This window comes from Paenarthrobacter sp. RAF54_2, assembly GCF_052113945.1.
Classification (GTDB): Bacteria; Actinomycetota; Actinomycetes; order Actinomycetales; family Micrococcaceae; genus Arthrobacter.
In genome coordinates this window covers 1-113,570 of the sequence record NZ_JBFRDV010000004.1, presented here as the reverse complement: position 1 = coordinate 113,570, position 113,570 = coordinate 1, and the positions used below count along the sequence as shown (strand labels likewise).

At 61.3% G+C, this 113,570-nt stretch carries 110 protein-coding genes and 1 pseudogene; 63 read left to right on the top strand and 48 right to left on the bottom strand.

Features of this window, described 5'->3' with window-relative positions; all coding sequences use genetic code 11:
- Window positions 1-517 precede the first annotated feature (517 nt).
- Entirely contained in the window at window positions 518-1,345 is an 828-nt protein-coding gene (locus AB4Y87_RS04630) for a hypothetical protein (RefSeq protein WP_442003261.1), read from the top strand.
- Window positions 1,345-2,202 (top strand): DNA-processing protein DprA, encoded by an 858-nt coding sequence (locus AB4Y87_RS04625; RefSeq protein ID WP_442003260.1) that lies wholly within the window; start codon window positions 1,345-1,347, stop codon window positions 2,200-2,202. Before AB4Y87_RS04630 ends, AB4Y87_RS04625 begins: the two co-directional genes overlap by 1 nt.
- 744 nt (window positions 2,203-2,946) lie before the next feature.
- On the opposite strand, the gene AB4Y87_RS04620 is transcribed toward AB4Y87_RS04625, so the two are convergent.
- Window positions 2,947-3,717 carry a DUF4145 domain-containing protein gene (locus AB4Y87_RS04620; RefSeq protein WP_442003259.1) on the bottom strand — a complete coding sequence of 257 codons (771 nt, stop codon included), beginning with the start codon at window positions 3,715-3,717 and terminating at the stop codon, window positions 2,947-2,949.
- Between the two features lie 988 nt (window positions 3,718-4,705).
- On the opposite strand from AB4Y87_RS04620, the gene AB4Y87_RS04615 reads away from it, so the two are divergent.
- On the top strand, window positions 4,706-5,185 hold the full coding sequence (locus AB4Y87_RS04615) for a hypothetical protein (RefSeq protein ID WP_442003258.1): 480 nt from the start codon (window positions 4,706-4,708) through the stop codon (window positions 5,183-5,185).
- 11 nt (window positions 5,186-5,196) lie between these two features.
- A complete protein-coding gene (locus AB4Y87_RS04610; protein WP_442003257.1) occupies window positions 5,197-6,228 on the top strand; it encodes an ImmA/IrrE family metallo-endopeptidase in 1,032 nt (343 codons plus the stop codon).
- Between the two features lie 693 nt (window positions 6,229-6,921).
- Here AB4Y87_RS04610 and AB4Y87_RS04605 read toward each other — a convergent pair.
- The 4 genes from AB4Y87_RS04605 to AB4Y87_RS04590 form a co-directional block, all read right to left on the bottom strand.
- Window positions 6,922-7,377 (bottom strand): hypothetical protein, encoded by a 456-nt coding sequence (locus AB4Y87_RS04605; RefSeq protein WP_442003256.1) that lies wholly within the window; start codon window positions 7,375-7,377, stop codon window positions 6,922-6,924.
- A gap of 617 nt (window positions 7,378-7,994) precedes the next feature.
- Entirely contained in the window at window positions 7,995-8,654 is a 660-nt protein-coding gene (locus AB4Y87_RS04600) for a nucleotidyl transferase AbiEii/AbiGii toxin family protein (protein ID WP_442003255.1), read from the bottom strand.
- A 264-nt stretch (window positions 8,655-8,918) separates the two neighbouring features.
- Window positions 8,919-9,455: a type IV toxin-antitoxin system AbiEi family antitoxin domain-containing protein gene (locus AB4Y87_RS04595; RefSeq protein WP_442003254.1), complete on the bottom strand. Its 537-nt coding sequence runs from the start codon at window positions 9,453-9,455 to the stop codon at window positions 8,919-8,921.
- A gap of 133 nt (window positions 9,456-9,588) precedes the next feature.
- Window positions 9,589-10,482: a LysR substrate-binding domain-containing protein gene (locus AB4Y87_RS04590; protein WP_442003253.1), complete on the bottom strand. Its 894-nt coding sequence runs from the start codon at window positions 10,480-10,482 to the stop codon at window positions 9,589-9,591.
- 115 nt (window positions 10,483-10,597) lie between these two features.
- Between AB4Y87_RS04590 and AB4Y87_RS04585 the strand changes: the two genes are divergently transcribed.
- Genes AB4Y87_RS04585 through AB4Y87_RS04575 form a run of 3 tightly spaced genes read left to right on the top strand, consistent with a single transcriptional unit; the run spans window position 10,598 to window position 14,295 of the window.
- Window positions 10,598-11,362 (top strand): enoyl-CoA hydratase/isomerase family protein, encoded by a 765-nt coding sequence (locus AB4Y87_RS04585; protein WP_442003252.1) that lies wholly within the window; start codon window positions 10,598-10,600, stop codon window positions 11,360-11,362.
- An 18-nt stretch (window positions 11,363-11,380) separates the two neighbouring features.
- A complete protein-coding gene (locus tag AB4Y87_RS04580) occupies window positions 11,381-12,976 on the top strand; it encodes an acyl-CoA synthetase (RefSeq protein ID WP_442003251.1) in 1,596 nt (531 codons plus the stop codon).
- A complete protein-coding gene (locus AB4Y87_RS04575) occupies window positions 12,973-14,295 on the top strand; it encodes an MFS transporter (protein WP_442003250.1) in 1,323 nt (440 codons plus the stop codon). Before AB4Y87_RS04580 ends, AB4Y87_RS04575 begins: the two co-directional genes overlap by 4 nt.
- Window positions 14,296-14,998: 703 nt before the next feature.
- Here AB4Y87_RS04575 and AB4Y87_RS04570 read toward each other — a convergent pair.
- Entirely contained in the window at window positions 14,999-16,240 is a 1,242-nt protein-coding gene (locus AB4Y87_RS04570) for a hypothetical protein (protein ID WP_442003249.1), read from the bottom strand.
- 630 nt (window positions 16,241-16,870) lie between these two features.
- On the opposite strand from AB4Y87_RS04570, the gene AB4Y87_RS04565 reads away from it, so the two are divergent.
- The 15 genes from AB4Y87_RS04565 (at window position 16,871) to AB4Y87_RS04495 (ending at window position 28,318) form a co-directional block, all read left to right on the top strand.
- A complete protein-coding gene (locus AB4Y87_RS04565; protein WP_442003248.1) occupies window positions 16,871-17,386 on the top strand; it encodes a hypothetical protein in 516 nt (171 codons plus the stop codon).
- A 159-nt stretch (window positions 17,387-17,545) separates the two neighbouring features.
- Window positions 17,546-18,550, top strand: a complete 1,005-nt coding sequence (gene mpaB, locus AB4Y87_RS04560) for a daptide biosynthesis RiPP recognition protein (RefSeq protein WP_442003247.1) — start codon at window positions 17,546-17,548, stop codon at window positions 18,548-18,550.
- Window positions 18,547-19,827 (top strand): daptide-type RiPP biosynthesis aminotransferase, encoded by a 1,281-nt coding sequence (gene mpaD / locus AB4Y87_RS04555; protein ID WP_442003246.1) that lies wholly within the window; start codon window positions 18,547-18,549, stop codon window positions 19,825-19,827. The genes mpaB and mpaD overlap by 4 nt, the downstream gene beginning before the upstream one ends.
- Window positions 19,828-19,874: 47 nt before the next feature.
- Window positions 19,875-21,038, top strand: a complete 1,164-nt coding sequence (mpaC, locus tag AB4Y87_RS04550; protein ID WP_442003245.1) for a daptide-type RiPP biosynthesis dehydogenase — start codon at window positions 19,875-19,877, stop codon at window positions 21,036-21,038.
- A 4-nt stretch (window positions 21,039-21,042) separates the two neighbouring features.
- A complete protein-coding gene (locus tag AB4Y87_RS04545; RefSeq protein ID WP_431116704.1) occupies window positions 21,043-21,186 on the top strand; it encodes a daptide-type RiPP in 144 nt (47 codons plus the stop codon).
- 48 nt (window positions 21,187-21,234) lie between these two features.
- Entirely contained in the window at window positions 21,235-21,360 is a 126-nt protein-coding gene (locus AB4Y87_RS04540) for a daptide-type RiPP (protein ID WP_263422335.1), read from the top strand.
- A gap of 58 nt (window positions 21,361-21,418) precedes the next feature.
- Window positions 21,419-21,556 carry a daptide-type RiPP gene (locus tag AB4Y87_RS04535; protein WP_431116703.1) on the top strand — a complete coding sequence of 46 codons (138 nt, stop codon included), beginning with the start codon at window positions 21,419-21,421 and terminating at the stop codon, window positions 21,554-21,556.
- 13 nt (window positions 21,557-21,569) lie between these two features.
- Window positions 21,570-22,457, top strand: a complete 888-nt coding sequence (gene mpaM / locus AB4Y87_RS04530; RefSeq protein ID WP_442003244.1) for a daptide-type RiPP biosynthesis methyltransferase — start codon at window positions 21,570-21,572, stop codon at window positions 22,455-22,457.
- Window positions 22,454-23,686, top strand: a complete 1,233-nt coding sequence (locus tag AB4Y87_RS04525; protein ID WP_442003243.1) for a YcaO-like family protein — start codon at window positions 22,454-22,456, stop codon at window positions 23,684-23,686. The genes mpaM and AB4Y87_RS04525 overlap by 4 nt, the downstream gene beginning before the upstream one ends.
- A gap of 11 nt (window positions 23,687-23,697) precedes the next feature.
- On the top strand, window positions 23,698-25,365 hold the full coding sequence (gene mpaP / locus AB4Y87_RS04520) for a daptide biosynthesis intramembrane metalloprotease (protein ID WP_442003242.1): 1,668 nt from the start codon (window positions 23,698-23,700) through the stop codon (window positions 25,363-25,365).
- On the top strand, window positions 25,362-26,072 hold the full coding sequence (locus AB4Y87_RS04515) for an ABC transporter ATP-binding protein (RefSeq protein ID WP_442003241.1): 711 nt from the start codon (window positions 25,362-25,364) through the stop codon (window positions 26,070-26,072). Before mpaP ends, AB4Y87_RS04515 begins: the two co-directional genes overlap by 4 nt.
- Window positions 26,069-26,818 (top strand): hypothetical protein, encoded by a 750-nt coding sequence (locus AB4Y87_RS04510; RefSeq protein WP_442003240.1) that lies wholly within the window; start codon window positions 26,069-26,071, stop codon window positions 26,816-26,818. Before AB4Y87_RS04515 ends, AB4Y87_RS04510 begins: the two co-directional genes overlap by 4 nt.
- Complete coding sequence (locus tag AB4Y87_RS04505) at window positions 26,819-27,508, top strand: hypothetical protein (protein ID WP_442003239.1); 690 nt, start codon at window positions 26,819-26,821, stop codon at window positions 27,506-27,508. It abuts the gene before it with no gap.
- A 28-nt stretch (window positions 27,509-27,536) separates the two neighbouring features.
- Window positions 27,537-27,722 (top strand): hypothetical protein, encoded by a 186-nt coding sequence (locus tag AB4Y87_RS04500; RefSeq protein ID WP_442003238.1) that lies wholly within the window; start codon window positions 27,537-27,539, stop codon window positions 27,720-27,722.
- Window positions 27,719-28,318, top strand: a complete 600-nt coding sequence (locus tag AB4Y87_RS04495; RefSeq protein ID WP_442003237.1) for an NUDIX hydrolase — start codon at window positions 27,719-27,721, stop codon at window positions 28,316-28,318. The genes AB4Y87_RS04500 and AB4Y87_RS04495 overlap by 4 nt, the downstream gene beginning before the upstream one ends.
- A gap of 8 nt (window positions 28,319-28,326) precedes the next feature.
- Here AB4Y87_RS04495 and ggt read toward each other — a convergent pair whose 3' ends face one another.
- On the bottom strand, window positions 28,327-30,168 hold the full coding sequence (ggt, locus tag AB4Y87_RS04490) for a gamma-glutamyltransferase (RefSeq protein ID WP_442003236.1): 1,842 nt from the start codon (window positions 30,166-30,168) through the stop codon (window positions 28,327-28,329).
- Window positions 30,169-30,306: 138 nt separating this feature from the next.
- Window positions 30,307-31,299 carry a LacI family DNA-binding transcriptional regulator gene (locus tag AB4Y87_RS04485; RefSeq protein WP_442003235.1) on the bottom strand — a complete coding sequence of 331 codons (993 nt, stop codon included), beginning with the start codon at window positions 31,297-31,299 and terminating at the stop codon, window positions 30,307-30,309.
- A gap of 169 nt (window positions 31,300-31,468) precedes the next feature.
- Here AB4Y87_RS04485 and AB4Y87_RS04480 point away from each other — a divergent pair, with 169 nt between their 5' ends.
- From AB4Y87_RS04480 to AB4Y87_RS04460, 5 genes are all read left to right on the top strand, one after another.
- Window positions 31,469-32,770, top strand: a complete 1,302-nt coding sequence (locus AB4Y87_RS04480; RefSeq protein WP_442003234.1) for a sugar ABC transporter substrate-binding protein — start codon at window positions 31,469-31,471, stop codon at window positions 32,768-32,770.
- A gap of 53 nt (window positions 32,771-32,823) precedes the next feature.
- Window positions 32,824-33,717, top strand: a complete 894-nt coding sequence (locus AB4Y87_RS04475; protein WP_442003233.1) for a carbohydrate ABC transporter permease — start codon at window positions 32,824-32,826, stop codon at window positions 33,715-33,717.
- Window positions 33,714-34,574, top strand: coding sequence for a carbohydrate ABC transporter permease (locus AB4Y87_RS04470; protein WP_442003232.1), 861 nt, complete (start codon window positions 33,714-33,716; stop codon window positions 34,572-34,574). The genes AB4Y87_RS04475 and AB4Y87_RS04470 overlap by 4 nt, the downstream gene beginning before the upstream one ends.
- A gap of 63 nt (window positions 34,575-34,637) precedes the next feature.
- Complete coding sequence (locus AB4Y87_RS04465; RefSeq protein ID WP_442003231.1) at window positions 34,638-35,546, top strand: nucleoside hydrolase; 909 nt, start codon at window positions 34,638-34,640, stop codon at window positions 35,544-35,546.
- Window positions 35,547-35,881: 335 nt separating this feature from the next.
- Window positions 35,882-36,385, top strand: a complete 504-nt coding sequence (locus AB4Y87_RS04460) for a hypothetical protein (protein WP_442003230.1) — start codon at window positions 35,882-35,884, stop codon at window positions 36,383-36,385.
- A 51-nt stretch (window positions 36,386-36,436) separates the two neighbouring features.
- Here AB4Y87_RS04460 and AB4Y87_RS04455 read toward each other — a convergent pair whose 3' ends face one another.
- The 6 genes from AB4Y87_RS04455 to AB4Y87_RS04430 all read right to left on the bottom strand — a co-directional run bounded on the left by AB4Y87_RS04455 (window position 36,437) and on the right by AB4Y87_RS04430 (window position 43,285).
- Window positions 36,437-37,591, bottom strand: a complete 1,155-nt coding sequence (locus tag AB4Y87_RS04455; RefSeq protein WP_442003229.1) for a glycerate kinase — start codon at window positions 37,589-37,591, stop codon at window positions 36,437-36,439.
- Between the two features lies 1 nt (window position 37,592).
- Window positions 37,593-39,050 (bottom strand): C4-dicarboxylate transporter DctA, encoded by a 1,458-nt coding sequence (gene dctA, locus AB4Y87_RS04450; RefSeq protein WP_442003228.1) that lies wholly within the window; start codon window positions 39,048-39,050, stop codon window positions 37,593-37,595.
- Between the two features lie 93 nt (window positions 39,051-39,143).
- Window positions 39,144-40,241 carry a tartrate dehydrogenase gene (locus tag AB4Y87_RS04445; RefSeq protein ID WP_442003227.1) on the bottom strand — a complete coding sequence of 366 codons (1,098 nt, stop codon included), beginning with the start codon at window positions 40,239-40,241 and terminating at the stop codon, window positions 39,144-39,146.
- A 132-nt stretch (window positions 40,242-40,373) separates the two neighbouring features.
- Window positions 40,374-41,270 (bottom strand): LysR family transcriptional regulator, encoded by an 897-nt coding sequence (locus AB4Y87_RS04440; protein WP_442003226.1) that lies wholly within the window; start codon window positions 41,268-41,270, stop codon window positions 40,374-40,376.
- Between the two features lie 80 nt (window positions 41,271-41,350).
- Window positions 41,351-42,253 carry a hypothetical protein gene (locus AB4Y87_RS04435; protein WP_442003225.1) on the bottom strand — a complete coding sequence of 301 codons (903 nt, stop codon included), beginning with the start codon at window positions 42,251-42,253 and terminating at the stop codon, window positions 41,351-41,353.
- A 9-nt stretch (window positions 42,254-42,262) separates the two neighbouring features.
- Window positions 42,263-43,285 (bottom strand): SPFH domain-containing protein, encoded by a 1,023-nt coding sequence (locus AB4Y87_RS04430; protein ID WP_442003224.1) that lies wholly within the window; start codon window positions 43,283-43,285, stop codon window positions 42,263-42,265.
- Between the two features lie 105 nt (window positions 43,286-43,390).
- Here AB4Y87_RS04430 and AB4Y87_RS04425 point away from each other — a divergent pair, with 105 nt between their 5' ends.
- Complete coding sequence (locus AB4Y87_RS04425) at window positions 43,391-44,125, top strand: NUDIX hydrolase (protein ID WP_442003223.1); 735 nt, start codon at window positions 43,391-43,393, stop codon at window positions 44,123-44,125.
- 84 nt (window positions 44,126-44,209) lie between these two features.
- On the opposite strand, the gene AB4Y87_RS04420 is transcribed toward AB4Y87_RS04425, so the two are convergent.
- From AB4Y87_RS04420 to AB4Y87_RS04405, 4 genes are all read right to left on the bottom strand, one after another.
- On the bottom strand, window positions 44,210-44,791 hold the full coding sequence (locus AB4Y87_RS04420; RefSeq protein ID WP_442003222.1) for an AAA family ATPase: 582 nt from the start codon (window positions 44,789-44,791) through the stop codon (window positions 44,210-44,212).
- Window positions 44,792-44,878: 87 nt separating this feature from the next.
- The gene (locus AB4Y87_RS04415; protein ID WP_442003221.1) at window positions 44,879-45,751 is read right to left on the bottom strand and encodes an enoyl-CoA hydratase/isomerase family protein; all 873 of its coding nucleotides are present in this window, start codon (window positions 45,749-45,751) and stop codon (window positions 44,879-44,881) included.
- Entirely contained in the window at window positions 45,748-46,977 is a 1,230-nt protein-coding gene (locus AB4Y87_RS04410; RefSeq protein WP_442003220.1) for a CaiB/BaiF CoA transferase family protein, read from the bottom strand. The genes AB4Y87_RS04415 and AB4Y87_RS04410 overlap by 4 nt, the downstream gene beginning before the upstream one ends.
- 57 nt (window positions 46,978-47,034) lie before the next feature.
- Window positions 47,035-48,414: an SLC13 family permease gene (locus AB4Y87_RS04405; protein WP_442003219.1), complete on the bottom strand. Its 1,380-nt coding sequence runs from the start codon at window positions 48,412-48,414 to the stop codon at window positions 47,035-47,037.
- A gap of 112 nt (window positions 48,415-48,526) precedes the next feature.
- Between AB4Y87_RS04405 and AB4Y87_RS04400 the strand changes: the two genes are divergently transcribed.
- From AB4Y87_RS04400 to AB4Y87_RS04355, 10 genes are all read left to right on the top strand, one after another.
- Entirely contained in the window at window positions 48,527-49,291 is a 765-nt protein-coding gene (locus AB4Y87_RS04400; protein WP_442003218.1) for an IclR family transcriptional regulator, read from the top strand.
- A gap of 229 nt (window positions 49,292-49,520) precedes the next feature.
- Entirely contained in the window at window positions 49,521-49,679 is a 159-nt protein-coding gene (locus AB4Y87_RS04395; RefSeq protein WP_216926527.1) for a hypothetical protein, read from the top strand.
- 369 nt (window positions 49,680-50,048) lie between these two features.
- The gene (locus AB4Y87_RS04390) at window positions 50,049-50,252 is read left to right on the top strand and encodes a hypothetical protein (protein WP_442003217.1); all 204 of its coding nucleotides are present in this window, start codon (window positions 50,049-50,051) and stop codon (window positions 50,250-50,252) included.
- Window positions 50,249-50,734, top strand: coding sequence for a hypothetical protein (locus AB4Y87_RS04385; protein WP_442003216.1), 486 nt, complete (start codon window positions 50,249-50,251; stop codon window positions 50,732-50,734). Before AB4Y87_RS04390 ends, AB4Y87_RS04385 begins: the two co-directional genes overlap by 4 nt.
- Entirely contained in the window at window positions 50,731-51,960 is a 1,230-nt protein-coding gene (locus tag AB4Y87_RS04380) for an Nramp family divalent metal transporter (RefSeq protein WP_442003215.1), read from the top strand. The genes AB4Y87_RS04385 and AB4Y87_RS04380 overlap by 4 nt, the downstream gene beginning before the upstream one ends.
- Window positions 51,957-52,385: a hypothetical protein gene (locus tag AB4Y87_RS04375; protein WP_442003214.1), complete on the top strand. Its 429-nt coding sequence runs from the start codon at window positions 51,957-51,959 to the stop codon at window positions 52,383-52,385. Before AB4Y87_RS04380 ends, AB4Y87_RS04375 begins: the two co-directional genes overlap by 4 nt.
- The gene (locus AB4Y87_RS04370; protein ID WP_442003213.1) at window positions 52,372-52,707 is read left to right on the top strand and encodes a PRC-barrel domain-containing protein; all 336 of its coding nucleotides are present in this window, start codon (window positions 52,372-52,374) and stop codon (window positions 52,705-52,707) included. Before AB4Y87_RS04375 ends, AB4Y87_RS04370 begins: the two co-directional genes overlap by 14 nt.
- A gap of 126 nt (window positions 52,708-52,833) precedes the next feature.
- Window positions 52,834-53,205: a hypothetical protein gene (locus AB4Y87_RS04365; RefSeq protein WP_442003212.1), complete on the top strand. Its 372-nt coding sequence runs from the start codon at window positions 52,834-52,836 to the stop codon at window positions 53,203-53,205.
- Between the two features lie 130 nt (window positions 53,206-53,335).
- Window positions 53,336-53,821, top strand: a complete 486-nt coding sequence (locus AB4Y87_RS04360; RefSeq protein WP_442003211.1) for an SRPBCC family protein — start codon at window positions 53,336-53,338, stop codon at window positions 53,819-53,821.
- Between the two features lie 96 nt (window positions 53,822-53,917).
- Window positions 53,918-55,465: a CYTH and CHAD domain-containing protein gene (locus tag AB4Y87_RS04355; RefSeq protein ID WP_442003210.1), complete on the top strand. Its 1,548-nt coding sequence runs from the start codon at window positions 53,918-53,920 to the stop codon at window positions 55,463-55,465.
- 5 nt (window positions 55,466-55,470) lie between these two features.
- Here the strand turns inward: AB4Y87_RS04355 and AB4Y87_RS04350 are convergent, their stop codons facing one another.
- Window positions 55,471-56,307, bottom strand: a complete 837-nt coding sequence (locus tag AB4Y87_RS04350; protein ID WP_442003209.1) for an alpha/beta fold hydrolase — start codon at window positions 56,305-56,307, stop codon at window positions 55,471-55,473.
- A gap of 180 nt (window positions 56,308-56,487) precedes the next feature.
- Here AB4Y87_RS04350 and AB4Y87_RS04345 point away from each other — a divergent pair, with 180 nt between their 5' ends.
- From AB4Y87_RS04345 to AB4Y87_RS04330, 4 genes are all read left to right on the top strand, one after another.
- Window positions 56,488-57,540: an AvrD family protein gene (locus tag AB4Y87_RS04345; RefSeq protein WP_442003208.1), complete on the top strand. Its 1,053-nt coding sequence runs from the start codon at window positions 56,488-56,490 to the stop codon at window positions 57,538-57,540.
- Entirely contained in the window at window positions 57,537-58,511 is a 975-nt protein-coding gene (locus tag AB4Y87_RS04340; RefSeq protein ID WP_442003207.1) for a beta-ketoacyl-ACP synthase III, read from the top strand. Before AB4Y87_RS04345 ends, AB4Y87_RS04340 begins: the two co-directional genes overlap by 4 nt.
- Window positions 58,512-58,599: 88 nt before the next feature.
- Window positions 58,600-58,845, top strand: a complete 246-nt coding sequence (locus AB4Y87_RS04335) for an acyl carrier protein (protein ID WP_442003206.1) — start codon at window positions 58,600-58,602, stop codon at window positions 58,843-58,845.
- 39 nt (window positions 58,846-58,884) lie between these two features.
- Window positions 58,885-59,496: an NAD(P)H-dependent oxidoreductase gene (locus AB4Y87_RS04330; protein ID WP_442003205.1), complete on the top strand. Its 612-nt coding sequence runs from the start codon at window positions 58,885-58,887 to the stop codon at window positions 59,494-59,496.
- A 92-nt stretch (window positions 59,497-59,588) separates the two neighbouring features.
- Here AB4Y87_RS04330 and AB4Y87_RS04325 read toward each other — a convergent pair whose 3' ends face one another.
- From AB4Y87_RS04325 to AB4Y87_RS04315, 3 genes are all read right to left on the bottom strand, one after another.
- Complete coding sequence (locus AB4Y87_RS04325; protein ID WP_442003204.1) at window positions 59,589-60,215, bottom strand: thioesterase II family protein; 627 nt, start codon at window positions 60,213-60,215, stop codon at window positions 59,589-59,591.
- Window positions 60,216-60,230: 15 nt separating this feature from the next.
- Window positions 60,231-60,638 carry a winged helix-turn-helix transcriptional regulator gene (locus AB4Y87_RS04320; RefSeq protein WP_431116661.1) on the bottom strand — a complete coding sequence of 136 codons (408 nt, stop codon included), beginning with the start codon at window positions 60,636-60,638 and terminating at the stop codon, window positions 60,231-60,233.
- 78 nt (window positions 60,639-60,716) lie between these two features.
- On the bottom strand, window positions 60,717-61,349 hold the full coding sequence (locus AB4Y87_RS04315; protein ID WP_442003203.1) for an HAD family hydrolase: 633 nt from the start codon (window positions 61,347-61,349) through the stop codon (window positions 60,717-60,719).
- Between the two features lie 166 nt (window positions 61,350-61,515).
- Here AB4Y87_RS04315 and AB4Y87_RS04310 point away from each other — a divergent pair, with 166 nt between their 5' ends.
- The 5 genes from AB4Y87_RS04310 to AB4Y87_RS04290 all read left to right on the top strand — a co-directional run bounded on the left by AB4Y87_RS04310 (window position 61,516) and on the right by AB4Y87_RS04290 (window position 67,692).
- Window positions 61,516-62,193, top strand: coding sequence for an FMN-dependent NADH-azoreductase (locus tag AB4Y87_RS04310; protein ID WP_442003202.1), 678 nt, complete (start codon window positions 61,516-61,518; stop codon window positions 62,191-62,193).
- A gap of 9 nt (window positions 62,194-62,202) precedes the next feature.
- On the top strand, window positions 62,203-62,907 hold the full coding sequence (locus tag AB4Y87_RS04305) for an AAA family ATPase (RefSeq protein WP_431116658.1): 705 nt from the start codon (window positions 62,203-62,205) through the stop codon (window positions 62,905-62,907).
- Window positions 62,908-63,013: 106 nt separating this feature from the next.
- Complete coding sequence (locus AB4Y87_RS04300) at window positions 63,014-63,916, top strand: helix-turn-helix transcriptional regulator (RefSeq protein ID WP_442003201.1); 903 nt, start codon at window positions 63,014-63,016, stop codon at window positions 63,914-63,916.
- A 72-nt stretch (window positions 63,917-63,988) separates the two neighbouring features.
- Window positions 63,989-65,722 carry an ABC transporter ATP-binding protein gene (locus AB4Y87_RS04295; protein ID WP_442003200.1) on the top strand — a complete coding sequence of 578 codons (1,734 nt, stop codon included), beginning with the start codon at window positions 63,989-63,991 and terminating at the stop codon, window positions 65,720-65,722.
- Complete coding sequence (locus AB4Y87_RS04290) at window positions 65,719-67,692, top strand: ABC transporter ATP-binding protein (protein ID WP_442003199.1); 1,974 nt, start codon at window positions 65,719-65,721, stop codon at window positions 67,690-67,692. Before AB4Y87_RS04295 ends, AB4Y87_RS04290 begins: the two co-directional genes overlap by 4 nt.
- A gap of 28 nt (window positions 67,693-67,720) precedes the next feature.
- Here the strand turns inward: AB4Y87_RS04290 and AB4Y87_RS04285 are convergent, their stop codons facing one another.
- Entirely contained in the window at window positions 67,721-68,293 is a 573-nt protein-coding gene (locus AB4Y87_RS04285; protein WP_442003198.1) for an MOSC domain-containing protein, read from the bottom strand.
- A 91-nt stretch (window positions 68,294-68,384) separates the two neighbouring features.
- Between AB4Y87_RS04285 and AB4Y87_RS04280 the strand changes: the two genes are divergently transcribed.
- Window positions 68,385-69,164: an alpha/beta fold hydrolase gene (locus AB4Y87_RS04280; protein ID WP_442003197.1), complete on the top strand. Its 780-nt coding sequence runs from the start codon at window positions 68,385-68,387 to the stop codon at window positions 69,162-69,164.
- Between the two features lie 17 nt (window positions 69,165-69,181).
- Here AB4Y87_RS04280 and AB4Y87_RS04275 read toward each other — a convergent pair whose 3' ends face one another.
- Window positions 69,182-69,661, bottom strand: coding sequence for an NUDIX domain-containing protein (locus tag AB4Y87_RS04275; protein ID WP_442003404.1), 480 nt, complete (start codon window positions 69,659-69,661; stop codon window positions 69,182-69,184).
- Window positions 69,662-70,028: 367 nt separating this feature from the next.
- Between AB4Y87_RS04275 and AB4Y87_RS04270 the strand changes: the two genes are divergently transcribed.
- Complete coding sequence (locus AB4Y87_RS04270) at window positions 70,029-71,273, top strand: hypothetical protein (RefSeq protein ID WP_442003196.1); 1,245 nt, start codon at window positions 70,029-70,031, stop codon at window positions 71,271-71,273.
- Between the two features lie 84 nt (window positions 71,274-71,357).
- Here AB4Y87_RS04270 and AB4Y87_RS04265 read toward each other — a convergent pair whose 3' ends face one another.
- The 6 genes and pseudogenes from AB4Y87_RS04265 to AB4Y87_RS04240 form a co-directional block, all read right to left on the bottom strand.
- Window positions 71,358-71,534, bottom strand: a complete 177-nt coding sequence (locus AB4Y87_RS04265) for a hypothetical protein (RefSeq protein WP_442003195.1) — start codon at window positions 71,532-71,534, stop codon at window positions 71,358-71,360.
- 7 nt (window positions 71,535-71,541) lie between these two features.
- A complete protein-coding gene (locus tag AB4Y87_RS04260; RefSeq protein ID WP_442003194.1) occupies window positions 71,542-72,657 on the bottom strand; it encodes a glycosyltransferase in 1,116 nt (371 codons plus the stop codon).
- Window positions 72,658-72,853: 196 nt separating this feature from the next.
- Complete coding sequence (locus AB4Y87_RS04255) at window positions 72,854-73,024, bottom strand: hypothetical protein (RefSeq protein ID WP_216926503.1); 171 nt, start codon at window positions 73,022-73,024, stop codon at window positions 72,854-72,856.
- A 180-nt stretch (window positions 73,025-73,204) separates the two neighbouring features.
- Window positions 73,205-74,011: pseudogene (locus tag AB4Y87_RS04250) on the bottom strand (oxidoreductase); the annotation flags it as partial.
- Window positions 74,012-74,124: 113 nt separating this feature from the next.
- On the bottom strand, window positions 74,125-74,856 hold the full coding sequence (locus AB4Y87_RS04245; RefSeq protein ID WP_442003193.1) for an SRPBCC family protein: 732 nt from the start codon (window positions 74,854-74,856) through the stop codon (window positions 74,125-74,127).
- 123 nt (window positions 74,857-74,979) lie between these two features.
- Complete coding sequence (locus AB4Y87_RS04240) at window positions 74,980-77,655, bottom strand: exo-rhamnogalacturonan lyase family protein (RefSeq protein WP_442003192.1); 2,676 nt, start codon at window positions 77,653-77,655, stop codon at window positions 74,980-74,982.
- A 325-nt stretch (window positions 77,656-77,980) separates the two neighbouring features.
- On the opposite strand from AB4Y87_RS04240, the gene AB4Y87_RS04235 reads away from it, so the two are divergent.
- Window positions 77,981-78,568, top strand: coding sequence for an adenylate kinase (locus AB4Y87_RS04235; RefSeq protein WP_442003191.1), 588 nt, complete (start codon window positions 77,981-77,983; stop codon window positions 78,566-78,568).
- A gap of 47 nt (window positions 78,569-78,615) precedes the next feature.
- Here AB4Y87_RS04235 and AB4Y87_RS04230 read toward each other — a convergent pair whose 3' ends face one another.
- A complete protein-coding gene (locus tag AB4Y87_RS04230; protein WP_442003190.1) occupies window positions 78,616-79,677 on the bottom strand; it encodes a glutathione S-transferase family protein in 1,062 nt (353 codons plus the stop codon).
- A 186-nt stretch (window positions 79,678-79,863) separates the two neighbouring features.
- Between AB4Y87_RS04230 and AB4Y87_RS04225 the strand changes: the two genes are divergently transcribed.
- Window positions 79,864-82,161 carry a SulP family inorganic anion transporter gene (locus tag AB4Y87_RS04225; protein ID WP_442003189.1) on the top strand — a complete coding sequence of 766 codons (2,298 nt, stop codon included), beginning with the start codon at window positions 79,864-79,866 and terminating at the stop codon, window positions 82,159-82,161.
- A gap of 163 nt (window positions 82,162-82,324) precedes the next feature.
- Here AB4Y87_RS04225 and AB4Y87_RS04220 read toward each other — a convergent pair whose 3' ends face one another.
- A complete protein-coding gene (locus tag AB4Y87_RS04220; protein WP_442003188.1) occupies window positions 82,325-82,675 on the bottom strand; it encodes a VOC family protein in 351 nt (116 codons plus the stop codon).
- 137 nt (window positions 82,676-82,812) lie between these two features.
- Between AB4Y87_RS04220 and AB4Y87_RS04215 the strand changes: the two genes are divergently transcribed.
- Window positions 82,813-83,409, top strand: a complete 597-nt coding sequence (locus AB4Y87_RS04215) for a J-domain-containing protein (RefSeq protein WP_442003187.1) — start codon at window positions 82,813-82,815, stop codon at window positions 83,407-83,409.
- A gap of 85 nt (window positions 83,410-83,494) precedes the next feature.
- Here AB4Y87_RS04215 and AB4Y87_RS04210 read toward each other — a convergent pair whose 3' ends face one another.
- The 7 genes from AB4Y87_RS04210 to AB4Y87_RS04180 all read right to left on the bottom strand — a co-directional run bounded on the left by AB4Y87_RS04210 (window position 83,495) and on the right by AB4Y87_RS04180 (window position 91,399).
- Complete coding sequence (locus AB4Y87_RS04210) at window positions 83,495-84,817, bottom strand: ammonium transporter (protein WP_442003186.1); 1,323 nt, start codon at window positions 84,815-84,817, stop codon at window positions 83,495-83,497.
- Window positions 84,818-85,042: 225 nt separating this feature from the next.
- On the bottom strand, window positions 85,043-86,203 hold the full coding sequence (locus AB4Y87_RS04205; RefSeq protein WP_442003403.1) for an MFS transporter: 1,161 nt from the start codon (window positions 86,201-86,203) through the stop codon (window positions 85,043-85,045).
- A 231-nt stretch (window positions 86,204-86,434) separates the two neighbouring features.
- Window positions 86,435-87,166: a glutamine amidotransferase gene (locus AB4Y87_RS04200; protein WP_442003185.1), complete on the bottom strand. Its 732-nt coding sequence runs from the start codon at window positions 87,164-87,166 to the stop codon at window positions 86,435-86,437.
- Between the two features lie 99 nt (window positions 87,167-87,265).
- Window positions 87,266-89,446 carry a transglycosylase domain-containing protein gene (locus tag AB4Y87_RS04195; RefSeq protein WP_442003184.1) on the bottom strand — a complete coding sequence of 727 codons (2,181 nt, stop codon included), beginning with the start codon at window positions 89,444-89,446 and terminating at the stop codon, window positions 87,266-87,268.
- A 105-nt stretch (window positions 89,447-89,551) separates the two neighbouring features.
- Complete coding sequence (locus AB4Y87_RS04190) at window positions 89,552-90,025, bottom strand: sensor histidine kinase (RefSeq protein WP_442003183.1); 474 nt, start codon at window positions 90,023-90,025, stop codon at window positions 89,552-89,554.
- 308 nt (window positions 90,026-90,333) lie between these two features.
- Window positions 90,334-90,918, bottom strand: a complete 585-nt coding sequence (locus AB4Y87_RS04185; protein WP_442003182.1) for a DinB family protein — start codon at window positions 90,916-90,918, stop codon at window positions 90,334-90,336.
- Window positions 90,919-91,039: 121 nt separating this feature from the next.
- Window positions 91,040-91,399, bottom strand: a complete 360-nt coding sequence (locus AB4Y87_RS04180; protein WP_442003181.1) for a VOC family protein — start codon at window positions 91,397-91,399, stop codon at window positions 91,040-91,042.
- A 70-nt stretch (window positions 91,400-91,469) separates the two neighbouring features.
- Here AB4Y87_RS04180 and AB4Y87_RS04175 point away from each other — a divergent pair, with 70 nt between their 5' ends.
- Both AB4Y87_RS04175 and AB4Y87_RS04170 read left to right on the top strand, forming a co-directional pair.
- Window positions 91,470-91,790, top strand: coding sequence for an MmcQ/YjbR family DNA-binding protein (locus AB4Y87_RS04175; RefSeq protein ID WP_442003180.1), 321 nt, complete (start codon window positions 91,470-91,472; stop codon window positions 91,788-91,790).
- Window positions 91,791-91,878: 88 nt separating this feature from the next.
- Window positions 91,879-92,127 carry a hypothetical protein gene (locus AB4Y87_RS04170; protein WP_442003179.1) on the top strand — a complete coding sequence of 83 codons (249 nt, stop codon included), beginning with the start codon at window positions 91,879-91,881 and terminating at the stop codon, window positions 92,125-92,127.
- Here the strand turns inward: AB4Y87_RS04170 and AB4Y87_RS04165 are convergent.
- From AB4Y87_RS04165 to AB4Y87_RS04150, 4 genes are read right to left on the bottom strand one after another with little or no spacing between them, the layout of a single operon-like run.
- Window positions 92,120-92,932, bottom strand: coding sequence for a bifunctional allantoicase/(S)-ureidoglycine aminohydrolase (locus AB4Y87_RS04165; RefSeq protein WP_442003178.1), 813 nt, complete (start codon window positions 92,930-92,932; stop codon window positions 92,120-92,122). The genes AB4Y87_RS04170 and AB4Y87_RS04165 overlap by 8 nt on opposite strands.
- Window positions 92,933-92,946: 14 nt before the next feature.
- Window positions 92,947-94,209 carry a DUF6986 family protein gene (locus tag AB4Y87_RS04160; RefSeq protein WP_442003177.1) on the bottom strand — a complete coding sequence of 421 codons (1,263 nt, stop codon included), beginning with the start codon at window positions 94,207-94,209 and terminating at the stop codon, window positions 92,947-92,949.
- 1 nt (window position 94,210) lies between these two features.
- A complete protein-coding gene (gene aceB, locus AB4Y87_RS04155) occupies window positions 94,211-95,824 on the bottom strand; it encodes a malate synthase A (protein WP_442003176.1) in 1,614 nt (537 codons plus the stop codon).
- A gap of 16 nt (window positions 95,825-95,840) precedes the next feature.
- A complete protein-coding gene (locus AB4Y87_RS04150) occupies window positions 95,841-97,241 on the bottom strand; it encodes an NAD-dependent malic enzyme (protein ID WP_442003175.1) in 1,401 nt (466 codons plus the stop codon).
- A gap of 221 nt (window positions 97,242-97,462) precedes the next feature.
- Between AB4Y87_RS04150 and AB4Y87_RS04145 the strand changes: the two genes are divergently transcribed.
- Window positions 97,463-98,218: an IclR family transcriptional regulator gene (locus AB4Y87_RS04145; RefSeq protein WP_224088895.1), complete on the top strand. Its 756-nt coding sequence runs from the start codon at window positions 97,463-97,465 to the stop codon at window positions 98,216-98,218.
- A 159-nt stretch (window positions 98,219-98,377) separates the two neighbouring features.
- Here the strand turns inward: AB4Y87_RS04145 and AB4Y87_RS04140 are convergent, their stop codons facing one another.
- Complete coding sequence (locus AB4Y87_RS04140) at window positions 98,378-99,886, bottom strand: nucleobase:cation symporter-2 family protein (RefSeq protein ID WP_442003174.1); 1,509 nt, start codon at window positions 99,884-99,886, stop codon at window positions 98,378-98,380.
- Between the two features lie 170 nt (window positions 99,887-100,056).
- Window positions 100,057-100,971, bottom strand: coding sequence for a factor-independent urate hydroxylase (gene pucL / locus AB4Y87_RS04135; protein ID WP_442003173.1), 915 nt, complete (start codon window positions 100,969-100,971; stop codon window positions 100,057-100,059).
- 371 nt (window positions 100,972-101,342) lie between these two features.
- Between pucL and AB4Y87_RS04130 the strand changes: the two genes are divergently transcribed.
- Window positions 101,343-101,519, top strand: a complete 177-nt coding sequence (locus tag AB4Y87_RS04130) for a hypothetical protein (RefSeq protein ID WP_442003172.1) — start codon at window positions 101,343-101,345, stop codon at window positions 101,517-101,519.
- 167 nt (window positions 101,520-101,686) lie between these two features.
- The gene (locus AB4Y87_RS04125) at window positions 101,687-102,616 is read left to right on the top strand and encodes a type IV toxin-antitoxin system AbiEi family antitoxin domain-containing protein (RefSeq protein WP_442003171.1); all 930 of its coding nucleotides are present in this window, start codon (window positions 101,687-101,689) and stop codon (window positions 102,614-102,616) included.
- 82 nt (window positions 102,617-102,698) lie between these two features.
- On the opposite strand, the gene AB4Y87_RS04120 is transcribed toward AB4Y87_RS04125, so the two are convergent.
- Window positions 102,699-104,042 (bottom strand): 8-oxoguanine deaminase, encoded by a 1,344-nt coding sequence (locus AB4Y87_RS04120; protein ID WP_442003170.1) that lies wholly within the window; start codon window positions 104,040-104,042, stop codon window positions 102,699-102,701.
- A gap of 398 nt (window positions 104,043-104,440) precedes the next feature.
- Between AB4Y87_RS04120 and AB4Y87_RS04115 the strand changes: the two genes are divergently transcribed.
- The 5 genes from AB4Y87_RS04115 (at window position 104,441) to AB4Y87_RS04095 (ending at window position 111,966) form a co-directional block, all read left to right on the top strand.
- A complete protein-coding gene (locus AB4Y87_RS04115) occupies window positions 104,441-104,935 on the top strand; it encodes a nucleoside deaminase (protein ID WP_442003169.1) in 495 nt (164 codons plus the stop codon).
- A 5-nt stretch (window positions 104,936-104,940) separates the two neighbouring features.
- Window positions 104,941-106,536, top strand: a complete 1,596-nt coding sequence (locus AB4Y87_RS04110) for an NCS2 family permease (protein ID WP_442003168.1) — start codon at window positions 104,941-104,943, stop codon at window positions 106,534-106,536.
- 348 nt (window positions 106,537-106,884) lie between these two features.
- A complete protein-coding gene (locus AB4Y87_RS04105) occupies window positions 106,885-108,183 on the top strand; it encodes an XdhC family protein (protein WP_442003167.1) in 1,299 nt (432 codons plus the stop codon).
- Window positions 108,174-109,109 (top strand): FAD binding domain-containing protein, encoded by a 936-nt coding sequence (locus tag AB4Y87_RS04100; protein ID WP_442003166.1) that lies wholly within the window; start codon window positions 108,174-108,176, stop codon window positions 109,107-109,109. Before AB4Y87_RS04105 ends, AB4Y87_RS04100 begins: the two co-directional genes overlap by 10 nt.
- The gene (locus AB4Y87_RS04095) at window positions 109,099-111,966 is read left to right on the top strand and encodes a molybdopterin-dependent oxidoreductase (protein WP_442003165.1); all 2,868 of its coding nucleotides are present in this window, start codon (window positions 109,099-109,101) and stop codon (window positions 111,964-111,966) included. The genes AB4Y87_RS04100 and AB4Y87_RS04095 overlap by 11 nt, the downstream gene beginning before the upstream one ends.
- A gap of 47 nt (window positions 111,967-112,013) precedes the next feature.
- On the opposite strand, the gene AB4Y87_RS04090 is transcribed toward AB4Y87_RS04095, so the two are convergent.
- Window positions 112,014-112,496: a GNAT family N-acetyltransferase gene (locus AB4Y87_RS04090; RefSeq protein ID WP_442003164.1), complete on the bottom strand. Its 483-nt coding sequence runs from the start codon at window positions 112,494-112,496 to the stop codon at window positions 112,014-112,016.
- Window positions 112,497-112,536: 40 nt separating this feature from the next.
- On the bottom strand, window positions 112,537-113,175 hold the full coding sequence (nboR, locus tag AB4Y87_RS04085; protein WP_442003402.1) for a nicotine blue oxidoreductase: 639 nt from the start codon (window positions 113,173-113,175) through the stop codon (window positions 112,537-112,539).
- 159 nt (window positions 113,176-113,334) lie between these two features.
- Between nboR and AB4Y87_RS04080 the strand changes: the two genes are divergently transcribed.
- On the top strand, window positions 113,335-113,526 hold the full coding sequence (locus AB4Y87_RS04080) for a YegP family protein (protein ID WP_442003163.1): 192 nt from the start codon (window positions 113,335-113,337) through the stop codon (window positions 113,524-113,526).
- Window positions 113,527-113,570 lie beyond the last annotated feature (44 nt).

Genomic DNA, 113,570 nt, shown 5'->3' with positions numbered 1-113,570 from the left:
TGTGGAATTTAGATTCTGCTTTATGAAAAGTCTAGGGAAGGTGAGGGTGCGAGTCAAGGGGGCGGGTAAGGAGGAAGGGGTTTGGGATACCAATGCGCCAGGCTCTCGGCCTCTTGTGAAAAGGTCATATTTTGGAGGGGCGACAGCGCCACACGGGAATCCGCGAACGGAAGATGAGATTCGACTGTGGCTTTCGACGCTCTGGAGCAGAGGCGCTTACTCAGGATCATCTACGAACCCAAGATGCGGCAGCCGCTACAACTGCGGCGCTTTCTACTTATTTCGCGATGCTCGGAAGCACAGAAAGTGTCCATCATTTGTGGTGTTGTCTGCGGCAGTCAAGAGAAGCCACCTGCCGCCGTGTATATCGGAGTACCGGCTCTGCCTTTAACCTCGATTGTGAACGGTCGGCTGCGTGCTTTCGCTCGCCGGGCTTCTGGTGGCAAGGAAGGTGGTGGCACTATTGGCTAATAGGTCGCATGCCCCAAGGTCGCGGCGCGGTCAGAAGGGGGACGTCTTGTCGAAGTTCTGGTTGTCCGCATACACCGGCGACGATAGAGGAGGGAAAATTGAGTCGGCTTGGAAGCGGGAGTTAGCAGACGGTTCGGCATCGGAGAATTTCTTGGACCTGTGTTGTCCACAGGCAGCGGTCGACCAAATAATGGCCTGTTTTGGTTCCTCGGGGCATTTGGTTGATGTACCGGGGGATCTTCGGACAACGGTCAGTCACAGCATCTATTTTGCGGCTGGCCATCCCAGTGGGCTGCGTGAACTGGTCTATCTATTGAAGGATGTGGTATCGATCCCTGCTCCTGTAGGCGTCGATTTTAGCGTTGCCCTCGACTGGTATAAGCACGTGGCGGAGGGTGTGGAGCCTCGGCTGTGGACAGACACTCCAATGGCGCAATGCATTCACTTCACCAAATACGCAACCTACCCCTCCGGAACTACTTCCCGTGCCAAGCGTGCGGAATTGCTGCGTCGACTTTCCCAGTTCATCCAGATTCACCCCCTGTACGCCGCAGCGCCTGTCATTACCTCTCCACCGGGCAGCGCAGCTGACGGACAGAGCTTTGCGGAACGCCTCGCGCAGGATGTCGCCGGGCAGGCCGGCAAGATCTACGTCGGCCAACGAGCTGCGGGTCCGAGACCTCAACAGAAGGGGGGCGTGAATCAAGATTTGTCAGAGGCCTTCGATATAAATGGAACCATGAGAGGTACGGTTATAGTCATAGACGATGTGTATCGAACTGGGGCCAGCATATCGGGAGCGGCCCTGGCGGCGAGACGTGGCGGTGCCTCCTCTGTTCTTGCCTTGGCCGCTGTGCGTACATTGAGGAACTAATGTCCATACAGTCACTGACGATAGCCCTAGCGGCATTTACCGTCCTTGGGTCGCCAGGCCGTATCACGAAAGCCCTCCAAGACGGCGGCCGGTCAGCAATCGTGCAGGCTAGCTCCCATTTGGATGCCGAGCGGCGTGCGGACTTGGAACATACGGCGCGCCGGCTGGCTGAGGACGGCATTCGAGTGGTCATTTTCGGGGACGCGGATTACCCGCGTTCCCTGGTAGCTCATGGCAAACCCATCGCGCCAATACTCTTCTATAAAGGAAACAGTGAGCTCTTTCATAGGCCGAGCATTGGTATGTGCGGCTCCCGCAATGTCACGGAGCTCGGGATGAAAGCAGCGCGGTCCTGCGGAGTAGAAGTTGCGCGCAACTCCATGGTTGTGGTTTCGGGATATGCCAAGGGAGTGGACACAGCCACGCACCTTGCTGCCCTTGACTCCGCCGGTGCAACCGTCATAGTCCTGGCAGAGGGGCTGGATCACTTCAGAATTAAACAGGACTTTAGGAATCATTTCGACTGGAAGCGCACCCTGGTTATCTCGCAGTTCCCTCCATCGCAGCCTTGGAAGGCCTTTTCGGCGATGGCTCGAAACGGCATTATATATGGGCTCGCACGGGCCTTGGTTGTAATCGAGGCCGGGGAGCGAGGAGGAACCTTGGCCGCTGGCGAGGGAGCGATGAAGCTCGGGCGTCCGGTACTTGTCCTCGATTTCGGTGACTCGACACCAGCCGGAAATTCAAAATTGCTGAGTCAGGGAGCACGTCCTGTCCACTCTGTCACAGACCTCAGGTTTGTATTGCGTGAGCTCCCTACCCAACGACCCGAGCCCGTTGCGGAGAAGCTTTTTTAGCTTGGGCTGCAATCGAGGACTCGTCTATGCGGACTCGAACTCAGCCCCAAGAATGTGGGCATTTATCTTGGTTCCACCTGCGCCTCAGAACATAGCGCTGGTCGAGTACCAGCTCCGGGTCTGCGTGCAGTGCAACCCGCGCTTGATCATGGTCGGCAGCAGATTTGGACTAGACGCTGCGGACCCGCTAGTCATTGATCCGGCAATTCTCGGCACGAGACTTTCCCTGGGATCATTTTTCAGGAGTCGTCTGCGCTGCGGTTGCTCGCCTTTGTCGGATTCTTCTGGGATATTTGTGAATTCGGGATCCCAAGAACCGCGGAGCCTCTGGTCGAGGGAATCTAGATGGGTGTGTCGGCAGATTCAGCGACATGGCACATCATGTGGCCACGAAAGAGGGCCCCAGGACTTGGTGGCGTAGCGAACAATTGACAAACAATGGGCACTGTCTGCAACTGTGTTGCGAAGATCTCTACACGGCGATAACCAGAACTTGTTTTTGCCATTTGCGGGCTATCCCCAGGCATCTTCGACGTCGGGGAGGCAGGAGATGAAAACACCGAAGTTCGGCGGTATAGGTCTGGGACTTCGAGAGCCTTGACCAACGGGCACCCTTGGACGAACACGCTGGCGAGACAACCTTTCTGTCTGAGCGGTTAACCCCGTGAGTAGTCGAAAACCGAGATTCGGAGTATGTCCGTGCCCGCGACCGAACCTATTGGTCGTGCCAGCAACTGTCACGGCTCAACGTTTCGGGCCCCTTGCTGCGTTGATGGACCGCGCATGCGCCTCAATATCTGGCCCCGTAAAGAGACGGTGGAATGCCTCGTCGAGCACTCTGGCGCCGTCCAACACCTCCATGGTGGTTAGGTCTGAGTCTTCGTGAGTCCCGGCGTTACCTAGCCACTTAACTGCGAAGAAAAGATCCGCGACCGACGGGCGGCCCGGGTCGGCGCGCCGCCATTCTTCAATTCGTTCGTGAGCCTTTCGAAACTTTCCGGTGCTATGGGTCACGGGGATGCCCTCAGCGGTCAAGAAGCACTCCACCGTGGCGCGGAGAGCGGTTGCGGCTAAGCCGGGATCAGCGAACATTACACGAGACGCGCGCAGAACACCTTCCCGCACTTCACTAGGCGCTGACACAGGGATCGGCATTATCAGCATCGGCGGGTGCAAGTGCGTCACGGTGTAGTAAGGGGAGTAGGAGGGACCCGTGAACTCGAAGTCGTCTTGGTTGGTTTTTTGGGAGTAATCCACGCTGTAGTCCCCCGTGCCATGCACCGCTTGCCGGCACTTCGGATTCTCACACTGCCCGCGGACGACGAACGTGCCGGATATCCACTCCGGATCGAATGCGGGGTGGTCACGGACCTCGGCTGAATCGTGATCTTCATCTTCGACGGGCGATGAAAAGCCGATGTAACCCGTCTGGCACTTCGGACAGGCGGGGCGAGGCCATGGCTGGCCCCCCTCGATAGGCTTGGCGAGTTCAGAAAGCGCGGCATCAACAGGCATATGCGGAGTATATGCCGACAGGCTGACTTTGCCCGAGGTTTCAGAATTGTCTGGATCTGTGTCCTTAAGCCGGTCCTCGTCCGGACCCTACGAGCGATCTAGCTTCGCTTCCCAAAAGGCTCGCCGCTCCGCCTTGGCAGCTCCCGTCAGAACCGCCCGCAAAACTGGCCCGTCAGAGTTCAGAAACGCCAAAGTCCGAGGCAAGCTCATCTGACACACCTGTGTTTTCACCGGTACTCAAAGATCTAACCGCTCAGTGGACTGCTTTAGCGGCCGTTGGCGAAGAGTCTGACGCAACGTACGTCGGCTCAGAATTATTGCTTACCAAGCGCAAATGGCCAGAGCTGGCGAGGCCAGGTATGTAGTCCCTGTTGTTGTGAGCCAAACTGACCGTCTAGCCGTTTCAGGCGGGACGAGCCAACCCGCAAGGCGTTGCCTGGAATGTAGGTGCCACTAACGACGATCCCGCGACCTGGTGGGAAGGCCGGGAGCAAAGGGGACCTTACCCCATCTGCACTTCTCCCCAGACAGCACTAATTATCGGTGCAGCTAGTTTCCGAAAATGACATCGGGGTCGGCTTCGCATAGTAGTGGTATCAAACGGCCTCTCACACCGATTGCCTCATCTAGAGGACCTCAGGATTTACGGCGTGCTTCCTCTGTGCGACACCGATACGAGGCGGTATGGCTGTTGCAAGTGGCCGGCTCGGAAACAAAGTTGCTTCAGCCCGGGGACATATGGCCTGCGACGTTGCGCGTTATTTCACCACAAATGAGGTACGATTGCACGCAACATCGAAAAGGGAGACAGATTGTGGCCGTGACTTCTATAGCTTCACGTTCTTGGGATGACGCGCGGCGCCTTCAGGACTTTGGCCTCAGTACTGAGCTCGTTCACAATGCCTTGGGGCCCGGCCTGAGCCGTGCAGTCAACAGGTCCTCAAAGGCCCTAAGCTCTACGCCGGGTATCGATATCTACAACGATGGCATGGAGCAACTCCACCAGCTTCTGTCGGAAGACGGCTGGTCCCTTGTCTACGTGGATCAGCAGCCACGCCTCCTCCATCCACAGGGGGTGCTTGCAATTACCGTAGCTGCAGGGAAGCACGTCGGGTTCGACAGTGTCCGGCAAAAGCCTAGGACTGGCCGCAAGGGGAAAGCCACCCGCAACTCGCTCGCCAAGCCGAAACAGCAGGACCCAATGCTGTTTGGTGAGCAAGATGTTCAGCAACAACTGGATTTGGAAGCGTCAGCCCGTTCGGCGCCGCTATGGTTTTTGCTTCATGAGCGGACGCCTCGGGGACTTCGTCTTGAGTTGTCGCGCCCAGGCGGGATGACACCGGGTGGCATCGTAAATGGTTGGGGAGATAGGATTGCTATTGCATTCCTAGATTTGGATGGCGACCTGTCCATCTTTAACACACCAGATGACGACGGGAGCATCACAGTCTCCGTCGAGCCGCTCTAAGGTTATCCTGCATGTTCAACCCAACACGGTTAAGGCTAGCTCGCCAACGAAAAGCGCTCACATTAACTAAACTTGCTGAACAGAGTGGCGTATCGCTGCGCTCCCTGACTAATTATGAAAATGGCAAGCTCGCACCAAACGATGAGAACCTGCAGAAACTGGCCAAGGCTTTATTTGTGCCGTCGGCATTCTTTGATCGGGATACATCGGAAGTTATACCCGTAGAGGCTGCGAGCTTCCGTAAGTTGAGCAAAACTACAGCGACGCGGCGCGACGCGGTCTTGGCCAATGCAAGCCTTGCGGTCGAATTTTTCGGCGTTCTAGAATCCAGGTTCAAGCTGCCCACAGCAGACGCGCCGACGTTAGATAAGCTCGCCCCCCAGCAAGCAGCCGAATTGGTACGTCAGAGGTGGTCGCTAGGAGACCGACCCATCGTCAACATGGTTCATCTCTTGGAGTCGAAAGGGGTTCGTGTTGCCGCTCTAAGCCACGACTACACGGATATCGACGCATTCTGTTTCATTCGAGACAGCAAACCCTACGTCTTCCTGAACACCTCTCGGTCTGCGGAACGTCAGCGCTTTGACGCAGCTCACGAGCTTGGTCACCTTGTACTACATAGCGAACAAGATATGGATCCGAGTACCTCCAAAGAGCGTGAATCCGAAGCGAATTCCTTCGCCGCGAGTTTCCTGATGCCTCGCACTGCGGTGTTGTCGCAATCTATGCGGGGCGCAAGTCTGGACCGTATCCTAGCCGCTCGCTCATTTTGGAAAGTCTCTGCGATGGCACTCACTCATCGGTTGCACGAGCTCAGCCTCCTCAGCGACTGGCAGTATCGGAGTCACTGCGTAACCTTATCCGAGCAAGGCTATCGATCCTCGGAGCCTGGCGGAATTACACCAGAGAGCTCTCAACTGCTACGGAAAGTCATGTTTGGCTCTGGCCTCAAAGTAAATGTCCGCGAGGCTGCGTTAGATTTAGATCTAAATCCAGAAGATATTCGAGAGTTTGTTCGAGGACTCATTCCCGTAGCAGCCTAGATCCCTAATGTAATCAGTTAAGGGTCATGTTGTGCACATTTTGCGGGGCCGTTTTTCATGAGGCCAGTTTGGCAGCAGCGCATAGTTATACTGAATCTCAGCCCTTCCGTTCATGTCAGTGCGTTTGATTCAAAGCGAATATTATGCAAAACCGATTTCGGCACAGCTGTCTTAACATCTCCCAGCTCGATCGATGCAACTTAACTGAAAGCCTGAGCCCCGGCCGTGGTTCTGTCGCTCCTCTGAGGCGGGCGGGCAAGCCGACTCGCAACGTTTCAATGTGACCCTTCTGCCGTCAAGAATTTTTACGCCGCTGTTCTATGGGGGCATTCCAAAAAAGAATAGGCGATTTGTTGTTCCATTCATTCGTGAATCTCCGGGCCGCCCGGGTTGGTTCTTCGTGGTCGGGTGCGAAGCAGGTTCCATCTCTTGAATGCTGAAGGGCACGTAGCCCTGTTGTGACGGATGCGCTCTCGCTTCATCTGCCGCCGCACATTTCAATCTGTCAGACTACTGCGTGGTCACGCATTCTGGCATTCGAAGAGTGCCGGGTCAGTACCGAAGCCCGCCTGGAAACGCTACCCATCCTAAACGGGCTTCTGCTGGTTCGCAGGGAAATACAGCCTCGGATGAGCGTCAACGAGTCCTAATGCCAGGGAATCGTAGCCATTAACTCGGCTCACGCCTGCCGAACTAAGGTCGCGGGTCACCAGCTGCGAGCCCCACGACCGAGACTTCATACTTGTCGCCGTCAAATTCTCCGTGGCCAAGAAGTTCCCACATGGCTTCGAAGTGCTCCCAATCCTGCGCTTGAATCTTGAGCCAGGGCTGCCCGTGCTCAGGCTCTCGTCGTTCGCGAACCGTGAAAGTGGAAAGCGACGGGCCGAGAATCGCGCTGCCGAGGTGTTGGAACTCGATGCCCGCGTCCTTCAGGGCTTCATCGCGCATTGCGAACGCTTGCTGGTCCACCTCAGCGTCATCGGCTCCTGCCAGCGGAAAGGCGATTTCCAGTATGAGAGCAGTGGTTTCCGTCGCTGTTGAAAAATCGTCAAAGCCGAGACGCACTGTGAAACCGGTTTCTTCAAGGGCTGATGTCGCAACGGCCACTTCAGAAGACCGCACTTCGATACTTATCTGGACTGTTCTCATTCACAGCACTCTAGGGCATACTTACTGGCGCAGTGAACGCTTGCGGCGGTTGCGTCTGTAACGCGTCTTGGATGGATGCGCCATGGTCGTGGACGTGGTTCGGGATGACCTGGCGCGAGGGCAAATAGACAAGATGAGCCTCTGCTAAGAGCTGAGGAGTCATTGCCGGTCGAGATCATGGACGGCAACATCACTCAGTGGACGCAAAGGATTTCCTGCCCCCAGTGAACCGGTCAGAACGCGATATCTGCACGCATCCTTTAGAGCTTTGAGTGTTTCTCGGATCGAAATCGCTGGCCACTTCCGCTGAGGAATGCTCGCCTCCACACTCGTTTGACCGGCTCCACTGGGGGTGGATTCGAATCTTCGCGACGGGCCGAAACGAAGAAGGCCATGCCGAAAGTACGTGTCGCAGCCATACTGACCTGGATTTACGCTGCGGCGTTCGGGATCCCGGCGATGCTAGTCAGCATCTACCTCCTCCAATATGGGTACCTGCCGACTTCGTGGACCTGATCCCGATGTACGCGGGTCCTTGGGACGGCATCGACGGCTGGCTAGGTAGGGGAGCTCACCTGTCCAATTTGCCATGCCCTTCGCAAACACCGACCTTCGCCCTAGCAAACCGATTGGAGGGAGGGTGGCCCGAGCGTAGAAAATTGAGGCGGAGTCCCTGCGGCTCGGCGGGTATCACTCAACTTCAGAGTGTGACGATCGTTTGGCGAGGCTTGGTCAATCCGGGCGATGAACTTGTTCAGCCACTCGATGGCGGGAGCGACATCAGGTACGACATCAAGGCCCTCGGCGGCCTCCGCGTACAGGGTCAGCCAGTCCGCGCCCTCTACAACTGCGGGAGGCCAGACATGAGCCTTTCGGTAGTCGAAAAGACGAACACAAGTGGCCCGGACCATCGCTAAGTCAAGCTGCTCGCGGGCGCCTAGGAGTTGCAGGTCTACGAGGTCTCGGGCGCGGTCGCTACCGGACACGGTGGACGCGTGTATTTTCTGGGCGATCTGGTGGTCTGCGGGCATTACCGCCACTGGATCTGGTGCGGGGAGGCCCGCAGAGGTGAACATTTCGCTGATGCTGGGCGCCAGAGCGAACTCAGGATCGTCAGCATCACCGATCTCGTTGTGACCGAGTTCGAAGGGCGCTGTGCACCACGGCTTCCCCTCGTAGTCGAGCTTCACATCGAATGGCTTCATCACGTACGACGAGGGAATTCCCTTGGGTTTCGGTGCTTTTCGCTCGGCCAGGCGTCCAGTAAAACCCCCCATCCTTCCCGAAGGCGCTCCTCGAAGTCGGCGCGGAATGTCGGCAGGCCTCCTGCGCGGGCGGCGTCAAGGTCGCGGGTGAACTTGTACTGGAGCCGTATCGCAGCGCCATCGCACTGCCACCTTTCACCGCACCCTCGGGAAGCATTTGTCCGATCACGACCAAAGCCATCGTCGTCCTCCGGCGAAGGGTGAGGTTTTCGTCTACCTCTAAGTTCTTCATTCTCTGGTTAAGAGCGGCGAGGTTACGAGGCGGGGTGTCATAGCTCATGCGGCGAGCTCCTTGCGCACACGGTTCCACTCAGCCGTAGTCAGCAGTCCCTCAGCGCGGGCCTTGACTGCCGCCTCTCGCAGTCGCGTGCTGGGGACCCGGCCCAGACATTCGAGGAGAGCCTCGCTGAGCTGCTGGGCGCGGATCCCGCGGTAGCGTGTTACCTTCGTTCCGCCCCGCGCCTGGGTGACCTTCATATAGGCGGGCATTGCACGGCGGACACGACGACCGGTGCCCACGGTGATCTTCGTAGGATTCACGTCCCCCAGGCCGAGGAAGGCGAGGACGGATTCTCCGCGGAGGTAGGCATCGTCTCCTGCGCGCAAGGTCGCTTCGGCGAACTGATCATCGTCCGTCGGAGGAATGTCGGTCATACGGTAGAGGCCGTATCCGACGTGATCGAGGCCGCCGCGGGCTGTGAGCTTTGGCAATTCCACGGCGGGCACGCCGACGCTCACTGCATCTGCGGTGGTGACATAGCCATGGTTGTCGTAGGCGATCCCACGCAGTACGTCTCGATAGGTTTTTCTCATGTCAAAAATCTACCGCAAACGGTATTGTTTTGCCATCCCACGGCGTGGTTGGAAAGGTCAGAACTATACCGAACGCGGTATTGTTTTGACATCGCACCGCTGGGATCAGTGATCAGCTGCAAAAGCAGTCCATTTACCCGTGCCCGCCCGCCCCCAACCCCGACCCAACAGCCGCAACAAAAGCATCCGTCTCCGCTGATCGCCGGCTCTTCAACCACAGCGCCGAAGTCCGCCAAGCCAGCGGGTCACCCACCAATGGCCGCCACACAATCCCCGGAGGCAAGGGAGTCCACGGCTCCTCATTGAAGTGCACGCCCCGGCCGGCCATGATCAGCCCGTGCGTGAAGTGCTGGTTCCGGGCATGAACGATAGCTGCAGGAAGATACCCAAAATCCCGGCACGTATGGAGGAACGAGTCGTACAACGTAGGGGCCATGTGCCGCGGGAAGATGATCAACGGATTCCCGGGCAGGTCGCCCAGCCGTACAGAATCCAAAGAGGCCAGTGGATGCGAAGCATTCAGCACCACCCCCAGGCCCCGGGAAAACACCGGTCCCGACTCGAAACCTACGCTGCTCAAAGGGTGACGGACCACCGCAACGTCCAGTTCGCCGTCGCGCAGTCGCTCCACTTGCTCAACGGTGGTGAGCTCGTGGAGGTTCAACAGAACATCAGGGGCAAGCGAGCTAAACGAAGAAACCATCGTGGACAGCGCCACGGGATTCGTATCCGGCGGGACCGCCGCTTGGAGGATGCCTGACGCTCCAGGCCGGATCCGCCGCATCGATTCCTGCGCCATGGCCATGTGATCCAAGACACCGCGCGCATGCTCCAGCAACAATGCGCCCGCCTCAGACAGCTCCACGCCAGTGCGCCGCCGATGAAACAGCTCCACCCCGAGTTCTTTCTCCAGGTCCTTGATCCGCTGCGAAAGCGGCGGCTGGGCCATGTGCAGACGCTGCGCTGCCCGGCCGAAATGAAGCTCCTCAGAGAGCACCACAAAGTACTTGAGATGGTGGAAGTCCATGCCGCACCATATCAGTTTGGTATCAGGACGAGTAGATATTGATGTTAGACGTGTCACATCCGCCGGTGATCAGATGGGACTCAAGAAGCCCCCACGAACCAAAGGAAACTCCCCAATGTCCCATGACGTCCTCTTCGAACAAACCGGCCCCACCGCCATCATCACCCTCAACCGCCCGGACAAGCTCAACGCCTGGACCGAAGCCATGCGCAGCGAACTCATCGACTACCTCGAAGGCCTCAAAGGCAACGACGAGGTCCGCACGGTGATCCTCACTGGCAGCGGCCGGGCGTTCTGCGCCGGACAGGACCTGGCCGAGACCGCCTCCATGAACCCTGAGGATCACGAGTCGGCGGAAGCCTGGATCGACGGCTTCGACCGCCTCTACCGCGCCGTCCGCGACCTCGACCAGATCACGATCGCGGCGGTCAACGGAGTCGCCGCCGGCTCCGGGTTCCAGTATTCGCTCCTCGCCGATCTCCGCGTCGGCGACTCCAAAGTCCGCATGGGCCAGCCCGAAGTCCTCTCCGGCATCCCCAGCATCACCGGCATCTGGGCCATGTGGAGCATCCTCGGCAAGTCCAAGACGTCCCAGTTCGTCCTCACCGGCGAACTCGTGGATGCTGCCGAAGCTCAGCGTCTGGGCCTCCTAAACTACTTGTCGGACGACGGCGGCGTGCTGGGCTACGCAAAGGATCTCGCCGCGCGTTTGAGCCTCCTTCCCCCGGGCGCCGTTCGCTTGACCAAGAACCGCCTGCGCAGCTTGGAAGACGACGACCTCAGCGACGCCATGGCAGAAGCCAAGCGTGTCCATCGCGAGGCCTACGGCACCGGGGAACCGCAGCGCGAAATGGCCCGATTCCTTGCCGGCCGCCGCTGAAAGGACGGGATAAAAACCATGACAACTACAGCAACCCAAGACCGCTACACCGAATTGCGGAACAGTCAGCGCTGGGAGGTTCCAGAGCTCTACAACATGGCCGTCGACGTCGCCGACCGTCACCCAAGGGACAAGCGCGCGCTCATCCTGGAGTCCGCCGTCGAGGGCCAACGCGAGGTGAGCTGGGGCGAAATCCAGGACCGTTCCCGGCAGATCGCCGCCATCGTGCAAAAAGCCGGCATCAAGAAGGGCGACCGCGTCGCCGTCCTGCTGCCGCAGCGTTCCGACACCCCGGCGGCGTACCTCGGTGTGCTCCGGACCGGTGCCGTCCTGGTCACGATGTCCTTGCTCTGGGCCGCGGAGCCCATCCGGTTCCGGTTGGAGGACAGCGGCGCGTCAGTGATCATCGCCGAGGAGTCTGCGAAGCACCTGTTCAAGGATTACGAAGGCACGTTCATCGACATCGACAGCCCAGACATCGCGGCCGCCGAAGCAGAATTCCAGGACGTCGAAACCAAAGCCAACGACCCCGCCCTGATCTTCTACACCTCGGGCACCACCGGCCGGGCGAAGGGAATCGTCCACGCCCACCGGACCCTCCTGGGCCACAACGAGTTCGAGTACTGCCACCAGATCGGCGACGGCGATGTTTTCTACGGTGCGGGTGATTGGGCATGGTCGCTGGCCAAGCTCATGGGACCGCTCCGGCTAGGCGCAACACACTTGGTTTTCCGGCCCAACGGCGGCTTCGACCCCGCAGCCCTGCTGGACAGCATGAGTCGCCACGGCGTCACCAGCGCTCTGGTCAACCCGACATTTCTGCGGAAGATGCGCGAGGAAGTGCCCGACGCCGGTACACGCTTCCCGCTGTCCCTGCGGACGGTTTGCTCGTCCAATGAGCCGCTGACGCCGGACCTGATCGCGTGGTTCGAAACGCAGTACCGGGTGACGCTGCTGGATTATTACGGTTCCACGGAGTCCTACCCGCTGTTGGGCAACTACCCAGATGTGCCGGTGAAGCCCGGCTCGATGGGCCGTCCACTTCCTGGATGGGAGGTCCGCCTGCTGGACGAAAACGAGCAGGAAGTCCCCGTCGGTGAGACCGGCGAGATCTGCCTCCGGGCACGCTCCAACCCCCAATTTCCCTTGGGATACTGGAACATGCCGGAGGCGTCCGCCAGCGCATTCGGGGGCGGCTGGTACCACACCAAGGACCAAGCCTACGCAGACGACGACGGCTATTTCTGGTTCCTGGGGAGGACCGACGACGTCATCAAAACGTCCGGCTACCGGGTGGGGCCCTATGAGCTGGAGGCAGTCATTCGCGAACTCGATCCCGTGCGGGACGTGTCCGTCACAGGCGTGCCCGACGAGCTCCGCGGCCAGTCCATCAAGGCCTGGATCGAACTGATGCCCGGTCACTCTGGGGGAGCGGAACTGAGCGAAACCATCGTGGCGCACGTGAAGAAGAACTTCTCCCGCTTCGCTTACCCGCGATTCATTGAATACGTCACCGCGTTGCCGAAGTCGGCCACCGGAAAAGTCCAGCGGGCCCAGCTCCGCGAACTCCCACACGTTGTAGCCTCTCCCCACCTCGAAGGACAACAATCATGAATACGATGACCGAGAAAGTTGCTGAAACTGAGTCTTCCCCCCGGCGCAGCCTGAAACGCGTCGCCGCGGCAGCCGCCGTCGGAAATTTCGTCGAATGGTTCGACTCCGCGGCTTATGCAGTCATGTCCGTCACCATCGCCAAGCTCTTCTTCCCCGATTACTCCACGACGGCGTCACTTCTGGCCGTGTGGGCGATCTTCGCCGGCGGCTTCATCGCGAGGCCGCTCGGGGCGGCTTTCTTTGGACGCTACGGTGACCGGATTGGGCGGAACAAGATGCTCGGCCTGTGCGTGGTGATCATGAGCGCGGCGACGTTCTGCATTGGCATCCTGCCGACGTTTGCGGTGATCGGTGTGTGGGCTCCGATCCTGCTGTTCCTGTTTCGCGCTGTGCAGGGCTTCACAACTGGTGGTGAGTACACGGGGTCGTCGGCGTTCATAGTGGAATACGCCCCGGAAGGTAAGCGCGCGACCTACGCCAGCATAATCCCGGCCACTGTTGGTCTGGCTTCCGTAGCGGGTGCGCTGCTGGGAGCAGCCATCACCGCGACCTTGAGCACCGCCGCCCTTCAAGCTTGGGGCTGGCGCATCCCATTCCTTCTCGCTGCGCCGCTGGGTCTGATCGGTTTGTACATTCGGTCCAGAGTGGACGACACCCCCGTTTTCCGTGGTTTGGAGAAGAAGGGCAACGTGGCTAAGAAGCCGCTGGGTGATGCAATTCGTCTCTGCGCCCGGCAGATCTTCACGCTCTTCGGATACAGCATCACAAACGCCATCGCTTACTACCTGATGAGCAGCTACATGATTGCGTACATGACCTCAAGCCTTCATTACTCCAGTACGGAGTCGATGATCACGAGTGTGATTACGATGCTCGTGTACACGGCGGTCTGCCCTCTGGCGGCGCGTGCCAGTGACCGCTACGGACGCAAACGGATGCTGCTGGTGGCGTGTGTGGGATTCGTCGTCATGACGATTCCGGCCTTCTCGATCATGCCACTGGGACTTGGTTTCGCAATCCTGGGCACGAGCATCTTAGGCGCCTTGGTCGCCGTGATCGGTACGTCCAATGTGCCGGCTTTGGTGGAGATGTTCCCTTCGTCCGTGCGTGCCTCGGGTTCCGCGATTGGGTACACGCTGGCATACGTGCTGTTCGGCGGGACCGCGCCGTTCGTTGCTACCGGGCTCGTAGCGGGCTTCGGGACGCCGCTCGCTCCCGCCTTCTACTTGATGGGTATGGCTTTCGTGTCGGCCGTGGTTGTTGTTCTGTTCTTCCGCGAGACGAAGGATCTGTCGCTTTCGCGGACGACGGTTTTGTAGGTCTTCATGGGCGAAGGCCCCTGCCGCTCAGTTTGCTGACTGACGGTGGGGGCTTTTGCACATACTGCCAAGGCCAACTTCGTGGATTAGGCTTCAGTAATTCTGTGGTGCTCAACAGGCGGGGTTTGCATGGGCGAAACGCTCAGGCTTCTCAGACCCACGAGTTCCCCGCCACGGCACGGAGAACATTTACAAATGCGCCGGCTGCAAGGACGACGAACCCGACCCACCTTGCGTAGTGAAGTTTGTTGCTACCAAGAGACATGACAGTGACAAGGAGCCAAGCCACGGATGCGCTCCAGATTCCAGCAAAAAAGGTGTAGACAGCCCATATGCCAGTGAAACCTGGATTTAGGTTTAAGGCAGCATCGGCGATCGCGACCGGAACGGCCGTTGCCGCGCCGCAAGCCATCATCACAGGGAGTTGCAGCGCCAACCGCAGCCTTCCAGAAATAAATCTGTAGGCCGGAAACCAAATCAGAACTGCGGCAACAAGGGCAACTATCGAACCTTGGAATCCCGCGACAGCAACTGCGGTTAGGACTTCCTGCCCACTCGTGGATGACCCCCGTGAAGCGGAGGAACCGGTGACGACTACTAGTGCACCGAGAAAAGTCCCAATGATCACAGCACCCAAGAAGGACAGCAAGTTGACCTGCTCTTTGCCCGTATCCACCTTAACCATCGCCGTCACTAGGCTCGACTAGTACGAACGGGCGTAGTTGATGGTCTGGGTGCCGCAAAGGCCGACTAGGCAGTGGAAGCCCGTGTTGCCGAGTTGGAACACATTCAACCATTGCTCAGTGCCTGCCGTGGTATTGAACCTCGCCCAACCTTCATGTGCTGGCGCCTGCTGCCTGTTGCCGACCACCTCGACTAGTCCGGAACGATAGAACCGTACGATTACGCTGTAGGAGATTGAGCCCCCGTAGTTGACATCCCAGAGCTTGCAGTGCGGGTTGGAGGCGTCGTGCTTAAATCTGACCTGCGCGTATGAACCAGCGGACTGGCCGTTTTGGAAGAGCATGTTTGAAGTGCTGGCGTATGATGTGGCGACAACTTGATTGTTCTTGTATGTCACGCTTTTTCCAACGTTCTTCGCAAGAACGAGTTTCTCACCGTCAGGATTTTGCCAGTTCACATTTGCCCACATCATTGTCCGGTAATCAGGAGAATCGTATGGTGCGTTTATCGGGGGAGACCGGAACCCGCGGTTGTCGCCTCCAAATGTGTAACGTGAATCGGCATAGTTGCACATAGAAGCATTGACTCTCGCTGGCGGGATGAATGTTTTGTATTGAAAAGCTGTCCCATATGCCTGGTAAGTCATCGGCGTAACTGCTTGGCCATCCTTCGAGAGCGTTCTAAGTGTGAAGGTCTTGCGCGATTCTTCGCCACTGCCGCCGATGTCAACAGGTGTCACCACAGTGAATGTGTAGTCTGTCAATGGTGTCAAGTTGTTAGTGGAAAACTTTCCTCGGCTCACGTACTGGAAGAACTTGCCATTGAGATAGACCTCTGACTTGGTCGCCTCGTTCGGCGTCTCCCATGCAAGGCTAGCGGTAGTCGGAGTTACAGCCCAAGCCGAGACGGGCTTCATAGTCGAGGTGTCAAATTTGAGTTCCGATGCGCTTAGAGTCTCGACTTCAACCTCAGGTGCGTCACTGAGCTGACGGTCGTCGCCCAGTTTGGGTTTCCCGTTGATGCCAGCCATGGAACCTCCGCCTGTAGCTGCCGGACCCATTGGGGGAGCTTTTTGGATGACAATCTTGACGGGCGATTTATGTCTGGTTGCGCCCAGGACTACTCGCTCACCTTCATCGGCGTCATCGGAGACGATATCGATCTTCTTCTTGTTTAGATCGGTGAAATGAGAAGTTTGTTTTAAGTCTAACAAAATTCCCGGCTCTAATTCGTCGGCCGCTGCCGGACCAATCGAAAGCAAACAGCCCCCTGCCGTTATCAATACTACCCAAGTGGAAGTCCACTTTCTGAGCATACTTTGCTTGGAGCTCCTCATTGCTCATCCCCGTTTCGTTGTTGACCAAGGTGGTCTGTGGCTGACAGCTAATGCGGTGTCTGCCGCCGCTAGTAGTCCCGCTGCGGTTAGGGACAAAACCTCATATGTGACTCATCTGCCGAAGAGTACGAGCTTCAGAATGCAACACAATTCCAGTACTAGGTGCCGAATTCGGGAGAAATGAGTGCTGACAACAGCCGTCTAGGTACTTAATGGGCCCGAAATAGGTGTTGCTGAGCGTTCCTCTAGGTATTGGCGGCCCTAATGGAGCACTACCCATGAGGCGCGGCGCTACGCAAATCATCGACTAAGCGCTCGATCCGTCTTGCTGATCCGCCCATCGGTAAGCAGTAGGGTAAGCCGGACCCGCCATCGAATAGCCCGAGTCGGGAGCTAAGGCAGCCGCCTTGCAGCCTTCGTTGTCAGGTGTAGCTTTCGCCTATGCATGGGATTCAGTTGGCAAGTGTTATCCGCGTGCCAACAATGTTGGATGCTAAGTCAAATCGATAGCTAAATTGCCTATGCCTGCCGTAGCCCATCCAGTAGGGTCCTTGGATGGGGAAAACAAGATGGTCCGTCGGGCTCACACTAACTGCGGTGTCAGCTCTCGCCGTGGCGGGCTGCGGGGCGCCAGCAACAGTCCGAAGTGAGTCGACCTCTCCCCCTCCCACAGCAGCCTGCCCCAGCGCCGGCACTGAGCCCATGCCGGACGGGAACTGCGCGTTCTACGACGGTGACGCAGCGATGGCCGCGAACGAGACCTATCGCCAGCGAAGGTCCTTATCCCCGGAGGTGAAGATGCTGCTGGAGGGATACATCGAGCCGGCGCGCGCGGCCCTCACGTCATTGGGCACGCAAGCGAACCCAGCGAAGGTGAGTCAGGCCCTTGAATCTGTAGGTCTGAACAAAAGTGAGATTCAGACAGACGATATCGGCAGCGGCGTCAGATTCGGAGCTGCAGCGCCAAGCGGTGGTTGCGTCCATGGATACGTTTCGCTCGAGGGCGAGGTGGGCATCGCCCTAGGTGGAAGCATTATGGACGGCGGTTGTCTCGAGATGATCGGGCATTGATTCCCACCACCTAGACCACCTTTCCCCACCACCTAGATAGCGCCACGCAGCACCTATCTTTGGGGCTTTCCACCACCTAGTTTCAAATTCCTCCACCATGGCACCCATTCCGGCCCATAGCTTCGTCTCAAGAACGAAGGACTATTGGGGGTTGGGGAATTGACGTTTAGTCAGCAGCAGACCATTGCCGCAGCAGTGGATCAGTGGATTACCGGCATGCCAGGGCGCATCGCAGGCCACGTCATTTTCGTCGAGAATCCCGAGCACATCGACTCCGCGAAGACGCTGGTCACTGAGGGCTCAGTCATCCTTGCTCTCAACGGGGACAAGGACGACGAAGCCATCACAACCGTGTCCGGCTCGTTCGACGCCGCCGGGGAAGAACTCCTGGTAGACGGCACACTCAGCCTGGAAATCCAGGACTACGTGGCCATTCCTTTCGTCAATCTGGTGGGCGTAACAGTGGTCAGGATGACCACGAGCGAGGACTGGCAGGCCTTCTTTGACGATGCTGAAGAAGCCCGGCGTTCGGGACATTTCGTCCGGCAGCTGACTGAAGCGAATGCTGTTCTGTCCGAGCGTGCCTTGCTCGCAGGGATCGAACACAAGGACATTTCACTGGCAAGGCTTCACATCACGTCGGATGGAAGAATACTCAGCGGCCCCTATGGAGCAGAAATTGGCCGGGTCGGCGATGCGATTGAAGACCTTCACACAAGGTCATTGGGCCCCGGATCAGCCATGGCCAACTGCAACGTAGACGTAGAGGCCATCACAGCCAACCCGTGGATTCCGCGCTACCTTGCCGCCTTGGATGCGTGGAAGTTCATTCCCCGTGAAGCCCGCGAGACCACCAGTTTCGTCGGCTTCGGAGCCGGCCTCCTCAACGCAGCATCGGGGATCCCTTCGGCTTCCGCTCCCTTCATCGTCCAACGGGCAGGGGAATACAGGCTGCTGGACACCAAGTCGGGTCGCGTCTTCAAGATTGGGGTTGATGCCGCCACCATCATCGAAGCCGTCTCCAACTTCCGGGATGTGAGCGCTGCTGCCACGGCCATAGCGCCAGCACTCAACGTCTCAGACGCCGTAGCCACAGGATCCGTGACCGCAGTCCTGAATCAATTCGAGCAGCTCGGCATCGAGCTCATCGGCACAAACCGATGACCGCACCCCTAAAACCCCGGACGCAGCTCCCACTCTGGGTCCCGCTGGTAAGCCAACATGATTTCGAGGCAGCAAGCTACACAGCGGTGAGTGCCGGAGGCGTCCACGTCACCTTCGAAGACGGACGACGGCGGCTCTGCGCGAAGAGCGGCCTATGGAACGCGAACCTCGGATACGGCAACGCAAAAATAGCGGAGTCAATAGCCAAAGAACTCGAAACAGCGTCCTACCTCCCGCTCTTCCGGACTGCGCACAGTAAGGCAATCGAGGCCTCAAAGGCCCTCCTTGAATTGCCCCATCATCAATTCGAGCGCGTCCTCTTCTCCACCTCCGGAGGTGCCGCCAACGACGCCGTCATGAAGCTCGCCCGTCACTACTTCGTCCTGGACAAACAACCCGAACGCAAACTCGTCGTCGGGTTAAGCGGGAGCTACCACGGGCTCACGTACGGAAGCCAGGCACTCAGCGGCGACGAGCTCGGCCAAGCCGTCTATGGCGTGGACAGGCGCAACATCCGGCATGTCCGGTTCGACGACGGCGGCGCCGAGCTGGCTCATCTCATGCAACGGGAGGGGCATCGCATCGCGGCGGTCATCGTAGAGCCCGTCCTTGGTTCGGGGGCCGAAGCCGTACCGGTCGCTTTCGTGACCGCACTCCTCAAGCACCGGGAGGAGCATGGGTTCCTTGTTGTGGCTGACGAAGTCGCCACCGGATTCGGCCGTATTAAAGGGTGGTTTGCTTCAGATGAGTGGCGGGAAGCCCCGGACGTCATTGTTACTTCCAAGGGACTGACCAACGGCACCAGCGCATGCGCCGCCCTTCTTATCGGCCAGCGCGTAACCCAGCTCTTTGATAAGAACGAGGCCGTCTTTGTCCACGGCGAAACCCAGGCCGGAACACCAGCAACCTGCGCTGCCATTCTCAGCACGATCTCCGAGATGAGGAGGCTGGATCACACCACCCTGACCCAGCGGGTCTCAGAGGGCGTCAACAAGCTCATTGCCAAACTCCAGGGCGTTCCAGGCGTCGGCGAGTCCTCAGGACGCAGCTGTATGAGGGGCATCCTGCTGCGAGCCAAAAGTGGATCACCCCTTTCTCCGAACGGTGTCCTCGCCATCGTGCGGCGGATCCATCAAGCCGGAGCTATCGTGCAGCCTGGGCCAAGCCGGATCCAACTCCTGCCAGCACTGACCTATACACAGGAGAACTTCGAGGAACTGCACGCCGCCATCGTCCACGGTCTGGCAAAAGCAGAACGCGACGGAGTTTTCGCATGATTGCGGATCGAATGTGGAACACGCGTTGTGTCGTTCTGGATCCGGGGATGGCACCCAAATACATCGGCGGGCTTACCCGCGGTCGGACCGGACTCGTGGTGGACACTGCACTCGCCGGACAGAGGAATGCCCTCTTGGCTGGGGACCTCAAGGGAGTGCCAACGTTCAACCTAAAAGCTGGCCCGGTCACAGTGGAGACCCTGAGGCTCGTGGGCGGTTTCATTCGCAAACACGGACTTCAGAGCGTTGTGGGCCTTGGCGGCGGTTCGGTGATGGACGCTGTAAAGCTGGCCGCATTGTTCACGGCGGACCCTAGTCTCACGATCTTTGTCGAACGTCATGCCAAGCGCTCGGGTCTCGTCGTTCTGCCTCCGGTCGCTTATCCAAATGAGCGTCCCCGAACCGTCCTTCTGCCGTCAACCGTGGGGACCGGTGCTGAAGTCAGCGCTGTAGCGTGCCTGGACACCGCCGTCGGGCGCCGTTTGATCGCCTCACGTCACCTGTCAGGTGATGTGGCAGTGCTCGACGCCGGCAATCTCGCCACTCTGCCGAGGCAGCTGCTTTTCGAAGGGCTGCTTGAGGCGTTCCTCCGGGTGGCCGGCACCATGATGGGCAGCAGCTCCAACATTTTCGACGACGACGGTTACTCACTTTTGGCGCGGATCGTCAGGCTGGGGAACCGAGTGACACGTGAGGACGGGCCCGAGCTGAGACTGAAGGCGGCCCACCTCAGCATGGAGACACACACCGGCTGGGCCCTGATAGCTCGGGACCCCTACGGAGCGAAGCACTGGTATGTCGCCAACGAACTTGCCTATGTCACTGGAGTCCGAAAGATGACCGCCACAGCGTCGGTGATCAGTCCCATCTGGGAGGAGATCGCCAATGGAACCGCAGCCTGGGGTGACCGTAGTCGTCTGCTGAAGCTCTGGTCCGTGATTATGGACGCGGATCCTTCACTGGACCCCAACCCCGCCAAGGGCATCAACCAATTGATGTGGCGGTGGGGCATCGCAGGCCTGGACGCCATTAGCGAGCAGGCGTTGATGAAGACCACCGCCGCCGCTCTCCGGAACTGGGGTGGCGGGCTGCCGATGCTGCGGGGCCTTGATGGCGTGCAGATCCAGTACGTCCTCTCCAAGGCAGCGCTGGAACAACAAATCTTGCCAGGCCCAGTGGGCGAGCTACGAGCGGTAAGGGAAAGGGGGTGAGCACATGAGCAGCACTCTTGCACCCAGGACTTTGGACCTCACCGTCCAGGAACTGGAAAGCATCGACGTCCCTGACGACTGGAGCGAACGCATCCACGGCATCACCGTTGGCCTCGCATTGATCGGGATCGCCGTCAGCATCACCTGACGGGCTCGCGCAGGCCTTCCAACTTGCAACGAAGGGAGGTGAACGCAAATGCAGAAACAGCTCAACATCTCCATCCAGGAGATCGAATCGCTGGACACCCCGGACTTCAACAACTGGTTCATCGGAGTATCCCAGGGAGTTGCCATCGGCATTATCGCCGTCAGCATCACCTAACCCGTCCGGAACGGACAGGCCGAACAACAGCACGAACTACGAGAGAAAGGAGAACGCAATGATCGCAAACTCGAACCTTCAGCTGACCATCGAAGAACTGGAGAACCTCGACACCCCGGACGATACCCCGTGGTACATGCGCGTTGGTGACGTCATCATCATCGCCGGCATCGTCATCGGAATCGCCGCCACCTAGCTGGTGCACGCGGGTGGCGCGACGCTTCGCCGCCGCCCGCGTGGATCCCCGACTCCTACCAACTCCCGGAGAACACGAGCTGATGAATATGCCTCCCGACAAATCTGCCGATGCCATCCTGCGCGTCCTTGGCCATCTGGATCCTCCCGAGGATCTGTACAGCGTTGCAGGGTCTCGCCTTTACGATCAGATCACCGCTGATGACCTCACCGAACTGCCCGAGATCCTGGCTGCGGCCCGTAAAACCGTCGGCCCTATTCTTGAATTAGCTGCGGGATCAGGTCGGATAACCCGGCCGCTCCTTGCGCTGGGACGTCCGCTGACCGCCGTCGACTCCTCGCCGGAAATGCTCGCGATGCTCGCGGAAAGGATTGGCACCAAAGCCTTTAATCCCCGCGAAGTGCCGGTGGAATTGCTCGAGGCGGACATGTCCCGATTTGAGATCGACGGCGGCTTCGGTTGCGTCGTTCTGGGCGCCAGTTCCATCACGCTCCTGGACCCCCAAGACAGGAGGGAGTTGTTCCGCCGCGTCCGTGACTGCTTGACGCCCGACGGACGCTTCCTGTTGACGGTGCTGAACGCCGACACTCACCAGGCATCGGAAGGACACGACGGCGGAACGACAGTTTCGGCGCTGGGCGAGGACGCATTCCTCATCACCGTGGAAAGCCGTGATCCGGTCAACGGGGCCCGGCACGTAACTATGATCCACGTTGGCTTCGATGAAGGCGGTACGTACCGATCCTCCGCGTACTCAAGCGACATCGCGTTCGTCAGTAACAGCCTCATCGAGGAAGAAGTGCTGGCAGAAGGCCTCACCATCCTCGAGCGTCGGCCGGTCCGCATCGCCACGCAGGTGCCCGGCTTGGATGACATCGAGCTCTGGGTGTGTGGCAGATGAGCGTCGATCCCGTCCTTACCCTCGATCCATCGCTGGGCCTGGTGTCCTCGGCGACGGTCTACCTGCCAAACAATGTAGGGCTCTGGCGAACCGTAGCCTCCCTCGCAAATGGGCGATCCGACGCGAAAGGGTTCGCGACCGCCGTCGGAGCTTTTGACGTGAAGAAGCGTTCCTCTATGACGCGGGGCGCAGGCGAGGCCGTAGAGCGTTTCGCGTTAGCGCCCATGGCAGCGGACGCTGAACACCTTCTTGCTGCGAGGGACGCAATCGACAAGCGCATCGATTTTGTTAGCGCGGGCTTGGGACGCGCCTCCGCCCTCGCCTTCGACTTCCCGTGGTACCTGGCAACGGACTTGCTGACAGGCCAGGAATCACACGTACCGGCTCCTGTGGTGGACTACGCCGCTGCTGGATCCACGCATCCGGATCCATGGAACGGGTTCTTTGATCCATCGCCGAATGGCGCAGCGTCCGGTCCGTCAGAACACTTCGCGCGAGCATCCGGCATCGGTGAAGTCATAGAACGGGATGCCTTCCTTTCTGCCTGGCGCCAAAGGGTTCCCCTCCACGAGTTCGTGGCTGGGTCGATGCCGGCAGATGTGCTCCACGCCCCAGGCACACGGGGTTTGCTTCTGCTTCTGGAGGCTGCACGCAAAGCTGACATCGCCCCAACGCTGGCCTTCATCCCACAGGGTAAAAGTCCTTTGCATATTGCGGTCTGCATCATCGCTGGCGACACCGGGCACGGCCACTTCGGTGCTGTTGGACTCAAGGCGGCCGCCGACCCCCTCGCCGCTCTGAAGGGAGCCCTGCAGGAAGGCCTGCAGATTCGCGAACTCTTCTTGTCACGGACGCCATCGGCAGTTCAATTACCCGAGGTGGTAGACGACGAATCCCGCGCGGACTTCTGGACCACCGGGCAAGCCCTGGCTGAATTACTTTTGTGGGTTCGAACCTTCAGGCCTGCCCACTTTCCGCAGGTCAAATCCATTCCGAACGTCGACGCCCTGGTGAAGTTTTTGGCGGGGCGAGACATTCGATCACACTGGGTCAGCCTCACCCACCGCCTCCCAGCGGCAATTCAGGAACTCGGGTGGGTAGCGGGCAAGGCGATTTGTCCCGGTGCTGTTCCGCTGACGATGGATGAAACCAAAGGACTGGTCCAGATGCCGTCCGGTTCGGTCTGTGACCCCTCCGGTATGTCCCTAACACCGCACCCGCTGATATGAGAAAGCTCGCCATGCTCGGATCGTCCAAGACCCCGACACCCGTTCAGTGGCCGGTTCAGTTGGCGCCATCGGCCTCCATTGACCACCCGTTAGTGGACGGCGGCCCCTGGATTGTTGCCATCAACAGTGTTCCAAAATCCCGGGTTTCAGCGGATGTGGCCGCCGTCCTCAGAGCGGTTGATGGTGAGCGAGACCCCGCCCAGGTAGCCAACCTTTTGGGGTTGCCGTGGACGGCGGCCGACGTCATGGGGATCGTTCGGCAGCTGGCGCACACTGGCATCTTCGACGGCGGTGCACCCCCGCCGAGGGACCGGCGCGTTCAGTTCCGGGCTCCCTTGACGGTGCAGTTCACCTTGTTCAATCCGGCGCCGCTCCTGCTGCGGTTTCGCCCTGTGGTCGCTGCCTTTGCGCGGCCAATCGCTGCGCTGCCACTTGCCTTGCTTGTCATTGGCGGCATGCTGGGCGCCCTGACGGCTGGCCCAAGCATTTGGCCGGTCTTGGCGACGCCGCTGCCACTTGAGGTATATCTGTACGTTGCTCTTGCGATGTTTGCCTCCACGTTGCTTCATGAATTCGGCCACGGAATGGCTCTCAGCTACTTTGGCGGCACCCCTCGGCGAATCGGCATCATGCTGTTCTACCTGTCCCCTGCCTTCTTCTGCGACGTAACCGATGGCTGGCGGCTGAGCTCACGAAAACAGCGGGTGGTGATCGCCCTCGCCGGCCCCCTGGTCCATCTTGGCCTAGGGAGCATCGCCCTGGTGGTGCAGACTTTCCTTCCGGCGTCCTCGGTGAAGGATGCGGCTCTGCTCTACGGCATCATTTGTTGGGCTGTCGCCATTTTGAATCTCTTCCCGTTCATCAAGCTGGACGGCTACGTTGCCTTGATGTCGGCTGTCGACATCCCCCACCTTCGCCAGAAATCCCTTAGGGCACTGGCCGACGTCGTGGGCTCTCGGGTTCTAGGAGCGCGGGTCACCTTTCGCGGCAATGGTTTGCTTCCATGGTTTGGATTCGCGAGCTTCATTGCGGGCGTCGGTTTCATGATTATTGGCTTTCAACGCATCGTGCCGATCTTCCTGCAGCTCGGATATATAGGGCACATCGTGGTGCTTGCCATCCTCTGCTTGCTCGTAGTGATGGCTTGCAGGAGTGTGGTTCAGTTCTTCGGCGGAGCTGCGAAGAATGGAAGCCCACTGTGGAGGCGTGTCCTTTTCATGCTCGCAGGCTCTCTTGCTATCGGAGTTCTTCTCGCCGTGATCCCAGTGAATCGGGTGACCGTAGCGGGCTACACCTATTTGAATGGCCAGTTGCTCATCGTGACGCCCGACGGGGCTGACAATCGCGAGCTGGAACCGGGCGATACCGTCACGTTGCAGTCGCAGGGAATGGTCATCCACGAAAACCTGGGCCACGCCACGATTGGGGAGCACCCGCCGTCGTCATCCACTGCACCTGTGGACACCATCGTTCCCTTAGCGCTCGCAGGCACCACCCTGCCCGTGTTGGCCTACGTAGGTCAGGTGGAAGAAGGCACATCCCTCCCCGCTTCCGGGCGGGCAGAAGTAGCGAGCCGACTCCAAACAACTTTGGGGGAGTGGCTCTGGCAAGCCATTTCGCATTCCCCGTTATGGCCCGGACAACCCGAACGGGACGACTCCACGAGAGGGCACTCATGACAATCCACGCCAGCTTCGAGGGATTCACCAAGAGAAGAGGCAAACGATTGACCGTCGACGATCTGACGTTCGACGTGCCTGCCGGGCGGATTGTGGGACTCATCGGACCCAACGGTGCCGGCAAGAGTACGGCACTTGGAGGACTGACAGGTTTGGTGGAGGCGACGTCGGGCCGGGCAACAGTCTTCGGAACCGCCTACCGCTTGCTAAAGAGGCCTGCCGTACACGTTGGAGTGAACTTGGACGGGATGGAAGTAGAGCCTGGATTGACGGGCCGTCGTCATCTTCAGATTTGTCAGTTGGCAGCAGGCATGAGTCGGGAAAACGTTGAGCGGGTCCTGGAAATCGTGGACCTAGCGGCCCACGCCGACAGAAAGGTCCGGGACTACTCGTTGGGCATGAAACAACGCCTGGGGATTGCATCTGCCATCATCGGAAACCCTCGGCTGCTTGTCCTGGACGAGCCCGCGAACGGTCTGGACCCGGAGGGCATCCAGTGGCTGCGCGGCTTTCTGCGCAGGTTCGCCGAGTCCGGCGGGAGTGCCTTGGTCTCAAGCCACCAGCTGATGGAGCTCGAACAAATTGCCCACGACGTCGTCATCCTGAAGCAGCGGACATTGTTCCAAGGGACCCTTGAGGAAGCGAAGGCTCTCGGCGGCGGAAGCCTAGAATCTGCGTATTTCAAGATACTGGAGGGTGCCCAATGATGGGGCATTCGAACACCGACTGGGCAGGTGGACTACGCGCAGAGCTACTCAGGTACTTCAGCGGATACTCCATTCTGGGCATCGTGGCCTTCAGCGCCTTGGTGCCCTGGTTCGTGGCCAACTTCCTGGCCTGGCCGGACAATGCAGATCAGCTTTCCGCGACGGAGAACGTTGAAGCGTTTTGGGCTTTGACCGCCACTATTGCGATCGTGGCTACCTTTGCCGGGAGCTACCTGGTCACCCGTGAGTCGTACTACGGGACGCTCCGACGCAGCGTAGTGATGTCGGGGCTAATACACCTTGTGGCAGCCAAATACGTGGCGGCGCTCGTGGTCGGCCTGATCACTCTGGCCACCGGGATCGTGGCTTGGGGAGCCAGCGCCGCCTTCTCGTTGACACCGGAAGTGCGCGGGGAGCTCCTCAGCCCCGAGTCTTGGCGAGCCCTGCCCGGCGTCGTGGTTGCGTCCGCTGTTGGTTCCCTGTGGGGTTGCTCGCTCGGCTGGATCATTCAGCACTACTACGCGACGACGATCGCCACCATGCTTATTCCGCTGGCCGTCGAACTGCCCATCTTGGCAAACGATCCGGATATAGGGCGTTGGCTGCCGTCCGGTGCGTTGGCAGGCATTGCCTCTCTTCCTTTTGAGGGCCTTCTCCCACCAGGTCCCGCATTGTTGGTCTCGCTGGCGTGGCTCCTCGCAGCGAGTGCCGGCGCGGTTGCTGTGCTCAAGAGAAAGGAGTTCTAAATGGTGTCCGCACTTCTTGCGGATCTTCGCCGCCCATGGCTGTGGAAGGGTTCAGGGATAGCCTCCCTGCTGGTGATCGGGCTCCTGGCTGCGCTCCTGGTGACCGCCAGCCTCGAATCCACCGCGGCACTTCCAGGTCTTGAAGGAGTTCTTCGAGGGGCAGGCTTATCGCTCATGCTCACGAGTGCGGGTGTGATGGGCTCTTGTTCCTTCACCGCGGACTTCCGGGCTGGGTGTCTTACACGCAGGGTTCTGTTGTTTCAAAGGAACCCGGCGTTCATTGCAAGAGCACTGACAACAGCTCTGGCGGCAATCCTGGGCGGCGTGACGGTAGGCATCTGCTTCGGTCTTGCCGGGGGAATAGTCGCTGAAGGATGGCAGCTCAGCCCACAGGTAGTGCTAGCTTTCGCTGGAATGGCAGCGATGGGGTCACTCTGGGGATTCGCCATTGGTTCCCTCCTTCGCAATCACCTTGTGAGCCTCTTCGCGGTTCCCCTCAGTTTGGTTGCGCCGCAGATCCTGTCCCTGGGCAATGCCGAGACGTACCTATTCCCATTCCAAGCTGCCGACTGGGCGAATCAAGCGGCAGTCCACATACCGGCGTCGGAGTCTTTCTTCGGGGCCGTTGCTTGGCTGTTAATCGTCTTGGGGGCAGCCTGCGCCGTGTTCTCCAAGCGTGACTTGGCCTGACAACTACCACTCAATCAAGGAACTCATTGTGAATCGTAAACCGATGGTATGGCTGCTTCTCGCCCTCGTCATGGCCGCCTACGCCACCTACATTTTCCTCTCAAGCGGCAGCGAATCTGTCTGGTCCCTCATTTCCGGAATCATCATCGCAGCAGCTTCGTTGGTGATGGTGTGGAGATTCTGCCGGGAACTCAAGACCAACCGCCAAGAGTGAACAATTCCGACGAATTGTGGCGAAAGCTCTGGACTACGCGTGCTTACAAAGGCTTTGTCACCATCAATCAAGACACGTACTTGGAAGCTGACGGCTCAGTCTCAACGTGGGACGTTATCGCAACCCCGGACTCGGCGGCGGTTCTCGCCTTCACAGAGGGCGGAACCGATGTGGTGCTGTTTGAGCAGTTCCGCGTCGGGCCGGGAAAGACCTTGCTGGAACTGCCCGGGGGATACCTGAATGAGAACGAAACTCCGGTAGATGGCGCCCAACGGGAGTTGGCCGAGGAAACAGGCTATAGATCGTCATCCGTCTACTACGCAGGATCCGAATGGTGGTCCGCCAACTCATCCCGTCGGAAGCATTTAGTCATTGCAGCAGAAGCCCGCCTCGACAGCGACCCATCGTGGGACGCTTCCGAGGCGGGCTTCGTGCGATTACTGCCTAGCGATGAACTGATGGACTTCCTGCTGAGCGGTGAGCTGACAGACGCGGGACTCGCCTGCCGCGGACTCATGAAGTTCGCTGCCAGCACCCAAGAGAGCCAACCGTTGGAGAAATTGCAGCAAACAGTCCGAGGCCTGTTTCCGGGCTAATACATCAATCACGGCCCGCTACTTGGTTTCAAAACCATGGCCGATCCACCTCCACGACGAGTCGGCTCAGCTGCAGCCGTGAGCTTTCCGCCTTCGCCGAACTCAATTGCCGTAGCCGCACCTATTTCGGCTGCCGAGGTGAAAGCATCACCAGCCGGGACCAGATCATGGCCGAACGATTCCAGCGCGGGACCGTAAGCATCAATGAACGCTGGCTCGGAACTTACGGTGGGCCCGTTTCGAGGGGCAGCACGCGGAGCGGCGATAGCCTCGGAGATATCCATCCCCAGGTCAACGCGGTTGAGGATGGTCTGCAACACGGTGGTGATGATGGTGGATCCGCCCGGGGAGCCGAGGGCCAGGAACGGGTTGCCGTCTTGCAGGATGATGGTGGGCGACATCGAAGAACGGGGACGCTTGCCTGGCTGGATCCTGTTGGGATCAGTCGCCTTATATTCGGCGCTGAAGTCAGTCAACTCATTGTTCAACAGGAAGCCGCGGCCTGGGACGACGATCCCGGATCCACCCGTCTGCTCAATGGTCAAGGTGTACTCCACCACGTTTCCCCACTTGTCGGCGACCGTCAGGTTGGTGGTGGAAATGTTCTCGGTGTCCGTCTCGTCGGCGAGCGATGCGGCCCCGGCCGGGCACGCGCCGTCGTACGTTGTTATGTCACCTGGGGCGACCGGCTTGGTAGCCGCCACGGTGGGATCAATCTCGCAAGCGCGTTCCTTGCCGAAAACCTCATCGGTGAGGACATCGGTGGGAACGTCAACGAATTTCGGGTCACCCACATACGCGCCACGGTCGGCGAATGCCAACGAGCTGGCCTCGAAGTAGTGGTGCAGTGCGTCCACCGGCTGCATGTCCTTCAGATCGAAGTTTTCAAGAATGTTCAGCGACTCGCCAACCGTGGTGCCGCCGCTACTGGATGGCGCCATTCCGTAGACGTCGTAACCGCGGTAGTTCACGTGTGTCGGTTCCTGGTCAACTGCTTCGTACGCAGCCAAATCGTCAGTGGTCATGAACCCGGTTGGAACGGGCAGATCAGTTTCGCCCGATTTCGGCGGTGCCTTTACTGCGGACACGATCTCTTCTGCGAGCGGGCCCGTGTAGAAAGCGCTGGTGCCTTGCTTCGCCAGCAGCCGGTACGTCTCGGCAAGCTCGGGGTTCTTGAAGATACTCCCGACGGCGGGAGCGTCACCACCGGGAAGGAAAAGGTCCTGGGTGGAGGTGAACGTGTTGAAACGGAACTTGTTGTCCAGAGTCTGGTTTCGGAACGTCTCGTCCACCACGAAGCCGCGGTTGGCTACCTTGATTGCCGGCTTGAGTGCCTCGCCCAGGCTTACTGAGCCCCATCGTTCAAGGGCACGCTCCCAGGTGGCCGGCGTGCCGGGGACGCCGACGGAGACGCCGCTGGTTGGCAGTTCGGGCCTCTTGGTCGTAAAGAGATAGGGCTTGCCGGTGGCGGGATCGATGAACGCATCGTTCGGCATGGTTGCCGGCGCTGTTTCGCGGCCATCGATGGTGCTGACTTTCTTGGTCTTGGCGTCGTAGAACACGAAGTAGCCGCCGCCTCCAATGCCGGCGCTATACGGTTCTGTGACACCCAGAGTGGCAGCGGCGGCGACAGCTGCGTCGGCCGCGTTACCACCTTTGCGGAGTACTTCGATGGCGGCTGCTGAAGCTTCCGGATCGACTGTGCTCACGGCGCCGCCGTACCCGGTGGCAGTAGGGTTTTTGTCGGTTTCGCGAGGGTCGGCGAATGCAGGATTCGCCACCGCTCCGCTTGTCACGCTCAGGGCCAGGGCTGCGGTGACCGCAGCCAATTGGCGTCTCACATGTGTCATGGTTCTCCCAGATTTTTCCCAGACGATGATGTGGTTGGACGGTCCGGCCACCCTACTTCGGGACATTGGGGAGATTCAACGGGTTGTTTTCGCCGCCAAAAGCTGGCATGGGGCTCAGCCTCTGAACGGCTCAGTTTGTCAGGCGCGGGACGATTTGCGAACGATAAGCTCGAAGTCAAAGAGTTCGTTGACGATTGTCTTGTCCCCGTCGGCGTCGTCGTTCCCGTCGACCAGGATCTCAACGGCGCGGTTTGCTATGGACTGCGTTGGCTGCCGAATGGAGGATAGAGGAGGCACGGAGAATTCGGAGGCGGCAGTCCCATCGACGCCGATCACGGCAAGTTCGTTCGGAACATTGAGACCAAGTGTGTAGGCAGCGAACAAAACACCGTGGGCTTGTTCATCCGTTGTCGCGTAAATGGACCGTGGGGCATCGGAAGTTCTGAGCCACTCCAAGGCAACCTCGGCCGCTCCAGCCCTGGAGATCGGTGACGCCCGTCGGGAAACAGTCACTGATGTGCCGGAAACGGCTCGCTCGAAACCAGAGGCATGCTGCCTGGTGCCCACGGAGTCGACTGGCCCGTTCAGCAGACCGATGCTCTGGTAGCCCTCTTCAAGCAAATGACGCGTGGCCACATAGGCGGCTTGCTCGTAGTCGATGGTCAGGGATGATGCATGTTGTCCAGCCGACAGTGGGTGGAGTGCAACAACAGGTAGACCCGCAGCGTTTATCGGTTTTAGATCAGGCTCGTCCAGTAGCGAAACAAGGATGATGGAGTCCACCTTCCTTTCGATGAACGACTCCATGAGACGGTGTTCCTGCTCCTCCACCGTTGCGGAATCCCCAATCAACAGCAGGTGGCCGCGGTCTGCGGCAGCAACTTCTACTGCCCTCGCCAGTTCGGCAAAGAATGGGTTGGCGATGTCCGGGACGATGAGGCCAATGGACCTGGTCTTGCCTGCGCTCAATGCACGGGCCAAAGCGTTTGGCTTGTAGTCCAGTTCCTTGGCAGCCTTGAGCACGCGTTCACGGGCGGTCGCGGAAACTGCGCGGGGGCCGTTGTTGAACACGTAACTGACAACAGCGTTTGACGTTCCTGCCAGTTTTGCCACGTCTCTGGCTGTCGGCATGGGCTTCTCCTGATGTGCTAACGGTCTAACCGGGTAGATCTGTTGATCATAACTGCTGGGGCCGATGATTCAATACTTCGGAAATCTCTTGTCAAAGCCATTTCCTCCGCGTAGTCTAACCGGTTAGATGCTCGTTTCGCATCCGACTCAATCTCCAGAAAGGCTTCCCGTGAAGCACAATCTCCTTGCAGCCACGTCGCTGCTTGCGGCCGGAGCAATCTTCCTGTCCGGCTGCTCCACGAGCTCCCAGAACTCGCCTTCTGCACTAGGAAGTGAAGGCTCCGGAACTGGCACAGTAAATCTTCTTGGTCCTGAAGATCCGGCCACTTTCGCCCCGGTCATTGCCGCTTTCCACGCTAAGAATCCGGACATTTCCATCAAGTATTCGCAGGTGCCGTTCGATCAACTCAACCCAACGCTCCAGCAGCGGCTTGGAGCCAAGGACGACACAATAGATGTCTATACAGTCGATCAGCCGAGGCTGTCTCAGTTGGCTGCTCAAGGTTTCCTTGAGGACCTGAGCAGCCTGAAGGAGCCAGCCAAAGCCGCCGCTCCGGACGCACAGTTCAGTGTGAACCTTTACGATGACAAGCTTTGGGCGCTGCCCATCTGGAACTCCACCCAAATGCTGTTCTTCAACAAGAAGGCGCTGGACTCCGCAGGCGTAAAGCACCCGTCGGTTGATCCCTCCCAGCGAATGACGTGGGAACAGATCGCCACGGATGCCAAGAAGGTCCAGGCGGCGGGAACGCAGTACGGCCTGCTCCTTGAACAAGTCGAGGCTTACTACCAACTGCAGCCCCTGGCGGAGTCCGCCGGCGGAGGTTCAGGCATCACTGGTGACAAGATGCTGACCACGGACATCGACAACGCGGGCTGGAAAAAGGCCATGCAGTGGTATTCGGATACGTTCGCATCGGGACTCTCTCCCCGCGGCGTTGGCGGTTTCCAGACCAGCCCGGTCTTCACCTCAGGTAACGTGGCGTACTTCGTTGGCGGTCCTTGGGACGTTGGCGGATTCGCCAAGACGGACATCGATTGGGGCGTGGCACCCATGCCGTACTTCGACGGCGGAAGCCAGGTAACGCCAACAGGCTCGTGGTCATGGGGCATCAATCCAGCATCCAAGAACAAGGCGGCCGCAAAGAAGTTCCTGGAGTTTGCATCCCTGGACCCGGCAGGAAACCTGGCCACCACCGAAGCGACCACCATCATCCCGGCCAACAGTGCTGCAACGGCCCAGTATCTGCCCAAGCTTGAAGCGTTGGGCGGTGACCACAGCAAGGGGCTGGCTAAGTTGATCGAACACGAAAACACTCAGACGGCAAAACCGCGCCCGGTCAGCGTTGGCTATATCCAGTTCGAAGAAATCATGGGCAAGGCCTTCGCTGATATCCGAAACGGGACTCCAGTCAACGAGCGACTGAAGCAGGCATCCCAGCAGATCACCGACGCTTGGAAGCGGCTCTAGCCATGTCCCCCTCGCAAACAACCAATCGTCCACCTGCAACGCAGCATCGAACCGTGGCGGTGCCTCCGGTTCGTCGCAGGAGGCGTGCATCGTTGGTGGCAGTGGCGGCGGCGTTCCTGGCTCCCGCTTTGATCAGCCTGATAGTGCTTCGTCTTGCACCCGCGGCTGTGGCCCTGTGGGAGAGCCTGTTCCGTGAAAGCTTCCTGCGTGGTGGAACAGTGTTTGTGGGCTTTGAAAACTACGGGGACCTCTTTGGCAATGCAGACTTCAACAACGCCCTGCTGGTGACGCTGGTCTTTTCGGCAATCGTGAACCCTCTCCAGATTGCTGTGTCGTTCCTGCTTGCTGTTCTCTATACCCGGAAGGCTGCCGGCGCAAAGGTTTGGCGCTCCCTTGTGGTCCTTCCGATAGCAGTCCCGCCTGCAGTTTCGGCGGTGGTGTGGAGCGTCATCTACCGGCCCGACGGCCTGGGTAATTCATTCCTTGACCTTCTGGGACTTCCGGCGCAGCCGTTCCTGACCTCGCCGCAGCAGTCGCTCGCTTCCATTATGGTGCTCCTGAGCTGGATCGGCGTCGGCTATTGGATGCTGTTCCTGATCGCCGGTATCAACGATGTTCCCAACGAGCTCTATGAGGCCGCATCCATCGATGGAGCCTCGGCCTGGCGAAAGCTCTGGTCCGTCACGTTCCCCTTGGTCCGTCGACCTCTTGCCTTCGTCCTGGTTGCCGACACCGTTTCCAATTTCCTGATCTTCGCGCCCGTCCAAATACTCACCAAAGGCGGTCCGTCAGGTTCAAGCAACCTGCTCATGTATGACATCTACACCCGGGCTTACACCCTCGGGGACCTAAGTAAAGCCCAAGCGGAAGTGATCATTCTCGTGATACTGACCCTCGCCGTCGTCGCCTTGCAATTCCGGCTGCTTCGAAGCTCTGATGCGGCATGAGTACGGTCGCCGCGGCCAAAGCATCAGGGCGCCGGAGCCTTGGCTACATCGCGCTGAGCGTCCTGGGCGCCTGTGTTGGACTGTTGTTCCTGATCCCGCTCTGGTGGACGTTCGTTAATTCGCTGCGACCCGGTGGCGATACCTTCCGGTACCTGAACCCGTTGCAATGGGAAACGTTCTTCACCATGACTCCGAGCCTGGACAACTATGCCGAGCTGCTGCGGAGCAACCTGGGGCTGGCCATGCTGAACTCCATATTCGTCAGCGCGGCCACCGTCGTGATCGGGCTCGTGATTTGTTCCATGGCAGCTTTCGCCCTGGCCGCCATCCCGTTTCGTGGAAGCGGCGCCGTCTTCGTGGTAGTGGTGGTGAGCTTCCTGATCCCGTTCGACGCCATCGCCATCCCCTTGGCGGACCTCTTCCGTGACTGGAACCTGCAGAATACATATGCCGGGCTGATCCTTCCCGGTTTGGGAAACGGCATGGCTATATTCCTTCTACGCACGTTCTTCCTGGCCATTCCCAAGGACCTGGTGGAAGCAGGCCGCTTGGACGGTTTGGGCTGGTGGGGCATCTTCCGGCGGATCTATCTGCCGCTGTCCGTTCCGTCCCTCATTGGCGCTGGACTGACGCTCTTCCTGTTCCAATGGCAGTCCTACGTTTGGCCGTTGCTCAATGGCACGGACGAGCAGCACATCCTGGGTCCTATCGCACTGTCCAATCTCCAAGGTCAGTTCAACGTGGACTACGGCGTGATGTTCGCTGGGTCGATAGTCCTTACGGTGATTCCGCTCGCCATCATCATTGGGTTCCAGCGCTACTTCATCCAGTCCGTGACCACCACCGGTCTCAAGTAACTCCCCATCAATCACCTCGGCACGGCACACCCCTGTCCGAAGCAAACTACAGAAGGAACAACCATGGGTGCTCAGCACCGCATCATCCTTGACACCGACATTGGATCCGACGTCGACGACGCACTGGCTTTGGCCCTGATCTTTGGCTCACCCGAGGCTGAACTCCTTGGCGTCACCACGGTGTACGGGGACACTCTGCTGCGGGCGCGCCTCGCAAAGCGGTTCGGCAAACTGTCGGGCCGTGACATGGCCGTGTATCAGGGAATTGCCAGCCCGAAGTCAGGCCGTGAAGTGTGGTGGCCCGGCCACGAGGGTTCCTTGCATGACGGACTCCCGCAGGAAACCATCGAGTCCGAGGACGCCGTGGCGTATTTGGTGCGGGAAGTCGCCAACAATCCGGGACAGATCGACCTCATAGCGATTGGACCCCTGACGAACATCGCAGCGGCCCTTGAAACTGATCCAACGTTCGAGCGCAATGTTCGGCATTTGTGGATCATGGGCGGAGCGTTCGGCACGGGCCAAACCGAGCACAATTTCCGCAGTGATGACCAAGCAGCGCGGACCGTTTTCGCTTCCGCCCTCAACATCACCGTCACCGGCCTTGAAGTAACGCGCCAAGTGGAGATGCGCCGGGACCAGCTCGAACTGATCGCTGCGGCCGGCCCGCTAGGGGAAGCGCTCGACGCCGATATCCGGCAATGGTGGGCGTTCTGGAACGAGGAATGGAATGTTCCCCACGACCCCATCACGGTCCTGACGCTGCTTCGCCCCGAGCTTTTCGAAGTGTCCGGACCCGGTACGGTCTCGATCACGTGCGACGGCGACTCGGCGGGCTTGAGCACGTTCACCCCGGATTCCGAGGGCCGGGTTCGCCGCGTCACCACCATCGACGCCGAAGCAGTCGCGAACGAAATCAGCACCAGGATCGTCAAGGCGGGCAGGCTGCTGCTCGAAATCGAAACTCCCTGAGCCTGACCATGCCGTCGCTGCTGGGCGAAGCGCGTGCTTCGTTCAGCAGTTACGGGGATCGGCCGGTAGGCGAGGGTAGAGTGCTGTCATCACGATCAGCCCGCTCGCCTCACGGCTCGGGCTGATTTTCTTCAGAAGGCCGCAACGTGTGGTTTTTCTATTCGATGGAGAGTAATCTCTCGCCCGATGCCCCTTTTCGCTGGCATCGGCCAGGCGGTCTCGGGGAACGGCCGCTGTTAGGGACTTGTCCCGTGAGCGCAGGCACTTGGTCTCCTTCCACAACCCATGGATGGTGCCGCGGAATACACTCGCTCCGCTCGAAATTGAGGAACCCCATGAAAATCAAAAACGCGCTCAGGCTTGCGCCGGTTGCAGTTCTGGTCGCTGCCATGCTTTACCCCACGGTGCCGGCGGCAGCCGCCTTGCAGTTACCCATATCCCTTCCAGCAGGGGAGGGTTGTTCGTTTGCGCTGCTGCTTGAAGGATCTGGCGGCATCATCCACACAAGAGAATTCAAGGACGAAGATGGCAACGTGGTGCGTCTCCTCGAAGCCGGCAAGGGCGTCCTCCTGACTTACACCAACCTGGATACCGGGAAGTCTGTCACGATCCGGACTGACGGTTCGGTAGCCAGCACGCGGCTCAATGCCGATGGGACGCTCACGGTCACGGCAACTGGCCACAACGGGCTGATTTTGTTTCCGACGGACATTCCTGCGGGGCCTACGACTACGCATTACATCGGAAAATTGGTCTACGACATCGATCCTGTTACAGGCGTTTTCACTCTTGTGAGTAGTTCAGGCCAACAGCGGGACATCTGCGGAGAACTGGCGTAGCGGCGGAATGGCTGGCCCGGTTTCCGGGCCAGCTGCGGCGCACGCGGGCCTCTAAGCGCCAACAGCCTCCCGCACACTTTCGCCAATCTCCCTGCCGATCTGTTGAAGCAACTCCGCTGAAAGCAAAGGGTCTTTCGAGGAGTCCAGCGATGTGTAGTCAGTCAGCGCATACACCCGGGACAGAGACATCTCGGCCCAGCGCTCTTGGGGTAGCAGCGAGCGGCCGGCGATGGCGATGATGGGCCGGGTGCCGGAACGGCGGGCGACGGCGGCTGGCAGCTTCCCGGCGAGGGTCTGCTCGTCGATGCTGCCCTCGCCGGTGATCACAAGATCGCAGTTCTCCTTGCGGCCATCGAAGTCCAAGAGGTCCAGGAAGTAGTCGGCGCCTGACACTTGCTTCGCACCCAAAGCCAAGCAGGCGAAGCCGATCCCGCCGGCGCTGCCTGCGCCTGGCGATTCAGCTAGCCCGGCGTCAGCAAACCCGGACCCGGCGAGCACCGAGACGAAGTGCGTCAGACCGGCGTCGAGCGTTGAAACATCGGCGGGGGAGCAGCCCTTCTGGGGCCCGAAAACCGCGGGTGCACCGTCGGTACCGCACAGCGGGTTGTGGACGTCGCTCGCGAGGATGAGTTCCACATTCGCCAGCTCCGGCACCAACGAGCCGGACACCGAATGCACCAGCGAGAGCGAGCGCCCGTTACCTGGCAGCGCGAGACCGGACACATCCAGGAACCGGAGGCCCAACGCGGCGAGCATCCCCATTCCACCATCGGTGCTGGAACTGCCGCCGAGCGCCAGCACCAAACGCACCGGCCGGAGGCCCAAAGCAAACAGCACAGCTTCGCCGAAACCGCGGCTTGAGGACTCCATCGGCGCCAAGTCACCTTGAGGCAGGACGGCCAATCCGCACGTGTTCGCGACCTCCACAACTGCCGTGGCGCCGTCGAACGCTATGTCTGCTTGGACGGGATGGCCCGTGGGACCGGTGACGGTGCAGTTGTAGCGGCCGAAGCCGGAGGCGACGGCGGCATCGACGCTGCCGTCACCTCCGTCCGCGAGTGGAAGGAGTTCGCAGCCAAGCGCCCCGACCGGACTGGCGGCACGGAGTCCGGCAGCCAGGGCTTCCGCAACCTCGCTGGCGGTGAGACTGCCTTTGAACTTGTCGGGGGCGATGAGCACCGTCTTCGGGGCGATGGAGTTGTTCATGTCAGAGGGATTTCGAGTAGGCGGGGCGACGGTCGGCGGAGGCAGCGGGTCCAGAAGGCACGACGGCGGCTGAGTGCTTGCCTGCCTCGGCCGGCTCTGTCTCCTCCTCCTCCACAGGGATCGCCGGAGTGTCATCCACGGGCATCGGTTCCACGGTCTCGCCGGCAAAGACGCGGCGGACTCGGTCGGTGTCCAGTGTGCGGTCCCAGCGGGCGATGACCAGAGTGGCCACGGCGTTGCCGGTGAAGTTCACGAGGGCGCGGCACTCTGACATGAACTTGTCGATGCCGAAGATCAGCATGATTCCGGCCGCGGGGATGGTGCCGAGCGTAGTGAGCGTGGCAGTGAGGGCAATGAAACCGCCACCGGCAACGCCTGCTGCACCCTTTGACGTCAGGAGCATCACCGCGAGGAGGCCGAGCTGCTGGCCAATGGTCAGCTCCGTGTTGGTTGCCTGTGCGATGTACAGGGCAGCGAGCGAAAGGTAGATGGCGGCGCCGTCCAGGTTGAAGCTGTAACCGGTAGGCACCACCAGGCCTACGGTCTCCTTTTTCACGCCGGCATGTTCCAGCTTGCGCATCAGGCCAGGCAGCGCAGGCTCAGCCGTGGAGGTGCCCAGAATGAGCATGTACTCCTCTTTAAGGTGCCGGATCATGGTAAAGATGTTCAGCCGCAGCATGGCCATGATGGAGCCGAGCACCACAATCACGAACAGGATGGAGGTGCCGTAGAAGAGGGCAATCAATCCGCCCATGCTGGTCAGCGACGAAACACCGTACTTGCCAACAGCGAAGGCCATGGCACCGAAAGCACCCAGCGGAGCGGCCTTCATGATGAAGCCCAGGATCTTGAACATCACGCCGGTCAGCCGCTGGACGCCGTCCAGCACCGGTGCGCCAACTTTGCCTATCGCGTTCAGGGCGATGCCGAACACCACAGCAATGAAGATGATCTGCAGGATGTCGCCCTCAACGAACGGGCCCGCGATGCTGTTGGGAATGATGTGGGTTATGAACTGCCACCACTCCTGGTGCTGCCCGGCGTCGATCAACTTCGCAGCGGACTCGGAGGTCTTGATTGTGCTGGCATCAGCGTTGACCCCGTCCCCAAGCCTGAAGACATTGATGGCCACCAAGCCGAACACCATGGCGCAGATGGTGCCGATCTGGAAGTAGGTGAGGGCCTTCAGGCCAGTCATTCCCACCTTCTTGAGATCGGCCACGCTGGCGATACCACCCACGATGGTTAGGAACACGATGGGGCCGATGAGCATCTTCATTGCGTTCACGAACGTGGTGCCGATGGGTTCCATGGCGATGCCCGCGGTCGGAGCGAGCCAGCCGAGGAGGATGCCGACCACAATCGCGGTGAGCACCCAGAAGTACAACTGCCGATACCAGCGGGTCTTGCCTGGCATGTTCTTATCTGCTGGCGATGCGCCGGCGGTGATGTGTTCCATGATTCCTACCTCGTTGTGGAATGTCTCTGGAGAAGCTGAAGGGGAGGTTCGACGGCGGCCGGCTGACCGCCGTCGAACGTTTAGTCTGTTGGGTTAGACTGCCGCGAGAGTGTGGGTGAGGGCAGAGATGATGGCCTCGGTGACGTCGTCCGTGGTGGCCTCGCCGCCAACGTCCCGGGTCAGGTGGCCGGAACCGGTTGCCTGCTCGATCGCTGCTTCGACGCGGCGGGCCTCCTCGTGGAGGCCGAAGTGATCCAGCATGAGTGCCGCGCTGGCGATCGCACCAATCGGGTTGCTGATGCCCTGGCCAGCGATATCCGGTGCAGAACCGTGAACCGGCTCGAACATGGACGGGAACCGGCGCTCCGGGTTCAGGTTTGCGCTCGCGGCAAGCCCCAAGCTGCCGGCGAGGGCGGAGCCGAGGTCCGAGAGGATGTCGGCGTTCAGGTTGGAGGCAACCACGACGGACAGGTCCTCGGGCTTGAGAATGAATTTGGCGCTCATGGCGTCAACCAGCACGCTTTCGGTCTGCACGTCAGGGTAATCCAAGGCGACGCGCTGGAAGGTTTCGTCCCAGAGGACCATGCCGTACTGCTGGGCGTTGGACTTGGTGACGGAGGAAACMTTCTTGACCGTGCGGGTCCGGGCGAGGTCGAACGCGAAACGCATGATGCGCTCGCAGCCCTTTTCCGTGAAGAGCGCGGTCTGCAAAGCGACTTCGTTGCCGGGACCGCGGCCGCTCAGGTTGCGGCCGCCAAGACCGGCGTATTCGCCTTCGCTGTTTTCGCGTACAACGATCCAGTCGAGTTCGGTGTTGTCGGCTTTGCGAAGCGGGGACTCGATGCCGGGGAGGAACTTGACTGGGCGGATGTTGGCCCACTGGTCGAAGTTCTGCGTGATGTTCAGGCGCAGGCCCCAGAGGCTGATGTGGTCCGGGACGTTCTCCCAGCCGACGGCTCCAAAGTAGATGGCGTCGAAGTCCTTGAGGGCTTCCAGGCCTTTGGGGTCCATCATCTGGCCGGTTTTCTCGTAGTAGCCGCAGCCCCAAGGAAATTCGGTCCATTCGAAGGCGAACTTGCCATTGGAGTTCGCGGCGAGTGCGTCCAGGACTCGGCGTCCGGCGGAGACAACTTCCTTGCCCACGCCGTCTGCGGGAATGGATGCGATGGTGAATTTCTGGGTGGCGCTCATGCCGACCTCCTCGTTGAGTTGTTAGCAGTGAGCCTGTTAGCAGGGTCACACTGTTCTTCCTCTTCAAGTAGACGGTTCAGCGCCTATTGGCGTCCAAGACTTAGTTTCGATACGGCTGATAGGTAGGGCCTATCAGTTGCTTTGGCCACCGTGGCTGCGGGCAACGTCCAAGAATGCCCTGGCGGCAGGTGTGAGATTTTCCTTCCGGCTCAGCACAGCGACATCCAGATAATTGACTGGCTCGATCAACAGCGTCCTCAGCCCCGCTTTGTGTGCGGTGGGTGCCCATGACGACGGCATCACAGCGTGACCGACACCTGCCAGAACCAACGGAAGGATGGACGTCCGGTGGGCGACTTCCACCACGATCTCCACTTCCACGCCGTGCGCCAAAGCGTCGTCCACCATCCAGCGCATGAGTGACCCGCGCTGGCTGACGATGAGTCGATGATTGCCTAGGTCCTCGCGTTGGATGGCTGTGTCCTTCGGCGCGAACGTGTCCGCTTGTGGGTTGACGATCAGAATCAAAGGTTGGCGCTCAAGCTCCAGTACTTCGACACCAGGCACCTTGATTTTGGTAGGCGAGCCCGCCAAACCGATCTCGCTGCTGCCGCTGCGGACGGACTCGATCACCTCTTCCGGCGTGAAGGCAGCGCCCACGTTGAGTCGGACCCACGGATGGAGCTTGGTGAAAGCGGCGATCATGGAGGTCAAAGGTTCGATGCCGGGAGAGGGCATCGTGATGATGTCCAGCCGACCGCTGCGCATTCCCCTCAAGGACTGGACGGCAGACTGGGCGGCGTCCAGATCCCGCATCACCAGGCGGGCCGGGCCGACGAGTTCCTTGCCAGCTTCGCTCAGGACTGCGCGCCTGCCAATCCGATGGAACAGGGGAACGCCGAGCTCTTTCTCAAGGCTCGCAATGGTTTGGGACAGTGACGGTTGGGCGATCAGAAGATGCTCGGCCGCGCGGTTGAAACCGTCGTGATCCACGACGGCGAGGAAGTACTTGAGCTTTCGCGTGTCCACGGTGTGGGGTCCTTTGGGTATAGGGAGGTTTCAGAGGCATCGATAGTTTATGCCTATCAATTCCCTTGTCAGCCGGAGATTCAGGCAACCAGCCGCAAGGGTCGCTGCCCCAGTTGAACGATGATTTCCTGCCCCCACGAGGCGGTCAGCCGATCATCCTCCATGCCATCGCCGAACACCACCAGCTGGTCCGAGGCCACTGTGATCCGAAGGACCTCGCCGGCTTCGAGCAGACCTTCAGTCAAGGAGGCTCCGGTGACGGGGGAGGGCCATGCCTCGCGAACGAACCAGGCCAGCCGGGGGTCTGTGGGTGCGGGCAGTGCCCGTCCGCCCCGTTCCAAGGCGATCGAGGCGCACCATCCGGTAGCGCCGGTGCCTGTGGAAACGATAAGGCCCGACGACGAGTGCCGCTCGGTTTGCCCGACCGCATTCGTGAAGCTCGGCGCAGTGATTGAGTACTTCGCTGATTGGTGCGAAGCGTGCCCGATGAAAACTTCATTCAGCGCAGAAAGCTGCTGGCCGTCGTCGAGCGTTGCTGTCACGGTGGTGAGGTTCTGGCAGTGAAGCCGTGCAATATCTCCCGAACCCAGCAACGTAGCTGCGGCCGACGGTGTGTGCCGGACAAGGATGCCGGGATTGGCGCCGGGCTCAGGATCGATTCCGATGACCGGTTGCCCTTTCAGGTACTTGGCTACGTTCGCCACCAGACCGTCCTGCCCCACCACGGCAATGATGTCCTCGCTTGTGAGCAGGAATCGGCTCAGGTCAGCTCGTTCCACTTCGGCCTGCCGCCATTCGGCAGGGACTGCTGCCCGGACCGTCGCGAGGGCGGCGGTGAGGCGATCGTGCCGGTCCTGAACATCCTGGATGGTCCGGCCGCGGGTGCGAAGGAAGAATTCGGCTTGGCCGCGGGTGGCGTGCCGGTCCAGGAGCTCCTGGAGTTCGGTCCGTCGGTGGACGAAAACGACGCGTGGGTTTGCCATGACCTGTCCCTACTTGGCTTCCGGCGTGACGATCGCGGTCGGTTCCTTGAACAGGCCGGCAAGCGCTCCACTCAGCAGGTCCGGAGTGATGGTCAGGTTCCCGATGTTTGGAAGGGATCCAGCTGCGTCCTTGAGTGCCAGGGCCAGCAGGGTAGCCTGCTCCATTCCGCGGTAAACCTCCATGGTGGCAGCTTCGCGGGCTGCGGCTGCTTCACCTACCAGTCGGATCTGGTTGGCTTCGGCGGCCGCGCCGATTCCCTTTCGTTCCGCGGATCCTTGGGCCTCGATGAGTCCGGCGGCCGCCTTCTCTTCGGCACTGCGACGTGCGTTGGCTCCTTCCTGTGCCACCAGGTTTTCACGCCGCACTGCGAGTTCGATCTGACTCGCCATCTCGTTCTCGGAAATCGTACGTTCACGCTCGACGGCGACTGCCCGCCTCTCGTACACGGCCCGGTCCGCTTCGGCCTGGAGCCGTTCACGCACTGGGGTCTGCAACGCGCGTTCGACGTCGGACTCGGGCCGCACCGCGAGGACCTGGACACCGAGGATTTCGATACCCGTGGACTGGAGCCTGGCGTCGGCCCGCAGGGCATCGGTAAGGACCATCCGTAGTTGGCTGACTCCGCGTTCGAGTGCTTCGGCGAGCGTGGTGGCGGCGATTTGGTCGATCGCGTGGCTCTGGCAGAGCTGGCCGATGATCGTGGACACCTGCTCCCGGCCCGTTGCCGGTGCGGATCCGGCTGTTTGCAGGCCGAAGTCGAGGCGCGTGGAAACGGCGACAGGATCGATGAAGCGGTAGGTCACATTGGCCTGCACGCTCACGTCTTGGTGGTCGCGGGTGATGGCGTGGAACAGCGTGGGCAGTTCCTGATCGTCAACGGGAACTTCGCTCAGTACGGAGTTCGCGGGCCGGAACCAGAATGCCTGCCCCACTCCTTGGTGCTYCACCGTGCCCTTCTGCAGGTGAACGACGTAGCCAGTGGGGCTCCCAAGGAAGTGGTTGATCCAGGGGTAGCGCTTGATGGTGGCCATGATGCTCTCCTTTTCGTTTCTTTATCGTCAATTTGACGATATTAAAACAGTACGGCTGGCCTGGGATTATTGTCAAGGTGACGATTAAGTCTCTACGATTGCTTCATGCCTGAATCCCATGCGGCGCCCGTGCGCTTTCCGGTGACCGTCGACGTCGTCGCCCTAACCGTTCGCGACGGYGGGCTGAACGTCCTGCTCATTACCCGCCTGATCGAGCCGTTTCAGGGCAAGCTCGCCCTGCCGGGCGGTTTCGTACTCGCCGGCGAAGAACTGCTCGAGGCGGCGAGCCGGGAGCTCGCGGAGGAGACCGGCGTCGAGCATCTCCCCGGACACCTGGAGCAATTGGGGAGTTACGGCCCGAAGGGGCGCGACCCCCGGGGCGACGTCCTCACCGTTGCCCACCTGTTGCTGGCGCCGGACTTTCCGGTTCTCGCGGCCGGCAGCGATGCGGAGCAGGCTGGCTGGTACCCGGTGAAACAGGTTCTGGACGGCAGCGTCCAGCTGGCGTTCGACCACGCGAGAATCCTCGACGACGCCTTGGAACGCGCCAAGTCCAAGCTTGAATACTCACCCTTGGCCGCAGCCTTCTGCGGCGAGGAATTCACTATCGCCCATCTCCGGGCCGTGTACGAAGCCGTGTGGGGAACCCGCCTGGACCCGCGCAACTTCCACCGAAAAGCTACAGGGACTCCTGGCTTCCTTGAGGACACTGGCCGCATGACAACGGGCGACGCCGGCCGCCCGGCCGCGCTGTTCCGTCTCGCCCCGGAAGCGCGCCAGACGCCGGGCCACCCCACCAAGGCCGTCCTGAACCCGCCCCTGATGCGCCCACGCGACTAATCGCCGGCCCGAGATTCAAAAGTAGCTGGCAGTAGTGGTTGCTCCCAGCGTTCAGAACAACCACTACTGCCAGCCAGTTGGGGTTTAAACGCGGACCGGTTCCTTCGCGGCGAGCACCCGGTTCAGCTTGGCGAACACGTCGTCGGGCGTTCCGTTGGCGTCAACCCCGAGGAAGTCGGCGAACTCCGGGAGCGAGCGGTACGCAGCCCGGAAAGCTTCCAGATCCGCTAGCTCTTCGTGGTCCGTGCCCCGCGCCATGACCCGTTCATGAGCACGGCGTGGGTCAACGTCCAAGTGGACTATGAGGTCCGGACCGGGGAGCTTTTCCATCAGCCAGGGGAGCAGCCGGCCCCGGCCCAAACCAGCAGCGCGGCGCAGTGCGAGTTGGCAGTACAGATGCCTGTCCATGACCACCAGACCGCTGAAGTTCCGGGCTCGTGCATGTGAAACAAGGACGTTGCCCAGGCGGATGCACGTCTCAATAAAATCGGCACCGCGTGTCGGTAACTTCCACCCGAACCGCTCCGAAAGGAGCGACATCCTTCGGCGTGCGGCGTGATTGCTGAGGAGCAGCGCGTTCCGCCCCTCAGCGCGAGCCGAATCCACCAAGGCGCGGGCCGCGGTCGTCTTTCCTGAACCGTCTATTCCTGTCAGAACAATGAGCATGGGGCCTCCCGTCGTCTCTATTCCAACGGAGGAAAGGCCGGTCTTGTCCCTGATCGAGGCATAGATCACGTCCCGGGCAAGCCCTGCTCACCCAAGAGGCCGCCACTTAAACCGGGGTTGCTCACGGTTCAGGAAGGCGCTGATGCCGATCTCCATGTCAGGACTGTCAGGCATCGCGGACCAGGCGGCAGCCCACTCCTGATCAATGTCAGGCTGTCCCGAGTCCGAAGCATCCGCAGCCTCCAGGTCCACCAGCCGCTTCATGGAATGCACCGAGAAACGCGAGCGGCTCCGCAGGGAACCAAGAAGCGCCTCGCACTGTTGCTCAAAGGATTCGGAAGGAACGACGTCGGCCACCAAACCCAGCGCTTGGGCTTGCGTTGCGCTAAATGTTTGCCCAGTAAGGAGGATGTATTTGGCGTTGGCGTGCCCCACCAAGCGGACCAGCCGTTCAATGCCCGGGCGGGGGTAGATGATGCCGATTTTGGCCGGGGTCAGTCCGAAGACGGCGAGCTCGCTGGCGATGATGAAGTCGCAGGCCGAGGCGATTTGCCACCCTCCGCCCATGCAGGCTCCGTCAACCAAGGCTACGGTCGGTTTGGAAAGCGATGCAATGGCGTGATCGGCCAGGCTGAGGTGGTCAACCACCGAACCGTCCGCCTGGGGATCCAACAGCACGGACGAGAGTTCGCTGATGGAAGCCCCTGCGCAGAAGGTGTCGCCCGCACCGCGCAGAGCCACCACAGCGATTTCGGGATCGGCTTCGAGCCGGGGCATCAGCTCCTGGATTTCCAGGCACATGGCCTTGGTGAGGGCATTGCGTTGCGCAGGGTTGCAGATTTCCACGGTCGCTATGCCACCAGCCACCGAAACCGCCATGCGGCCCACAAGGCCCACAACGCCCACAACGCCCTCATGCGAAACAGGGGAAACAGACGAAGCCTGGGAAACTGTGCTCATCGCAGGACTCCAATCTGTGCCGAAACCGACGCCGGCCCGCAGAGAACGCGACCCTCCCGCCCAAGCCGGGTGACGTCGTCGTGCGTCATTCCCAGTTCCATGAGTACTTCGGTGGTGTGTTCGCCGAGCAGCGGCGGGGGCGACACGATCTCGCTGGCCTCGCCGTCCAAGCTCAGTGGCCCGCGCAGGAGTGGAAGCTCAGAGCCATCCCGCCGCTGGGTGTGCTGGACAAGACCCAGAGCGGCAACCTGCTCGGAAGCCAGCGCCTGTACGTAGTCGTAGATGGGACCGCAGGGGATACCCGCCTGGCTGATCAAGGACACCCATTCGGCAGCTGGTTTGCCCGCCAAGGCAGCTTCGATGAGTTCGGTAAGCAGCTGCCTGTTGGCTGATCGGTCTGCACCAGTGATGAAGCGGGGATCCTCTACAGCCAAGGGAATGCCTAACAAGCCACAGAATTCCTTCCACTGTTTGTCGCTGCCCACTGCGATGTTGATGGGTTCGGTGGCGGTGGCGAACTTGCCGTAAGGGGCGATGACTGGGTGGTTGTTCCCTTGTGGCGTGGGCGCTTCGCCGAGGCTGAGCGCCTTCTGTCCTTGAAAAGCAGACAGGTTCAACGCGGTTTCCAAAAGTGAAGTGGACACCCTGCTGGCGTTCACACCATTGCGGGCCCCGAGCAGCGCTGCGAGGATCCCAAACGCGCACACCATTCCGGAGGTGATATCCACGATCGGTATCCCAACCCGGTATGTTTCGCCGGCACCGGACCCCGTGACCGACATCAGTCCGGACATTCCCTGGATGACCTGATCCAGTCCGGCGTCGTCCTTAAGAGGCCCAGTGTTGCCGAACCCGGTGACGGATCCGACGACGAGCCCGGGATTGAGTTCGTCCAATCGTGAAGAGGCGAACCCCATTTTCTCAAGGGTGCCGGGTTTGAAGTTCTCCACCAGGACGTCGGCCTCGGCGATCAGCGTGGAGAGGATGTCGCGTCCCTCGGCTGAGTAGAAATCGACGCATACAGAGGATTTGTTCCGGTTCACAGAATCGAAGTAGAGGCTGTGGCCATCTTGGAACGGCGGCCATTGGCGGGCGGTATCGCCCCCATTGATGCTTTCCACCTTAATGATCCGGGCACCCATATCGGCCAGGAGTGCGGTGCAGTAGGGTCCCGCGAGGGCTCGGCTGAGATCGACCACGGTGATTCCGCGGAGTGGTTTGAGCATGGTGGGCACCTTTCGTGCATAGGAGACTTGAGTGCATAGAAGAGTGTGAAAAGGAAGCTAGAGGCTCGACGGAACCACCAGCGCTCCGACCAGCAGCAGGGGTCCGACCACCACCATGGACAGCCCCCAACGGGTGAGGAGCCTGGTAATGCGGGGCCGCTCATCTGCATCGACCGTGGCCACGAAGGTGGCGCCGACGGTCGAGAACGGCGAGACGTCAACGATCGAGGAACACACACCCAGCGCAGCGATGACAGCCCACCCGGCGATGTCTCCGGAAGCCACGAGTGGCAGTGCCAGGGGAACCAATGCAGCCAGCATTCCGGTGGTGGAAGCGAACGCGGAGATGAGTCCGCCGATCCCGCAGATCACCAGCGCGGCCAGCAGGGGAGTCCCGACGGCGCCCGCTGCTTCGCCGAGCATCGCGACGGCTCCCATGGTCTGAAGGACTCCGACGAACGTGATGATCCCGCCCACCAGCAACACAGTGGACCAGTCGATCTTCGATACAGCCGATTTCCCGGACTGCGGATCGCAGAGGGTGAGGACTGAGGCGAACGCGAAGCAGAGAACGCCGATGTCCGGATTTGAGCCCAGGACCGACATGAGGATGACGGTGACAACCAGCCCGGCCATGCACAGCACCGTGATGATTTGATTGCGGTTGAGCTTTGAGGCCGACGCCGTTACTTCCGCCGCCGCCGCCGGGTCAAGGACCTGAACGGCGGCTTGCTTGCTGCGCGCAATGTTGCCTTCGCGCTCAAAGGGGTGCGACGGCGTCGGGCGGCTTGCGCTGAAGGATGGCAGCTGGGTGCCGAATCCGTCAGCGGTACGCGTGTTGAGCAGTTTGAACCCGCCGAACATGACATAAGCGGCGGCCAGCAGCAGGAGATTGGTTCCCAGGGCGACGCTGAAGAGGACCAGAGGATCAAGGTCGATTCCCGCTGCCCGGGCTGTGCCGTACGTGACAATGCCGTACAAGCTGGTGGGGGCGAAGCCACCTGCACTCAGGCCGGAGCCAATGGCGATCCCCATCAGCATGCGGTCGATGCCATAGCGCTTGGCGAGTGGCATGCCGATGGGGGCCATGACCAAGCCTGCCAAGGGGGAACCCATGGCTGAGATGCCGATGGTGAGCGCGAAAAATGCGATGGGGAGAAAGAAGGCGCGGTCACCTACTTTGGTGATGGCCATCTCGATGATGCGGTCGATGGTTCCGTTGGCCTGGGCGATCGAGAAGAAATACGTGACGCCTACGAGCAGGACGAGGATCCCGACGGGGAAACCCGCCACCACTTTGTCGATGGTCATCCCTGCCATCCAAACGCCAACGCCGGCAGCCGCTGCGAACATGAGCACGCCAATGTGCACTTTGCGCAGGGTTGCCAGGACGAAGACGCCCACAAAGATGGCGAGGGCAGTTATTTGTTGTTCCAAGAGCCGTTCTCCAATCAAACATCGTCGGTTCACTGGATGAACCAATGGTTCATTCTGGGAAATCGCCTGTACCGTAGGGCATAAGAAACTGAGCGGTCAAGGGGGAGTGCGAATGAGTACCCAGAGTGTGGTCACGGCAATACGGGTTCTTGAAGCCGTGTCGGACAACCAGCCGGCTGGCCTGTCTGAGCTAAGCCGTGAGGTGGACGTCCCGAAGGCTACGGTCCTTCGCATGCTGAGGACCCTGGCGGAATTGGGATGGGTGACACAGTCTGAAGCCCAGGCGGGAAAGTGGGTCCTGACCAACCATGCCTTTGCTGTGGCCAGCCGCGGCAGCAGCGGCTCGGTCATCCGCGACGCCGCCATGGGCCCTCTGAACGCATTGCAGTTGGACACCACGGAGACGGTCCACCTCGCAGTCCCGGACCTCGGATACATGCTCATCATCGAACGCCTGGACACGCCCCACGTCCTCAGGGCATTCCTTCCCCTGGGCTCCCGGCTGCCGATGCACGCGTCCTCCACCGGGATTGCCTACTTGTCCGCTGCTGAGGACGAAATCGTGGATGAATATCTAGCCACACCCCTTGAAGCCCTAACACCGCAAACCGTCGTTGACCCGGCGCAACTTAGGGCCATGATCGGGGAAACCCGCGCCCGCGGATACTCCATCAACGAACAGGGCCTCAGTACGGGAATCACCTCAATCGGGGTTCCTTTGCTGGGACCAGGCGGCGTGGCCGCAGGATCAATCTCCATCTCCGGGCCTTCAAGCAGGATCGTGCCTGCCAAGTATCAGGAGTACGGCGAGGCCGCTGCGGGTACTGCGCGGGAGATCAGCCAGGCACTCGGAGCCTTTTCGGCGAAGAGGTACTAAGTTTCCTGTCGAAATACTTCGCCGGGACAGAACGCGCGCCTATCATGATGCTGTGCACGTGCTTCGGAGGGCAGCGGTTCTGTTTGAACTGTTGTCATTTGGGGTAAGTACGGAATAAGGAGATCATTTCTCCGTTCGGTGCCCGTTGCTTTGGGGTGGAGCTCCAATTGGAGTCCCAGCGGACGCCTTCCTAACTGGACAAATTTGTTTGAAGGGATGCGTAGCTTAGATGAACACACTATTGGTGATTGCCGGCGTCATTGCGATCGTGCTGCTGCTTGTTGGCGGTTTTAACCAGGCCTTGAGTTTCCTGCTGTGGGTAGGAATTATCTTGCTGGTCTTGGCCCTTATTGGCTGGGTTCTTGGCCGGGGCCGGTCGCGCGTATGACAACTGATCCAACCGAAGTTGCCGGCTTCAGCCAGGTACACGATGGGATCACGACACCAGGTCATCCGATCCCCCGTGATCTTGGGGCACCCGCCTCCAACGATCAGGTACCTGTTGGCGACGCATCCGGGGAGGGTTCGGAAGATGCCGCCGATGCTGGAGGGAATGAATCAGCGAATCCGCCCGGGCCGGCAGAAGAAAAGGATGAGCGAACCGCAGATGATCGCGGTTTGACTACCGAAACCAATCCTTCGGATTGACACGGGTTTTGCGGTCGCGGGCAGGGTAGGAATCCCCGCCCCGACCGCGCCCTTGGCCACCCAGTAAGTAGTAATACCTGGGTTTCCCGTTTTATCGATTGGGGAAGAAATGCGAATCGGTTCAATTATTGGGCTGTTCGTAGTTGTGTGGCTCGTCATTGCAGCAATAGCGGCCGGTCAACGCGGCTATTACAACGCCCCACCCGCGCAGTGTTCGCAGTTTGCGACCATCGCCCTGAATATTGTGGCCGGGCCCCTTAATTACACGGGGATGGATCCACAAGCCGGCTGCCAGATTCCGCAGCCATCGTGAGTTCGAATGGCAGGCGCCTCGCGTCGATTCTCCTGGCTCTGGCGGTACTCGCCGGGGTGCTGACCGCATGCTCACAGCGGCCTTCCCCCGACGCGCTTAGGGGACCAGCGAAGGACGTGTTTTCCGCCGTCCAAGCCGCCACCCTGGCTGTGGACCTCAGGATCAAGGACAGCACGACGGCGGCTGCCGGGTCCACTGCGGCAGATGACATGTTGGGCGAGGTCCAGTCGGCTGCCGATGAAGTTGAAGGTTTCACAGCCCCCACTGAGGAGGAAAAGTCGCTTCGGGATGACATGCTGGCCTCCTTCGCCACGATTTCGCGAGCGTTGCTCCATGCCCGTGATGCGTTGACTGCCCCGAGCGGTGGCCCTGAACAGGGGCAATCGGGATCAGGCGCGCACGGCCTGCCAGAAGTCCTGGGTGAGTTGCGCAGTGCCACCGATCAGCTCAAAGCCCTCATGACCAAGGCCGGCATCCAGTGAAGCGGCTCCTCGGTGTTGCGCTGGGCATCCTGACGGCGATCGGGGGCTTTGTTGACATCGGGGATTTGGTGACCAATGCCGTAGTAGGTTCACGCTTTGGGCTTTCCCTGGCGTGGGTGGTGGTGGTCGGCGTCGTCGGAATCTGCCTCTTTGCCAACATGTCAGGACGGGTGGCAGCCGTCTCAGGCAGGGCAACCTTCGAGGTCATTCGTGAGCGCATGGGGCCGCGTGCCGGGCTGGCCAACCTTGCCGCTTCCTTCCTGATCAACCTGATGACGGTCACCGCCGAAATCGGCGGCATCGCATTGTCCCTGCAGTTGGCCAGCGGCGTGGCTTACCTGCTTTGGGTCCCCGTTGCGTTGCTGGCCGTGTGGCTGGTGATTTGGCGCGTGAAGTTCAAGATCATGGAAAACGTCACCGGGCTCCTGGGACTCTCCTTGGTCGTCTTTGCTGTGGCGCTTTTCCTGCTCAAGCCCGATTGGGGTGTCCTGGCCAGCCAGGCGTTCGCACCTTCGGTCCCGCAGGAGGAGGGCTCAGGGGTCTATTGGTACTTCGCCATCGCACTGTTCGGGGCTGCCATGACACCTTATGAGGTCTTCTTCTTCTCCTCGGGCGCTGTGGAGGAAAGGTGGAAGGTCAAGGATCTGCTCCAGGCCCGGATGAATGTCCTGCTTGGTTTCCCACTGGGCGGGTTCCTTTCCGTGGCAATCGCCGCTTGCGCCGCCGTCGTCCTCCTGCCTGCAGGGATCAGCGTCACTACGCTTTCGCAAGTGGCGTTGCCCGTCGCGCAGGGGGGAGGCCAGTTGGCACTGGCTGTGCTGATTTTGGGCGTTGTGGCCGCTACATTCGGGGCGGCTCTGGAAACGACGCTTTCAAGCGGCTACACGTTGGCGCAGTTCTTTGGGTGGTCGTGGGGAAAGTTCCGGCGCCCGGCTCAGGCAGCCAGGTTCCATATCTCCATGATCGTGGTCCTTCTGGCAGGTGCCGCAGTCCTCGCCACTGGTGTAGATCCCATCCTGGTGACGGAGTATTCGGTGGTGTTCTCCGCGATCGCCCTTCCGCTCACCTATCTACCGATCCTGATTGTCGCGAACGATCCCCAATATATGGGCGAGCACGTTAACAACAGGGCAGTGAATATTGCCGGAATGGTGTATTTGGTGATCATCCTGGCTGCATCCTTGGCGGCCATTCCGCTCATGATTGTTACAGGAGCAGGCGCATGAGTGCCGCCAAGCGCAAGAGGATCCAACCGAGGGAAATCAGGCCTGCGCCGCGACCGGCCGGGTTGGTCCTTGACGCCCAGCTCCACCTGCTGGACCGGCAGGTGTTGGACTTCGACGGCGTACCTGTCACCACTGTGGACGACCTTGAGTTGAGCGGTCCCGCGGCGGACGAGCCCATCCCGGAAGGCGCAGAACCGCCCACTATTACTGCACTGCTAACAGGCGCAATACTGGGCACGCGTATTTTCGGCGGCAGGCCGCCGTCGAACAGGTTGATTCGTATTCCATGGGATGCGGTTTCCGGTGTGGACACTGTTATTACGGTTGGAGTGCGTTCTGACTCGCTCGAAGCATCATGGGTGGAGCGGTGGCTTCGGGACCATGTCATCGGCCGGATTCCGGGAGGTAGACATGATCCTGAATGACGTCTTGGGAACGAGGGTGGTGGACAGCAACGGTGAGCTGCTGGGGCAAATCTCGGACGCCCGCTTCGCACTGGACGCGACGCCAACCCAGCTACTGAGCCGAGCCCGTTTGGTGGGCATCATCGTCAGTCCCCGCACTGCCACATCATTCCTTGGATTTGAGCGGCAAGGGATGACGCAGCCCTGGCCGGTGGCGCAGTTCATGCGTTGGTGGCACAGGGGATCGTTCCTGGTGTTGTGGGAGGACATAGCGATGATGGGTACACAGGAGGTGGTGTTGCGTCCGGACTTCGTGGCTTACGAATCCGGGCTGCCACGATAGCGCCTCAAGCACCAAATTGCTAAGTTTGCTGACTAATTTCTTCAAAGCATGGACACGTCGCCAACCGTCCTTATAGGTTCGAAGTGTTCCATTAACACGTTCCACCGCATGGAAAGGACAGGTCACATGGACAAGCAGAACGCCACGCCTGAAGAGGAAGCGGGAGGCTACGGCACCCCTACAGCAGAGCAGGAAGCGGGCGGATCGCAAGCGCAGCCTCGCGTGGAAGAGGATCTCAGCGAAGCCGGCCTGAGCGAGGACAGCCCCGATGGCGAAACATACGTAACCGGTGCCCCAAATCTCAGCCACCTGGATCCTGAGGACTCAGACAGCGCCGGTGAACCGGGGGCAGGCCGCTTTGGCGGCATCGACGAACAGTCCCAGGCCGAGCAGAATCTGGACCAGCCTGCTGACTCACTGGCCGATGGCAGTGGCAATGATCTGCCACGGGACCAGTCACCCAAGGACGACGACGAAGAGGATTTCGACGCAGGTTAGGCCGTAACCCCGGCGCGCCCCATAAGACAGGCGCGCCAACGGTTATGCAGCCAGCCGGCTGGCGCGCCGCCGGCATTACCCAACTCAAAAGAGTCCGTACAAGAAGAGAACATTGAAGGAGCGACAACCCATGGCTACCGTCAATAAATCAATTGAAGTAGATGTACCCGTGTCCGTTGCCTACAACCAGTGGACGCAGTTCGAGACTTTTCCCGAGTTCATGAACGGGGTGGAGTCCGTGCAGCAGATCGATGATACGGCGCTCCACTTTGCAACGAACGTGGGTGGCGTGAAGCGCGAATACAACGCCCAAATCATTGAGCAGGTGCCTGATTCCCTGGTCAGCTGGGCGAGCGTGGACGGCCCGCGCAATGCGGGAACGGTGACCTTTGAACCGTTGGATGCCGGGCATACCCGCGTCAACGTGGAGATCGACTGGGAGCCGGACACCCTCGCCGAAAAGGCCGGCTCGGCAGTGGGAGTGGACAGTTTGCGCGTGGGCGCAGATCTGGACAAGTTTAAGAAGTTCATCGAGGCCCCAGGGCACGAAACCGGAGCCTGGCGCGGCACAGTAACCGGTGGCGATGTGGACGAAGGCGGAGGAGCATTGGCTTAAAAGGATTTCGGTAAGCCTCTTACCGGTGGAGGTCGGCCAGCGAACGGGCCGGCCTCCACGGATGCCGCGAAGAATGAACTCCAGTGAGGAGAACTGATGGCAACGTCCAGCAACGTTGAGGCAGAGCGGAAGTTCGACGTCGATCCTTCCACGCCGCTACCCAGGCTTGAAAAGATCGACGGCGTGGCCCGGGTGGGAGAGCCAGCCACCCATAGCCTGGAAGCGGTCTACTTTGACACCAGCAATCTCGCGCTCGCGGCCCGCGGAATCACGTTGCGGCGGCGCACAGGAGGTCCTGACGCCGGCTGGCACCTCAAGCTGCCCCACAGCCCAGGACGTCGCACCGAGATCCACGCGCCTTTGGGCCAGACAGACACCGTGCCGGTGGAATTGATGGACCGGGTCCTTGCTCATACGCGCGGACACGCGGTCATTGCAGTTGCCACCCTCAACACCGAGCGCACCAGCTACCCCCTCTACCAGGACGACGGCGGTCGGGTGGCGGAGTTCGTGGATGACCACGTGCGGGCACATATTTCACTGGGTGATTCCGTTTCGCTCGAACATCCCGCTGAACAACAGTGGCGCGAATGGGAAGTGGAACTCAACGGTAGCGGGCACGCGAACAACGGCAATGACATTCTGGACGCGGTCGCAGCCCAGCTCACACAGGCCGGCGCGAGCCCAAGCGAACGCACCTCCAAACTGGCAACAGCTTTGGGAGATTCCTGGCCGCGTGCCAAGGGGGCCGGCCGCGAGGTCCCCAGCCGAAAGGGTCCGGCCGTTGTGCCTGTGCTGAACTACCTCGACGCCCAGGTGGCCAAGTTGCTCCTGAAGGACGCGCATGTGCGAATGAACCGTGACGATTCCGTCCATGAGATGCGCTCGTTGACCCGGCGGATCCGCTCGGTACTCCATAGTTACCGAAAGCTTTTCAAGGGTTCCCCGGTTCAGGAACTTGAGCTTGAGCTGAAATCGTTGGCCAAGACGCTTGGACGCTACCGGGACGTGGAGGTCCTCCATGAGCGGCTCCGAAAGGATGCGGAGGAGCTGCCAATGAAGCTGGTTTTGGGCCCGCTTCACGCCGAGCTGGATGAGCGCATGAAAGTTCGGGCGGATACAGCGATGGCAGCCATCAGGACCCGGCTCAACAGCCCCCGCTATTTCAGGCTTCTGGATGGGCTCGAAGCCTTCCTGGACTCTCCTGCCATTGCGCCGAAAGGAACCGGGCCCGCACGCAAGACCACAGCGAAACTCGTCAACAAAACGGCCAAACGCCTCACCAAACGACACGACGCAGCGGTGGGTGCCGCCGTCGGGCCTTCACGTGACACGGCGTTCCACAATGTCCGCAAGACTGCCAAAAAGCTGCGCTTCGCCGCGGCCACCGCTGAAAGTGTCCACGGGAAGCGCGCCGCGAAGCTCGCTGACGCTGCCCATGATGTCCAGACCATTTTGGGTGAACATCAGGACAGCGCCATGGCCCGTGCCGAGCTTTTGAAGCTGGGGTCTGCCACCGGTGCCGGTAACAGCGCCTTCACATACGGCCTGCTCCACGCCGCAGAACGCGCAAAGGCCGACGCCGCGCAGCAGCAGTATCTGCGCAGCGGCAAGAAAGCCCGGAAGCTCCGCCTCAAAAAGTAGAGGTGCTACTTCTTGAGGAAGGTCAGAAGGGCTTCGTTGACCTCGGTGCCGTGCGTCCACAACAGACCGTGGGGTGCGCCCTCGATCTCCTGATACTCGGCGCTGGGCAGTGCGTTCTTGAAGCGCCGCCCCGTGACGTCGATGGGGAGGATGTTGTCCGCGGTGCCGTGAACGATCAAAGCGGGAACATCGATCTTGGGGATGTCCGCCCGGAAGTCCGTCAGCCATGTGGGCTGCGCGGCTGCGGAAGCAAAGGCACCCGACTGGCTGGCAAGGTTCCAGCTGGCGTCCAGGGATTCCTGGCTGAGGCGCTCTGTCCCCAGGAAGGTTTCGGTGTTGTAGAAGTTCTTGAAGAACTCGGTAAAGAAGGCGTAGCGGTCGGCCTTGGCAGCCTCATACAACCCACTAAAGACGTCCTTCGGAAGGCCGTCCGGGTTGTCGTCGGTTTTCAGCATGAACGGCTCCAACGAACCGAGGAAGACGGCCTTCGCCACCCGGGCCGAACCGTAGGTGCTGATGTAGCGTGCAACCTCTCCCGTTCCCATGGAGAAGCCAACCAGCACGGCATCGTTCAGGTCCAGGGATTCCAGAAGGGTCTTCAGGTCTGCGGCGAAGGTGTCGTAGTCATAGCCCACCGTGGGTTTGCTGGACTTGCCGAAGCCTCGGCGATCGTAGGTAATGACGCGGTAGCCGGCGTCCAGGAGGGCAGCAGTTTGCTTCTCCCACGATGAACCGTCCAGCGGATACCCATGGATGAGGACCACTGGCTGGCCCGTCCCGTGGTCCTCATAATAAAGCTCAATCTCGGTGCTGTTTTCGTTTCCGACGGTGATGTAAGCCAAAACTGAAGTCCCTTCTTAGCGGTTCTGGGTGGAACAGGTCCAGCCTACTGTCCAGACGCACAGAGACACGCCCACAGCAGTGAGGGTGGTGTTCCCACCACCACCATCCACGGACACTGGTTGCCGGCGGCTGCGCGATGGATTCTGGGATCACCGCCGATGACGATCCTAGGAATACCCATGCCACTTGCCCTACGCTCCAGCACCCGGAGTTACGCCTCCATCGACGAACTCCTGGGCGATGGCCGCGGTCGGTTCTTCAGCCATGGCTACAAGACCACCAATCCAAGGCTCCGGGAACTCCGCGTGAACCATACGGTCTCCGAATCCACGCTCACGGCCTGTGCCGCTCTCGGCGTTGAAGGTACGTGGTCCATCAAGGGGAACTCCGAGCAAACACCGCACCTTGGCACCACGGATGTCCTTGTTTTGGCTGCCAGGATGGCAGAGGCCTTGCTGGCCAGCCGCTATTCACCTGAACTGTTGCCTGCTGCCTACCTGGCGTCGGTGACCATCTCGGGTGGCAGTGAACCTGTGGAAGGTACGCTGGGCGATCTCGAATGCCGGGCGACGCTGCAGGACCTGGGAAACGCTTCCGTCCTTCGCTGCTCTGTTGGGTCGATGACCGCGGTCTTGGAAGTGGCCCATGAGCACGCCGAACTTGGGCTCGCGTCAGTCCAATCGCCGTCCGAGGAAGCTTTGGTGGGTGACGCCTACACGCGTCTCTACGGTGGGCTGTGGGCAGAACGGCAGGTTTCGCTGCTGGATGTCGTCCTGGATCCGAGTGAAGGAGATGCCGGTGAAGGAACGGCCCGCGCCCGGCTCTCCTTCCGCCAGCAGCCCTCACTGAGCCGACGCCTGGATGACCGCCGCGGGCTGGAGGCCGCCTACCCACAGGCGCTGTCCGCCGTCGAGTACTTTGTTGGCTCGCTGCAGCTGGGACAGGTTCTCCTGTACCGGCTCGATTCCCTGAACCGTGCGGACAGCAACACCTTGTGGATGCGCAAAACCCGCATCACGCTCAGCGGCCCCTGCCCGAAGAATGGGGGCGGGCAGGGGACCGGCCTTGCAGTGCGGCTGCATAAGAGCCGGTTGATCGAAAAGGACGGCGGATGGTGGCGCTGCGCCGACGTCGTAGGAACGTTCGACGGCGGCGAGGTAGTTTGCAGCGTTGCGCACCAACTGCCGTCCAAGGCTGCGACAGTGCGTGCTTCCGTGGGGGAAAAGAAATGAGCACCGTATCTGCCGTGGTCCGGGGACTGGGTGGCGCACTCCCCAGGAAGGTAGTCACCAACGAACACCTTTCTGCCGTCATGGACACCTCCGACGAATGGATCAGGCGCAGGACGGGCATCGCCGAACGCCGCCACTCCGACAAAACGGAAAGCACCAGCGTCCTGGCCACCATGGCCGGGCGGCGTGCCTTGGCCAGTGCCGGCGTCGATTCGTCTGGGCTCTTGATTGTGGCGACCTCGACGCCGGACAAGGTCTGCCCGGCCACGGCACCCAAGGTCGCAGCAAACCTGGGGTTGAAGGGCATCGCTGCATTCGACATGTCCGCGGTTTGCTCCGGATTTGTCTATGCCTTGACTACCGCCACGTGGGCCATCCGTTCAGGATCCGTGGACTCGGCACTGGTCATCGGCGCGGACACCTTCACCCGCCTGCTCGATCCGACGGACCGGACCACCTCGGTGATCTTCGGTGACGGAGCGGGCGCGGCCTACCTGTCGGCCGGAACAGCAGACGAACCCGGGGCCATCAAGGCGTCAACGCTGCACTCCGATGGCAAGGGCGAAACACTCATCCACGTGCCGGAAGGTCCGGGTTCATTCTTTGAGATGCAGGGCAAAGAGGTTTTCACGCAGGCAGTAGCAGCGATGTCCGGTTCCGTGGAAACAGTGCTCGCCAGCGCTGGCTGGGCCGCCGATGACGTCGATTCCTTGATTGCACACCAGGCGAACCTTCGAATCCTGAACACCGTTGCGTCGGTGACCGGCATTCCGGAATCCAGGGCCGAGGTGCACCTGGACAGGGTGGGCAATACGTCAGCCGCATCCATTCCGCTGGCCATGACCGACGCCGGAACCAAAGGCCACAGGAGCCCCGGAGACAAGGTGGTCCTGACTGCCTTTGGCGGAGGAACCACCTGGGGAGCCATTGCCATGACATGGCCATCGATCTCGGTTGTCGACCCGCACTAGGGCCGGACACCGATTCCTGCAGGCCGGGGTGCCGTGCAGGACCACTGTGGCACCGGCTAACCCGGGCCACCTGTAAAAGGGGGAAGCAATGGAAATTACAGCTATGGACGTCGTAGGGGCGATCGGGTCCACCATGGACGAGCTCGGCCACATGGGGCCTGACGACTCGTTCTCTGACCTTGACATCGATTCTCTGTCACTTGTTGAAGCCGCCGTGATCCTTAGCAACAAGTTCGGTGTTCGCGTGGATGAATTCGAGCTCACCGAGGCGGGCAGCGCCCGCGCCGCAGCCAGCATGCTCACGGAAAAGCTGGCCCTGCAGCCCGCCATCTAGTCACACCATCACAAGAAGACGCAAACAGTAAGGACACCCATGCCCACTCCGGCGATTGCAGTTGTTTATTATTCAGGCTCGGGCCACACCAAGGTGCTGGCAGACGCAGTGGTTTCCGCTGCCGCCGCCACCGGAGCCACAACGGCCCTCCTGCGCGTGGATGAGCTGACCCAGGAATCCTGGGACTTCATCGACCAGGCAGACGCCATAATTTTCGGCGCCCCCACCTACATGGGCACCGCACCATCGGCCTTCCATGCGTTCGCCGAGAAGACCGCAGGCCGCTGGGCCGTGCAGAAATGGCACAACAAGTTGGGTGCCGGCTTTACCAATGCCGCCTGCAAAGCCGGTGACAAGAATTCCACCCTGGACTACTTCTCCACTTTCGCAGCCCAGCACGGTATGAACTGGATCAACCTGGGCCTGCTCCCGGGATGGAAGAGCACCAAGGGCACAGAAAACGATCTCAACCGCTTTGGCTACTTCAACGGTGCCGCCGCCCAGACATTCTCGGACGTTGGTGTCGAAGGCGTTCACCCTGCAGACATCGCTACTGCAGGGCACTTGGGGCGGCGGGTTGCGGAGATGGCCGCTATCTTCGCCGCTGGCAAGGAAGCGCTGGACCGCGAACTCGTGAGCGCGGGAGTTTAGGGCCTCCTGGTTTCAGGGCCACGGAAAAAGCCTGGCGACGCCCATATCCGGGCGTCGCCAGGCTTTTTCCATGTCGCCGAATAGTTTGTGCGTCACAACGCGGCATGCGTGTCACAAGCGGCCTCGGCGGACAGGGTGGCTGCCACGATCGCCCGGACCTTCGGGTTGCCTACATGGAACAGATGGCCCCCGGCCGCGACATCGATCAATCGTGGCTTCTGCGCGCACCAGTCCGCCCAGCGCAGTGACTCTGAAGCCGTAACCACAGGGTCATCAGAGCTGTAGAGGACCGTGGCCGGGACCTCCAACTGGCCGGCGGGCAGCCTGCCGGGATAGCTCTCCAACAATGCCAGATCCTCAAGCAGTACTTCCCGGGCCCGCTCGGAAAGGGTGCTGGACGCGGCTGCCGCGGCAGCACCGGCGTCGTACATTCCCGACGGCGGCCGCGCGGCTGCGAGGAACACGTGCACCACCCGCCCGGTTTCCTGAAGCCGAAGGGCGGCCTCGAAGGCGAGCACCGCCCCCATGCTGTGGCCATAGAGCGCCAATTGCCCGGACTGCGAGCTTGCGATTCGTTCGGCCATAGCGGCCGCGGCACCGCCAACGGAACGGAAATCCCTGCCGCGGTATGCGAGCTTGGTGACGTGCATGCCGTCAAAACGCCAGCCCGCAAAACTGGCTGTGGTTCCGCCGGCGTGGTGCAGGCAAAACAGGTGCATGCCGGCGTCCTGGCGCTAGTTGAAAGCGAGTCGGTGGCGGTCGTGTTCCATGCGGGACGCGGCGACGTCGTCCATGTGTTCCTCGGCCCACTCCTTCATCTCGAAGATGATCCGCAGGAGGGAATGTCCGCGCGGAGTGAGCTCGTAGTCAGTTCGCACGGGGACGGAGACGGTCACATGCCGTAAGACCAACCCGTCCCGTTCAAGCGAGCGGAGGGTAGAGGTCAACATTTTCTGGCTTGCGCCGGGTATCCGTTTGCGGAGGTCGCTGTGCCGTTGCTGCCCGTCCTCCAGTGCGAGCATCACCAAGGTGACCCACTTGCTACTGATGGCCTCAAGCAGTTGGCGTGCCGGGCAAAGATCCAGGGAAGCGTTGTAGTGCTTCTGGGCGTTCATGCGTTTCTGTTCAGCCGTGAGAGTCATTTCCCCAATACTTTCCTCATCAAATGGACTGCTTGCCACAGCTTACTTGGGGGTTGTTGCAGGTGGGGAAACGGCGACTCAAACCTTAACTGCCGCCGGCGTGACCAGCAGCGATTCTCCGGCCAATGCCATGAAAGGAAGATCCGAACTGTGGTCCCCGTAGGCGAAGCTGCCTGACAGGTCCACCGAGAATTCGACGGCATGCGCTGCCACGGCCCGCGCCTTGGCATCGGCTACCAAGGCTTCCTCGATGTCGCCCGTATAGATGCCATTCGAAGCAGCAGGGCGCGTGCACAGCAGCTCAAGGTGGGGCCACCGCCGTCGAACACGTACCAAAGCAGGCTCGAACGACGCCGTGACGGCCACTATGCGCCGCCCCTCCGCGGTGTGTTTGTCCAGAAGGGAAGTCACGGGTTCCAGGAAGGACCAGCCGTCCGTCGACGCGGCCTGGAAATCTGCCCAGCGCTCGCCGAGTTCCTGGACCTCGCTCACGCTGCGGCCCCGCCACCAGCTGAAGTACCGGGCGTTCGTCACGGATCTTGGTACGCCGTTCCTGGCTGCCGCCCGCAGGCCCTCAAGGAAGTCCTCCGCCTCGGCTTTGCGTGAGTGGCCGGCGTCGAAGCGGAGGAATTCGAAGATGGTGTTGTAGGCGGTGACGGTGCCGTCGATGTCGGTGTAGGCGGCCTGCAAGGGGTTTTCGGATTCTTCCACAGGAAGAATCCTAGGGACCGCTCCGGCAACTGGAAGCCTTCCAGGGGAGGGCACTTTGAGGTGCCCTAGGCACAAAAAAGTGCGTTCTTACGCGCTTATGCGATGTCCGTGAGGATCGAATACGGGGCACAAAACGTCCCCGCAGCAAAGCCTCGAAAGGAAACCAATGCCTACCATCCTCCACATCAACGCCTCTCCGCGCTACGCCAACAGCGACTCCCTGCGGTTGGCCCGGCACTTCATCGACTCCGTCCAGGCTGCCGGTCCGGAGAGCTTTGAGCTGGAGACCCTGAACTTGTTCGACGACGGCGCGTTGCCTGTTTTCGGTCGGATCGCGGCTGCCGCCAAGATGGCTGTCTTCACCGGACAGGACCAGACGACGGAGCAGGTTGCCGCGTGGGAATCCGCCCGCGCTGTGTTCGATCAGTTCGCTTCAGCCGACGCGTATGTCTTCAACATCCCCATGTGGAACTCGGGCGTCCCCTACGTGCTGAAGCAGTGGATCGACATCATCACCCAGCCCGGCTGGAGCTTCGGCTTTGACCCGGAGCAGGGATACCGCGGTCTCATGGAAGGCAAGCAGGCCCTTGCGATCCACACCAGCGGTGTCTACGCCCCGGGTGTTCCGGCCGCTTTCGGCTCCGACTTCAGCAGCACCTTCTTCGCTGACTGGCTGAACTTTGTGGGCATCGAGGACGCAACCCACGTCCGCTTCGCTCCCACTGTCCTGAACGGCGACGTCGATGGCACCCGCAAGGTTGCAGAAGCGGACCTGAGCGACGCCGCAATCGAGTTCGCCGGCAAGCTCATCGTCGCGGGTACCCTCCAGCTCGTCAACGACTAGGAGCTCCCTGTGCGCATCGGCATTTCGGGTACCTATTCCTCGGGCAAGACGTTTACGTCCATGGCCTTGTCCCACTACACGGGGTTGCCCCGCACCAAGGCCAGGACCATGCGGGAAATCCTGCCCGAGGCCGCCCCCGGCAAGACCCTCGAGGAATGCACTGCGGCGGAGCTCATCCAGATGATCGTGACCCGTCACGTGGAGCGTGCTGTATATGAGGACAAGCTCTCGGCCGGTTTCATCTCCGACGGTTCATCGCTGCAGGAATGGATCTACGGGTCCGTGCGGGTTTCCCTCGGGCTGAACCCCAGCGCCTCAGCACACCTGGCGGCGGGGGAGAGCGTGGAGAAGACTCCGGAACTCGCATTCTTCGAAGAGGTGATGACCAGCCTGGGCAACAGCTTCAAGAGGCACGTCAAGAACTCCTTCGATGTGTTCGTGCACCTGAAGAACGAGCTTCCGCTCTCTGCTGATGGACACCGTCCGGTCAACGATCAGTTTCGGAACATGTCCGATGAGATCCTGCAGCACACCATGGACGAGTTGGGCATCCCCTTCCATGTTGTGTCAGGTTCCGTGGAGGAGCGTCTGGTCCGGATTGCTTCCCTGTTCAACCTTGAACCGCGCATGAGTCCCCAGGACGCCACGCGCCTGGCAGCCGAAGAATACGCGCAGCTGGACGTGCGCTCCGAACGGGAGCGGGTCCTGCAGTAACCAGGAAATATCCATTTGGATCCTGCTCACCGGTTCGTCCGGCCATCCGCTGTGCCGTAGCTGCCCAGCGGGTGGCCGGACGCTCGTCTTTTTACTGGAGACCCCATTGCCTACCGACCAGCCCCTTTCCCATCAAGCCCGCTCCAACCACGCCCGCCTTGGCGAGTTCTTCCGCACGCGCCGCGAGCAGACCCGTCCGCAGGATGTCGGGTTACCAGTCAGCCCACGACGCCGGACTCCCGGACTCAGGCGCGAAGAGGTGGCCGTCCTGGCCAATGTTGGGGTCTCCTGGTACACGTGGCTGGAACAGGGACGGGCCATTGGTGCCTCGGAGGAGATCCTCGATGCCATTTCGAACGCACTGCGGCTTAGCCCTGAGGACCGAACCTATGTCCGGCGGCTTGCATCCGGGCGCCGTTCGGGTCCGTCCGGCAATACGGTCAGCACGGCTGGCGGTCAGACTTTGGGACAGGCCGCCGGTCACAACTTCGACGTCGACGACTCCCAGCTTGCGCTGCTGCAGCAGCTGGTGGATGCCATCGCCAATCCCAGTTACATCGCTGACCCCTTCTGGACCGTGGTGGCAATGAATTCCGCGGCCGCAGAAACTTTCGATACCCGTTTGGGTGAAAGCTGCCTCCAACGCTTCTTCACGGATCCAGAGCTTGCCAGGCCCCACGTGCATAAGGAGATGATGGCCCGCTCCATGGTGGCGCAGTTCCGTGCGCAATCAGCCAACTTCCCGGACGATCACCGTTTCGATGCCATGGCACGCGGCCTATGCCAGGTCTCGGAAGCCTTCCGGGAATTATGGCAGCGGCAAGTGGTTGGCGATTCGTACCACGTGGACGTTGTGTACGACCACCCGGCGGTAGGCCGCCTCAGCTTCGCTCCCATGGTGCTGGGTGTCCCGCAGTTTCCTGCCCTCCGTCTTTTTACTTACCTACCCAAAAGCGGAACCGGAACGCAGGCTGCCCTGCAAGGTTTGAACAGGAAAGCAGTGGTCTGAGAATCCCTCTAGTTGCCCACAGCAACCAGACGTAAACTGGCCTTCGGTTCACTACGTTGGTTCGGAGTCCCCATGCTTTGGAAGGTTCTTGTCCGGTTCCTGAAGCCGCACCAGCGGCTGCTGATTGCCGTCGTCGTTTTTCAATTGGCGCAGTCCATCGCGTCTCTTTACCTGCCTACACTCAACGCCGACATCATCGATAACGGCGTTGCTACCGGCGATACCGATTACATCCTGCGCATGGGTGGCCTCATGCTGCTGATCACGCTGTTGCAGATCGCGTGTGCCGTGGTGGCCGTGTACTTCGGCGCGAAGGCGGCCATGGGAATGGGCCGTGACCTAAGGGACGCGATCTTCGCCAGGGTAGGGGAGTTCTCCGAGCAGGAGGTCACCAAATTCGGGGCGCCGTCCTTGATTACACGGTCCACCAACGATGTCCAGCAGGTGCAGCAACTGGTCCTCATGTCCTGCACGCTCATGGTTGCGGCGCCCATGCTCAGTATTGGCGGCGTGATCATGGCCGTGCGGCAGGACGCTCAACTGTCCTGGCTGATCGCGGTTTGCGTACCGGTATTGCTGGTGGCCGTGGGTTTGATCGTGACCCGGATGGTGCCGTTGTTCCGCAAAATGCAGGTTCGCATCGACGCCGTCAACCGTGTCCTGCGCGAGCAACTCACCGGCATCCGCGTGGTCCGCGCTTTCGTGCGTGAAGACATGGAGACCTCCCGGTTCGGCAGGGCGAACGACGACGTCACTGACGTCGCGCTGCGGGCCGGCCGTTTGATGGCGCTCATGTTCCCTGTGGTCATGTTGGTGATGAACATTTCCAGTGTGGCGGTGATCTGGTTCGGCTCGTTCCGGATCGAGGACGGTTCCATGCAGGTAGGCACGCTGATCGCCTTCCTCAGCTACCTCATGCAGATCCTCATGTCCGTCATGATGGCCACGTTCATGGCCGTGATGATCCCCCGCGCGTCCGTTTCTGCCGACAGGATCGGGGAGGTGCTGGAGACCGCCTCAAGCGTCCAGCCGCCGTCGAACCCTGTTACTGGCGGGATCCGCCGCGGCGAACTGGAAATGCGCGACGTCGGATTCGCCTACCCGGGTGCCGAGCAGCCCGTGCTCAGCGGCGTTACCTTCACCGCCCTGGCCGGCCAGACCACGGCAATCATTGGCAGCACGGGCGCCGGGAAGACCACGTTGGTGAACCTGATGCCGCGGCTGTTCGACGCCACTGCGGGAGCCGTACGGATGGACGGCGTGGACATCCGCGATCTGCATCCGGACCTGTTGTGGGGGCATATCGGCCTGGTGCCACAACGGCCATATCTGTTCTCAGGCACCGTCCGCAGCAACCTTCAATACGGCAAACCCGACGCCAGCGACGACGAACTGTGGCAGGCCCTTTCAGTGGCCCAGGCGCGGGACTTTGTTGAAGAGATGGAAGGTGGACTGGATGCGCCCATCTCGCAGGGCGGCACCAACGTTTCCGGCGGGCAACGGCAACGCCTGGCCATTGCCCGGGCACTCGTGAAACAGCCGGAGCTCTATATTTTCGACGATTCCTTCTCCTCGCTGGATACCGCCACGGACGCCCGCCTCCGGCAGGCCCTCAAACACCACACCAACGGCGCCACGCTGGTGATCATCGCCCAGCGCGTCTCCAGCATCGCGGACGCGGACCAGATATTAGTGCTCGACGACGGCAGGATCGTTGGGCAGGGAACACACGATGAGCTGTTGGAGACGTCCGAAACATACAGGGAAATCGTGTCCTCCCAGCTTGCGGCGGAGGAGGCGGCATGAGCGCCATGACAGCAGGTCAACGCGGGCCACAGCGGCCACCCATGGGGCCCCGAGGTGGCGGTCCGTTCAGTGGCATGAACATTCCGGCGGAGAAAGCTTCCAACTTTGGTGCCTCGGCCCGGCGGCTGCTGGGCACTTTGCGGCCTGAGCGGTTCTGGCTGACGCTGGTCCTGGTTTTCGCCGTGGTCAGCGTTACTTTGTCCGTGATTGGGCCCAGGCTGCTGGGCGAAGGAACCAACCTCATCTTCGCCGGCGTGGTGTCCAAACAACTGCCAGCAGGGGTTTCCAAAGCCCAAGTGATCGCAGGCCTTCGCGCCTCCGGCGAGAACAACAAAGCCGACATGCTGAACGCCATGAACCTGACACCCGGCATCGGAATCGACTTCGGTGCGCTGTCATCCGTGCTGCTCTGGGTGCTGGCGCTGTACGTCCTGGCCTCAGCGTTCGGTTGGATGCAGGCGTACGTGCTCAACGGCGTCGTGCAGCGGACCGTGTACAGACTCCGCGAGCGGATCGAAGCGAAAATCCATCGTCTTCCGCTGCGTTATTTCGACTCCATCCAGCGTGGTGAGCTGCTCAGCCGGGTAACCAACGACGTCGACAACATCTCCCAAAGCCTGCAGCAATCCATCAGCCAGGTCGTGTCCTCGCTGCTGACCGTACTGGGCGTGCTGGTGATGATGTTCCTGCTCTCGCCGCTGCTCGCCATCATTGCGTTGGTGACCATCCCGCTCACCCTGGGGACCACGGTGGTGATTGCCAAGCGCTCGCAGAAACTGTTCGTCGCGCAATGGAAAAACACCGGCGAGCTCAACGGGCAGATTGAGGAAACGTACACCGGTCACGCTCTCGTGAAGGTCTTCGGCCGGCAAAACGAAGTCCAAGCGAAGTTCCGCGCCAAGAATAGCGAGCTGTACCAGGCAAGCTTCGGAGCGCAATTCGTGAGCGGCTTGATCATGCCGGCCATGACCTTCATCGGAAACCTGGTGTACGTGGGCATSGCCGTGGTGGGCGGCCTGCAAGTGGCCTCGGGAGCAATGCAGTTGGGTGACGTGCAGGCCTTCATCCAATATTCACGGCAATTCACCATGCCGTTGGCGCAGCTGGGATCCATGGCCAATATGTTGCAGTCGGGCGTTGCCTCGGCGGAACGGGTGTTCGACCTGCTGGATGAGGAAGAAGAATCGGCCGAACCTGCTCCTGTTCCGCGGTCCGGTCCATCGCGTGGGCGGCTCGTGTTCGAGAATGTGTCCTTCCGGTACCTGCCCGACAAGCCACTCATCACGGACCTCAGCCTGGTGGCGGAGCCCGGTCAAAGCATTGCCATCGTTGGGCCGACAGGAGCCGGCAAGACCACCCTGGTGAACCTCATGATGCGCTTCTACGAATTGGACGCCGGACGCATTACCCTCGACGGCGTGGACATCGCCTCCATGTCCCGCCAGGAACTGCGCTCGCGGATGGGGATGGTTCTGCAGGATACGTGGCTGTTCGGCGGCACTATCCGTGACAACATCGCCTATGGTCGGCCCACGGCTTCCGAGCCGGAGATCCTTGAGGCTGCGCAGGCCACCTACGTGGACCGGTTCGTCCGTTCCCTTCCCGAGGGCTACGACACAGTACTCGACGACGAGGGTGGCAATGTCTCTGCCGGTGAGAAGCAGCTGCTCACCATCGCCCGGGCCTTCTTGTCCCGTCCATCGGTCCTGATCCTCGATGAAGCCACCAGCTCGGTGGATACCCGTACCGAGGTTCTGGTGCAGAAAGCCATGAACGCACTGCGCTCTGACCGGACCAGCTTCGTCATCGCGCACCGGCTCTCCACCATCCGCGACGCCGATCTCATCCTGGTGATGGAATCGGGGCAGATCGTGGAACAGGGGACACACGCTGAGCTGCTTGCTGCGGGTGGGGCATACTCACGGCTGTACGAGGCGCAGTTTGCGGCGCCAGYGGCTGAAGAGGTGTGAGCCTTCGGTGGTCAGGAAGCCACGGGGATTAAGGAAGCCGCGAGGGCCGCAGCGCCGTTGCCTCGCCGGCCCTGGCTGGATCCAAGGGCACAGGACTCACCAACACCGCCGGACCCCTGTGGAGTAGTCCCCCGGAGATCACCTGGCAGCGAACCCCACCCCTGCCGCGCATCGCCTTGTGGGCGCCCGGTGCCAGCATCTGGTCCATCCACGCGCAAGGGTGTGCGGGCCTTCCTGCCTTCAGCCGCACGAAGTCGCTGCCAGATTCCAGAATGAACTCATGGCCCAGCAAGGGAGCCAGTTCGGCTCCGCGAAGCACAACGTTTCGCCGCGTTACCAACGGATCGAAGGGCCCGGCGCCCAGTTCGGAGGCAATCGACTCGAGGGCTTCCACCGCGAACACGGTCACTGCGGCGTCCATGTGGGCGGCCTTGCCGAAGAACCTGTCACCCACAATGCCCTTGCCCGCCACGAGCTCGGCCTCCTCAGCGTCCGTCGTCGGAACATCCGCGGCGCCTTCGCGGGCGCGGCCAAAATAGGCGTGCGCCGGCGACACCAAAAGATGCAGCACCTCGACGTCGTACCTGTACTCAGCGGTCATCATTCAACGCTAATGCCTCCGGGCTCGGAACGGCAGCGCTCTATGCCGTACGCCACAGCGCTAACTCCGCCCCCGAAGATACAGTGGCACGGTGAACTTTGCCGTGGCCCCTGATGGCGCTGAACTCGCCTGGACGTCCCAAGGCGACGGCGAACCAATGCTGTTGATTGCAGGCCAAGCGACCGCGATGGACGGTTGGGGCCCGACGGCGGAGCTTCTATCCCGCTCTTACCGCGTCATTCGCTTCGATCACCGCGGCGTTGGCCGCAGCAGCAAGGGTGACGCCGGCCGTTACACGACGAGGCTGATGGCGGCAGATGCAGCCGAGGTCCTCAAAGCTGCAGGCGTTGATTCAGCACACGTGTACGGCCACTCCATGGGTGGGCGCGTAGCGCAGTGGTTGGCCATCGACTACCCGGAGAAAGTGAGGACGCTGATCTTGGCCGCCACGAGTGGAGGCAAGTGGCCAGGCGAGGGTACCGATCCCGACAAAGCTGCTCTGCAGGCACTGGTCAGCGGGGATATGGACCGCCTGGTACCCCTGTTCTTTAATGAGGACTGGGCGCGCAACAATCCGGAGGCCACGCACACCTTCTTCTCCTCCCATGCTTCAGCCTGGGCCAAGGCGCGTCATTTCAAGGCCAGTCGTGAGCACGATTCGTGGAGCCGGCTCGGCGATATCAAAGCCCCCACTCTGATAATTCACGGCACCGAGGATGCTCCTACGCCATTACCCAACGCCGTCCTCCTCCGCGAGCATATCTGCCGTTCGGTATTGGTGAGGGTTCCCGGGGCGGGGCATGGCCTGCATCTGGACCACCCGGAGACCATTGACTGGATCCGGCAATTCATCACCAAAAAAGGCGCCTAGTTCCCGACGGCGCGGGGCTATACGGCTTTCCCGTCAAGGTGCCGGACCAAAGCGTCCACAATTGGCAGTTGCCCTTTGACGAGCTTGGTCCTGGCTGTTGCTTCTCCAAACCACCGTGCGTCGTCTATTTCCGGAAATTCCTTGATGGAGCCGGATCCCTTAGGCCATTCCATAGGAAAGGTGTTGCTGACGATCTCATCGGGCTGGAAGGAGTCTGCTTCTGCTGCGAAGGCGGTGATGAGTTTGCCGGAGGGCTGTTTGAAAACCCCCAACAACTCGTAGTCAGCAGGTGGCGGCGGAGTCCCAATTTCCTCGATAAATTCGCGTCGGGCGGCAACCAATGGGTCTTCGTCCTCAAGGAATTCGCCCTTGGGAATTGACCAGGCGTGTTCGTCCTTGTGCGCCCAGAAAGGTCCACCCATGTGGGCAATCCAAAGTTCCAGCTCTCCCGTGGAACCGTGCCGGTAGAGCAGGATTCCCGCGCTGCGAATCGTGATGTGACCTCCCGGCGTCATGAATTGAATGCGAAATGAAAGGGCTAAGCCAAGATTACTCCCGGCCAGGCGGCCGTTATCCAATTGATGGCATATCCCGGATTTTGGTTCTTCAATTCGCTTCCTAAGGACCCATGTCTACTTGATAATCGAGGAACTGCACGTTCCTGGTGGGGGTGGAATGTTGTTGCGGTCTCCGGTTTTTGCCGGGGACGAGTCTGGGCGCATCAATGGAGGCATGGCTATGGCATGGTCAGTAGGGCTCGTTCCGCATGGGCGAAGAAAAGCAGCAGGTTTGGCCGTCGTGCTGGCGGTGGGTTTATCAATGCTCACTGGAACAGGCCCATCACACGCGGCCGATACAACCCCCATGGCTGAGGACCCTGGCCCTGTGGGCAGCTTTGCCTGGAAGGGTTTCAACTGGCAGAAGCGTTTCTGGGGTGGGGCCCCGATGTACAACGCGAGCTGGGACGCAAACAACGTGAGCAACCCCGACGCCAACGGGTACGTCAAACTGTCCATCACCAACCCCACCGGCTCGGCTCCCAAGGGCGCGGAGTTCCAATCCACACGGGAGGGTTTCGGCTACGGAACGTACAGCACCACTGTGGAAAAGGACGTTAGCGCGCTCCAGAAGGAAGTGGTCTGGGGTTGCCTCTTCACCTATGACCCCGCGGCCGAACCTGGCTACACGGAGATCGACCTCTGTGAGGCGTCCGCTTGGGGAGGCGGGGCTGCTTATGGCCAGAACTGGCCTGTTACTCAGGGCCACGGCTATTGGTTTGATGCCACGCTGCCTCCTGGGCAGGGCAACAATACGGTCACCTTCGATGTCACGAATGCCCCGATCCTCACCCACAGGATGGTCTGGGAGCCAGGCAAGCTCACGTTCGAGACGTTTGCCGGGGAGGGCTACGGAGGAACGCTGCTGAAGCGGACGGTCCTGCAAGGCTCCACAGTTCCAGTTCCGGCCAACGAACAGATCCACTTCAACCTATGGGTTACCGGGGGCGGTGGGGGTGATGCAGCCCATGTTGCACCTGAATCCGTCACCATTCGTGATTTCTCGTTTGTTCCGGGCATCCCGTTGACAGCGCCAATACCTACTATCTCCGGAACGGCGGCAGTTGGATCAACGCTGACTGCCAATCCAGGCGCGTGGACCAGCGGAACTGCATTGACTTATCAGTGGTACAAGAACGGAACGGCAATCGCTGGCGCAACAACCGCCACCCGGGCCCTTGCGGCTGCGGATCAGGGCGCCACGTTGACCGTGCGGGTTACGGGCACCAAGGCCGGTTATGCCACGACTACCAAGGAATCGGCGCCCACGGCTGCCGTGGTGGCCGGTACACTGCTTGCACCCACTCCCACCGTCACGGGGACGCTCACCGTTGGCTCCACGCTGACGGCCAACCCGGGGACGTGGACCTCAGGAACTACGCTGACGTACCAGTGGTACCGCTCCGGTGTGGCGATCGCGGGGGCAACAGGCAAGACCTACGTTCTGTTGAGCGTCGACCAAGCACACACCATGCGAGTTCGGGTTACCGGAACGAAGGCCGGGTACACCACCGTATCCAAGTATTCGGCTGATACGGCGCTCGTTAGTTAACGAACGGGGGGGTTATAACAACAAACCCGCGGTTGTGTCGCGCTGGGGGCGTGATCCGACACAACTGCGGGTTTGCTGGGCTTGCTAGTTTTTCTGCGCGCGGACCGGGACGATCCTCTTGATGGCCAGGCCAAGGGCCAGCATGGCGAAGGCGGCCAGTGCGAACCAGAAGAGGTCCCCGGCGCCGGTCATGGCAAGAGTGCCGGAGCCGGCCCCTCCTGCAATTGCTGCGCCTACGGATCCTGCTGGGTTGTTGTACATGAGTCGTTTACCAAACTTTCTTTCTGTTGAGTGCGGCGTCCAGGTAGGCCTTGGCGTGGACTGCCTGGAGGAAAACGTCGATGACGGTTTCGTACATGGTTGCGGCAAGCAACATGTACCTCCAGCCCCGGAAACGCAGAGTTACTATGCGTTCCAGGACGAAGATGCAGGTGACGGCGAGCCAGAATGGGTGGAGGTTCAGTCCCATTCCGCTGGTCAGGGCAAAGACGATGGATCCGAGGTAGGCCAGGGTTACCAGGACGCCAAGCATGGAGAGGAACTGCCGTCCCCAATAGGCCCTGGTCACTTTGGTCCACCCGTACTGCACGCAGTTCTCCACGGCTCCGCGCTTCCAGCGGAGCCGCTGCGCCCAAAGTTCCCGCCACGTCGGCATGACTTCGGTGACCAGCATGCAGTTGGACGGTGAAGCTATGCGGTATCCGAGGGTGAGGAGTGCAAAGGACAATTCGTTGTCTTCGGTCAGCACGGATGTGTCGTAGACGCCGCCCTCGCCGTTGCCGGAAGGAAGGGAACCGCTCAACCGTGCCGCGACGACGTTCCGCAGGGTCTTTATACGGAAGAGTGCCGCGGTCCCCGTGACCACCAGGCACCTGCCGTGGAGCCGCTTCACATCCCGGGCGTACCGGGCGTACTCATTTCGCTGCAGGTGTCCGACGAATCCGCCTCCCGGCCCACCGCTGAACACTCCACCCACCGCCCCCAACAGTTCGTCCTTGAGGAGGTTGTTGGTGGCGTTCTCGATGAAGTCCGGGGCAAGCTGCGAATCGGCGTCCTGGACCAGAATCAGGTCTTCGGGATCGGCTCCGGGAAGAAGCTGCCCCAGAGCGAAGTTCAGGGCGCCGGCCTTCTTATCCCTGTTGCCAACAGTGCGGAGGACTTCGACGCCCTGGGCAAGGGCGAGTTCTTCAGTATCGTCAGTGCAGTTATCGGCCACCACGATCACACGATCCGGGCGTTTGGTCTGGTTGTTCAGCGAGATGAGGGTTTCGGTAATGCCGGCGGATTCGTTGTGTGCCGGGACCAGAACCGTGACCACACCACCGGGGGCACGGTGGGATCCCCGTGGTGCAGCAGTTGTCTCTGAAATGACGGCCCGATGCATCCGGGATTCCTCCGTTCGAACTCGAAGTGGTGTTTCACTTAGAGTTTCAACGGAAACGCAAGAAACCTGTCCGCAAAGCATCAAGGAAGTCTCAAGGTTTGATCAGGAGTTCCCTGACGCCGTCACGATTCAGAAAACGCAAGAGGACGACGCCGGGAGGTTCCGGCGTCGTCCTCTTGTGGTGAGTTTGAGCTGCTTAGCGGCTCAGGCTAACGGTGAAGGTTTTCGGTCCGCTGAGCGTTACTGCAATGCCGCAGTTTTCGGCAGCGGCGCGAGGGGAAAGATCCCGGATGGCGGCGTCGATGGTGTGGTCGATCGCCGACTTGTCCCAGATTTTCAGCGTGATGGAGTCAGTATGTGTCGTCATTGTCAGTACTTTCACTCAGGCCGTTAACAGCCCCAAGCTTCTTCGCAGGGGCCGCATCCTCGTCGGTGAGGATTGCTGATTCAGCTTGTATGGGAAGCGAGTTCCCTCATTCATGGTTCATGCTCCCTACCGCGATTGACAAGCCGATCCGGCCAAGTGTGACCGATTACACGTTGGAAGTTACTCCGTGTAACCCGTGCTGATGCTCTGCTCGCGCCAACGATCCACTTCGGCTCGCTGGGCTTCCTCCACCGCACCGTAGGCGTAGACTGCATCGGCACCCAGCAGCAGGAACGCGGGCGTCTCAGCTGCTTCGACGGCGGCGATGATCACCTCTGCTGCTTTGTCCGGGTCGCCCTGCTGCGTGCCGTGGACCGTGTCGTGTTCCTTGCGGCGTTTGCCCGCAGTCTCGGCGTAATCCTCAATTGTCCGCGCCGACTGGGTGAGTGAACGCCCCGCAAAGTCGGTACGGAACGCCCCGGGCTCCACCACTGTCACGGAGATCCCCAGAGGCTTCAGTTCCTTCTGCAGTGAGCCGGACAGTCCCTCCAGTGCAGCCTTCGACGCTGAGTAATAGCCGGAACCGGGCGGGCAGATCCGGGCGCCGATGGAGGAAATATTCACGATCGCACCCGATCGGCGCAAGCGCATGCCCGGCAGGACGGCCTTGATCATGGCGACCGGACCAAAAACGTTGGTGTCGAACAACGCCCGGACGTCGCCGTCGTCCCCTCTTCAATCGCTGCGCGGTAACCGTAACCGGCATTGTTGACCAGGACGTCCACCGCGCCAAAACGGTCCTCGGCCTGCTGCACGGCGGCTTCTACCTGAGACTGTTCGGTGACATCCAGCGCCACGGCCAGGGCCGTCGTCGGGAACTCGGTGGTCAGCTCCTGCAGTTTGGAGACGTCGCGGGCGGTGACGACGGCGTTATCGCCCCGTGCGAGCACGGCTTGGGCAAGTGCGCGGCCGAGTCCGGTGGAGCAGCCTGTGATGAGCCAGGTAGTCATGACGTTCCTTTCATAGGTGGACCACTCAGGCGTGCCGCCCGGATCGTGGTGATCCGGGCGGCACTTGGTTGTTGTTTCGTAAGGTGGCTTCTACCGCTGGCCGGGCAGCCCACCCATCGGTGGGATGTAGCCCGGGCCGAAACCCTCGTCGTCCTTCCGTTCCGCGGCACTGCGTGTATCGCTGTCCGCTGTCTCGTCGGAATCGCCGTCCAGATCTGCCAGGCCGTTGGTCTGATCGAAGGCGTGCGTAATGGGGTCTACGATCGGGACGTCGCCGGGCTTATCAGTGCCGGCCTCGGTTGCGGCCGCTGTTGTGGCCCCGGTTGCTGCGGTGGTGCTGGCCGCTGTGCCGGTTGTCGTAGTGTCCGTCGTCCCCGTGGTGCCCATATCAGCATCCCGTTGGGGTGTCTTCTTCTCGATGTACTCCTTGAACTTCTTCAAGTCCGACTCCGCCTGCCTTTCAACCACATGCAGTTTGTCGCCGAGGAATTCAAGGACGCCGTGAGGCTCGTATTCGAGTGACAGATGCAAGGACGTCTGGCTCGGGCCAGCTTCCTTGAAGTCCACCCACCCGGCATTCTTGGCACCTTCCACCGCGGCCCATGCCACGGCCCGGTCCATGTCCTGCTGAACGATCTTCGCTTCCCAGCGGCGATGGACGCCAGCGATTTCGGCCACCCATTCCAGACGGTCATCGCTCAGCCGCGTCACGCGTTCCACTCCGCCCATGAAACGGGGGAATTCCTCGAACCGCGTCCACTGTCTGTAGGCCGTACTTACCGGAACGTTGACCATGATGGTTTTGTCGACTTTCGTGGTCATAATGTCCTCCTCCTCTGACTCGCTACCATATTTGTCAGCATACTTACAATATCGAGCTTTGAGCGGAGTAACCAGAGGTTCCCGATACCTGCTGGAAGTGGTGGCGTCAGGAGCCAGCGGGACTTACGACGCCGGGCCCTCCTCCCCGTGCAGCGCACCTCCGACGAGGGCCAGGTTTTGGATGACGGCCAGGCCGAACTGGGCGGTGTCGTTGGTGGAAACAGTGGGGGCTTCGTCGACTGGTTGAAGGACATGTGGCGGCAGGATCTTCTTCAAGGTGAAGGCCTCGGCATGGTTCAGGTTCTCCCCGCCCTGGGCAAAGCTCTCCCATGCCAGCTCCGCCAAATCAGGAGACCCGAGTCGAGCCGCGGCGTAGGCAGTGAGTCGGCTGTGCGCCTGAGTCAGGTAGATGCCTGCAAGGGGCTGCCCCACTTCGGCGGCTTGCTCCTCCGGCGAAGCCAGGAACAGCCTGCAGTATTGCAGCCACGCCTTCTCAAAGGACGCGTCCGGCACCAGGCTGATCAGTTCGCTGCAGATTTCCACCAAACCGAACACGGCACTCAGGTGCGAAACGCTGATGGCTTCCCTGCCGGCGTCGAACCTTCCCTGGTCGAGGTCGTAGAGCGCCTCGCCCGTGAGGAAGCCGTACTTCAGGGCGCCGATATCGGCCATGGTTCCCAGGAGGCGGTCGCGTGAGCGGGGGTTTCCGGTGCGTTCCCAATCCGTGAGCCAGGTGGCTGCGAGCGAGCTCCAGTCTGTACCCAGCCCGACGCCCAAGGCCCCACGGTCCGGGCGGTAGGTATCGGCGTCGGGACGGACTTTGCGGACGGGGTCCAGGCCCAGGAAGTTCTGGTCGCTGTCCACGAGTTCGGTGAGGAGATCGCCGGTGCGCTCATCCGCGGTCAGGTAATAGTAGAAGCGTCGGTAGGCCGGGGTGCTGATTCGAAGCTGCTTGGCGCTGCAACCCCAGTGCTGCACGTTGTGCCGCGAGCCCAGGCCGCGCCATGGGCCAAGGTGGTACACATCCACTTCACCGGTGTGGCGGGTCATGGCCTCGGCGAAGCGGAAGACGTCGGCGCGACCCGACCGGAGGTACGTGTACCAAAGCCAGAGGTCGGGCGAGAGTTCCGAGTTGTCCCAGGCGTAACCGCCGACGTCGTACCGCCAGACATGCCGATCGGAGTCGTAGGTGTGCATGACGTCGCCGTAGTTCCAGAACCCGTACCAGTGGCGCTGTTCCGTTTGGCCCTGGTAGAAGTCGAACAGGAAGTCCAACTTGTCTTCCAGCTCTGCCCGGGCCGGGGTGCTGCGGTCCACGGGGGACCAGTCGCCGAAGACGCCGGCGGCGTGCAGGTACTGGGGGGACGGCTGCAGAAGCGGGGGAGTGGACGCCGACAGGGCATCGGCGGCGAGGCTTTCCGTGGAGGGCGTGGCTTGGTAGGCGAACAGGGTCAGCTCGTGGGTGCGGGCGATTCCGGTGGGATTGCCGAAGCCGGGCTCGTAATCCTCGTACGTGATCTCCAAGCCCTCGAGTTGTTCCTCAAAGGTGTCCTGGCCGAGGCCATCGTGGTAGAAGCGGAGGTCCATGGGCTGGGCTTCAGGGGAGTAGAGCCAAGCCGTCATCGTGGCCTCGGACGTTGCGGCGCCGCGGATGTCCAGCTGGCCAGGATGCGACTGCCAGAAATCCCTGACGCCAATCCCGAATCCACCCCTCAGGTCACTGAGCGAACAGAAACCGGACGAGCGCGTGCCGCCGGAAATGCCCACCCAGCCGCGGCCGGGAGCGGTACGTTTCCGCAGCTCAAAGCCGTCGGCGCTCAACTGAGTCAGCGTGTAGTCGTTCCACGACGGGATGAGATGCAGCCGTTCGGAAACCAGCGGGCTCCATTCGCTGAGCGGCGGCGTGGGTTCTCCGGCAATTTGGGCTTGGCGTATGGGCTCGCCCGGATCCCGTCGCAGGCCCGTCAACCCGCGGACCGCTTCAACGAGGAATCCGCCGTCCGCGCCGGCGATCCGGACGTGACGATCGTGCATTTCGCTTTCGAGCGGGACGCTGAACTGGACGCCCAGCCCGGCGAGGAAGTCCTTGTCAGCCTCGCCGTCCCAAATGAACGAATGCATCATCCGGATGCTCCGCGCGCCGGCATAGAAGTAGAAGCGGACGGTGAACGGAAGCCATTCCCTTTCGCTCCGGTCCGCCCGATGACGGCCTTCCAGGCGCACGACTGCCCGAACAGGCCCGCGCTGTTCCACTGTCAGGGAAGTGACCTGGCCAGTGAAACCTTCGCGCGTTGTGCTGCCAGCTCCCTCGCCCAGCCCGGTCTGGAGAAGACTTACGAGCCTGCCGTCCTTCGCCACCACGGAACCTTCGCGTGTCAGCGTGCTGAACAGCGTGGGGCCTGATCGGGGGAGCACCATTTCCAAGGTCCCGGTGGAGACTGTTACGGCCTCGTCAGTTTCAGTGACCGTCACCTCAGGTGAGTGTTCGACGGCGGCTGCCCGGCCGCCGTCGTGCTCTTCCGGTGGATGCACGGTGCCGTTGTCGGTGGTGACTCTGTAGGCGGCCGACGGCTTATCGCTTGCGCCGACCGCTACGCCCGCCCACTTGAGCGAGCCGTCCGGCCAAGTGGCGAGCGGCCAGGTTTGGGCGTTGACGGCCTCGCCGGTGGCATCGAAAACGGCCAGCTCTTCCGGACCCCGCACGGTACCCCGCGGAAAGGGCATCCCCCACGTTGTCCCACTGCTAAGTCCCGCGGGCGGTTCGTCGTCGAGCCACGTGATCTGGGCGTGCTGAGTCATGTTCGATTCCACCTAAGGTTTCGGAAAGCGCTTTCTTTGGTACGTTTCAAAAACTTACCTCCGGGTGTCGTGAGCCGCAAGGGGTGACCGGGCTTTGGTCTCGCGACGTCACTGCCCGGGCGCCACCCAGAAAGCACCTCGACACCGGGACCCACGTGGCGGGGGATGCATTCGAGGGTCGCCCATCAATTCCCGCGGCGCGTGGGTGCTTGAGCCGGAATCCGGCTGTTCTGACCCCAAAGAAAAAACCGGCGACGGCGGGAGTGTCGCGCCGTCGTCGGCGTATCGTTTAAATCCCGGCCGCCTCTTGAAACGGACTTGTGTCATGGCGCGATTGATCATCATGGGCCCTCCAGGTTCCGGCAAAGGCACGCAGGCGGAAGTGATCGCGCGGCATTTCTCGATCCCCGCCATCTCTACGGGAGACCTTTTCCGCGCACATGTTCGGGACAAGACCGAACTTGGCACAGAAGCCGGCGAGTACATGGACCGGGGTGAGTTTGTTCCGGACCACGTCACCACGGCTATGCTTCGTCAGCGACTGGAGGACACCGATACAGGTAACGGGTTCCTACTGGACGGCTACCCGCGGACTGTCATCCAAATTGGCGCCCTGGATGAGATTCTGGCCGCAAAACAACAGACGCTTGAAGTGGTTCTTGTACTGACAGTGGAGGATGCCGAGCTCGTTGCCCGCATGCTTCAACGGGCTCAGGAACAGGGCCGCAGCGACGATACCGAACCCGTGATTCAGCGCCGGCTGGAGCTTTACCGGGATGAGACCCAGCCTGTGGTGACTGCGTACACGCAACGCGGAATCCTGTTGATGGTGGACGGCTCCGGCGATCGGGAATCGATTACGGCTGCTGCGATCGCTGCGGTGGAAGCGGCGCTGGCAGGACTTCGTCAGTGACGTGGTCAGCCGGAACGGTCGCCGATTAGAGGGCGAAGTGCTGCCGCTTAGACGGCCCCGTGGCCGGCAGCCACTTCCTCGCCGGCCCTGACCGGCCCTGGTGGAGTTCCGTCCCCGAACGGGCGCCCGCCAAGCGATTCCCTTCCGTGCGGGGTCAGCCAACCGGAGAGGTCCGGTCCCATGGGGACGATGCGTGTGGGATTAATGTCCTCGTGCACTATGTAGTAGTGCTGCTTGATCTGGACGAAGTCGATCGTGTCCCCGAAACCCGGCGTTTGGAACAGATCCCTGGCATACGCCCATAGCGTCGGCATTTCGCTGAGCTTGTTTCGATTGCATTTGAAATGCCCGTGGTAGACCGCATCAAAGCGAGCCAAGGTAGTGAACAGCCTGACATCCGCCTCGGTGATGGTGTCACCCACGAGGTATCTCTGGTTTGCCAGCCGTTCCTCGAGCCAGTCCAAGGCGCTCCACAGGCGGACATAGGCGGCTTCGTAAGCCTCCTGGGACCCTGCGAAGCCGCACTTATAGACCCCATTGTTGACCTCGGTGAAGACGCGCTTGTTGACCGTGTCGATTTCCTCGCGCAGGTGCTCCGGATAGAGCTGTGGTGCGCCCGGACGGTGGAACTCTGCCCATTCTGTGGAGAAGTCGAGCGTGATCTGGGGGTAGTTGTTGGTCACGACGGCCCCGCTGGGGATGTCCACGATTGCCGGAACCGTGATGCCGCGGGGATAGTCCGGAAAGCGGCGGAAGTACGCCTCCTGTAGCCGCTCGATTCCCAGTACTGGATCTTTTCCGTCAGCATCCAAATCAAAGGTCCAGGACCTGGCGTCGTGGGTAGGGCCCGGCTGTCCGAGGCTGATGACGTGCTCCAGGCCCAGAAGCCTGCGGACGATGACCGAACGGTTGGCCCACGGACAGGCCCGGGCTGCTATCAGTCTGTACCTACCTGGCTCTACCGGCCAGCCGGGTTCATCGTTCGGGCCGGGAGTGCCCTCGCGGGTGATCCGGTCCTCGATGTAGTTGGTATCCCGATTGAACTCGCTGCCGGTGACGTAGGAGCCTCGTGTGCTGTGTTCGTCCATTGTGCGGGTTTCTTCATCCATTGCTTCAGACTATGTCCACGCACATGGAGTCCTCAACGATCCCACTCCCTGCAGAAGTTCCCATTGGTCGCCACATGACGCTGCCTGTTCACAGGTTTTGTCACAAGAATCACATCATCTTGTCATTGCACGTGACAACATTCCTACGCTGGAGAAGCCAGTGTTCCCGAGCCTTAGGAAATTCCAGTGCCGCAAACAAACGACTCCGCTTCCATCTCCACCGACTCCCACAGCCCGCCCGGAAGCCGGGCCAAAGCACCCAAGCCGAGCTTCCTCAGCAACCTTGGAGCCGACCTCCCCGCATCCCTCGTCGTCTTCCTTGTTGCCCTTCCGCTCTCGCTCGGTATCGCCGCCGCCTCCGGAGCACCCGTCATGGCCGGGCTTATTGCGGCAGCCATCGGAGGAATCGTCGCTGGCAGCCTCGGCGGCTCCCCATTGCAGGTGAGCGGCCCCGCCGCTGGACTGACCGTCGTCGTCGCCGGGTTGGTTGACGAGTTCGGTTGGCAGGTGACGTGCGCCATTACCGCAGCCGCCGGCGTCGTGCAGCTGTTGCTGGGTATCAGCCGCGTAGGCCGGGCCGCGCTGGCAGTTTCGCCCGTAGTGGTCAAGGCGATGCTGGCTGGCATCGGCATCACGATCATCCTGCAGCAGTTGCATGTGCTGCTCGGTGGGAAGGCGGCCGGGTCCGCCGTCGAAAATCTGACCGCACTTCCAGCGGCCATCACCAATGTCGAGCTGCACTCCGCCCTTCTCGGCCTGGCAGTTGTTGCCATCCTCCTTGCCTGGAAATATCTGCCCACTGCAGTGCAGAAGATTCCCGGCCCGCTGGCGGCGGTGGTCGCTGTCACCGCTTTGTCTGCAGCTGTTGCGCCCAGCGTCGAGCGCATCAGCTTCAGCGGTTCGCTGTTCGACGCCGTGGCCCTGCCCAGCTTGCCCGACGGCAACTGGCGCGCCGCAGCCATGGCAGTCATCACGGTAGCCCTGATCGCGAGCATCGAATCGCTGCTGTCCGCCGTTGCCGTCGACAAGATGCATGCGGGCACGCGCACCAACCTCAATCGGGAACTCGTCGGACAAGGCTCCGCCAACATGGTCTCGGGAATGCTCGGAGGCCTCCCGGTGACAGGCGTGATCGTCCGCAGCGCCACCAACGTTGAGGCCGGCGCCGCGAGCCGGACGTCCGCCATCCTGCACGGTGTGTGGGTCCTGGTGTTCTCGGCACTGTTTGCCGGTCTCATCCAGCTGATTCCCTTGTCAGTTCTTGCGGGCTTGTTGCTCGTCATCGGCGCCAAGCTCATCAAGGTCGCCGACATCAAAACGAGCCTCCGCACCGGCGACCTCCTGGTCTACGTGGTCACGCTCGCGTGCGTTGTTGTGCTGAACCTGCTCGAAGGCGTCATTATCGGTCTCGCCCTCGCGGCCCTCTGCGTGTTGTGGCGGGTACTCCGTGCCCAGATCCACGCCCATGCCCCGGCCGGGGAGCAGCTGCCGTGGCGCGTCACGATCGCCGGCTCCTGCAGCTTCTTCGCCTTGCCCCGACTGAACCGCGTCCTGCACTCCGTTCCCGAGGGCCAGGACGTAGTGGTTGAACTCAACGCCGATTACCTGGATCACGCGTTCCGCGAGGCGCTGGTTGCCTGGCAGACGCAACACCGCTCCAGCGGCGCCTCGGTGGTGCTGGAGGAACACGGAACCACCGCATTCACCGACGCCGCGGACAACACTCCACAGCGTCAGGATCCACGTGAATTCCCGCTGCCACCCAGGACTTCCTGGCAGTCGTCGCCCGTGGGTGATGCCCACCAGGAAGCGCACGACGACGGCGGGCAGCTTCCGCTGCGGTCGATCCTCCTTGGCATCGACAAATACCATCGGCGGTACGCAGACAAGGTTCGCCCACTGGTACAGGAACTGACCGAGGGGCAGAACCCGGACACACTGTTTGTTGCCTGCGTCGACTCCCGGGTCAATCCGAACCTCATCACCAGCAGCGGCCCCGGAGACCTTCTGACACTGCGGAATATTGGCAACGTAGTGTGCCCTGACGGACGGGATGCCTCGATCGACTCAGCACTGGCATTCGCGGTGAAGGGCTTGTCCGTGGACTCGATCGTGATCTGCGGCCACTCCAACTGTGGCGCGATGAAGGCCGTTATTGCYGACGCCGAGGGTGCGTTCGCAGCCTTGGGCGCGGGCTTCGATACGTGGTTGGAGCACGCCCGGCCGAGCTACACCGCGCTGTTGGATGGCCATCCTGTCGCCCTCGCTGCCGAAGCTGAAGGTTACAGCCGCCTCGACCAGCTAAGCATGGTGAACGTCGCCGTCCAGCTCCAGAAACTCGAAGAGCATCCGGTCACCGGGCCGGCCTTGGCATCCGGGCAAGTGCAAGCCACAGGCTTGTTCTACGACATCTGCACGGCCAGGGTGGTCCTTGTTACTCCTGAGGGCATCGAGCAACTGGATCCGAGCATGGCCGTTCACTAGCCTGCCAGCTAGCCTGCGTTGCTCCATCACCTGCTTTGAGCTGACAGTGGCCCCGACACGCCGCTAATCCCGGCGTGTCGGGGCCGCCCGGCGATCAAAGGGGGTGATGAAGCAACAGGGCTGCGGCGCTGGTGGAACGAGGGAGCCTCCTGAACCAGCGAGCCTAGCGGTCCGTGAGCAGCAGGACGTTCCCGTCGGGGTCCCGGACTGTGAAGAACAGGCAGGTGTCCGGATCGCCCTCCACCACTGACACGCCGTGTCCATTCCTGAGCAAGCGATCCCGCATGCCCGTGAGGTCCTCCACCAGGAAACCGCAGGTCGCCCATGCCAGCCCGGGCTCAGCCGCGATCCCACTGAGCGGACCCATCAGCGTAACTGTGGCACCGCCGTCGCCCGTTAGAACTGCCGTCCACTCCGAAACGGTGACAGTCCGAAGCATCAGGTGCTCCGAATACCACTTGGCTGCCTGGCCCGGATCCGAGACCGGAATGAATGCATTGGAAACAGTAGTCACGCGCGGCCCTTCCTGTGGAGGTATTTGGATCGAGAGTAGCGCTTAGCCCTCCCCGCGGCCCAGCAAAGTGCGGAATACTGGAGCCGGAACCACGATTTCCGGCAGGAGAGGACTGCCGTGCGAGGAGGTGGCGAAACGTGAACGCCGAGAACAACGCCTTCAGACGGAAGCTCGAGCGGGGCGCGGAATTGCGGGCCGTCCGCTCATGGGGCGGTAATGCCGAGGAAGACGCAGAGCTCGAGGCGGCCGAGGCGGAAGAGCGGGAGAAACGCCGGAAGGTGGACGACGCCGCGCGGGTGGAATATTTGATCCGGGACGCCATGAACCAGGGCAAGTTCGACAACCTCAAATACGCTGGCAAGCCGATCCCGGGTCTGGGCGAGCACTATGATCCGGACTGGTGGGTCAAAGGTCTGATCCAGCGTGAGCGACTCAGCGGGATCGGGCCGCCAGCAATTCTGCTACGGATCGAGGACGCGGAACTCGACGCGAAGCTGGACCAGCAGTACACGGAGAAGCAGGTCCGCGACATCCTTGAGGACTTCAACAAGCGAGTGGTTGAGGCCCGTCGCCAACTCCAGGGTGGGCCGCCAGTGACCACCAAGCTGCGGGATGTTGACGCCGAGCTGGAACGATGGCGCGAGCGGCGGGCTGCGGCAGCTCCACCTGAGCCGGACCGGGAGGAACCAATCAAGCGAACGTGGTGGCAGCGGCTCTGGAACGGCTTCGGCTAACCCAACCAACTGTGAGACGGCACAAACAGCAGCCGACGGCGGGACCTGGGTTCCGCCGTCGGCTGCTGTTCTGAATGTGGGGCCGCTAGGCGAAGCTGTCTTCCTTTGCCTGCTCCGACTCTTTGCGTCCACCCTTGATCAGCGACGATAGGTGGGCCTGCTGCTGGCGGAAGTGTCCATGGGCTGTGAGGCCGAACTCGTAGGCCGATTCTGCGTGCTGGGTGAGGTCCACTCCTGCAACTTCGTGTTCGTGGGCCACGCGGAAGCCGATGGTCTTGTGAATAGCACGGCCGATCAGCAGGGTGCCCAGGCCGGAGAGGGCGATGGTGAGCAGCACGGCAACGGTCTGCGCCACGAGTTGCTGCACTCCGCCGCCGTAAAGGAGGCCGCCGGCCACGCCTTCGGTGGGAAAGGCAACGAAGCCAAGAGAGAGCGTGCCGATCACGCCAGCGCCAAAGTGCACGCCCACGACGTCAAGGGAATCGTCGAAACCGAACTTGTACTTCAGGTCCACAAACACGGCACAGGCGGCACCTGCAACGAGTCCCAGGCCAAGTGCCGCGAGCGGGGTGATGTTGGCGCAGGAAGGGGTGATGGCGACCAAGCCGGCAACAACGCCGGAGGCCGCGCCCAGTGATGTCGGGTGTCCGTGGCGGATCTTTTCCGTGACCAACCAGCTCAGCATCGCCGCGGCCGGAGCCACCAGCGTGTTGACCCAGATCAGGCCTGCCTGCTCAACAGTGGTTGCAGCACCGCCGTTGAAGCCAAACCAACCGAACCAGAGGATTGCTGCGCCGATCATGATGAACGGGACGTTGTGAGGGCGGTGGTTGGGGTCTTTGGCGAATCCGTGACGCTTTCCCACGATCAATGCGAGGACGAAAGCGGCGGTACCTGAACTGACCTCAACTACGGCACCGCCGGCGAAGTCGATCACCTGGCCGAAGATCTGCGTGACGGCTCCACCTGCGCTCATCAAGCCGCCGCCCCAGACCATGTAAGCCAGCGGGCAGTAGACCACGGTGACCCAGATCGGGACGAAGAGCGCCCATGCGCTGAACTTGGCGCGGTCGGCGATGGCGCCGCTGATGAGTGCCACGGTGATGATGGCGAAGGTAGCGGCGAAGACTGCCTTGAGGAGGTCGGGCGAACCTATGAGGTCCTGGAGGCCGAAGTGCGCGAACGGGTTGCCGAACAGTCCGAGGAAGCCGTCGCCGGTGGTCATCGAGTAACCCCACAAGACCCACACGACGCCCACAATGCCTGCAGAGATAAAGCTCATCATGATCATGTTGAGCGCTGCCTTGGCGCGTGTCATGCCGCCATAGAACAGGCCGAGGCCCGGAGTCATGAAAAGCACCATTGCCGATGACAACATCAGCCAGACGTGTTGCGCAGAGATCTCCACCTGCGTTCCCTTCTGATCAAGCCTGTCCGAAACGGGCCCGTTGATGCACGGCCCGCACTACCCCCCGATCAATATTCGGTGAGCTATGTTTCCGACTCGGAAGAGCTAAGTTGCAGGTAAGTTACAGAAACCCCACCTTCATGAAGATCACGTGACTGGCATGTTTCGGGGATGTTACCGGCGCTTCTCGCGGCGTCCTTTTTCGCTCGCCTTTGTTTCCTCTGGTCATTTTTCGCGCGGGCCTGCCGGGTATCCGCCGCGCTTGCTGGAAATCATGATCGCCAAGGCAATTGCCGTTGGCAGCGCCGCGGCGAGCGGCACCAATTGTGCCCCAACAGTGGTCAGCGCCAAAGCACCGTACCCGGCTCCCACGGCGATCCCCAGTTGGATTGTCACTACCGTGAGTCCATTGGCCGCATCCTTGTGCTCGCCGCCGGCCCGTAGGATCGCCGCCTGGTTGTAGATGCCGATCGCCCCGAAGGAAACGCCCCAAGCAACCATCAGCGCGAAAACCCACACCCACGTGCCGCCAAGAACCGGCAGCAGCGCGAAGGCAAGCAATAGAAGCCCGACGGCGGTAATCACCGAACGCCGGGGATGGGAATCGGCGGTCAGGCCAGCAATCCAGATCCCGACCAAGCCCGAGATCCCCACCACCGACAGGGAAATGCCAGTGAGGGCTTCGGGCAAGCCGGAGGCGAGCAGGAAAGGCGCGACATACGTAAAGAGAGTGAAGTGTGCCAGCAGCAAGAGTGGCCAAGCGGTGGCCACGGCGATCACGCCCGGTAGCTTGAGCGCTGCCCGGATCGACGGTGTCTTGTGGGTGCCGGGATCGTGCGCAGCAGGCAGGAGCCAGAACGCCAAGACTGCCAACAGGACACCAACCCCGGCCAGGACCACGAAGGAAACCCGCCATGTCATGAGCGTGCCCATGAGCGTGCCAATCGGAGCCCCGACAGCCAACGCGATGCTGGTACCACTGAAGACCACGGCCATGGACTTGCCCACAGAGTGGGCAGGAACGATGCGCGCCACATACGGTGCCATGCTCGACCACAACATGCCATGGGCAATTCCGCCCAGAAGCCTTGCGACGATGGCCACTTCAAGATTCGGGCTCAAGGCCAGCAGGACGTTGCTAAGTGCAAAGGCAAGCACTGTCCCCATCAACAGGGTCTTCCGTGGGAAACGCCCACCGAGGAGTCGGGACAGGGGAAGGGCCGTGAAAACGATGATGGCTGCATATGCTGCGGTCAGCGAACCTACAGCCGATTCCTCCACGCCCAGATCCCGGCTGATCTGCGGAAGCAGGCCGGACGGAAGCAACTCTGTGGTGACTGCGGTGAAACCGGCGGCTGCCAGCAGCAAAAGGCCACCCCAAGGGATCTTGGTGGCTGCCCGCGTTTTCGCTGGGGTTGGCTTGGTGTTTCCTTCATCTGGTGCTGCGTGTACCTGGGCTTCGACCGCCAAAGGGTCCTGCTTCAAAGATTGCTCCTCATGGATGAATCACGTTTGGGGGCATGGGTGAGTACTCACAACGCTACCCAGCCAACGCAGCGCGAGGGAGTCTCTGATAGAAACCCCTTCTTGGGGCGCAGAGCAGGCCCCGCAAGATCCCTAGCGAGCGTAGAGTTCCGTGAAATTCCTCAGGACGCGCATGGGTTCAATCACAGAAGCATGCTTGGCGGTTTCGATGAGCTCGTCGGCAGCATCCGGCGGAAAATAGCCCGCGTCCTTGTAGATGTTAATCCGGGTGATGAGGCCGTCGACATCCAATTCCGGATGGAACTGTGTGGCGTAGAGATTCTTCCTGATGCGGAACATGTGCACAGGGCAGGCTGCGGAACTCGCCAGCAACACGGCGTTTTCCGGCAGTTGGCTGCAGGCTTCCTTATGCCCAACGAACGCTTCGAAAGTGTGTGGCAGGCCTTTGAGCAGGGGGTCGCGCTCCCCGTCTGCGGTCAGTTTGATCTCCGTAGCCCCGACCGGTTCTCCATAGCGACGGTCAATGATGGCTCCTTGGTGAACCCCCAAGGTTCCAACGCCATAGCAGGCACCCAGGAAGGGGAAGTCCTCGGCCACGATGCGATCCAGGAGGGCTGAGAGTTCAGCTTCGACGCGAAGCTGTGCCTGACTCTTCTCCTCCAAAGGGTCGCTGGAGGTGTAAGGACTGCCGCCCACAATCACGCCTGAGTAATCGGCCAACTCAATGTCCGGCAGTGGTGCCGCCTCCAGCCGGACGCGGATCAATTCCTCAGTCCGGAGCCCGCAGTACCGGAGGTAGGCCTGGTACTCGTCATCCGCTGCTGCGTCTTCAGCGCGGGTGGCCAACAAAAGGAAGGGCTTCACAGGCCCAGTCTGCGGGAGGAATGGCTGCCTTTCAAAGTCTTACTGCCGGCTAGGCTGCCGGGAATACCACGCAGACCGGTCCCCGCAGCGCACACCCACTCAGCGAGGTGCTGCGGGTGACGTGCTCGGTCCAGGCGACGGCGGGGGAGGCGGCGGGTTGAAGGCACCGCTCGGGTAGAGGGCGGTGGCCTGCATCATGTAATTGGCCCATTGCGGCCCGGCAATCATGTAGCCGTCCAGTGACTTGTAGAACTTGCCGTTGATGGTGACGTTTTGTCCTGCCCGCTGTTGTCCCGCCGTCGTGTCCCCAAAGAAGGAGGCTGTGGCGAGCCGGGTAGTGTATCCGGCCACCCAGGTTGCGCCGTTGTTGTTCGAGGTGCCTGTCTTGGCCGCAACGGGGACCTGGTTCTGGACCTTGGGTTCGATGTAGACGCCGGATCCGAGCTTGAGCACGTCCTGCAGCACCGATGTGACTCCCCGGGCCACGGCCGGTTTCACGGTCTCTTTGCATTCAGGTGTTTGGGCCGGGTACTTCCTGCCTTGTGAGTCGCTGATATCGGTGATGGCGATGGGCTTGCAATAGGTGCCATCGTTGGCGAATGTTGCGAAGGCGCTCGCCAGGATGACGGGAGCGACGCCGATGGAGCCAAGGAGGTTGCCGATCTGGTGCATGTTGATCTGGGCGTTGTCCAGGCCGCTGTGCAGGCCAACCGCGTCCACCATTTTCTGGATGCCGCAGAAATCCAACTGCGCTGCAGTAGCGAATGTGGCGGTGTTGATCGAGTTGTAGAGGCCGTAGTTGATGGGCATGGGGCGGTAGTAGCCCTCGTCGTTGTTCTGCAGGTCATCATCCGCACCCAGGTTTTGCGCCTTCTGCGCGGTGCTGTAGCCACCCAGCACTTTGCCGCAGCTGGATCGCCAGGGGAAGCCAACCGGGTAGACCCGCCGGGAAGCATCCACCACGGCAGTGGGCGACTTGCCCTCGTTGAGCCACTCCGCGAAGATGAAGGGCTTCATGGTGGAACCGGGCTGGAATCCGCCTGCACCATTGAGGTCGTTGCCGTTTTCGTCCTTGGCATCCACGCTGAAGTTCAGCTGGGTATCGAACTTCCCGTCCTGCGGAACGAACACCGTGTTTTGGGCCATGGACAGGATCTTGCCTGTGCCTGGCTGCACGGTGGTCATGGCAGCGCCCCATTTGTCCGGGTTTGCGCCGGCTGACGCATCCACTTGTACTTGGGCCGCTGCCTGCAACCGGCTGTCCAGCGTGGTGGTGATGGTGAGCCCGCCCCGGTAGAGGAGCCGTTCGCGGTCCTCGATGGTTGCTCCGTAGGCCTCGTTGTTCATGATCAGGTGGGACACGTAGTCGCAGAAGTAGATGGCGATGGAGGCCCCGGCGCAGCCCTGATGGGACGGGGTGATTTTCAGCTCCACGGGGGCGGCAACTGCCGCATCATGGTCTGCTTGAGTGATCTTTCCCTGCTCGAGCATCCTGTCCAGCACAATGTTTCGCCGGCTGAACGCTGCTTCCGGCGCGGTTGTTGGGTCATAGACGCTCGGCCCGTTCACCAGCCCGGCCAACAGCGCGGCCTGTGGCAAAGTGAGATCCTTGGCTGAGGTGCTGAAGAAGTACCGCGAAGCGGCTTCGATGCCATACGCGTTCCGGTTAAAGAACACGATGTTCAGGTACCCCTCAAGGATTTGGTCTTTGCTGAAGCGTTTCTCAAGCTCCAGGGCCAGCTTGATCTCCCTGAGCTTGTCACCGATGCTCTTGTCCCCACTGAGCACCACATCCTCGGGCCGGCCCTTCGAGAGGCGGGACTCGTTCAGCACGTTGGTGACGTATTGCTGGGTCAGGGTCGACGCGCCCTGTCGGGTCCCCTTGGTCACGTTGGATGTCAGCGCACGGATGATGCCCTGCGTATCTACTCCGGGATGCTCATAAAAGCGACTGTCTTCGATTGCCACGATCGCTTGCCGAATGAAGGGTGACATCTGGTCCAGGGGTACCTTGACCCTGTTCTCTGCATAGAACGTGGCGATGTGCTGGCCGTCAGCAGTGACTACATTGCTGGAAAGGGATGGCGAATCAACGTCGAGTTGGCTGGGCAGGCTTTCGTAAAAGCCGATGGAACCGCCCATAGTAGTGCTGGTGAACTGAACCACCGGCACCATGAAGCCGCAGATCAGCACCCCGCAGAGGGCGCTCACGAAAAAAAACCCGAAGATCCTCAGAAGGACCTTGCCAAGACCTAACCGGGGACCCTTGTTCCGCGCCATTTCGTGCCATTCCGTCGAGATGTCAGGCTGAAAAGTAGCTACAGAATACGTCCGGGGACGCCGCCAATCCATGGTTTGGGAGCCCAAATAGGTCGCAAATTGGACTCAATCCAGTGGCAGTGTGACCCTCACACTGGTGCCCCGCCCAGCCCCGGAGTCGATCTCAACGGACCCTCCGGCGTCGTGCACTGCAATGGACATCAGCAGTAGGCCGAAGCCGTGGCGGCGGCCGCTGGGGGCGGCGTGGATTTCGAAACCTTTGCCGTTGTCCATAATCGTCATTTGGATTCCGTGGTAGACGGCATTGAGACGGATGGTCAGTTCGCTGGCGTCGGCGTAGTTCAGGGTGTTGCTGAAGGTCTCCTGGGCTACGTGGTACAGCAGGGCGGCGGATGCGGACGAGATCTCGATGCCGTGGTGGGGTGTGTGCCAGTGGACGGTCACGCCGGAGCGTCGAAGCGGCGCAGCAAGCCTGTCGATGCATCCTGCGACACCCAGTGCGTGGAAATCCACGGGGTGTTGGTCCTGGATGATGCCTTTGATGGCGATCACCTCTGTTAGCGCTGCTGCCTGTTCCATTGGGTCCCCCACATCATTGTGATTCTCGTTGGTTATTCGTCGCCGAAACCTTGATGGATTGATGTAATGAGGCTTCGTCTGCTTCCAGCGTGGCGCGGCAAAATCAAGGACTCTGTTTGTTTGGCTCAATTTCCCATCAAGTTTGCGGGTCGGCCTTGCGGAGGCGGCCCACCTCATGCGGGGGCGGCCCAACTAGTACGCATTTGATGCCGTTTTGGACGCTCAGAACGCATCAATTGCTACTTAGATGGGCACGACGGCGGCAACGTAGTAGGCCATCGGGACCTGCTGAGCAGTGCTAGGGGTCTTCAGTGGCGGAGATCTGCTTCCAATGCTGCTTCTTCGATGCGGAACCTGTGTGCTGCCCATTCTTCGGAGTTGCGGCCAGGCATGTTGGGATCCCCAGGCCTTTGGCCAGCGGATCCGTCGATCAGTTCGCGGATGATGTCAGCGTGCCCGGCGTGCCGTGCGGTTTCCACACACATGTGGACGAGGATCTGATGGAGCGTCACATTCCGCTTCTCTTCGGACCACCAAGGCACAACGCCGGGAGCATCCAACGGGAGGGCCTGGATGGTGGCATCACTGTGCGCTGCCGAGAAGTGGTGCAGTTCCAGGATTTCCGCGCGGGTCTCCGAGGCCGGGACCCACATATCGGAATCCGGTTCTGCGTCTTGCTCCAGCCACGGCAATTCGCGCCCACTCGGACGCCCGAAAGTCTCCCCGAAGTACCCCAACTCCACGCTCGCCACGTGTTTCACGAGCCCCAGGAGATTGGTACCCGTCGGTGTCAGGGGCCTTCGGGCCTCGTATTCACCCAAGCCATCAAGCTTCCCGAGCAGGTCCGCCCGGCGAAGGCGCAAATAACCGAGCAATGTCGCTTTCTCGTCCATGGCTTGCACTCTACCCAAGGGCCCCGACAGAACTGGCAGCGCCCAAGTAAGTCGCAGTAGTGGTTGTTTTCAGCCCTCAAAACCACCACTACTGCCAGTCAGTTGGGGCTCGACGGCGGCGCTACCGCGGACTTTTGTCGATAACGCAGAAGCGGTTGCCGTCAGGGTCGGCGAGGACCACGAAATCCGGATTCTCCGGATACGAGTCCCAGTCAACGCGTTGAGCGCCCAGGGAGATCAGCCGCTCCACTTCGGCAGCTTGGTCATCCGCATAGAGGTCCAGATGGGTACGTGGATGCTCCTGGACAGGCGTTTCGCTCAGCATCAACGCGAGTTGGGGGCCTGGACCGGCGGACGGAACGAGGATCACCCAGGTGTCATCGCCGGGCTCACGTGGAACATAGCCGAGCGCGGCGTGCCAGAACGCAGTGGCCCGGGTGATGTCATTGATGCCGAGGACGGTGCTGCCGATGGTCAACATGTGCCTAGCCTAGTCTGCGAGAGTCCACGCGTTCCTTGCCGGAGCCCGGATGCCGGTGTCACAGTGAACCATGGCAACCGAAGAGGACGTCAGGCGTATCTGCCTTGGCATGCCCGGCGTCACCGAGCGCCCAAGTTGGGGCCAGCCTGCCTGGTTTGGTAAGACCCTCATGGCCAGGATCTGGGAAGAGGGGGTTGTTACTGTCAAAACGGATGAGCGCGAAGCTCTGTCAGCAATGGAGCCGGATACCTATTTCTGGACCCCTCACCACGAACGGTCACCAAAGTTGCTGCTGGTCCGGCTGGAGAACATCGACGCAGAGGAGCTCGACGAGTTGCTGCAGGAGTCGTACAGGATCGCCGGCGCCCCCGCTCCAAACGCACCCAAGTAGGTCGCAGCAGAGCGCGTTTTTAGAGAGGGGCAAAACGCGCTCAACTGCGACTTACTTGGGTGCGTGAGCTCAGGCTAGACTCGCCCGCATGGGGGAGCACAGCAAACTTGGGGAACGCAACACACCGCAGCCTGCGCGCAGAGTCCTTGCCGCCGTCGTACCTGTGCTTGGCCTGGCCGCGGTGATCGTGGGGTGCGTCCTCGCATGGAATGGCCTCGAAGCGAACATTGGGTGGTTTCCACAGAGCCCGCGCCGAAACCGCCGGAAACGCACGAAATCGCCGGAAAGCTCCCAGCGAGCTGGCAGCTTTCCGGCGATCTCGACGCAGATCAGGTGAGCTTCACCTGCCGGTTCATGTCCTTGTACAGCAGGTAACGGAACTCGCCCGGACCGCCGGCGTAGCAGGCCTGCGGGCAGAACGCGCGTAGCCACATGAAGTCGCCGGCCTCCACCTCAACCCAGTCATTGTTGAGCAGGTACATGGCCTTGCCCTCCAGCACGTACAGCCCGTGCTCCATGACGTGGGTCTCCGGGAAGGGGATCACGCCGCCGGGTTGGAAGGTGACGATGTTGACCTGCATGTCGTGGGCGAGGTCGCTGGAATCCGTGAAGCGGGTGGTCTTCCAGACGTCGTTCGTGTCCGGCATGGAGGTGGGCTCCACGTCCTTCTCGTTGGTCACGAAGGACTTGGCCTCGAAGCCTTCAAGGCGTTCGTAGGCCTTACGGATCCAGTGGAAGGAGACGATGTCGTCCGAGACATTCTCCAGGCCCCACTCGGAACCGGCCGCGAGGTAGGCGTAGCCGCCCTCCTCGAGGTGGTGCAGTTCGCCGTCGAGGGTCAGGTTGGCCTGGCCCTTGGTGACAAAGATGACGCCTTCAACGCCGGACTCGAACTCGGCCTTGGGTGCCCCGCCGCCGGGGGCGATCTCAACGATCAACTGCGAGAACGTGGTGGCGAAGCCGGAGATCGGCCGCGCAATGATCCACGAACGAGTGTTGGAGAACCCCGGCAGGTTGCTGGTGACGATGTCAGTCATGACGCCCTTGGGGATCACCGTATAAGCCTCGGTGACGATCGCCCGTTCCGTGGTGAGGTGGGTCTGCGGCGGCAGGCCGCCCTGCGGGTAGTAGTACTTGCCCATGCGAAATGCTCCTATCAGTGGGAAGTCGGTTGCGCGAGCCGCGGGTGCGCCAGTGCGGTCAGCTGTGAAAGTTCGACGCCGGCAAGCGCCTTGACCTCGTCGGTCCCCACTGCGCCGCACTGGACGCCACGGAGGACGAAACCAGCGAGTGCGCGGGCGGTGGCGGGCTCATCCATGACGCCGCCTTCCGTGCGTTCCACGTAGTTCCGGAGGCGCAGTGCTGCGGCAGGCAGGCCTTCGCGGTAGAAAGCGTACGACGCCGAGAAACGGCTGGGCAGTTGGGCGGCGTGGAGGTCCCATCCTTGGTAGTAACCGTTCTCCAGGGAGCGACGGACCAGCCGGCCGTGAAGCTTCCAGGCGTCTTCAACGGCGTCGCCCACGGGAATGATGTTCGTGGAACCGTCAGAGAGACGGATGCCTGTGCCGGCGACGGCGAGCTGCATGACTTCCTTGGCGAAGTCAGCCACAGGGTGCTCCATGGACTGGTATTCCGCAGAGATTCCCAATGAGGCGCTGTAGTCATACGTCCCGTAGTGCAGAGCACTGATGCGGCCCGGAACAACATGGGGGAGCTGCGCCACAGGGGATGTTCCATCAGCACCCAGAATGAGCTGCGGCGTTTCCACCTGCACCTCGAACCGGAGCCTCCCCGCGGGAAGCCCGTGGACTTCCTCGAGGCGCGAGACCGCGAAGTCCATGGCCTGCACCTGGGCCACCGTGGTGACTTTCGGCAGGGTCAGGATCAGCCCTGCAGGCAGCTCGCCCGCTGCAGCAAGCGTGGACACAAACAAGTCCAGCGTCTTCAGTCCGCGGGCCCTCGTGGGGGCTTCGAAGCACTTGAAGCGGATGCCGATGAACGGCGGAGCAGTTTCGGCCGAAACTGCCTCTGCAACCTTCTTGGCGGCAGCAACGGCGTCGGCGTCTTCCGCCTCATCGCCACGGTCGCCATAGCCGTCTTCGAAGTCCAGGCGCAGGTCCTCGATCGGCTCGGAGGAGAGCTTGGCCGCCACACGCTCCGCAACAGCGGAAGCCAGCTGAGGCTCCTGGCCCAACAGCTGGCCGAGCTTTTCCAAGCCACCGTGAGCTTCCGCCGTCGCCAAGGCCTGGGCACCCCACTCTGCCGCAAGGGAAGGCGTAAAGCGGTCCGCCGGGATGTAGACAGTGTGGATGGGCTGGCGCGAGCCGTCGTCCCCGGGGTAGTTGCGGTCAAGCAACTGGTCCGTCGCGGCAAGCTGGGACTCGATGTGGGCCAGATCAGAGGAAGAGAATGAGCCCATCTCAGCCCACCAGCTCATACGCGGGCGTGGTGAGGAAGTCCGTGTAATCGTCGGACAGGCAGATGTCCTCGATCAGCTTGGACGCGGGCTCGTAGTACTTGGCGAAGTTCTCGTCGCCGAACTCGATCCGCAGGCGTTCGGTTTCCTCGCCCAGGATGCGGCTGACGAGTTCGCGTGTCACGGTATTGCCCGTGTCCGCGAGAACCGACTTGTTACGGATCTGCTGCCACACCTGCGAGCGGGAGATCTCCGCGGTCGCGGCATCTTCCATGAGGTTGTGAATGGCAACAGCGCCGCTGCCGGAGATCCAGACACCCGTGTAGGCGACGGCGACATAGAGGTTCAGCCGAAGGCCGGCTTCCGTGACGGTGCCGCCGGCAGAGGCGACGTCGATCAGCTGCTCAGGGGTGACGTTCACCTCGGGGCGCTGCTTGTCCAGTTGGTTCGGCTTTCCACCGTTGGCGGGGTCACCGAGGACCGAATCGAACACCTCGCGGCACGTGGAAACGAGGTCCGGGTGTGCAACCCAGGAGCCGTCGAAGCCATCATTTGCCTCACGCGTCTTGTCGGCACGGACCTTGTCGAAGGCTGCTGCGGTAACGTCGGGCTGCTTCCGGTTCGGGATGACGGCGGCCATGCCACCCATGGCGAAGGCGCCGCGCTTGTGGCAGGTCTTGACCAGGAGTTCGGTGTAGGCGCGCATGAAGGGAGCCGTCATGGCAACGGTCGCGCGGTCCGGCAGGACGAACTCTTCGCCGGCGTCACGGAAGTACTTGATGATGCTGAAGAGGTAGTCCCAACGTCCGGCGTTCAAACCTGAAGCATGATCGCGCAGCTCGTAGAGGATCTCGTCCATCTCGAACGCGGCGGGGATGGTCTCGATGAGCACCGTGGCGCGGATGCTGCCCTGCGGGATGCCGAGGAAGTCCTGGGCGAAGACGAAGATGTCGTTCCAGAGGCGGGCCTCCAGGTGGCTCTCCATCTTGGGCAGGTAGTAGTACGGACCGTGGCCGTTCAGGAGCAGCTGCTTGGCGATGTGGAAGAAGTGCAAACCAAAGTCCACCAGCGCGCCCACTGCAGGTTCGCCGTCGATCAGCAGGTGGTTCTCTTCCATGTGCCAACCGCGCGGACGGGCAACAACGACAGCCAACGGAGCGTCCGTGCGCAGACGGTATTCCTTGCCTTCCGGCGAGGTGTAGCTCAGGGTGCCCTGTGCTGCGTCGCGGAGGTTGAGGATGGCGTCGATGACGTTGGGCCAGGTGGGTGTGCTGGCATCTTCGAGGTCCGCGAGCCAGACCTTGGCGCCGGAGTTCAGCGCGTTGATGGCCATCTTGGCCGGGGTTGCGGGACCCGTCATCTCTACGCGGCGGTCCTGCAAAGCTGCCGGTGCCTCCGCGACCTTCCAGTCGCCGTCGCGGATTTCCTGGGTTTCCGGGAGGAAGTCCAGGCGGCTGGTGTCCGCAACCTTCTGGCGCTTGGCTTTGCGCGCCTCCAGCAGCTCGGCACGGGTGCCGGCGAAACGCTTGTGCAGTTCCTCGATGAAGCCCAGTGCCTTGGGCGTGAGGATCTCCTCGGCGCGGTCGATCGGCCGGGGATCAGTGACTGTAATAGCCATGGGGCGGTGTCCTTTTCTAGAGAGCGCTGGCGGCGTTTGCGTGCGCAGCATTGGCTACGGCGGTCGCTACATCGGCGGCTACATGCGGATCGAAGACGCTGGGGATAATGTAACTCGCGTTCAGCTCATCGTCAGCTACCCGGTTGGCAATTGCCTCGGCGGCGGCCACCAGCATGTTCGGCGTGATGTCCGATGCTCCGGCGTCCAGCAGTCCGCGGAAGAAGCCGGGGAAGGCCAGCACGTTGTTGATCTGGTTCGGGAAGTCGCTGCGACCCGTGGCAACAACGGCGGCGTGCTTGGATGCGACAACTGGATCGATTTCCGGCGTCGGGTTGGCCATGGCGAAGACGATTGCGTTCTCAGCCATGGAAGCCACCTGCTCCTCGCCGATCACATGCGGGGCGCTGACGCCGATAAACACGTCTGCTCCCTTCAGGGCGTCATGCAGGGTTCCGGAGAAGCCCTCTTCGTTGGTGTTCTCGGCAATCCAGCTGCGGTGCTCGTCGTCGTACTTTTCGCCGGAGTGGATGGCGCCGGAGCGGCCGGCGGCAATGATGTGCTGCGCGCCCTGGGCCTTGAGGAGCTGGATGATGGCAGAACCGGCAGCGCCGACGCCCGAGACCACGATCTTGACCTCTGACAGCTTCTTGTCCACCACGCGCAGGGCGTTGACCAAGGCAGCGAGGGTGACAATCGCGGTGCCGTGCTGGTCGTCGTGGAACACCGGGATGTCCAGTTCTTCGCGGAGGCGGTTCTCGATCTCGAAGCAACGCGGTGCGGCGATGTCTTCCAGGTTGATACCGCCGTAAACGGGGGCCATGGCCTTGGCGATCATGATGATCTCTTCGGTGTCCTGCGTATCCAGGCAGACCGGCCAGGCGTCCACGTTGGCGAACTGCTTAAACAGCGCGGCCTTGCCTTCCATGACGGGCAGCGCGGCGGCGGGGCCGATGTTGCCCAGCCCCAGGACGGCGGAACCGTCGGTGAGGACAGCGATGGTGTTGCGCTTAACCGTCAGGTTGCGGGCAGCGGCCGGGTCTTCTGCAATGGCCAGGCAAACACGCGCGACGCCGGGGGTGTAGGCGCGTGACAGATCGTCACGGTTGCGCAGGGCTACTTTGGGGACGACCTCGAGCTTGCCGCCGAGGTGCATGAGGAAGGTGCGGTCCGAGACGTGCTGGACGGTGACGCCGTCGAGTGCGTTCAGGGCGTCTTTGACGCGCGCTGCGTGGTCGTCATCCGTGGTGTTGCAGGTGACGTCCACGACGATCGTCTCGTGGTGGGATTCCGTGACGTCCAGCGCGGTGATTGCGGCACCTGCTGCGCCGACGGCTGCTGCCAGTTCGCTCGTAGCGGTGAAGCTGGACGGTGCGGCGACGCGCAGGGTGATCGAGTTTCCGGGGCTCGGATTCGCCATTGAAATTCCTCCTGTAAGGCCCGTTCCCGGGCCGCCTTTCCAAACTAAATGTTTTCGTATTATGGATATTATTATCTACAAAGTGGAAACACAACCCCTCACTCGGTCATTTTGCGTCTCGTCGCGCAGGTGCCCGCTGTGCTGTATCTTGGGTGTTCTAAGCAATTCTTTTCACGATGCGGATAAGAGTTGTCGGAATCTGAGTCATTGGAGACAAGGGAATGGCTGAAAAAGCCTCCGGAGGCGTGCAGTCCGTTGAGCGCGTCTTTGAACTGCTGGAACTGATCACGGATGCGGGTGGCGATGTCACTCTGAGCGAGCTGTCGTCGTCCACTGACCTGCCCTTGCCCACCATCCACCGCCTGCTGCGCACCCTGGTATCCCTCGGCTACATCCGCCAGCTGCCCAACCGCCGTTACGCCCTGGGCCCGCGGCTTATCCGCCTTGGCGAAGGTGCCAGCAAGCAGCTCGGAGCCGTAGCGCGTCCGCAGCTGAAGACGCTTGTGGAACGCCTTGGCGAGACGTCCAACATGGCCGTCCTGGATTCGGACATGGTCATCTACGTGGCCCAGGTCCCGTCCATGCACTCCATGCGCATGTTCACCGAGGTTGGCCGCCGGGCCCACACCCATGACACCGGCGTTGGCAAAGCGATCCTTGCGCAGCTCGACGACGAGCAGGTCCGCGGCATTGTTGCCCGAACCGGCATGCCCACTCCCACGGCCAAGAGCATCGGCGATATTGACTCCCTGCTCGCGGACCTGAAGCTGATCCGCGAACGCGGCTACTCCATTGACGAGGAAGAGCAGGAACTCGGGGTCCGTTGCTTCGCGATGGCAGTGCCCAATGCTCCCACTCCCACGGCTATCTCTGTTTCCGGGCCCATCACCCGTGTGGACCAGAGCTTCGCCGACCGTGCTGTGCCAATGCTGCGCGAGGCCGCCCTGGCGATTTCCGCGGAGCTCAACCAGAACTAGGCTTCTCCTTCTCCACACCACCCGCCGAGTTGGCACTTGACGCCCATGTTTTCCACAAACATGGGCGTTATTTGTCATCTCGGCGCTTCCCTCGGCAGCACAAATGACGGCAGCGTCCCCCAAGGGAACGCTGCCGTCATCTGCCATTTTGGGCGGGAGCTAGTGCTCGGACGCGCTGGAGGTCTTGAGCGGGACTTCCTTGCCGTCGGCGTCGATCAGCTTGCCGTTCTCGAACCGGTCGCCTTCGCTCAGGCACTTGATGTCTTCCTCGCTGACGATGCGGTCCGTACCAGCGACGAACACTGACTGGTTGTCCGTGTTGCCTGCCTTGAAGTGGTTGAACAGGATGTTCAGCAGGATCGCCATGACTGCGGCGGAGCTGATGCCGGAGTGGAAGATCGTGGAGAACCAGGAAGGGAACTGGTCGTAGAACTTCGGAGCGGCAATGGGGATCATGCCGAAACCGATCGAAGCGGCCACGATGATCAGGTTCATGTTGTTCTTGTACTCAACCTTGGCCAGGGTGCGGATACCGCTGGCTGCCACCGTGCCGAAAAGGACGACGCCGGCACCGCCCAGGACGGGCGTGGGAACCGCTGCAACCACTCGGCCAAGGACCGGCAGGAGGCCGAGGACCACCAGGATGAGGCCACCGGCGCTGACAACAAAGCGGCTCTTGATGCCGGTGATGGCCACGAGGCCCACGTTCTGGGCGAAGGCGCTCTGCGTGAAGGAGTTGAACAGGGGCGAGATGGCGCTGGAGAGCATGTCTGCGCGGAGGCCGTCGCCGATGCGGCGGGAGTCAACCTTGGTGTCGACGATCTCGCCCACTGCAATGATGTCCGCGGAAGTCTCGGTCAGGGTTACCAGGATGACGATGAGCATGGAGACGATTGCTGCGATCTCGAAGGTGGGAGCACCGAAAGCGAAGGGCGTGGGGAAAGCGACGATGTCGCCCTGGCCGACCCTGGAGAAGTCTGCCATTCCTGCAACGAACGCGATGATGGTGCCGATGACCATGGCCAGCAGGATGGAGAGCCGGGAAATGGCGGCGTTGCCAACCTTGCTCAGGAGCAGGACGATGCCCATGGTTGCTGCTGCAAGGCCGATGTTGGCCATGCTGCCGTAGTTATCGGCCTTGGCGTTTCCACCCATGGCCCAGTTGGCTGCGACCGGCATGAGCGTCAGGCCAATGGTGGTGATGACCGTGCCGGTGACCACTGGCGGGAAGAACTTGATGATCTTGGAGAACAGGGGAGTAATGGCCAGGCCGATCAGGGACGCCACAATGACCGAACCGAAGACCGCCTGGATGCCCCCGCCACCTTGGACAATCGCAACCATCGTTGAGACACCTGCGAAAGAGACGCCCTGAACCAGCGGCAGCTGCGAGCCAAAGAACGGGATGCCCACCGTCTGGAGGATAGTGGCCAGCCCGCCAACGAACAGGCAGGCTGCGATGAGGAGGCCGATATCCTGCGAGGACATGCCTGCCGCGGYGCCGATGATCAGCGGCGGGGCAATGATTCCGCCGTACATGGTGAGGACGTGCTGGAAGCCGTATGCGAACGTGCTTCCGATCGAGAGGCGCTTGTCCTCGGGACGTTCTGGCTGATGCTTCTGCGAAGGGGTGCTATTCGCAGGGCGGGTTTTCTTCTTCGTGTTCATGGCAGACTTTCTGGGTTCATGGCAGACGTCTTCGTCTGGCTAACTGTGTCTGGCTAACAAAATCTGGGGGTTCTTTTGGGGCTGGGGTTTGTGTGCAGGTCCGGCCTTGACGGGGCGCCGCTGGGGGACCTGCACACAACCCCTGGATGGTCCGTTGGTAGGGGTGGTGCTTAGCAGAAGCCGGCGATGCCGCTCCATGCAACGGGCGCGGCAGTGGTGTTGTCGCGCTGGACGGTTGCTTCGATGAGGCCGTATGGGCGGTCCGCGGCGAAGAAGACCTCGTTGGGGTTGTCCAGGCCGAACGGGCTCAGGTCAACCAGGAAGTGGTGCTTGTTGGGCATGGAGAACTTGATCTCATCCACTTCGCTGTGTGCTTCCAGGACCTTCTTGCCCATGTCGAACAGCGTCTGCTGCAACGCGTGCGAGTAGTTCTCGGTGAAGCCTTCCAGCAGGAGGGCCTTGATGTCCTCGTAGCTCTTGTTGAAGTCCGTGCCAGCCAAGTCCAGGTTGGTGTTGTAGCGCCAGCGGGCGGAAACATCGGTGGCCAGGATGCGGTCCGTGGTTTCCGGCAGGGTTGTGTACTTGTCGCGCGGGTAGCCGACGAAGCCGGACTGCGTGGTCTTCAAGACGGTCAGGTCCTTGAGGCCGGAAATCACGTGGGTGGTTGCGCCATCACGGACGACGACGGCGGTACGCACCTCTTGTCCGTTGCGGACGAAGCTGTGATCGTGTCCCGCGCCGTGTGCCTGGATGCGGTCCCAGCTGTAGGCATCGGCTTCCCAACGGCCACCGGTTACCCATTCGAACTCGCCGGTGAAGTGATTGGCAAGGCGCAGCAGGAAGGACTCCGGTGAGCCGATGCCGTCACGGGCAAAAGCGTAGACCGTGTTCTTCTGGGTATCGGTGGCGACGACGTGGCCGTTGTCGCCTTCGAGGTGCGCGGCCTGGAAATCGCCGCGCAGCTGCGAAGTAACGTTCAGGTCTTCGATGTGGTGGCGGTCAGTATCCCGAGTGACCTTGACGACGCGGACTTCCGCTTTGCCGTACTGGTTTTCGCCGAGGACGATGTTGTTGCTCATGGTCATATCCCAACTTCTGTGAGGTGGAACCTACGTTCCATCAATGAAATTAAGCGCGTGTTTCCACCGCGTTTCTGGTGGAGCCGACCCAACAAAAAAGAGCCGACATCCATTGATGCCAGCTCATTACGACCCTGCCTGCTGCTCTCAGGTTACGTGACGTACGCCACGAACTCATTCGAGAGTAGCGCATGATTTCGGCTTGTGTATATGGGTTTCCGGAGATCGTTATGAAGCAGCCAAATGTGACCGGAGCGACTCTTCGTGCCTTCTGGACAGGTCTTGACGGCTGCTCGGGGGCCTGCCTATCCTTTTCACATAGCAATAAAGATTTTCCGAACTACGGAAAAGTGCTGCACTGGAAAGAGGAGGAACAGATGGACTCGAAGGATACGAACAACGTCGTGGAATTCCCGGTACCGGGTCAGGAGCTGTACCTGCCCTTCGGTGCAACAGACCCGGACTTCTACATCCCGGCCGACTGCGACCGCAATGCCAGCGGATTCTCCCGTTGGCTGYGCGCGCTCCCGGTGTTCGGCCGGCAACGCCCCTAGCACTCCCTGCGGCGCCCGCCCAGCCGCGGCCCCCGCCCGTTTAGACGGCTCGCTGCAGGCAAGACGGTAGGAGTCGTCTTGTCTGCAGCGAGCCATCGAAACGGGCTTTTCCACATACGCCCTGGGTCCCCTGTCGCAAGTTCTTAAGGCTCGACAATGCTTGTGCCATGGCGAAAATGGCTGATCTCCCCGCGGGCATGGATCTGTGGAGGACCTCCGAACTCAATGAAGCCGGATTCAATGACCGGAGTATAGCCACCCTGGTGCGGTCGGGTGAACTGGTAAGGCTCCGACGAGGTTGCTACATCCGTGGCAGCACCTGGTCCGCCCAGAAGCCGTGGGTACGCAGCCGCCAACTCATCGCCGCCCACGCTCATGGGACGCTCACGACGTCGGTCGGTGGCTTGGTCTACAGCCACACCTCCGCAGCACGCCTCCACGGCTTGTTTCTGTGGGACGTTGACGACCGCGTGCACATTACACAGAAGAAGACGCCGTCGCCGATTTCGCATGGCCGCGACGTAGTCGCTCATTCCAAGGTGCTCCTGGAAGGCGATGTAGTCCTCGTGGACGGACTACCCTGTACATCGCTGGAGCGGACGGTGGCGGACTGTTGCTTGATGTTTGACTACCGGCGGAGCCTTGTGCTGATGGATCATGCCCTCCGCAGGGGTGCAGATGCTGAGAGGCTGGCGCAAATTTGCTTAGCTCTGTCGGGGAGAAATGGAGTGCTTTCGTTGCGCCGGGCCTTGGAAAATGCCGATGCGCGCTCGGAGTCTCCCGGCGAGACTCTCAGCCGGGAACTTCTGCAGCGACTCCGCATTGAGCCACCAGACCTTCAGGTGGGAGTTCGAACAACGGAAGGCCGACATAGCTTGGACTTCGCGTGGCGCGAGAAGAAGGTGGCTTTGGAGTTCGACGGCAGGGTGAAGTACTTCGACTACGAGCCAACAGATGAAGTGATCTTCAAGGAAAGGCAGCGCGAGAAGGCCCTGATGGAGCTGGGCTGGAAGTTCATCCGCATCACATGGAGGGATCTGTTCCGGGAGCAGGAATTCAAGCTCCGTGTCCTGCGAGCCCTCCGCGCTGCCGACTAGACGACTCCCTGCGCGCTAGACGACTCCTACCGTCTAGTGCGCAGGGAACCATCGAATCGGGCGGCCGCCACAAAAACCAGACCTACCCCGCCACCAGCTTCCGCGCCGCAGCCGAGTGCTCAGCGATGAGCCCGGCAACGTCGAGCCCGGGGATCGCGCCATCAACCACGCGCCAAGCACCGCCCACCATCACCCGGTCGGCACGATCAGCCCCACAGAGCAGCAACGCAGCCACGGGGTCGTGGCTCCCGGAGAACCGCAGCGAGTCCAGCTTGAACATGGCAAGGTCCGCCTGAAGCCCCGGAGCCAACTGCCCGATGTCGGAGCGCCCCAAAACGGCGGCGGATCCACGTGTCGCCCAGCCAAGGGCCCTCTCCACCGGGACCGAAGCCCCGTAACGGAGTCGTTGCAAATACAGTGCCTGACGGGCTTCGAGGATCATGTTGGAGGCATCGTTCGACGCCGAGCCATCCACTCCCAGCCCCACGGGCACACCCGCGGCTTCAAGTTCCAGCACTCGCGCTGTCCCGGAGGCGAGGCGCATGTTGGAGGTTGGGCAATGCGCGACGGCGGTGCCCGCGGCTCCCAGCCTGGCGATCTCGTCGTCATTGAAGTGGATGCCGTGTCCAAGCCAAGTGCGGGGCCCCAACCAGCCAACTGACTCCAGGTAATCCACGGTCCGGAGCCCAAACATGGACTGGCAGAAGTCTTCCTCGTCAATGGTCTCTGCGAGGTGCGTATGCAGCCGGACATCGAAGCGTTCAGCCATCGCCGCAGATTCGGCCATGATTTCCTTGGTCACGGAGAACGGCGAACACGGGGCAAGTGCGATCTGCACAACGGCCCCATCTCCGGTCTCGTGGTACTCACGAATCAGCCGTTCGCTGTCCGCAAGGATCACCTCAGGTGACTGGACCGTGGTCCGGGGCGGCAGCCCGCCGTCGTCCTCTCCCAATGTCATGGACCCGCGGGTGAGCGTGGCCCGCATCCCCATGGACCGCACCGCGCCCACTTCGATGTCAATGGCGTCTTCCATGCCGTCCGGAAAGAGGTAGTGGTGGTCGGCGGCGGTGGTGCAGCCGGACAACAAAAGCTCGGCGAGTGCAACCTGCACCGCAAGCTCAAGGCTCCGGGGCGTCAACCGTGCCCACACCGGGTACAAATTCTGCAGCCACGGGAACAGCGGAGCGTTGGCCACCGGACCCCAGGCGCGGGTGAGGGTTTGGTAAAAGTGGTGGTGGGTGTTGATGAGTCCAGGCAGAACCACGTGGGCGGAGGCATCAAAGACAGAGCAAGGCAACGACGGCTGCCCGCCCGACGGCACGAGCTCCAAGATTTTCCCGTCGGAGACCACCAAGCCGCCACCGGCGCCGAGGTCGTTTGCGGTGAAGATACCCAGCGGGTTCTTGATCCAAAGAGGGGTCATGAGGGTCCTTGTCTGGTCGGCATGTATGCGTTCCAGCTCAGTTAGGCCCTGTCTGCTGATCCAGGAGCCGGAAGCCACCAAGTGCGTCCGGTCCGAAAAGCGTAAGATGCAYGACGGCGGCAGTCAACGCCCGCAGGCGTCCCACGGTCACATCCGGTCGCCACCCCAAGATTTCGTATGACGAAATTAAATTTTCAAAAAACTATGGCGCGGCTCACAAACCTGGTGCTACGCTCTAACTGCCAAAGGCGGGCACCCGGACTTCGGGAAGCTATCTACCAGGCGCAACTTAACCTTCATCGCACATGCTGAAGCCTGGTAACCAAGCTAACTGGAGCTCCGTTCCGTAGCGCCCCCAACAGGTCACCTGGCTTCCTCAGCACTAAGGAAGTCGCAACATGAGTACAACCGTCACGGCCGAGCAATTCCTGGCCACAACCATTGAGCTGGCAACAGCCAATGTCCTCAACAGTGGTGGCCCCTTCGGCGCCGTCATTGTTACCGCGGATGGACAAGCCTTCCAAGGCGTCAACCGCGTCACCGCCACGAACGATCCCACCGCACACGCTGAAGTCACGGCCATCCGTAACGCCTGCCGCGAACTGGGAACCTTCGATTTGAGCGGGGCAACCCTCTACACCAGCTGCGAGCCATGCCCCATGTGCCTGGCCTCCGCACTCTGGGCACGCGTTGACCGCGTGTTCTTTGCCGCAGACCGTCACGACGCCGCATCCGTTGGCTTCGATGACGCCGTCTTCTACGAGTTCTTCGAGAACGACAACCGGGACGCGCTGATGCCGGTAGCCAAGCTGGAACTGGGCGACCCCCAGGCTCCGGCGGCCCTCCAGCCGTTCACCACATGGAACACGCTTGATTCCAGGATTGATTACTAGGGCCGGTGGCTGACATGACAATCCTGGATCCCGCAGAAATGCAGACCGCAGCTGAAAAGCAGGCTGCGCTCCTCCCCAACGGAGGCAAGAGCGCAGAGCCCACAGCGGCAAACGCAAAGCACACAGCCACCCGGCTCGCCGGACAAAGCAGCAACAGCAAGCCCCCGGTGTCGAACTCCTTCCTGGACAAGTTCTTCCAGATCACCAAACGTGGCTCCACGCTGGCCCGCGAATTCCGCGGCGGCCTGGTCACGTTCTTCACCATGGCGTACATCGTTATCCTCAACCCGCTCATCCTGGGCGGCTTCTCGGCAGACAACGCCCCGGTGGATGTGGCTGGCGGCTGGCTCTCGGCAGCACAGGTAGGCGCAGTTACTGGCCTGACCGCCGGCGTCATGACCATCGTCTTCGGACTCGTGGCCAACCTGCCCTTCGGCCTCGCAGCCGGCCTGGGCATCAATTCCTTCCTCGCCGTCGCTGTCATCCAGGAAGTCACATGGCCAGAAGCCATGGGCCTGGTGGTCATCAACGGCATCCTGATCGTCCTTTTCGGCGCCACCGGTGCCCGGACGGCGATCTTCAAGGCAGTCCCGAAGGAACTCAAGGCCGCCATCACCGTTGGCATCGGCCTGTTCATCGCCTTCATCGGCTTCGTCGACTCCGGCTTTGTCCGCCCCACCAAGGGCGGCCCGCCGGTCCAGCTGGGCACGGATGGTTCCATCACCTCCATCCCAACTCTCGTCTTCATCATCGGATTGCTGGTCATGGGTATCCTCGTGGCACGCAAGATCCAGGGCGGCCTGTTGATTGGCATCGTCGCCACAACAGTCCTCGCCGCTGTAGCCGAGGCCGTGTTCCACATTGGTCCGGGCACCGCCGACAACCCTGGCGGCTGGCACCTCAACGTGCCGATCCTGTCCAGCCAGTTGATGTCCGTCCCGGACCTCAGCCTGGTGGGTCAGTTCGACCTCTTTGGTTCGTTCGCCAGGATTGGCGGACTGGCTGCGACCATGCTGGTCTTCACCTTGGTGTTCACCAACTTCTTCGACGCCATGGGCACCATGACAGGCCTGGCCAAGAGCGCAGGCGTGGCACACAAGGACGGTACGTTCCCCAAGCTGAAGTCAGCCTTCATCGTTGAAGGCATGGGCGCAGTAGTGGGCGGCGGGACGTCCGGTTCCTCCAACACCGTCTACATCGACTCCGCAGCAGGAATCGGCGAGGGCGCCCGCACGGGCCTGGCGTCGGTCGTCACTGGCCTGCTGTTCCTGGGTTCGATGTTCTTCACGCCGCTTACTTCGGTTGTCCCGCTGGAAGTGGCAGCCGCAGCACTGGTGGTGGTGGGAGCGATGATGATGGCGCAGATCCGCGAGATCAAGTTCACCAAGTTCGCCATCGCGTTGCCGGCGTTCCTCACCATCGTGACCATGCCGCTGACCTACTCCATTGCCAACGGCATCGGCGTCGGGTTCATCTCCTTCGCGGTGATCAGCGCGGCATCGGGCAAGGCCAAGAAAGTCCATCCGCTCATGTGGGTGGTCACGGCGGGCTTCATTATCTACTTCGCCCGTGGCCCGATCAACGCCTTGATGGGCGTCTAGCCCGGTGCCCCACCCCGCGCCGGCGGGTCCACATCCGGCACTTCGAAAGGCGGTCCATCCGCACCCACCGCACGAATAGGCGTCCGCCGTCGTGGTCCCTGACCGAACAGCATCACCGGAACAGGCACGACGGCGGGCGGCGGCCCTGGTTATTCAGGGACGGGTGCTGATGCTCCGTCAGGGAACGGGGGCAGGGAGATGAAGCCCTTGCCCCCGTTCCTATGAACTCTTATTCAATAATCGCGACTACCCCTCAACACCTTCTGGAAATGAGATTATGAGGGCAAGATCGCGCACTGCTCCGGCCGGGCCACCCAGCCGGGACACCTGGAAAAAGGACGTGTTGCCATGCTGGATCTGATGCCTTCACTGGGCAGCTGGCGGACTGCGGTCTCTGGCCAACGATGCGCTGTGGCCACGATCGTAGGGACCGGCGGCTCAGTGCCGCGCCCCATGGGGACTTCCATGATGGTTTCCGAACATGGCGAAATCCTGGGCAGCCTGTCCGGCGGTTGCGTGGAAGGGGCCGTCGTTGAGGCAGCCTTGGAAGCAATGCGCGACGGCGGCCCACGCCTTGAGTCTTTTGGCTACAGTGCCGAGGACGCGTTCGCCGCAGGACTCACCTGTGGAGGAGAACTGGAAGTCCACATCCAGCCACTGGGTAGCGATTCCGGCGAAATGGCCTTGTTGGACATGGCTCGGCTAAACGGACAAATTACCCAAGCCCCAACGGCCTTGGCCCTCATCCGCAGGCTCGGTGGCGGAGGGGGAGTGGTGGTCGTTGATGACCCTGTTCGGTTCCGCGCCATGGAATCAACGCAACTGGCGCAGTTGGTGGGCGATCATCCCGCCACCTTGATGGCTGCGGCGGCCCAGGTTGAGACGCTGCTCCAAGGCGGACGAACCGGGTTGGTCCGGCTGGCAGCACCCGAAGGCTGCATCGATGGCTGGGTGACCGTGGACAGATGGGCGTCGGCGGACCCGGAAGAAGTAACCCAGCCCGAACCCATCACCTTGTTCGTGGAAAGCCGTTTGCCGGCCGCCCGGATGCTCATTTTCGGGGCCAATGATTTCGGTGCCGCATTGCTCCCCGCCGGACAGTTGCTTGGTTACAACGTCACCCTGTGTGATGCCCGTCCGGCATTTGCCCAGCAGGGCCGTTTCGCTGGCGCGGACCAGGTGGTCACCGACTGGCCCCACCGCTACCTGGAAGCTGAAGCAGTGGCCGGACGGGTCGACGCCCGGACCGTGGTGTGCGTCCTGACCCACGATCCAAAGTTCGACATCCCCCTGCTTGAAACAGCACTCCGTTTAGATCTGGCTTACGTCGGTGCGATGGGCTCGCGTCGCAGCCACCGGCAACGGATTGACGCCCTGCTCGAGGCCGGCAGTCCCGCCGAAGCGCTCGAGCGGCTGCATTCCCCGATCGGACTAAACCTTGGTGCAGTGACACCAGCCGAAGTCGCAGTCTCCATCACGGCGGAAATCATCGCCGAGCGGGGAGCAGCCCAGAATGCCACAGCCCACAAAAAGCCCGGCTTCCCCTCGCTGAAGGACAGCACCGGCCCGATTCACGCGGCACCGATTCACCCTGCGCCGATTCACGCGGCACCTCAACACCTCACTCAGGAGGACCCATGGACATGAACACCATCGAGGCCGTGGTTCCCACCACGGATCCCTCGCAATGGCGCGATGGCGATGCCTGGCTCGCCGGAGGGACTGTCCTCTTCTCCTACGGAAGTACCGTCCTCAAGCGGCTCCTTGATTTGGGCCAAGCGGATTGGCAGACCATCACTGTCACCGATGATGGCATCGAGTTGGCCGCCACCTGCACTGTTGCCGAGCTCTACGCCCTGCCGGCGTCCGCGGAAATAGCCAACCGTGAGTGGCCCGGCCTGGCATTGATCCGTCCTTGCTGCGACTCCTTCGTGGCCTCCTTCAAGATCTGGAACATGTCCACGGTGGGCGGCAACCTCTGCACATCCTTGCCGGCTGGCCCCATGATTTCGCTGTGTGCCGGGCTCGACGCCATGGCATCCATCCAGAGCCCGGACGGCACCGGCCGCACAGTACCTGTGGCCGATTTCGTCACCGGGGACATGGAGAATGTCCTGGCCCCGGGGGAGTTGCTCCGCAGCATCCACCTTCCAGCCTCGGCTCTCTCCGCCCGGGTCGCCTTCCGGCGTCTGTCGCTGAGCAACCTTGGACGCTCCGGCGTGCTGCTCATCGGACGCCTCGATCCCGACGGCGGTTTGGTCATCACCGTCACCGCCTCCACCAAAAAGCCCGTACAACTACGGTTCCCTGCCGGGCAGGTTCCCGACGCCGGGATGGTGGCTGACGCCGTCGGGGATTCCATTCCCTGGCCGCTGTACCACGATGACATCCATGGGCTCCCGGAGTGGCGTCGCGATATGACGTTCAAATTGGCCGAGGAAATCCGGGCGGAGCTGCTGGGCGAGTCAATGGCCGTGTCAGGCGATTTCTGGCCGCCCGACGCCACTTCGCCGCAACCATCCACGCAACCCGCACAGAACAACCCGCAGAAGGAGGCTTCCCATGGCAATTGAGATCAACGGCGCTGCCTCTCAGGCCACACCCCGGCCCGGCCAATGCCTGCGCACCTTCCTTCGGGAACAAGGAAACTTCGGCGTTAAGAAGGGCTGCGACGGCGGTGACTGCGGCGCCTGCACTGTGCACGTCGACGGCACGCCCGTCCACAGCTGCATCTATCCGGCTCTCCGCGCCGAGGGCAAAGCCGTGACCACGATCGAAGGTCTCTCCACCGGCGAAAACCTTCACCCAGTGCAGGAGCAGTTCCTTGAAGCACAGGGCTTCCAATGCGGTTTCTGCACCGCCGGCATGGTCATGACCGCAGCCACTTTTGACGACGAGCAACGTGCCAACCTGCCCCGCAACCTCAAGGGCAATCTGTGCCGCTGTACCGGTTACCGCTCCATCGCGGACGCGGTGTGCGGTCATGGCGTCGAGCACAAGCACGACGCCGGAGCTGACGTTTCCGGGGCACAATCGCCTGCCGCGGGACAGCCTGTAGCCGGGCATCCTGCCGCCGGAAATCCCACCGCCGGACATCCCGTGGCTGTGGAAGCTACTCCCGGCCAACTCGGGGACAACGTGCCCGCACCCGCCGGCCGAGCTGTGGTAACCGGAACTGCCCGGTACGCTCTGGATGTCCCGGCTGAGCAGTTGACCGGCCTACTGCACCTCAAGCTCCTGCGTTCGCCGCATCCGCACGCCCGGATCGTTTCCATTGACAAGACCGCGGCACTTGCGGTTCCCGGCGTCGTCGCTGTTTTCACGCATGAAGATGCACCAGCGCAGTTGTTCTCGACGGCCCAGCACGAACACTTCACGGACGACCCCGATGACACCCGCGTGCTGGACAACGTGGTGCGGTTCATCGGCCAGCGCGTAGCTGCTGTTGTGGCCGAATCCGTTGGTGCTGCGGAGGCCGGAACCCGAGCGCTTGCTGTGGAGTACGAGCTTTTGGAATCCGTGTTCACGCCCCAGGAGGCCATCCTTCCGGGGGCACCTGCGATCCATGGTGACAAGGATGGCGTTTACTCCAGGATCTCCCGCCCCCTTCAGAACGTGGTGGCCGAGGTCCACGCCGAACTGGGCAGCGTGGCCGACGGCTTCGCGGCAGCCGACTTCATCCATGAGCACACGTACAAGACGCAAAGGGTTCAGCACGTCGCGATGGAAACGCACGCGTCCATTGCCTGGCTGGACGAGGACGGCAGACTGGTTGTCCGTTCCTCCACGCAGGTTCCCTTCCTGGTCAAGCGCACCCTGATGCGACTGTTTAATCTGCCGGAGGAGACTGTTCGCGTGGTGGCCGGCCGCGTCGGAGGTGGCTTTGGCGGCAAGCAGGAAGTCCTTACCGAGGATCTTGTGGCTCTCGCGGCCTTGGCGCTGCGGAGGCCCGTGCAGTTGGAGTTCACCCGGACCGAACAGTTCACGGCCACTACAACGCGCCATCCCTTCACTATTCACTTGAAGGCCGGCGCCAGCCGGGACGGATACCTCACCGCCCTTCAACTGGACGTCATCACCAACACCGGGGCCTACGGTAACCATGCCCCCGGCGTGATGTTCCATGGTTGTGGCGAGTCGCTGGCCGTCTATAAATGCGTCAACAAGAAAGTGGACGCCCAAGCCGTCTACACCAACACCGTTCCCGCTGGTGCTTTCCGAGGGTATGGGTTGAGCCAGATGATCTTCGCGATCGAGTCCGCCGTCGACGAACTTGCCATCGGCATCGGCATGGATCCGCTCGAGTTCCGGCTCAAGAACATGGTCCGTCCAGGCGATCACATGTTGTCTACTACGCCCGAACCAGAGGAAGACGTCCACTACGGCAGCTACGGCTTGGACCAGTGTGTGGCCTTGGTCCGGGATGCCCTGGACCGGGGCAAGGAGCGTTACCGGGCCGCTGGCCTGGAGGACCTCGGCCCCGACTGGGTCGTAGGGGAGGGCTCGGCCCTGTCCATGATCGATACCGTTCCGCCGCGCGGCCACTTCGCCCACACCAGGGTGAGCCTGGAAGCGGACGGAAGGTTCGCCGTCGACGTCGGTACTGCAGAGTTCGGGAACGGCACCACAACCGTGCATTCGCAACTCGCCGCTACTGCGCTGGCGACAACCGCCTCAAAAATTACCGTCCGTCAGTCCGATACGGACCTCGTGGAGCACGACACCGGCGCGTTCGGTTCGTCCGGGACAGTGGTGGCCGGCAAGGCGACGCTCGGCGCAGCCCTCGAGCTTGCCACCAGGATCCAGACCGTTGCGGCTTCGCTGACGGGGGCTGCTTTGACTGATTGCCGCTTGGTGGACGGAGCTGTGGAGTGCGGCGACCGCGTGGTTCCGCTCAAGGAAATTTACGACGCCGCCCGTCTCCAAGGCGTTCGCCTCGCCACCGACGGCAACTGGGGAGGAACGCCGCGGTCAGTCGCATTCAATGTCCACGGTTTCCGTGTTGCCGTCAATACAGGAACGGGTGAGCTGCGGATTCTGCAGAGCGTGCAGGCCGCTGATGCCGGCGTTGTGGTGAATCCGCGGCAGTGCCGTGGGCAGATCGAAGGCGGTATCGCGCAGGCGCTTGGTGCTGTGCTGTATGAGGAAGTGAAAGTGGACGACGCCGGACACGTCACCACCGATATCCTCCGGCAGTACCACATTCCGTCATTCGCGGACGTGCCGCGGAGCGAGGTCTATTTCGCCACTACCAACGACTCCACCGGACCCCTCGGCGCCAAGTCCATGAGCGAGAGCCCGTTCAACCCCGTGGCGCCCGCGCTGGCCAACGCCATCCGCAACGCCACCGGAATCCGCTTCGGCCAACTGCCGATTGCCCGGGACAAGATCTACCTGGCCCTCCGCGACCGCACCACTGCACCCGTCTAACCCCACCCCAATTAACCCAGATCCCCTTGCTTACTTGGGTGGGACGGCTACTTGGGGGAGACGGCGAGCTCCATGAACACGCTGTTCGGGTCCAGGGTGTAGTTGGCGAACGGCGGGCACTCGGTGAATCCATGCCGGGCATACAAACGACGCGCGGGCGCAAAGTAATCTTCGGTACCAGTTTCCAGGCTCACGCGTTCGTAGCCCCGGCGGCCAGCTTCGGCCACGATGTGCTTGAGCATCAGCGTGGCCACTCCCCGCCCACGGGCAGCGGCGGTGGTGCGCATCGACTTGATCTCGCCGGACCGGCCGTCTCCGTCAGAAGTGGCCAGTTCCTTCAGCGCCCCGCATCCCAGCAACACGCCGTTTTCGCGGGCCGTCCAGAACGTGATCGCTTCATGCGACAACGCCGAATGGTCCAATGCGTGCACGCTCTCTGCGGGCGACGTCGCAAACATGTCCGCCAGATGTTCGCTGAGGAGCTGATGGACATCCGGGCGCGTGGGATCGTCAAGTGCAATCTGGATCATGGATTCAAACTTACCGGCCCGGGATTGATCAAGCCTCCAGTCAGTCCTCCAGCAGGTGCAACTGGTCCTTCGTATCCAGGTCTTCGCCGGAGCAGAGGTCACTGCAGTCCACCAGGTCCACCAAGCCCGGGTGCGCTTTGAGGAATGATCGCGCCCCCGTGTCACCATTCGCCGCTTCCGCAGCTTGGAATCGGAGCCCGACGTCGATAATCACCGGGTGCCGACGCTTAAGGTGCCCTGACTCGTCAGGGTAGGCGGCTGCCGTGACGCGACCTGGACGGTGGCTGCCCAGCAGCCTGCTGACCGCCGTCGGGGTTAAACCGGGCTGATCCACCAGAGCCACCATGATGCTGTGTCCCGGCGAGGCCGCCTCGATTCCTGCGCGGAAAGAACCAGCCATGCCCTTGGCCCAGTTCTCGTTCTCGACCACGGTGTATGTCCGTAGATCTGTGGTGCTTCGAACGCGGTCCGCCTCGGCCCCGACCACGACCACAACCTCCCGGCAGCCGCCGTCGAAGAGAGTATCGGCGAGCACCTCAACCAGCGTGCGGCCGCGGTAGGGGAGCAGCGCTTTCGGTCCGCGGCCCAAGCGCGTACCAGCCCCTGCGGCAAGCAGGACGCCCGTAGTGGGCGCCACGCCGGATCCAGTCATATCCTCACGATACGCGCGGGCATGCACGCGGTCTGTAGCTTGCTCAGAGCTTTCCGGGACATCTACCAAAATCGGTTGCAAACTACTCCTCAGTAGGTCTGTTGGTAGGTTCCGACGGCCATTATTGTCGGTAGGGAATTGTTCAAATCAGCTCTAATGCAATGATGCGTGGAGGAAAAGGGGAAGATGGCGGGCAGTTTCGAGATACTCAAGGCCGGGACGAACACGTTCAGGTTCCGACTCACAGCCGATGACGRCACAGTTGTGGCAGTGTCGCCACAGTTTCCCAATTTGAAGGCCGTCGTGGCCGGTATCAACGCAGTCCGCGAAAACGCGGCAACCGGATTCGTCGTAGACCGGAGGAATCTGGGCACCTAGGCCTCCCCGGTACTACACACAAAAACAAGTTGGCGGCAGTGTTC

What these genes read in the sequence shown, in the direction of transcription:
- AB4Y87_RS04625 (WP_442003260.1), top strand. Translation starts at nt 1,345, where the DNA reads ATGTCCATACAGTCACTGACGATAGCCCTAGCGGCATTTACCGTCCTT.
- AB4Y87_RS04620 (WP_442003259.1), bottom strand. Translation starts at nt 3,717, where the DNA reads ATGCCTGTTGATGCCGCGCTTTCTGAACTCGCCAAGCCTATCGAGGGG.
- AB4Y87_RS04615 (WP_442003258.1), top strand. Translation starts at nt 4,706, where the DNA reads ATGGAGCAACTCCACCAGCTTCTGTCGGAAGACGGCTGGTCCCTTGTC.
- AB4Y87_RS04610 (WP_442003257.1), top strand. Translation starts at nt 5,197, where the DNA reads ATGTTCAACCCAACACGGTTAAGGCTAGCTCGCCAACGAAAAGCGCTC.
- AB4Y87_RS04605 (WP_442003256.1), bottom strand. Translation starts at nt 7,377, where the DNA reads ATGAGAACAGTCCAGATAAGTATCGAAGTGCGGTCTTCTGAAGTGGCC.
- AB4Y87_RS04600 (WP_442003255.1), bottom strand. Translation starts at nt 8,654, where the DNA reads ATGGGGGGTTTTACTGGACGCCTGGCCGAGCGAAAAGCACCGAAACCC.
- AB4Y87_RS04595 (WP_442003254.1), bottom strand. Translation starts at nt 9,455, where the DNA reads ATGAGAAAAACCTATCGAGACGTACTGCGTGGGATCGCCTACGACAAC.
- AB4Y87_RS04590 (WP_442003253.1), bottom strand. Translation starts at nt 10,482, where the DNA reads ATGGACTTCCACCATCTCAAGTACTTTGTGGTGCTCTCTGAGGAGCTT.
- AB4Y87_RS04585 (WP_442003252.1), top strand. Translation starts at nt 10,598, where the DNA reads ATGTCCCATGACGTCCTCTTCGAACAAACCGGCCCCACCGCCATCATC.
- AB4Y87_RS04580 (WP_442003251.1), top strand. Translation starts at nt 11,381, where the DNA reads ATGACAACTACAGCAACCCAAGACCGCTACACCGAATTGCGGAACAGT.
- AB4Y87_RS04575 (WP_442003250.1), top strand. Translation starts at nt 12,973, where the DNA reads ATGAATACGATGACCGAGAAAGTTGCTGAAACTGAGTCTTCCCCCCGG.
- AB4Y87_RS04565 (WP_442003248.1), top strand. Translation starts at nt 16,871, where the DNA reads ATGGGGAAAACAAGATGGTCCGTCGGGCTCACACTAACTGCGGTGTCA.
- mpaD (WP_442003246.1), top strand. Translation starts at nt 18,547, where the DNA reads ATGACCGCACCCCTAAAACCCCGGACGCAGCTCCCACTCTGGGTCCCG.
- mpaC (WP_442003245.1), top strand. Translation starts at nt 19,875, where the DNA reads ATGGCACCCAAATACATCGGCGGGCTTACCCGCGGTCGGACCGGACTC.
- AB4Y87_RS04545 (WP_431116704.1), top strand. Translation starts at nt 21,043, where the DNA reads ATGAGCAGCACTCTTGCACCCAGGACTTTGGACCTCACCGTCCAGGAA.
- AB4Y87_RS04540 (WP_263422335.1), top strand. Translation starts at nt 21,235, where the DNA reads ATGCAGAAACAGCTCAACATCTCCATCCAGGAGATCGAATCGCTGGAC.
- AB4Y87_RS04535 (WP_431116703.1), top strand. Translation starts at nt 21,419, where the DNA reads ATGATCGCAAACTCGAACCTTCAGCTGACCATCGAAGAACTGGAGAAC.
- AB4Y87_RS04525 (WP_442003243.1), top strand. Translation starts at nt 22,454, where the DNA reads ATGAGCGTCGATCCCGTCCTTACCCTCGATCCATCGCTGGGCCTGGTG.
- mpaP (WP_442003242.1), top strand. Translation starts at nt 23,698, where the DNA reads ATGCTCGGATCGTCCAAGACCCCGACACCCGTTCAGTGGCCGGTTCAG.
- AB4Y87_RS04515 (WP_442003241.1), top strand. Translation starts at nt 25,362, where the DNA reads ATGACAATCCACGCCAGCTTCGAGGGATTCACCAAGAGAAGAGGCAAA.
- AB4Y87_RS04510 (WP_442003240.1), top strand. Translation starts at nt 26,069, where the DNA reads ATGATGGGGCATTCGAACACCGACTGGGCAGGTGGACTACGCGCAGAG.
- AB4Y87_RS04505 (WP_442003239.1), top strand. Translation starts at nt 26,819, where the DNA reads ATGGTGTCCGCACTTCTTGCGGATCTTCGCCGCCCATGGCTGTGGAAG.
- ggt (WP_442003236.1), bottom strand. Translation starts at nt 30,168, where the DNA reads ATGACACATGTGAGACGCCAATTGGCTGCGGTCACCGCAGCCCTGGCC.
- AB4Y87_RS04485 (WP_442003235.1), bottom strand. Translation starts at nt 31,299, where the DNA reads ATGCCGACAGCCAGAGACGTGGCAAAACTGGCAGGAACGTCAAACGCT.
- AB4Y87_RS04470 (WP_442003232.1), top strand. Translation starts at nt 33,714, where the DNA reads ATGAGTACGGTCGCCGCGGCCAAAGCATCAGGGCGCCGGAGCCTTGGC.
- AB4Y87_RS04465 (WP_442003231.1), top strand. Translation starts at nt 34,638, where the DNA reads ATGGGTGCTCAGCACCGCATCATCCTTGACACCGACATTGGATCCGAC.
- AB4Y87_RS04460 (WP_442003230.1), top strand. Translation starts at nt 35,882, where the DNA reads ATGAAAATCAAAAACGCGCTCAGGCTTGCGCCGGTTGCAGTTCTGGTC.
- AB4Y87_RS04455 (WP_442003229.1), bottom strand. Translation starts at nt 37,591, where the DNA reads ATGAACAACTCCATCGCCCCGAAGACGGTGCTCATCGCCCCCGACAAG.
- dctA (WP_442003228.1), bottom strand. Translation starts at nt 39,050, where the DNA reads ATGGAACACATCACCGCCGGCGCATCGCCAGCAGATAAGAACATGCCA.
- AB4Y87_RS04435 (WP_442003225.1), bottom strand. Translation starts at nt 42,253, where the DNA reads ATGGCAAACCCACGCGTCGTTTTCGTCCACCGACGGACCGAACTCCAG.
- AB4Y87_RS04420 (WP_442003222.1), bottom strand. Translation starts at nt 44,791, where the DNA reads ATGCTCATTGTTCTGACAGGAATAGACGGTTCAGGAAAGACGACCGCG.
- AB4Y87_RS04415 (WP_442003221.1), bottom strand. Translation starts at nt 45,751, where the DNA reads ATGAGCACAGTTTCCCAGGCTTCGTCTGTTTCCCCTGTTTCGCATGAG.
- AB4Y87_RS04410 (WP_442003220.1), bottom strand. Translation starts at nt 46,977, where the DNA reads ATGCTCAAACCACTCCGCGGAATCACCGTGGTCGATCTCAGCCGAGCC.
- AB4Y87_RS04400 (WP_442003218.1), top strand. Translation starts at nt 48,527, where the DNA reads ATGAGTACCCAGAGTGTGGTCACGGCAATACGGGTTCTTGAAGCCGTG.
- AB4Y87_RS04395 (WP_216926527.1), top strand. Translation starts at nt 49,521, where the DNA reads ATGAACACACTATTGGTGATTGCCGGCGTCATTGCGATCGTGCTGCTG.
- AB4Y87_RS04390 (WP_442003217.1), top strand. Translation starts at nt 50,049, where the DNA reads ATGCGAATCGGTTCAATTATTGGGCTGTTCGTAGTTGTGTGGCTCGTC.
- AB4Y87_RS04375 (WP_442003214.1), top strand. Translation starts at nt 51,957, where the DNA reads ATGAGTGCCGCCAAGCGCAAGAGGATCCAACCGAGGGAAATCAGGCCT.
- AB4Y87_RS04370 (WP_442003213.1), top strand. Translation starts at nt 52,372, where the DNA reads ATGATCCTGAATGACGTCTTGGGAACGAGGGTGGTGGACAGCAACGGT.
- AB4Y87_RS04365 (WP_442003212.1), top strand. Translation starts at nt 52,834, where the DNA reads ATGGACAAGCAGAACGCCACGCCTGAAGAGGAAGCGGGAGGCTACGGC.
- AB4Y87_RS04360 (WP_442003211.1), top strand. Translation starts at nt 53,336, where the DNA reads ATGGCTACCGTCAATAAATCAATTGAAGTAGATGTACCCGTGTCCGTT.
- AB4Y87_RS04355 (WP_442003210.1), top strand. Translation starts at nt 53,918, where the DNA reads ATGGCAACGTCCAGCAACGTTGAGGCAGAGCGGAAGTTCGACGTCGAT.
- AB4Y87_RS04345 (WP_442003208.1), top strand. Translation starts at nt 56,488, where the DNA reads ATGCCACTTGCCCTACGCTCCAGCACCCGGAGTTACGCCTCCATCGAC.
- AB4Y87_RS04340 (WP_442003207.1), top strand. Translation starts at nt 57,537, where the DNA reads ATGAGCACCGTATCTGCCGTGGTCCGGGGACTGGGTGGCGCACTCCCC.
- AB4Y87_RS04335 (WP_442003206.1), top strand. Translation starts at nt 58,600, where the DNA reads ATGGAAATTACAGCTATGGACGTCGTAGGGGCGATCGGGTCCACCATG.
- AB4Y87_RS04330 (WP_442003205.1), top strand. Translation starts at nt 58,885, where the DNA reads ATGCCCACTCCGGCGATTGCAGTTGTTTATTATTCAGGCTCGGGCCAC.
- AB4Y87_RS04325 (WP_442003204.1), bottom strand. Translation starts at nt 60,215, where the DNA reads ATGCACCTGTTTTGCCTGCACCACGCCGGCGGAACCACAGCCAGTTTT.
- AB4Y87_RS04320 (WP_431116661.1), bottom strand. Translation starts at nt 60,638, where the DNA reads ATGACTCTCACGGCTGAACAGAAACGCATGAACGCCCAGAAGCACTAC.
- AB4Y87_RS04310 (WP_442003202.1), top strand. Translation starts at nt 61,516, where the DNA reads ATGCCTACCATCCTCCACATCAACGCCTCTCCGCGCTACGCCAACAGC.
- AB4Y87_RS04295 (WP_442003200.1), top strand. Translation starts at nt 63,989, where the DNA reads ATGCTTTGGAAGGTTCTTGTCCGGTTCCTGAAGCCGCACCAGCGGCTG.
- AB4Y87_RS04285 (WP_442003198.1), bottom strand. Translation starts at nt 68,293, where the DNA reads ATGACCGCTGAGTACAGGTACGACGTCGAGGTGCTGCATCTTTTGGTG.
- AB4Y87_RS04270 (WP_442003196.1), top strand. Translation starts at nt 70,029, where the DNA reads ATGGCTGAGGACCCTGGCCCTGTGGGCAGCTTTGCCTGGAAGGGTTTC.
- AB4Y87_RS04265 (WP_442003195.1), bottom strand. Translation starts at nt 71,534, where the DNA reads ATGTACAACAACCCAGCAGGATCCGTAGGCGCAGCAATTGCAGGAGGG.
- AB4Y87_RS04260 (WP_442003194.1), bottom strand. Translation starts at nt 72,657, where the DNA reads ATGCATCGGGCCGTCATTTCAGAGACAACTGCTGCACCACGGGGATCC.
- AB4Y87_RS04255 (WP_216926503.1), bottom strand. Translation starts at nt 73,024, where the DNA reads ATGACGACACATACTGACTCCATCACGCTGAAAATCTGGGACAAGTCG.
- AB4Y87_RS04245 (WP_442003193.1), bottom strand. Translation starts at nt 74,856, where the DNA reads ATGACCACGAAAGTCGACAAAACCATCATGGTCAACGTTCCGGTAAGT.
- AB4Y87_RS04240 (WP_442003192.1), bottom strand. Translation starts at nt 77,655, where the DNA reads ATGACTCAGCACGCCCAGATCACGTGGCTCGACGACGAACCGCCCGCG.
- AB4Y87_RS04235 (WP_442003191.1), top strand. Translation starts at nt 77,981, where the DNA reads ATGGCGCGATTGATCATCATGGGCCCTCCAGGTTCCGGCAAAGGCACG.
- AB4Y87_RS04230 (WP_442003190.1), bottom strand. Translation starts at nt 79,677, where the DNA reads ATGGATGAAGAAACCCGCACAATGGACGAACACAGCACACGAGGCTCC.
- AB4Y87_RS04195 (WP_442003184.1), bottom strand. Translation starts at nt 89,446, where the DNA reads ATGGCGCGGAACAAGGGTCCCCGGTTAGGTCTTGGCAAGGTCCTTCTG.
- AB4Y87_RS04190 (WP_442003183.1), bottom strand. Translation starts at nt 90,025, where the DNA reads ATGGAACAGGCAGCAGCGCTAACAGAGGTGATCGCCATCAAAGGCATC.
- AB4Y87_RS04185 (WP_442003182.1), bottom strand. Translation starts at nt 90,918, where the DNA reads ATGGACGAGAAAGCGACATTGCTCGGTTATTTGCGCCTTCGCCGGGCG.
- AB4Y87_RS04180 (WP_442003181.1), bottom strand. Translation starts at nt 91,399, where the DNA reads ATGTTGACCATCGGCAGCACCGTCCTCGGCATCAATGACATCACCCGG.
- AB4Y87_RS04175 (WP_442003180.1), top strand. Translation starts at nt 91,470, where the DNA reads ATGGCAACCGAAGAGGACGTCAGGCGTATCTGCCTTGGCATGCCCGGC.
- AB4Y87_RS04170 (WP_442003179.1), top strand. Translation starts at nt 91,879, where the DNA reads ATGGGGGAGCACAGCAAACTTGGGGAACGCAACACACCGCAGCCTGCG.
- AB4Y87_RS04165 (WP_442003178.1), bottom strand. Translation starts at nt 92,932, where the DNA reads ATGGGCAAGTACTACTACCCGCAGGGCGGCCTGCCGCCGCAGACCCAC.
- AB4Y87_RS04160 (WP_442003177.1), bottom strand. Translation starts at nt 94,209, where the DNA reads ATGGGCTCATTCTCTTCCTCTGATCTGGCCCACATCGAGTCCCAGCTT.
- aceB (WP_442003176.1), bottom strand. Translation starts at nt 95,824, where the DNA reads ATGGCTATTACAGTCACTGATCCCCGGCCGATCGACCGCGCCGAGGAG.
- AB4Y87_RS04150 (WP_442003175.1), bottom strand. Translation starts at nt 97,241, where the DNA reads ATGGCGAATCCGAGCCCCGGAAACTCGATCACCCTGCGCGTCGCCGCA.
- AB4Y87_RS04145 (WP_224088895.1), top strand. Translation starts at nt 97,463, where the DNA reads ATGGCTGAAAAAGCCTCCGGAGGCGTGCAGTCCGTTGAGCGCGTCTTT.
- pucL (WP_442003173.1), bottom strand. Translation starts at nt 100,971, where the DNA reads ATGACCATGAGCAACAACATCGTCCTCGGCGAAAACCAGTACGGCAAA.
- AB4Y87_RS04125 (WP_442003171.1), top strand. Translation starts at nt 101,687, where the DNA reads ATGGCGAAAATGGCTGATCTCCCCGCGGGCATGGATCTGTGGAGGACC.
- AB4Y87_RS04120 (WP_442003170.1), bottom strand. Translation starts at nt 104,042, where the DNA reads ATGACCCCTCTTTGGATCAAGAACCCGCTGGGTATCTTCACCGCAAAC.
- AB4Y87_RS04115 (WP_442003169.1), top strand. Translation starts at nt 104,441, where the DNA reads ATGAGTACAACCGTCACGGCCGAGCAATTCCTGGCCACAACCATTGAG.
- AB4Y87_RS04105 (WP_442003167.1), top strand. Translation starts at nt 106,885, where the DNA reads ATGCTGGATCTGATGCCTTCACTGGGCAGCTGGCGGACTGCGGTCTCT.
- AB4Y87_RS04100 (WP_442003166.1), top strand. Translation starts at nt 108,174, where the DNA reads ATGGACATGAACACCATCGAGGCCGTGGTTCCCACCACGGATCCCTCG.
- AB4Y87_RS04095 (WP_442003165.1), top strand. Translation starts at nt 109,099, where the DNA reads ATGGCAATTGAGATCAACGGCGCTGCCTCTCAGGCCACACCCCGGCCC.
- AB4Y87_RS04090 (WP_442003164.1), bottom strand. Translation starts at nt 112,496, where the DNA reads ATGATCCAGATTGCACTTGACGATCCCACGCGCCCGGATGTCCATCAG.